This window comes from Pseudomonas savastanoi (genome assembly GCF_020917325.1).
GTDB classification, from domain to species: Bacteria; Pseudomonadota; Gammaproteobacteria; order Pseudomonadales; family Pseudomonadaceae; genus Aquipseudomonas; species Aquipseudomonas amygdali.
In genome coordinates this window covers 633,151-748,493 of the sequence record NZ_CP076652.1, presented here as the reverse complement: position 1 = coordinate 748,493, position 115,343 = coordinate 633,151, and the positions used below count along the sequence as shown (strand labels likewise).

At 58.9% G+C, this 115,343-nt stretch carries 99 protein-coding genes, 2 tRNA genes and 3 pseudogenes (2 of these 104 only partly in view); 43 read left to right on the top strand and 61 right to left on the bottom strand.

What is annotated here, in order from left to right; translation table 11 throughout:
• On the top strand, positions 1–319 hold the end of the coding sequence (locus KP808_RS03270) for a zinc-binding alcohol dehydrogenase family protein (RefSeq protein WP_058407830.1). It extends 695 nt beyond the left edge of the window; 319 of the gene's 1,014 nt are visible here — the last part of the coding sequence; its start codon lies off the left edge, out of view; it ends in the stop codon at positions 317–319.
• Positions 320–373: 54 nt separating this feature from the next.
• Here the strand turns inward: KP808_RS03270 and KP808_RS03265 are convergent, their stop codons facing one another.
• Together KP808_RS03265 and KP808_RS03260 are read right to left on the bottom strand one after the other, a co-directional pair.
• Complete coding sequence (locus KP808_RS03265) at positions 374–1,570, bottom strand: multidrug effflux MFS transporter (protein WP_219170881.1); 1,197 nt, start codon at positions 1,568–1,570, stop codon at positions 374–376.
• 137 nt (positions 1,571–1,707) lie between these two features.
• Positions 1,708–1,905, bottom strand: a complete 198-nt coding sequence (locus KP808_RS03260) for a heavy-metal-associated domain-containing protein (RefSeq protein WP_004659353.1) — start codon at positions 1,903–1,905, stop codon at positions 1,708–1,710.
• A 146-nt stretch (positions 1,906–2,051) separates the two neighbouring features.
• On the opposite strand from KP808_RS03260, the gene KP808_RS03255 reads away from it, so the two are divergent.
• From KP808_RS03255 to cueR, 3 genes are all read left to right on the top strand, one after another.
• Positions 2,052–2,432, top strand: coding sequence for a hypothetical protein (locus KP808_RS03255; protein ID WP_002555530.1), 381 nt, complete (start codon positions 2,052–2,054; stop codon positions 2,430–2,432).
• A 69-nt stretch (positions 2,433–2,501) separates the two neighbouring features.
• Positions 2,502–4,700, top strand: a complete 2,199-nt coding sequence (locus KP808_RS03250; protein WP_230017429.1) for a heavy metal translocating P-type ATPase — start codon at positions 2,502–2,504, stop codon at positions 4,698–4,700.
• A complete protein-coding gene (gene cueR / locus KP808_RS03245; RefSeq protein ID WP_002555532.1) occupies positions 4,697–5,110 on the top strand; it encodes a Cu(I)-responsive transcriptional regulator in 414 nt (137 codons plus the stop codon). Before KP808_RS03250 ends, cueR begins: the two co-directional genes overlap by 4 nt.
• Before the next feature lie 190 nt (positions 5,111–5,300).
• On the opposite strand, the gene KP808_RS03240 is transcribed toward cueR, so the two are convergent.
• Entirely contained in the window at positions 5,301–6,197 is an 897-nt protein-coding gene (locus KP808_RS03240) for a PA4780 family RIO1-like protein kinase (RefSeq protein ID WP_002555533.1), read from the bottom strand.
• Between the two features lie 244 nt (positions 6,198–6,441).
• Complete coding sequence (locus KP808_RS03235; protein WP_122280173.1) at positions 6,442–7,245, bottom strand: AraC family transcriptional regulator; 804 nt, start codon at positions 7,243–7,245, stop codon at positions 6,442–6,444.
• Between the two features lie 85 nt (positions 7,246–7,330).
• Between KP808_RS03235 and KP808_RS03230 the strand changes: the two genes are divergently transcribed.
• Entirely contained in the window at positions 7,331–8,359 is a 1,029-nt protein-coding gene (locus KP808_RS03230) for a bile acid:sodium symporter family protein (RefSeq protein ID WP_057402417.1), read from the top strand.
• Positions 8,360–8,365: 6 nt separating this feature from the next.
• Here the strand turns inward: KP808_RS03230 and KP808_RS03225 are convergent, their stop codons facing one another.
• From KP808_RS03225 to KP808_RS03215, 3 genes are all read right to left on the bottom strand, one after another.
• Complete coding sequence (locus tag KP808_RS03225) at positions 8,366–9,763, bottom strand: DUF726 domain-containing protein (protein ID WP_058407835.1); 1,398 nt, start codon at positions 9,761–9,763, stop codon at positions 8,366–8,368.
• 32 nt (positions 9,764–9,795) lie between these two features.
• Positions 9,796–10,074 carry a hypothetical protein gene (locus KP808_RS03220; protein ID WP_058400863.1) on the bottom strand — a complete coding sequence of 93 codons (279 nt, stop codon included), beginning with the start codon at positions 10,072–10,074 and terminating at the stop codon, positions 9,796–9,798.
• 236 nt (positions 10,075–10,310) lie between these two features.
• Entirely contained in the window at positions 10,311–11,588 is a 1,278-nt protein-coding gene (locus tag KP808_RS03215) for an acetyl-CoA C-acetyltransferase (protein WP_230017428.1), read from the bottom strand.
• A gap of 108 nt (positions 11,589–11,696) precedes the next feature.
• On the opposite strand from KP808_RS03215, the gene KP808_RS03210 reads away from it, so the two are divergent.
• The 6 genes from KP808_RS03210 (at position 11,697) to KP808_RS03185 (ending at position 16,353) form a co-directional block, all read left to right on the top strand.
• Positions 11,697–13,052, top strand: coding sequence for a 3-oxoacyl-ACP reductase (locus KP808_RS03210; RefSeq protein ID WP_005742938.1), 1,356 nt, complete (start codon positions 11,697–11,699; stop codon positions 13,050–13,052).
• Between the two features lie 30 nt (positions 13,053–13,082).
• A complete protein-coding gene (locus KP808_RS03205; RefSeq protein WP_230018790.1) occupies positions 13,083–13,940 on the top strand; it encodes a MaoC family dehydratase in 858 nt (285 codons plus the stop codon).
• Between the two features lie 118 nt (positions 13,941–14,058).
• Entirely contained in the window at positions 14,059–14,364 is a 306-nt protein-coding gene (locus tag KP808_RS03200) for a MazG-like family protein (protein ID WP_002555541.1), read from the top strand.
• Complete coding sequence (locus tag KP808_RS03195; RefSeq protein WP_011169666.1) at positions 14,361–15,110, top strand: methyltransferase domain-containing protein; 750 nt, start codon at positions 14,361–14,363, stop codon at positions 15,108–15,110. Before KP808_RS03200 ends, KP808_RS03195 begins: the two co-directional genes overlap by 4 nt.
• 19 nt (positions 15,111–15,129) lie before the next feature.
• A complete protein-coding gene (locus KP808_RS03190) occupies positions 15,130–15,768 on the top strand; it encodes a DUF4136 domain-containing protein (RefSeq protein ID WP_058400867.1) in 639 nt (212 codons plus the stop codon).
• 18 nt (positions 15,769–15,786) lie between these two features.
• Positions 15,787–16,353: a DUF4136 domain-containing protein gene (locus tag KP808_RS03185; protein WP_058407838.1), complete on the top strand. Its 567-nt coding sequence runs from the start codon at positions 15,787–15,789 to the stop codon at positions 16,351–16,353.
• 54 nt (positions 16,354–16,407) lie between these two features.
• On the opposite strand, the gene KP808_RS03180 is transcribed toward KP808_RS03185, so the two are convergent.
• Genes KP808_RS03180 through KP808_RS03170 form a run of 3 tightly spaced genes read right to left on the bottom strand, consistent with a single transcriptional unit; the run spans position 16,408 to position 18,087 of the window.
• A complete protein-coding gene (locus KP808_RS03180; RefSeq protein WP_058400869.1) occupies positions 16,408–16,998 on the bottom strand; it encodes an LON peptidase substrate-binding domain-containing protein in 591 nt (196 codons plus the stop codon).
• Between the two features lie 13 nt (positions 16,999–17,011).
• Complete coding sequence (locus KP808_RS03175; protein ID WP_219171679.1) at positions 17,012–17,722, bottom strand: LrgB family protein; 711 nt, start codon at positions 17,720–17,722, stop codon at positions 17,012–17,014.
• Between the two features lie 2 nt (positions 17,723–17,724).
• Positions 17,725–18,087 carry a CidA/LrgA family protein gene (locus KP808_RS03170; protein WP_019741210.1) on the bottom strand — a complete coding sequence of 121 codons (363 nt, stop codon included), beginning with the start codon at positions 18,085–18,087 and terminating at the stop codon, positions 17,725–17,727.
• Between the two features lie 205 nt (positions 18,088–18,292).
• On the opposite strand from KP808_RS03170, the gene KP808_RS03165 reads away from it, so the two are divergent.
• From KP808_RS03165 to KP808_RS03155, 3 genes are all read left to right on the top strand, one after another.
• On the top strand, positions 18,293–18,748 hold the full coding sequence (locus KP808_RS03165; RefSeq protein WP_058407840.1) for a MaoC family dehydratase: 456 nt from the start codon (positions 18,293–18,295) through the stop codon (positions 18,746–18,748).
• A 140-nt stretch (positions 18,749–18,888) separates the two neighbouring features.
• Positions 18,889–20,616 carry a C13 family peptidase gene (locus KP808_RS03160; RefSeq protein ID WP_058400872.1) on the top strand — a complete coding sequence of 576 codons (1,728 nt, stop codon included), beginning with the start codon at positions 18,889–18,891 and terminating at the stop codon, positions 20,614–20,616.
• Positions 20,617–20,644: 28 nt separating this feature from the next.
• Positions 20,645–21,286: an oxidoreductase gene (locus tag KP808_RS03155; RefSeq protein ID WP_058400873.1), complete on the top strand. Its 642-nt coding sequence runs from the start codon at positions 20,645–20,647 to the stop codon at positions 21,284–21,286.
• Positions 21,287–21,405: 119 nt separating this feature from the next.
• Here KP808_RS03155 and KP808_RS03150 read toward each other — a convergent pair whose 3' ends face one another.
• The 3 genes from KP808_RS03150 to mpl are packed head-to-tail and all read right to left on the bottom strand — an operon-like array spanning position 21,406 to position 23,658.
• On the bottom strand, positions 21,406–21,690 hold the full coding sequence (locus tag KP808_RS03150; protein ID WP_058400874.1) for a YceK/YidQ family lipoprotein: 285 nt from the start codon (positions 21,688–21,690) through the stop codon (positions 21,406–21,408).
• Positions 21,683–22,312: a flavin prenyltransferase UbiX gene (ubiX, locus tag KP808_RS03145; RefSeq protein ID WP_058400875.1), complete on the bottom strand. Its 630-nt coding sequence runs from the start codon at positions 22,310–22,312 to the stop codon at positions 21,683–21,685. The genes KP808_RS03150 and ubiX overlap by 8 nt, the downstream gene beginning before the upstream one ends.
• Positions 22,309–23,658 carry a UDP-N-acetylmuramate:L-alanyl-gamma-D-glutamyl-meso-diaminopimelate ligase gene (gene mpl, locus KP808_RS03140; protein WP_230017427.1) on the bottom strand — a complete coding sequence of 450 codons (1,350 nt, stop codon included), beginning with the start codon at positions 23,656–23,658 and terminating at the stop codon, positions 22,309–22,311. The genes ubiX and mpl overlap by 4 nt, the downstream gene beginning before the upstream one ends.
• Positions 23,659–23,883: 225 nt before the next feature.
• Here mpl and exaC point away from each other — a divergent pair, with 225 nt between their 5' ends.
• From exaC to KP808_RS03090, 10 genes and pseudogenes are all read left to right on the top strand, one after another.
• The gene (exaC, locus tag KP808_RS03135; protein ID WP_004666377.1) at positions 23,884–25,404 is read left to right on the top strand and encodes an acetaldehyde dehydrogenase ExaC; all 1,521 of its coding nucleotides are present in this window, start codon (positions 23,884–23,886) and stop codon (positions 25,402–25,404) included.
• A gap of 1,166 nt (positions 25,405–26,570) precedes the next feature.
• On the top strand, positions 26,571–27,965 hold the full coding sequence (locus KP808_RS03130; RefSeq protein ID WP_002551875.1) for an ethanolamine ammonia-lyase subunit EutB: 1,395 nt from the start codon (positions 26,571–26,573) through the stop codon (positions 27,963–27,965).
• Positions 27,962–28,825 carry an ethanolamine ammonia-lyase subunit EutC gene (gene eutC, locus KP808_RS03125; protein WP_230017426.1) on the top strand — a complete coding sequence of 288 codons (864 nt, stop codon included), beginning with the start codon at positions 27,962–27,964 and terminating at the stop codon, positions 28,823–28,825. The genes KP808_RS03130 and eutC overlap by 4 nt, the downstream gene beginning before the upstream one ends.
• A gap of 83 nt (positions 28,826–28,908) precedes the next feature.
• Entirely contained in the window at positions 28,909–29,367 is a 459-nt protein-coding gene (locus KP808_RS03120) for a GNAT family N-acetyltransferase (RefSeq protein WP_193600963.1), read from the top strand.
• A 191-nt stretch (positions 29,368–29,558) separates the two neighbouring features.
• Positions 29,559–30,206, top strand: a complete 648-nt coding sequence (locus tag KP808_RS03115; RefSeq protein WP_011169678.1) for a DedA family protein — start codon at positions 29,559–29,561, stop codon at positions 30,204–30,206.
• 3 nt (positions 30,207–30,209) lie between these two features.
• Positions 30,210–31,019: a M90 family metallopeptidase gene (locus KP808_RS03110; RefSeq protein ID WP_057402868.1), complete on the top strand. Its 810-nt coding sequence runs from the start codon at positions 30,210–30,212 to the stop codon at positions 31,017–31,019.
• A 110-nt stretch (positions 31,020–31,129) separates the two neighbouring features.
• A complete protein-coding gene (gene ppa / locus KP808_RS03105) occupies positions 31,130–31,657 on the top strand; it encodes an inorganic diphosphatase (RefSeq protein ID WP_002551870.1) in 528 nt (175 codons plus the stop codon).
• A gap of 357 nt (positions 31,658–32,014) precedes the next feature.
• Positions 32,015–32,746 carry a LexA family transcriptional regulator gene (locus KP808_RS03100; protein WP_058401244.1) on the top strand — a complete coding sequence of 244 codons (732 nt, stop codon included), beginning with the start codon at positions 32,015–32,017 and terminating at the stop codon, positions 32,744–32,746.
• Between the two features lie 505 nt (positions 32,747–33,251).
• Positions 33,252–34,322 (top strand): alpha/beta fold hydrolase, encoded by a 1,071-nt coding sequence (locus KP808_RS03095; RefSeq protein WP_230017425.1) that lies wholly within the window; start codon positions 33,252–33,254, stop codon positions 34,320–34,322.
• Positions 34,323–34,380: 58 nt separating this feature from the next.
• Positions 34,381–34,589: pseudogene (locus KP808_RS03090) on the top strand (helix-turn-helix domain-containing protein).
• A 92-nt stretch (positions 34,590–34,681) separates the two neighbouring features.
• On the opposite strand, the gene KP808_RS03085 reads toward KP808_RS03090, so the two are convergent.
• The 12 genes from KP808_RS03085 to KP808_RS03030 all read right to left on the bottom strand — a co-directional run bounded on the left by KP808_RS03085 (position 34,682) and on the right by KP808_RS03030 (position 46,079).
• A complete protein-coding gene (locus KP808_RS03085; protein WP_230017424.1) occupies positions 34,682–35,533 on the bottom strand; it encodes an alpha/beta fold hydrolase in 852 nt (283 codons plus the stop codon).
• Positions 35,533–37,812, bottom strand: coding sequence for an autotransporter family protein (locus KP808_RS03080; RefSeq protein WP_230018788.1), 2,280 nt, complete (start codon positions 37,810–37,812; stop codon positions 35,533–35,535). Before KP808_RS03080 ends, KP808_RS03085 begins: the two co-directional genes overlap by 1 nt.
• 192 nt (positions 37,813–38,004) lie before the next feature.
• Positions 38,005–39,048, bottom strand: a complete 1,044-nt coding sequence (locus KP808_RS03075) for a WavE lipopolysaccharide synthesis family protein (RefSeq protein ID WP_058401240.1) — start codon at positions 39,046–39,048, stop codon at positions 38,005–38,007.
• Between the two features lie 45 nt (positions 39,049–39,093).
• Positions 39,094–39,699, bottom strand: coding sequence for a hypothetical protein (locus tag KP808_RS03070; RefSeq protein ID WP_058401239.1), 606 nt, complete (start codon positions 39,697–39,699; stop codon positions 39,094–39,096).
• Complete coding sequence (locus KP808_RS03065; protein ID WP_057402873.1) at positions 39,696–41,471, bottom strand: hypothetical protein; 1,776 nt, start codon at positions 41,469–41,471, stop codon at positions 39,696–39,698. Before KP808_RS03065 ends, KP808_RS03070 begins: the two co-directional genes overlap by 4 nt.
• A 3-nt stretch (positions 41,472–41,474) precedes the next feature.
• Positions 41,475–41,795 carry a hypothetical protein gene (locus KP808_RS03060; protein WP_058401238.1) on the bottom strand — a complete coding sequence of 107 codons (321 nt, stop codon included), beginning with the start codon at positions 41,793–41,795 and terminating at the stop codon, positions 41,475–41,477.
• Positions 41,792–42,523, bottom strand: coding sequence for a glycosyltransferase family 2 protein (locus tag KP808_RS03055; RefSeq protein ID WP_230017423.1), 732 nt, complete (start codon positions 42,521–42,523; stop codon positions 41,792–41,794). Before KP808_RS03055 ends, KP808_RS03060 begins: the two co-directional genes overlap by 4 nt.
• Positions 42,520–43,158: an HAD family hydrolase gene (locus KP808_RS03050; protein WP_122280700.1), complete on the bottom strand. Its 639-nt coding sequence runs from the start codon at positions 43,156–43,158 to the stop codon at positions 42,520–42,522. The genes KP808_RS03055 and KP808_RS03050 overlap by 4 nt, the downstream gene beginning before the upstream one ends.
• A 7-nt stretch (positions 43,159–43,165) precedes the next feature.
• Positions 43,166–43,780 (bottom strand): PI-PLC domain-containing protein, encoded by a 615-nt coding sequence (locus KP808_RS03045; RefSeq protein WP_058407852.1) that lies wholly within the window; start codon positions 43,778–43,780, stop codon positions 43,166–43,168.
• A gap of 1 nt (position 43,781) precedes the next feature.
• Entirely contained in the window at positions 43,782–44,543 is a 762-nt protein-coding gene (locus KP808_RS03040; RefSeq protein ID WP_058401234.1) for a glycosyltransferase family 2 protein, read from the bottom strand.
• 58 nt (positions 44,544–44,601) lie between these two features.
• Positions 44,602–45,306: an ABC transporter ATP-binding protein gene (locus KP808_RS03035; RefSeq protein WP_058407853.1), complete on the bottom strand. Its 705-nt coding sequence runs from the start codon at positions 45,304–45,306 to the stop codon at positions 44,602–44,604.
• Positions 45,303–46,079, bottom strand: a complete 777-nt coding sequence (locus KP808_RS03030) for an ABC transporter permease (RefSeq protein WP_230017422.1) — start codon at positions 46,077–46,079, stop codon at positions 45,303–45,305. Before KP808_RS03030 ends, KP808_RS03035 begins: the two co-directional genes overlap by 4 nt.
• 312 nt (positions 46,080–46,391) lie before the next feature.
• Here KP808_RS03030 and yghU point away from each other — a divergent pair, with 312 nt between their 5' ends.
• The 7 genes from yghU to KP808_RS02995 all read left to right on the top strand — a co-directional run bounded on the left by yghU (position 46,392) and on the right by KP808_RS02995 (position 54,275).
• Positions 46,392–47,234 carry a glutathione-dependent disulfide-bond oxidoreductase gene (yghU, locus tag KP808_RS03025; protein ID WP_010211665.1) on the top strand — a complete coding sequence of 281 codons (843 nt, stop codon included), beginning with the start codon at positions 46,392–46,394 and terminating at the stop codon, positions 47,232–47,234.
• A gap of 200 nt (positions 47,235–47,434) precedes the next feature.
• Complete coding sequence (locus KP808_RS03020) at positions 47,435–48,451, top strand: PDDEXK nuclease domain-containing protein (protein ID WP_219170869.1); 1,017 nt, start codon at positions 47,435–47,437, stop codon at positions 48,449–48,451.
• A gap of 85 nt (positions 48,452–48,536) precedes the next feature.
• Positions 48,537–49,703 (top strand): cystathionine beta-lyase, encoded by a 1,167-nt coding sequence (gene metC / locus KP808_RS03015; protein WP_230017421.1) that lies wholly within the window; start codon positions 48,537–48,539, stop codon positions 49,701–49,703.
• A 102-nt stretch (positions 49,704–49,805) separates the two neighbouring features.
• On the top strand, positions 49,806–50,051 hold the full coding sequence (locus KP808_RS03010; protein ID WP_002551852.1) for an exodeoxyribonuclease VII small subunit: 246 nt from the start codon (positions 49,806–49,808) through the stop codon (positions 50,049–50,051).
• Positions 50,048–50,935: a polyprenyl synthetase family protein gene (locus KP808_RS03005; protein ID WP_230017420.1), complete on the top strand. Its 888-nt coding sequence runs from the start codon at positions 50,048–50,050 to the stop codon at positions 50,933–50,935. Before KP808_RS03010 ends, KP808_RS03005 begins: the two co-directional genes overlap by 4 nt.
• A 160-nt stretch (positions 50,936–51,095) precedes the next feature.
• Positions 51,096–52,988, top strand: a complete 1,893-nt coding sequence (dxs, locus tag KP808_RS03000) for a 1-deoxy-D-xylulose-5-phosphate synthase (protein ID WP_058401229.1) — start codon at positions 51,096–51,098, stop codon at positions 52,986–52,988.
• Positions 52,989–53,060: 72 nt separating this feature from the next.
• Complete coding sequence (locus KP808_RS02995; protein WP_230017419.1) at positions 53,061–54,275, top strand: AGE family epimerase/isomerase; 1,215 nt, start codon at positions 53,061–53,063, stop codon at positions 54,273–54,275.
• A 42-nt stretch (positions 54,276–54,317) separates the two neighbouring features.
• On the opposite strand, the gene KP808_RS02990 is transcribed toward KP808_RS02995, so the two are convergent.
• The 6 genes from KP808_RS02990 to KP808_RS02965 all read right to left on the bottom strand — a co-directional run bounded on the left by KP808_RS02990 (position 54,318) and on the right by KP808_RS02965 (position 60,915).
• Positions 54,318–55,082 (bottom strand): SDR family oxidoreductase, encoded by a 765-nt coding sequence (locus KP808_RS02990; RefSeq protein ID WP_005742971.1) that lies wholly within the window; start codon positions 55,080–55,082, stop codon positions 54,318–54,320.
• A gap of 719 nt (positions 55,083–55,801) precedes the next feature.
• The gene (locus KP808_RS02985; protein WP_003376368.1) at positions 55,802–56,518 is read right to left on the bottom strand and encodes an ABC transporter ATP-binding protein; all 717 of its coding nucleotides are present in this window, start codon (positions 56,516–56,518) and stop codon (positions 55,802–55,804) included.
• Positions 56,515–57,390 (bottom strand): ABC transporter ATP-binding protein, encoded by an 876-nt coding sequence (locus KP808_RS02980; protein WP_230017418.1) that lies wholly within the window; start codon positions 57,388–57,390, stop codon positions 56,515–56,517. Before KP808_RS02980 ends, KP808_RS02985 begins: the two co-directional genes overlap by 4 nt.
• Positions 57,387–58,700 (bottom strand): high-affinity branched-chain amino acid ABC transporter permease LivM, encoded by a 1,314-nt coding sequence (livM, locus tag KP808_RS02975; protein WP_002551845.1) that lies wholly within the window; start codon positions 58,698–58,700, stop codon positions 57,387–57,389. The genes KP808_RS02980 and livM overlap by 4 nt, the downstream gene beginning before the upstream one ends.
• A 2-nt stretch (positions 58,701–58,702) precedes the next feature.
• On the bottom strand, positions 58,703–59,617 hold the full coding sequence (locus KP808_RS02970) for an ABC transporter permease subunit (protein ID WP_002551844.1): 915 nt from the start codon (positions 59,615–59,617) through the stop codon (positions 58,703–58,705).
• Between the two features lie 161 nt (positions 59,618–59,778).
• Positions 59,779–60,915, bottom strand: a complete 1,137-nt coding sequence (locus KP808_RS02965) for a branched-chain amino acid ABC transporter substrate-binding protein (RefSeq protein ID WP_219170867.1) — start codon at positions 60,913–60,915, stop codon at positions 59,779–59,781.
• A 505-nt stretch (positions 60,916–61,420) separates the two neighbouring features.
• Between KP808_RS02965 and KP808_RS02960 the strand changes: the two genes are divergently transcribed.
• From KP808_RS02960 to nadE, 3 genes are all read left to right on the top strand, one after another.
• Positions 61,421–62,326 carry a LysR substrate-binding domain-containing protein gene (locus KP808_RS02960; RefSeq protein ID WP_057402883.1) on the top strand — a complete coding sequence of 302 codons (906 nt, stop codon included), beginning with the start codon at positions 61,421–61,423 and terminating at the stop codon, positions 62,324–62,326.
• Positions 62,327–62,425: 99 nt separating this feature from the next.
• Positions 62,426–63,649, top strand: coding sequence for a nicotinate phosphoribosyltransferase (gene pncB / locus KP808_RS02955; RefSeq protein ID WP_002551841.1), 1,224 nt, complete (start codon positions 62,426–62,428; stop codon positions 63,647–63,649).
• A gap of 26 nt (positions 63,650–63,675) precedes the next feature.
• The gene (gene nadE / locus KP808_RS02950) at positions 63,676–64,503 is read left to right on the top strand and encodes an ammonia-dependent NAD(+) synthetase (RefSeq protein WP_004654655.1); all 828 of its coding nucleotides are present in this window, start codon (positions 63,676–63,678) and stop codon (positions 64,501–64,503) included.
• A 213-nt stretch (positions 64,504–64,716) separates the two neighbouring features.
• Here the strand turns inward: nadE and azu are convergent, their stop codons facing one another.
• The 4 genes from azu to KP808_RS02930 form a co-directional block, all read right to left on the bottom strand.
• Positions 64,717–65,163 carry an azurin gene (azu, locus tag KP808_RS02945; RefSeq protein WP_230017417.1) on the bottom strand — a complete coding sequence of 149 codons (447 nt, stop codon included), beginning with the start codon at positions 65,161–65,163 and terminating at the stop codon, positions 64,717–64,719.
• 153 nt (positions 65,164–65,316) lie between these two features.
• Positions 65,317–66,210, bottom strand: a complete 894-nt coding sequence (locus KP808_RS02940; RefSeq protein ID WP_011167571.1) for a transglutaminase family protein — start codon at positions 66,208–66,210, stop codon at positions 65,317–65,319.
• The gene (locus KP808_RS02935; protein WP_230017416.1) at positions 66,210–68,705 is read right to left on the bottom strand and encodes a circularly permuted type 2 ATP-grasp protein; all 2,496 of its coding nucleotides are present in this window, start codon (positions 68,703–68,705) and stop codon (positions 66,210–66,212) included. Before KP808_RS02935 ends, KP808_RS02940 begins: the two co-directional genes overlap by 1 nt.
• 89 nt (positions 68,706–68,794) lie before the next feature.
• On the bottom strand, positions 68,795–72,073 hold the full coding sequence (locus KP808_RS02930; protein ID WP_230017415.1) for a transglutaminase family protein: 3,279 nt from the start codon (positions 72,071–72,073) through the stop codon (positions 68,795–68,797).
• 273 nt (positions 72,074–72,346) lie between these two features.
• Here KP808_RS02930 and KP808_RS02925 point away from each other — a divergent pair, with 273 nt between their 5' ends.
• A complete protein-coding gene (locus tag KP808_RS02925; RefSeq protein WP_230017414.1) occupies positions 72,347–75,091 on the top strand; it encodes an MFS transporter in 2,745 nt (914 codons plus the stop codon).
• Positions 75,092–75,142: 51 nt separating this feature from the next.
• On the opposite strand, the gene KP808_RS02920 is transcribed toward KP808_RS02925, so the two are convergent.
• From KP808_RS02920 to rnr, 8 genes are all read right to left on the bottom strand, one after another.
• The gene (locus tag KP808_RS02920) at positions 75,143–77,458 is read right to left on the bottom strand and encodes a YgiQ family radical SAM protein (RefSeq protein ID WP_002551833.1); all 2,316 of its coding nucleotides are present in this window, start codon (positions 77,456–77,458) and stop codon (positions 75,143–75,145) included.
• Between the two features lie 107 nt (positions 77,459–77,565).
• Positions 77,566–78,960 (bottom strand): replicative DNA helicase, encoded by a 1,395-nt coding sequence (dnaB, locus tag KP808_RS02915; protein ID WP_002551832.1) that lies wholly within the window; start codon positions 78,958–78,960, stop codon positions 77,566–77,568.
• Positions 78,961–79,083: 123 nt separating this feature from the next.
• Positions 79,084–79,530, bottom strand: coding sequence for a 50S ribosomal protein L9 (gene rplI, locus KP808_RS02910; RefSeq protein WP_002551831.1), 447 nt, complete (start codon positions 79,528–79,530; stop codon positions 79,084–79,086).
• A 19-nt stretch (positions 79,531–79,549) separates the two neighbouring features.
• Entirely contained in the window at positions 79,550–80,446 is an 897-nt protein-coding gene (locus KP808_RS02905; protein ID WP_004666401.1) for a YybS family protein, read from the bottom strand.
• 39 nt (positions 80,447–80,485) lie between these two features.
• Complete coding sequence (gene rpsR / locus KP808_RS02900; protein WP_002551829.1) at positions 80,486–80,716, bottom strand: 30S ribosomal protein S18; 231 nt, start codon at positions 80,714–80,716, stop codon at positions 80,486–80,488.
• Between the two features lie 28 nt (positions 80,717–80,744).
• Positions 80,745–81,170 (bottom strand): 30S ribosomal protein S6, encoded by a 426-nt coding sequence (gene rpsF / locus KP808_RS02895; RefSeq protein ID WP_002551828.1) that lies wholly within the window; start codon positions 81,168–81,170, stop codon positions 80,745–80,747.
• Between the two features lie 213 nt (positions 81,171–81,383).
• Complete coding sequence (gene rlmB, locus KP808_RS02890) at positions 81,384–82,145, bottom strand: 23S rRNA (guanosine(2251)-2'-O)-methyltransferase RlmB (RefSeq protein WP_230017413.1); 762 nt, start codon at positions 82,143–82,145, stop codon at positions 81,384–81,386.
• Positions 82,142–84,775 carry a ribonuclease R gene (rnr, locus tag KP808_RS02885; RefSeq protein ID WP_230017412.1) on the bottom strand — a complete coding sequence of 878 codons (2,634 nt, stop codon included), beginning with the start codon at positions 84,773–84,775 and terminating at the stop codon, positions 82,142–82,144. Before rnr ends, rlmB begins: the two co-directional genes overlap by 4 nt.
• Before the next feature lie 225 nt (positions 84,776–85,000).
• On the opposite strand from rnr, the gene KP808_RS02880 reads away from it, so the two are divergent.
• Both KP808_RS02880 and KP808_RS02875 read left to right on the top strand, forming a co-directional pair.
• A tRNA-Leu gene (locus KP808_RS02880) sits at positions 85,001–85,087 on the top strand.
• A 160-nt stretch (positions 85,088–85,247) separates the two neighbouring features.
• Positions 85,248–85,334: transfer RNA gene (locus KP808_RS02875), tRNA-Leu, on the top strand.
• A gap of 83 nt (positions 85,335–85,417) precedes the next feature.
• Here the strand turns inward: KP808_RS02875 and KP808_RS02870 are convergent.
• The 13 genes from KP808_RS02870 to KP808_RS02810 form a co-directional block, all read right to left on the bottom strand.
• Entirely contained in the window at positions 85,418–88,246 is a 2,829-nt protein-coding gene (locus KP808_RS02870; RefSeq protein ID WP_230017411.1) for a hypothetical protein, read from the bottom strand.
• Between the two features lie 311 nt (positions 88,247–88,557).
• Positions 88,558–90,492, bottom strand: coding sequence for a methyl-accepting chemotaxis protein (locus KP808_RS02865; protein ID WP_058401221.1), 1,935 nt, complete (start codon positions 90,490–90,492; stop codon positions 88,558–88,560).
• Between the two features lie 171 nt (positions 90,493–90,663).
• Entirely contained in the window at positions 90,664–91,956 is a 1,293-nt protein-coding gene (locus tag KP808_RS02860) for an adenylosuccinate synthase (RefSeq protein ID WP_002551824.1), read from the bottom strand.
• A 54-nt stretch (positions 91,957–92,010) separates the two neighbouring features.
• On the bottom strand, positions 92,011–93,198 hold the full coding sequence (locus tag KP808_RS02855) for an ATP phosphoribosyltransferase regulatory subunit (protein WP_122258588.1): 1,188 nt from the start codon (positions 93,196–93,198) through the stop codon (positions 92,011–92,013).
• Between the two features lie 270 nt (positions 93,199–93,468).
• Entirely contained in the window at positions 93,469–94,338 is an 870-nt protein-coding gene (gene hflC / locus KP808_RS02850) for a protease modulator HflC (protein WP_003366315.1), read from the bottom strand.
• Positions 94,338–95,534, bottom strand: a complete 1,197-nt coding sequence (gene hflK / locus KP808_RS02845; RefSeq protein WP_230017410.1) for an FtsH protease activity modulator HflK — start codon at positions 95,532–95,534, stop codon at positions 94,338–94,340. The genes hflC and hflK overlap by 1 nt, the downstream gene beginning before the upstream one ends.
• Positions 95,535–95,630: 96 nt before the next feature.
• Entirely contained in the window at positions 95,631–96,932 is a 1,302-nt protein-coding gene (hflX, locus tag KP808_RS02840) for a ribosome rescue GTPase HflX (RefSeq protein ID WP_230017409.1), read from the bottom strand.
• A gap of 12 nt (positions 96,933–96,944) precedes the next feature.
• Positions 96,945–97,205 (bottom strand): RNA chaperone Hfq, encoded by a 261-nt coding sequence (hfq, locus tag KP808_RS02835; RefSeq protein WP_002551819.1) that lies wholly within the window; start codon positions 97,203–97,205, stop codon positions 96,945–96,947.
• Between the two features lie 92 nt (positions 97,206–97,297).
• Complete coding sequence (gene miaA / locus KP808_RS02830) at positions 97,298–98,269, bottom strand: tRNA (adenosine(37)-N6)-dimethylallyltransferase MiaA (protein ID WP_230017408.1); 972 nt, start codon at positions 98,267–98,269, stop codon at positions 97,298–97,300.
• On the bottom strand, positions 98,270–100,216 hold the full coding sequence (gene mutL, locus KP808_RS02825; protein ID WP_058407865.1) for a DNA mismatch repair endonuclease MutL: 1,947 nt from the start codon (positions 100,214–100,216) through the stop codon (positions 98,270–98,272).
• Positions 100,213–101,643, bottom strand: coding sequence for an N-acetylmuramoyl-L-alanine amidase (locus tag KP808_RS02820; protein WP_199523490.1), 1,431 nt, complete (start codon positions 101,641–101,643; stop codon positions 100,213–100,215). The genes mutL and KP808_RS02820 overlap by 4 nt, the downstream gene beginning before the upstream one ends.
• 2 nt (positions 101,644–101,645) lie before the next feature.
• Complete coding sequence (gene tsaE / locus KP808_RS02815; RefSeq protein ID WP_407692674.1) at positions 101,646–102,074, bottom strand: tRNA (adenosine(37)-N6)-threonylcarbamoyltransferase complex ATPase subunit type 1 TsaE; 429 nt, start codon at positions 102,072–102,074, stop codon at positions 101,646–101,648.
• 29 nt (positions 102,075–102,103) lie between these two features.
• Entirely contained in the window at positions 102,104–103,594 is a 1,491-nt protein-coding gene (locus KP808_RS02810) for an NAD(P)H-hydrate dehydratase (RefSeq protein WP_230017406.1), read from the bottom strand.
• A 63-nt stretch (positions 103,595–103,657) separates the two neighbouring features.
• Between KP808_RS02810 and queG the strand changes: the two genes are divergently transcribed.
• A complete protein-coding gene (gene queG / locus KP808_RS02805; RefSeq protein WP_230017405.1) occupies positions 103,658–104,746 on the top strand; it encodes a tRNA epoxyqueuosine(34) reductase QueG in 1,089 nt (362 codons plus the stop codon).
• Between the two features lie 111 nt (positions 104,747–104,857).
• Here queG and KP808_RS02800 read toward each other — a convergent pair whose 3' ends face one another.
• Both KP808_RS02800 and orn read right to left on the bottom strand, forming a co-directional pair.
• Positions 104,858–105,469, bottom strand: a complete 612-nt coding sequence (locus tag KP808_RS02800) for a trimeric intracellular cation channel family protein (protein WP_005742997.1) — start codon at positions 105,467–105,469, stop codon at positions 104,858–104,860.
• Positions 105,470–105,565: 96 nt separating this feature from the next.
• The gene (orn, locus tag KP808_RS02795; RefSeq protein WP_005731116.1) at positions 105,566–106,102 is read right to left on the bottom strand and encodes an oligoribonuclease; all 537 of its coding nucleotides are present in this window, start codon (positions 106,100–106,102) and stop codon (positions 105,566–105,568) included.
• A 108-nt stretch (positions 106,103–106,210) separates the two neighbouring features.
• On the opposite strand from orn, the gene rsgA reads away from it, so the two are divergent.
• Positions 106,211–107,242 (top strand): small ribosomal subunit biogenesis GTPase RsgA, encoded by a 1,032-nt coding sequence (gene rsgA / locus KP808_RS02790; RefSeq protein WP_002551811.1) that lies wholly within the window; start codon positions 106,211–106,213, stop codon positions 107,240–107,242.
• 62 nt (positions 107,243–107,304) lie between these two features.
• Here the strand turns inward: rsgA and motB are convergent, their stop codons facing one another.
• On the bottom strand, positions 107,305–108,330 hold the full coding sequence (gene motB, locus KP808_RS02785) for a flagellar motor protein MotB (protein WP_058407868.1): 1,026 nt from the start codon (positions 108,328–108,330) through the stop codon (positions 107,305–107,307).
• A 3-nt stretch (positions 108,331–108,333) separates the two neighbouring features.
• A complete protein-coding gene (motA, locus tag KP808_RS02780; protein ID WP_002551809.1) occupies positions 108,334–109,185 on the bottom strand; it encodes a flagellar motor stator protein MotA in 852 nt (283 codons plus the stop codon).
• Between the two features lie 207 nt (positions 109,186–109,392).
• Between motA and KP808_RS02775 the strand changes: the two genes are divergently transcribed.
• The 4 genes and pseudogenes from KP808_RS02775 to KP808_RS02760 all read left to right on the top strand — a co-directional run bounded on the left by KP808_RS02775 (position 109,393) and on the right by KP808_RS02760 (position 114,883).
• Positions 109,393–110,928 carry an HDOD domain-containing protein gene (locus KP808_RS02775; RefSeq protein WP_058401214.1) on the top strand — a complete coding sequence of 512 codons (1,536 nt, stop codon included), beginning with the start codon at positions 109,393–109,395 and terminating at the stop codon, positions 110,926–110,928.
• Positions 110,929–110,973: 45 nt separating this feature from the next.
• A pseudogene (locus tag KP808_RS02770) lies at positions 110,974–111,783 on the top strand (rhodanese-like domain-containing protein); the annotation flags it as partial.
• Positions 111,784–111,966: 183 nt separating this feature from the next.
• The gene (gene asd / locus KP808_RS02765; RefSeq protein ID WP_058401248.1) at positions 111,967–112,830 is read left to right on the top strand and encodes an archaetidylserine decarboxylase; all 864 of its coding nucleotides are present in this window, start codon (positions 111,967–111,969) and stop codon (positions 112,828–112,830) included.
• A 258-nt stretch (positions 112,831–113,088) separates the two neighbouring features.
• Positions 113,089–114,883: pseudogene (locus KP808_RS02760) on the top strand (molecular chaperone).
• Positions 114,884–114,927: 44 nt separating this feature from the next.
• Here the strand turns inward: KP808_RS02760 and serB are convergent.
• Positions 114,928–115,343: the final stretch of a phosphoserine phosphatase SerB gene (gene serB, locus KP808_RS02755; protein WP_004654576.1), read on the bottom strand. It continues 799 nt past the right edge of the window; only the last 416 of its 1,215 coding nucleotides appear in the window; its start codon lies off the right edge, out of view; the stop codon is at positions 114,928–114,930.

The following is a 115,343-nucleotide window of genomic DNA, read 5'->3' as shown; positions in this document are numbered from 1 at the left end:
CCAGCTGGTCGAAGCGCTCAAGCCACAAGGCAAACTGGCGCTGATCGACGATCCCAAGTCACTGGATGTGTCGAAGCTCAAGCGCAAGAGCCTGTCGCTGCACTGGGAGTTCATGTACACGCGGTCGATGTTTGAAACCGAGGACATGATCGAACAGCACAACCTGCTCAACCGGGTAGCCGAGCTGATCGACGCCGGAACGCTGAAAACCACTTTTGGTGAGCACTTTGGCAGCATCAACGCAGAGAATCTGCGCCGCGCTCATGCTCTGCTGGAAAGTGGCAAGGCCAAGGGCAAGGTCGTACTGGAAGGGTTCTGAACGCGATACGGTTGTGTCAGCGCATAGCGTGACTGACACAACCATTGCGCCGAATCAGACCGGCTTCGCCTGCGCATCCCGCGTGCCTTGCGCACGGCGTGTCAGTACCGAAAGGCCGACCGTCAGCACACCGCACAGGCTGATAACCAGCGCCATGGGTGTGGCCGTGCCGTCATGCAACAAGCCCACCAGGCTGGCGGCGATGGCGGCAACACTGAATTGCAGACAACCCAGCAGCGCCGAGGCACTGCCCGCACGCGCCCACTGGCCGCTCATGGCGCAGGCTGACGCATTGGGGATGATGCACCCAAGGCTTGCCACGCAAATGAACAATGGCACCAGCAGCGGCCAAAGCGCTTCGGTGCGCAGCAAGCTGATCGCCAGCAACACCAGCGCCGCGGTCAGATAGATCCAGACCGTGCGTGACAGCAAAAATGCCGGCCCCGTCTTGCGCAGCAGACGCGCATTGATCTGCGCGACCAGAATGAAACCCGCCGCGTTCATCCCGAACAGCCAGCCGTAATGCTCGGCTGGTACGCCGTACAGCTTGATGAACACGAACGGCGACCCGGCGACGTAAGCGAACATTCCGGCCATGGCAATGCCGCCCGTCAGGGCATGGCCGATGAAGACGCGGTCCTGCAGCAGGTTGACGTATTGGCGAAATGCGCCACTCAACGGCTGACGAGGCGTGCTGGCGGGCATGCTTTCCGGCAGCCCCAGTGCAACCGCCGCCAGGCAGGCACCACTGAAAAGCGCCAGGCTGACAAAGATCGATTGCCAGCCAAAGGTGCTGACCAGTACTCCGCCAAGCATGGGTGCCAGAATCGGTGCCAGCCCCATGACCAGCATCAGTTGCGAAAAGACCTTGGCCGACTCGACGGCATTGCACTTGTCACTGACGATTGCCCGCGACAATACCATCCCGGCACAGCCGCCCAACGCCTGAACGAAGCGCGCACCAATCAGCCATTCAAGGCTAGGCGCAAAGGCGCAGGCTATCGAGGCGAGCATGAACAAGGTAACGCCGAACAGCAGCGGAATGCGCCGGCCGAATCGGTCAGCCATCGGACCATAGGCCAGTTGTCCCAGGGAAAGCCCGAGAAAGTAAGCTGCGAGGGTCAACTGAATATGTTTTTCGTCGGTCCCGAAATACGAGGCCATGGCCGGAAAGCCAGGAAGATAGAAGTCGATGGCCAGAGGGCCGAAGGCACTCAATGAGCCAAGGATAAGGATTGTGCGTAGATTCATCGGGTGTCCATTAACGGGTGCAGGGCAACGGGTTAGTCTAACCGGCTTACCTTGCAGAGAACGAAGGACACGGTAATTAATTCAAAATTTTTCAAAGTTTACAGACAGGGAGACCGCTCCGGTCTCCCTGACCCGCGTCATGCCGGCTGCGCCTGATAACCCTCTTCGCTGATCAACCTGACGATCTGCTCGGGTGACAGACTGCTTTGCACCTTCACCTGCTTGCTGGCCAGTTCAACCTGAACATCAGCGCCAGGGTCGTCGTTCTTGATCGCTTGAGTCACCGCACGAACACAGTGCCCGCAGGTCATGCCTTGAACATTGAATAACTGCATGGTGTCACTCCCTCATTGATGGATAGCGAGCATCTTCAACCTTGTCATGATGGCAAGGTCAAGTTTCTGTTATCGCTGCCGGGCTGGTATTCGTGCTGATCGTGAGCCAAGCTGACTCATCAACGTTTACATCAGGAGTATCAGCGATGCGCTGGTCAGCAGTGAGCCTCTTCAGCATTCTCGGTTTCTTGGCTATCGCACCCGCCACTCAGGCCGATCAGGATTACGGCATTCTGATCATTTCCCGAGAGCGCCTTGAAGTCGCGACCTCCTGTGAGATCGGCATCTATGTGCAGGACCGTCTGGCCGGGAGACTTTTTCAGGAGGACTCGGTGTCTTTCAACCTGCCTCCCGGTGAAGTGTCGATAAGACTGAGCACCCTGCGTGGCACCGTGGTGGGCTGCGAACCGGGAATGGAAGCGCCGCGCAGTACCAAGATCCAGCTACGCTCGGGCGATATCCTCAAATACCGTATCGCCGCGGACCTGAACGGCATGTACCTCAAGAAAGCCGACCTCAACTATTGATTCGCGCTTGACATTGCCCATATGGCAAGGTTGATCCTTGCAGGTATCCAGCCTCAGGGAGTGATTCACATGCAACAAACCACCACCTTCGACCTGCCGATCAGCGGCATGACCTGCGCCAGTTGCGCGGGTCGGGTCGAGCGTGCTCTGGCCAAAGTGCCGGGGGTCAACAGCGTGACGGTCAACCTGGCCAATGAACGCGCCCATGTAGACACCGCAGCCCAGACCGATCCGCAAACCCTGATCGACGCCGTCAGCCGTGCCGGTTACAGCGCGACGCTGGTTGAGGATCGCCACGCCGAAGCTGACCAGAAAGCACGCCACCTGCACAACGAACGATGGGCCCTGCTGCTGGCCATCGCGCTGGCACTGCCGTTGATTGCGCCAATGTTACTGACGCCGCTGAGCGTGCACTGGATGCTGCCCGCCTGGGTGCAATTCGCGCTGGCGACACCGGTGCAATTCGTTCTGGGCGCGCGTTTTTATCTGGCCGCCTGGAAGGCCGTGCGCGCCGGCGCAGGCAATATGGACCTGCTGGTCGCCATCGGCACCAGCGCGGGCTACGGCTTGAGCGTCTACCAATGGCTGAGTGCTGCACCCGGCACCACGCCGCATCTGTATTTCGAAGCATCGGCGGTGGTTATCGCGCTGGTGCTGTTGGGCAAATACCTGGAAAGCCGCGCCAAGCGTCAGACGGCCAGCGCCATTCGTGCCCTCGAGGCACTACGCCCGGAACGCGCGCTGCGCGTGGTCGACGGCCTCGAACAGGACGTCGCGATCAGCTCACTGCAGCTTGGCGATCAAGTGCTGGTCAAACCTGGCGAACGGTTTCCTGTGGACGGCGAAGTGGTCGCAGGCAGCAGCCATGCCGACGAAGCGCTGATTACCGGTGAAAGCCTGCCGGTGGCCAAGCAGGCGGGTGACAAGATCACGGGGGGTGCCATCAACGGCGAGGGCCAGTTGCTGGTGAGAACTACAGCGCTGGGCGCGGAAACCGTTCTGGCGCGCATCATTCGTCTGGTCGAAGACGCCCAGGCGGGCAAGGCCCCGATCCAGAAACTGGTGGATAAAGTCAGCCAGGTGTTTGTACCCACTGTACTGGGGATTGCCTTTTTCACGCTGGCAGGCTGGCTGCTGGCTGGAGCCTCGCTTGAAGTGGCGCTGATCAATGCGGTCGCCGTATTGGTGATTGCCTGCCCCTGCTCTCTGGGCCTTGCGACACCTACAGCGATCATGGCCGGAACCGGCGTGGCGGCGCGCTACGGCATTCTGATCAAGGATGCAGAAGCACTGGAGCGCGCCCACGCTGTGGATGCGGTGGTATTCGACAAGACCGGCACGCTGACCGCGGGCACGCCGCGCATCACCAACATGAGTGCGGTGTCGGGCAATGAAGAACACCTGTTGCAACTGGCGGGCGCACTGCAACGCGGCAGTGAACACCCGTTGGCCAGGGCGGTGCTCGATGTGTGTCATGAATGGCAACTCAAGCTCGATGCAGCCGAAAACAGCCATGCCCTGAGCGGCCGGGGCATAGCGGGCACCGTTCAGGGCCGTGAACTGGCGCTGGGCAATCGACGCCTGCTGGATGAAAGCAGCCTGCCCATCGGCGAACTGGCCGAATCCGCGCGTATCTGGGAAGCCGAAGGGCGAACGCTGTCCTGGCTCATCGAGCAGGCTCCGGAGCCGAAGGTCATCGGCATGTTTGCCTTTGGTGACACACTCAAGCCCGGAACGGATCAGGCGATCAGGGCGCTGAACGCACGCGGCATTACCAGCCATCTGCTGACCGGCGATAACCGTGGCAGCGCTCAAGTAGTCGCCAAGGCCTTGGGGATACACGATGTACATGCCGAAGTGCTGCCTGCCGACAAGGCAGCCACCGTCACCCAGCTGAAAAACCATCATGTGGTTGCGATGGTCGGTGACGGCATCAACGATGCACCGGCGCTGGCGGCTGCGGATGTGGGTATTGCGATGGGCGGCGGAACGGACGTCGCGATGCATGCAGCGGGCATCACCCTGATGCGCGGCGACCCGCGACTGGTTCCGGCGGCGCTGGACATCAGCCGGCGAACCTACGCAAAGATCCGCCAGAACCTGTTCTGGGCATTCGTCTACAACCTGATCGGTATTCCCCTCGCGGCGCTGGGCTACCTCAACCCGGTACTGGCTGGCGCGGCCATGGCGCTGTCCAGTGTCAGCGTGGTGAGCAATGCGCTGCTGCTGAAAACCTGGAAACCCCGTGATCTGGAGGACACGCCATGAACATCGGTCAGGCGGCGAAAAGCAGTGGCTTGAGTGCGAAGATGATCCGCTACTACGAATCCATCGGGCTGCTGCAAGCGGCACATCGCAGCGACAGTGGCTATCGCCTGTACAGCGCCGACGATTTACACACGCTGGCGTTCATCAAACGCTCGAGAGACCTGGGGTTCTCGCTGGAGGAAGTCGGCAAACTGCTGACCCTCTGGCAAGACCGCCAACGCGCCAGCGCCGACGTCAAGGCACTGGCCCGTCAGCACATCGTGCAGTTGAATCAGAAGATCGACGAACTGGCGAGCCTGCGCGATACGCTTCAGGAACTGGTAGAACACTGCCACGGCGACGACCGCCCGGACTGCCCGATCCTCAAGGACCTGGCGTCGGGAGGGGTTGCTAGCCACCACCTAAGTTAGAGCTAGTCCAACACGCCCGGCTCGCTCCCACAGGGGTCTTACTGCATCACTCAGTGGTGCGCCTGCACACGCACTCCCGTGGGAGCGAGCTTGCTCGCGAAAGGGCCGGTACAAGCTCCGAAAACAGCGCGCCTGATCCATCGTCTTCGCGAGCAAGCGAAGCGTCGCCCGGCTCGCTCCCACAAAAGCTTTACTGCATCCACGGCGGTGGTGGTTCTTCGGTGGATTTGCTCGGTGGCGCGTCGTCTGCCGCGCGAGCTGCCTGACGGCGAGCCTCGTCGAGACGGGCGGCTTCGATTTCGCGCAGTACGCCGCCCACATCGGCTTCGTCCTCCGGCTCGTCGAACTCACCGGTCAGCACCGTGGCGGGCGACAAAGTGCCAGCCTCGTAGTACGACCACATTTCCTTGGCGTATTTGGTCTTTCTGAGCTCCGGCGCGAAGCGGCCGAAGTACAGCGCCATGTTGCCAACGTCACGCTCCAGCATGCTGAACGCGTGGTTGTTGCCCGCGGCATCGACCGCTTGCGGCAAGTCGATGATGACCGGGCCGGACGGTGCCAGCAGCACGTTGAACTCGGAAAGGTCACCGTGCACCAGACCGGAACACAGCATCAGCACGATCTGTTCGATCAGGAACGCGTGATACTCGCGCGCCTGATCCGGCTCCAGCACCACGTCGTTCAGGCGCGGCGCGGCGTCGCCATATTCGTCGGCCACCAGTTCCATGAGCAGTACGCCTTCCAGGAAGTCGTACGGCTTGGGCACCCGGACACCCGCGCTGGCCAGACGAAACAGTGCAGCCACTTCGGCGTTCTGCCAGGCGTCTTCGGTTTCCTTGCGCCCGAACTTCGAGCCTTTCGCCATAGCGCGGGCCTGGCGACTGTTGCGTACCTTGCGACCTTCCTGATACTCGGCCGCCTGACGGAAACTGCGTTTGTTAGCCTCCTTGTAAACCTTGGCACACCGCAGCTCATTGCCACAGCGCACCACATAAACAGCTGCCTCTTTACCACTCATGAGCGGGCGCAGCACCTCGTCGACCAGACCGTCTTCGATCAGGGGTTCAATGCGTTTAGGAGTTTTCATCAGCTTTTATTGTGGGTCCTTTGTTGCCAGATACGCGATTGTTGCCGTTATACGGCAATCCTCCGCCAGCGAGTAGGGGTAGTGGCCTTTGGATTGAAAGGTTTTTTAAGCAAAAACCACGCAATCCCCCGGTTTAAAGCACCTTTCGTGCCGTACAGGCGATAAAAGATATTCCGGGACAAAACGTGTAAAGCCCGAAAAATCTTCGTTAAATGCACTCGTTAGTGCGCAATACAACCTGGCGTTACTTGAACAAATCACCGGGCGTATAGCCGAACAAGCCTTTGAACGCAGCGATGAAAGCCGACGTCGAGTCATAACCACAGGCCAGCGCGGTATGGGTCACACTGGCGCCCTCTTCCAGTGCAGAAAGTGAAGACAGCAATCGTGCGCGCTGACGCCAGCCACGAAAGCTCAACCCGGTTTCCCGCTGAAACAGGCGCATCAGGGTTTTCTCGGATGTACCAAGACGTGCCGCCCAGTCGTGCAGGGTAATCAACTGGCCCGGTTCTTCGATCAACTCGTTGCACAGGCTCAGCAAACGCGGGTGACGCGGCAACGGCAGCGAAAAACCGACTTCCGGCAAGTGCGCCAGTTGGTCCAGCAATACCTGCACCAGCCGCGCCTCATGGCTGTCCTGCTCGGGATAGTCCACGGGCAATAGACAGAAGCTCTTGATCAGTTCGCGGGCCAGCGGCGTGACTTCCAGCACCCGGCAACGCTGTGGTGCCCAGCCCGAATCAGCCGTGCGAATGTAAAGGCTGCGCATTTCGGCGCGCATGGAGGTCACCACCTCATGCTCAAGCCCGGCAGGCACCCAGACGCCCCACTGCGGCGGCGCAAAGAAACTGCCCTCGGCGGTATGCACCCCCAGAACCCCGCTGATGGCGTAGGAAAACTGCACCCAGTCGTGGCGATGAGGCGGCGTCCACGAACCGGCAGTGAGGCTTTCAGCACGGGCATACAGCGGGCGCGGCAGGCCGGCCAATGCCGGTATCTGCCGTTCGCCCGTAGGCTGCCGCTGATTGATCTGTCCGTTACTCGGCATCTTATGGCCTTATGTCGCAAGACGGCTATGGCGCAACAGAGTAGCCTGCACGCATCTCTGTGTACAAACGTTCTACGGACCCCTCATGCAATCACTCAAACACTTCAAACGCGTCGCTACCGACTGGTTCCTCTGGGGCATGGTTCTGGCGACGGTGCTCGCCTACTTCTTCCCGCGTTTCGGCGCTACCGGCGGCAGCATGCACGCTGAATACGTCATCAAGGTCGGCGTGTTCGTGGTGTTCTTTCTGCATGGGGTAAACCTGTCCAGCGAGCAGATCAAGAAAGGCCTGACCAACTGGCGCCTGCACGTGATGATCCAGGTCTTCACCTTCGTGGTGTTCCCGCTGATCTGGCTGGCGTGCCAAAAGCTGCTGGGCTCGTATGTGCCGGCGCTGCTGATGCTGGGTTTTCTCTACCTGTGCGCCCTGCCCTCGACCATTTCGTCTTCGGTGGCACTGACCGGCAGCGCAGGCGGCAATGTCCCGGCAGCGATTCTCAACGCCAGCATGTCCAGCGTCATCGGGATTTTCATCACCCCGTGGCTGGTCAGCCTGGTGGTCGGCACCGGTGCTGGCGGGATCGATCTGGGCGATACGCTGCTCGACCTGTGCGCCATGCTCCTGCTGCCACTGGTGCTTGGTCAGCTAATGCGGCCGTTGCTGGGCAAGTTTTTCGCCCGTCACAAGAAGTACACCAACCTGATCGACAAGCTGGTGATTCTGCTGCTGGTTTACGCTGCGTTCTGCAACTCGATGATTTCCGGCATGTGGCAGAGCCAGGGCAACAGTGTGATCCTGACCGCATTCATCGGTACCGCGCTGCTGCTGGCGGTGATCCTGTTGATGACCACGCGCACCGCGCGGGCGCTCAAGTTCGACCATGCCGACAAGGTCGCGGCGGTGTTCTGCGCCACCAAAAAGTCGCTTGCAGCGGGGGCGCCGATGGCAGCGTTGATCTTCGGCAGCAATCCGGGGCTGGGCCTGATCCTGTTACCGATCATGATCTACCACCCGATGCAGTTGATCGTCTGTTCGATCATCGCCGAGAGCTACGCCAGTCGTCATCGCCAGCAGCTTTCGCAGGCCGCGCTGGAAGAAGCCCAGGCCGCCTGACCGCCGTTACATCAGCGCGTCATCGCCCAGCGTGACGCGCGCGTAAAAGACGATTGCCACTGTCGGGATCAACGCTGAATAACCCGGCCTGAGCGCCGTGCCAAAGTGCGTCAGCAGGCGCTGCACCGGTGCCTGGCGAATTGCGCCCAGCAACCCTTTGATTGTGCCTGGAGCTTTCTCGGCCTGCGCGGGCTTGAAGAATGCAGCTACGGTCAAACGCTCGGCCAGTGCATCGACATGTGCGGCATACACCTCCCAGCTCATCGCGCTGACACTGGCGCGTGGCATCTGCACCAGCGGGTGCGCGCTGTTGAACGCATGGCGAAAGAACGTTCTGAGCAGCAGTTCCTCCACTTCAACCACCGTCGCACACTGGTGCAGCGAATCACTCAGGCCGTACTGCCGCGCCAGCATGCCCAGCACTCTCGTATAGGGCACGCCTCGACGCCGGGCGGCATTGATCAGAAAGTGTCCGGCGACCAGCTGGAATTCGCGCACAAATGCGTAGGTGCGATCCGCTTCGGTGGCCTTGAGGCGCGTCCATCGACTGCTGCACAAATGCTTGATGGCCGCCTCCAGCACGTAGTCTGGGGAGCGGGCCAGAACGCTGTGCAGCCAGATGTCCTGCAAGACCGGGTCGCGGGTGACTGTCGGTAAAACGGCAACGCCGGTTTCCAGTCCTTCACAGCCGCTGAAGCGAGTTGCGATCAGCACTTCCTGCAAGCGTCTCCAGTAATGGTGATGGCGATAACCCGGCATCCGCACATTCTCGAAATGCTCGACCGGCGTGCGTCCCAAGCTCTTTTCACCCAGATTCAACAACAGCACATGGTCTTCGCTGGAGTAAGCGTTGATCAGTCGTCCGCTGATTTTCTGCTTTAACACTTCGGCCTCGGCCGCTTCAATGCGCACCGCAGCAGCCATCAGCAACACATCGCCCACCACCAGCCCGTGTTCGGGCGTCTGTTGCAGGTTCTTGAGCGCGCTGACCAGTAGTCGTCCGCCCAGTGAATGGCCGATCAGGTTGACCTGTTTTACGTCCGGATGATGTTCGAACAGATAGCGGTCCAGTTGTGCCAGCAACACTTTGCCCATATCGCGAGCCCGGTTGCGGATGCGCGCAAAATGAACGACGCGGTCTCCCGCCAGCGCGGCTGCGCCCGCCAACGGATGCACTCGGGCGGCGGCCATCAACAGGCCACGGGAACGGTTGTCCATCTGGGTGAAATGGCTGGATGGCCAGAACGCCAGAATATTCACGCTTTGGCGCAAGGCACCAGGAATACTGTTGGCCAGCATGCGCCGGTCGTCCAGATCATGCCCTGACGAATAGCCGTGAATGAAGACGTTGGCGACCTCGCCCGATGTCTTGGGCAAGGTCAGAAACTTGAAGTGATTTTCCACGTTGTCCTGTCACACATGGGCGGGTTGCACGCTCAATTTCTGACGATGAAGCGCCTGGCGATCAGTATGATCAGCCGCAGGCAAAACATGATACCGGTCACAGCGATCACCCATTTGGCAACCAGCAGGAAATAACTTTCGATTTCATCGGAAACCAGCCCCACCAGCAAGCCCATCCCGCCGATCAGCAACCCAATCAGCGCCAGGCCGATATAGGGCCTCAGCCAGCGGGTCCGCGCGCCTTTGTCGAACAGATAGAGCACCGTGCCGATCAGAATCAGAAGCACCGATACCCCAATGATGAGCCCCATGTTTTACCTCGACGTTACAGGCCAATAGTGCTGACTGTTCATCCCGCGCACGGGTGTGACGCGGAGCGTCACGAAATGCATTCCCACGCTGGAGCGTGAGGAACGAGAGGTGTCCAGAAGAACCTTATCGTGCCAATGCTCCGCGTTGGCATGCCGTTCATGACGCTCTGCGTCATATCTCTTCAGACGTACCGTCCTTTTCCGCTGTGGATTATGCCCATGCCTCCAGTATTTGCCTAACGCTCCAGAATCGCCGTCACACCCTGGCCGCCTGCTGCGCAGATCGAAATCAATCCACGCCCGCTGCCTGCTGCATCGAGCAGTTTGGCCAGGTTGGCGACGATACGGCCTCCGGTTGCGGCAAACGGATGCCCGGCTGCCAGCGAGCTGCCCTTGACGTTCAGTTTGCTGCGGTCAATCGACCCCAGCGGCGCGTTCAGTCCCAGACGGGTTTTGCAGTAATCAGCGTCTTCCCAGGCCTTGAGGGTGCACAGCACCTGCGCGGCGAAGGCTTCGTGAATTTCGTAGTAATCAAAATCCTGAAGGGTCAGGCCATTGCGCGCCAGCAGGCGCGGAACGGCATAGGCCGGGGCCATCAGCAGCCCTTCTGCACCGTTGACGAAATCCACCGCTGCGGCCTCGCCATCCCGCCAGTAGGCCAGCACCGGCAGGCCGCGCTCGCGAGCCCACTCTTCACTGGCCAGCAATACCACCGACGCGCCGTCGGTCAGCGGCGTCGAGTTGCCGGCCGACAGCGTGCCCTTGGCACTTCGCTCGAATGCGGGCTTGAGGCCAGCCAGCTTTTCGAGGGTCAGGTCCGGGCGCAGGTTGTTGTCACGGATCAGCCCCAGATACGGCGTCATCAAGTCATCCTGCCAGCCCTCGGCGTAGGCTGCGGCCATTTTCAGATGGCTCTCAAGCGCCAGTTGATCCTGCGCCCCGCGCTCTATGCCCCAGTTCTGCGCCATCAGCTCGCAATGCTGGCCCATGGACAACCGCGTACGTGGCTCGCCGTTACGGGGCAGCTCCGGCTTGAGGTGGTGTGGGCGCAATTGCATCAGGGCCTTGATTTTGTCGCCCGGTGTCTTGCTGCGATTAACCTGTAACAGAATCTTGCGCAGCCCTTCATTGACACCTATCGGCGCATCCGACGTGGTGTCCACGCCCCCGGCAATACCGCACTCGATCTGCCCCAGCGCGATTTTGTTGGCCACCAGCAACGCGGCTTCCAGCCCCGTGCCGCAGGCTTGCTGAATGTCATACGCCGGGGTCTGCGCCGACAGTCGCGAGCCCAGCACGCATTCGCGGGTCAGGTTGAAGTCTCTGGAGTGCTTGAGCACCGCGCCTGTCACTACCTCGCCCATGCGCAACCCGTGCAGATTGAAGCGCTCGATCAGCCCCTCCAGAGCGGCAGTGAGCATGTCCTGATTGCTGGCAGTGGCGTAAGGGCCATTGGAGCGGGCGAACGGAATGCGGTTACCGCCAACGATGGCGACCCGACGAGGATGCGTCATGGAAAACTCCCTTTCTTCAAGCGAATGGATGAGCCGTGTCGATCGCAAGAACAAACGTCATGCCACCGTGGTCCATTCCTTTGAACCCCGACTTCAGGAGAGTGTTCCATGCCGTCAGATCGCTATATTGATTTCGCCAATTCCGACATGGGTCGGCGCCTGGTGAATGCCGTCGGTCTGCCCGCCCCCACCCACCTGGAGCGCTGGCAGGCCGGCCGGCTTCGTCCTGTAGAAGGCACGCTGCTGATCAGTGCCGGGCCGCTGGGTGATCAGGTCCGCCAGTTCGCCAGCCGTCTGACCGACTCGCTGTACAGTTTTGGCAGTGACATGCCTGGCGCCACCACCTGGGTGTCCAACCAGGGGCCGCGCCTGAAAGCTGTGGTGTTCGACGCCAGCCAGATCCTGCGCACCGAGCAGCTCAGGCAGTTGCGGGATTTCTTTCAGCCGCTGCTGCGCAATCTCGATCACTGCGCGCATGTGGTGATCCTCGGCAAATCCCCCGAGACACTCGCTGATCCGCTGGCGGCCAGCACTCAACAGGCCATCGTAGGTTTCAGCCGCTCGCTGGCCAAGGAAGTGCGCAACGGCGCAACGGTCAAGCTGCTGCAAGTGGATGACGACGCGCAGGATCAGCTGGAGGGCGCCTTGCGCTTCTTCCTGACGCCCAAGGCTGCGTTCATCTCCGGTCAGTTTGTTCACCTGAGCGCCTGTCCGGGCAAAGTGCAGGATTGGACTCGCCCACTGGCCGGACGCAAGGCAGTGGTGACTGGCGCGGCGCGCGGCATCGGTGCGTCGATTGCCGAGACCCTGACCCGTGATGGCGCGCAGGTCATTCTGCTGGACGTGCCACAGACCAAAAACGAACTGGAAGCACTGGCCTCGCGGCTTGGCGGCCAGGCACTGGCGCTGGATATCTGCGCGGCGGATGCTCCTGCGCAGTTGCTTGAACACCTGCCGGACGGCGTCGACATACTGGTGCATAACGCTGGCATCACGCGTGACAAGACGCTGGTCAACATGCCGGAGGACTTCTGGGACTCGGTACTGGCGGTCAACCTCAACGCTCCGCAAGTGCTGACTCAGGTGCTTCTCGACGCCGGTGCGCTTAAGGATAACGCGCGGATTGTGCTCATGGCTTCGATAAGCGGCATTGCCGGTAATCGCGGGCAAACCAACTACACCACCAGCAAGGCCGGTCTGATCGGTTTTGCCAAGGCGATGGCCCCCGGGCTCAGGTCACGCGGCATCAGTATCAACGCCGTCGCACCGGGCTTCATCGAAACGAAAATGACCGCGCACATGCCGTTCACCCTGCGTGAGGCAGGACGGCGCATGAGTTCGCTTGGTCAGGGCGGTTCGCCACAGGATGTTGCCGAAGCCGTGGCGTGGTTCAGCCAGCCGGGCAGCGGCGCGGTGAGCGGTCAGGTTCTACGTGTATGTGGTCAAAACGTGATCGGGGCATAAGCCCCAGCATCGAATTCAAGGAGATGGATGATGACGGCTCACTGGCGCTACCTCAATTCTCTGCAGCCCCTGTCCAACCTGTTCATCCAGGCAGCGCTCAGGCGCAAGGTCACAGGGTCGCAGTTACCCGATCTGGGATTGCGAAGCTGGATCGCGGTCGATACCGACAAGCTTGATGCTTACAGCAAGGTCTGTGGATTCGAAGAAAGCAGCCTGCTGCCGCCGACGTACCCGCATGTGCTGGCCTTTCCTCTACAAATGCAACTGATGACCTCTCAGGAGTTTCCGTTTCCGCTGCTGGGGCTTATTCACCTTGCCAATCGCATTCGCACTCATCGCCCGCTCGGCGGCGTGAGCCAGCTGTATATCAGCGTTCAGGCCACCGACCTGCGCCCGCACGCCAAAGGCGCGACCTTCACCCTGGTGACTCAGGCCGAGGATGGCATGGGCCTGCTTTGGGAAGAAGAAAGCACCATGCTGTGCACCGCCGTGCATCTGGAAGACGCGCCTGTCAAGCATCCCGAGCTTGCGCCGCTGCCTTTGATCGAGCTGGACAACTGGCGTGCGTCGGCACAAATCGGGCGCGAGTATGCAAAGGTGTCGGGCGACTACAACCCTATTCACCTCAGCGCACCCAGCGCCAAGCTGTTCGGCTTCCCCCGCGCCATCGCCCACGGCATGTGGCTCAAGGCACGTACGCTCGCGGCCCTTGGCGAGCACTTGCCAGCCTCGAATGTCGAGATCAGCGTGCAGTTCCAGAAGCCGGTACGTCTGCCCGCCGACGTCACACTCTCGGCCAGCGCTGCCGGCTCTCATGGTCAGTTCCGCGTCGAAGGCAAGGAGGGCATCGTGCATATGATCGGTAGCTGGCAGCCTGCAACCGAGTGATGCCCCTGATAAAGCCCTCTGACGGGGGCCTATCTCCCTTCAACAGCTGAACAAACCGCAACGCCCACTTGCCTGGCGACCCGTTCCCCCTGAAGCTATGCACCTTCAGGAGAGCACGATGAACCTCGACGAGTTGACCCAACGCCTGCACCGCATCCGCGACCAGAATGACTGGAAGCAATTTCACAGCCCGAAAAACCTGGCCATGGCTGCCAGCGTGGAAATGGCCGAGCTGGTGGAAATATTCCAGTGGCTGCGTGAAGACCAGTCCCGCGAGCTGCCTGCCGACCAACTGGAACATGCCGGTCAGGAAGTCGGCGATATCGTTCTTTATCTGTTGTTGCTGTGCAGCGAGCTGGGGCTGGACATGGAAACCGTGGTGCGCAACAAGCTGGCAGACAGCGAGCGGAGATTTGCCAAGTGAGTGATCGGCATTTCGACCAGCTGGCGACCCGCTTTGCAGAAAAGATCTACGGCGGTGCCAAGGGAGCCATTCGGCTGGCGGTGCTGCAGGCCGATTTGACCGAGACGCTGCCCGCACGACCGCTTCGCGTACTGGATATCGGCGCAGGGCTGGGCCACATGTCACTGTGGCTTGCAGAACAAGGACATGAAGTGACCCTGGCCGAGCCCGCCGAACCCATGCTCGAAGGCGCACGTCAGCGCTTTGTCGAGGCCGGACAGACGGCTACCTTCATTCAGGCTCCGTGGCAGGCGCTGCCCGGTTTACTGAGCGACACTTACGATCTGGTGCTGTGCCACGCCGTGCTGGAATGGCTGGCCGAGCCGCACGCCATCCTTCCGGTACTGCGCCGCTTGACCCGCGACGATGGCTGGCTGTCACTGGCTTTTTACAACCGTGATGCGCTGATCTATCGCAACTTGTTGAAAGGTCATTTCCGCAAGATGCGCAAAAATGACATGGCCGGGGAAAAGCAGAGCCTGACGCCACAACAACCGCTCGACCCTCGGGAACTGGCGACGCAACTTGAAGGCCTGTGGCAAGTCGAAACCCGTAGCGGCGTGCGGGTGTTTCACGATTACATGCCGGTTGAATTCCAGGCTCGGGCCGAGCTGACCGACCTGCTGGAAATGGAGCTGGCGCATCGGCGTCATCCAGCCTTTGCCGGGCTGGGCCGTTACCTGCACTGGATGTGCCGTCCGGTCTGACATCACTGCGGAGACCACCATGAAACACCGTCCTGCCTTGTTTGCCCTGCTTCTGGGGACTGGCCTGCTCGGGATTAGCGCGTGCCAGAGCGATAACCCGTATGTGGCCAGTTCTCTGCCCATGCCGCCTGCTCCTGCGCAGGCAGCGAAGACACTGGACATGAGCGCCTACCCTGCGCCGCCGCGCGACTATGGCCGGTATCGGTCGTGGGGCTGGCTTAACGGCCAGTTGCCGCCCGGTACAGCGTGGGTAGACTCGGCGCAGGTGGTTGAAGCAGTAAGCAATGGTCTGGACCAACGCGGCTTGCGGCCGGCTCGCGGTAATCAAGCTGCGGACCTCTACGTCAGCGCCACGACCCGGCAGGAAACCCGGCTGCGTCAGGTGCGCGAAGATTACGATCCGTATTACGGAGGCGGCATGGGCTATGGCCGCTACGATGGTTACCGGCCCGGTTACGGCGGCTACGCCAGCGTGCCGGTGGTGCGCACTTATAAGGAAAACGTGATGGTGGTGCAGATCAATCTGATCGACGCACGCACCGGTCAACCGGTATGGAGCGCCAGCGCAGATGCACGCGCCAGCAATAATCTGGCAGACCGCAGCAGCGCATTACGTCAGGCCGTGCAACAGGCGCTGACGGCCTACCCTCCTTCGTAACCCATTCGGAGCACTGCCATGTTTCGCCGTATCGTCCTGCTGTCCTGTGCCTTGCTGCTGGCTGCCTGTCAGAGCAATTCGATCAATCGCGACTTCGATGCCCAGCGTGATTTCGGCGGCTATCGCAACTGGAGCTGGAAAGAGCCTGCCGTTCAGTATCAGCCGGATGATGACCCACGGCTCAAAAGTGACCTGACCGAGCAGCGCATTCGCCAATCGATCAGCGAGCAACTGGACCAGCGCGGCCTGCGCATGGCCGCTGCGGGCACCCGGTCGGATTTGAAAGTGCAGGCCTGGCTGATTGTCGAAAATCGCCAGCAGACGGTCAGCACCAACTATGGCGGCGGCTGGAACCCTTGGGGTGGCTACGGCTACTGGAACGGGCCGATGAACACCGAAACCCGCAGCGTGGACTACAAGGTCGGCACCTTGCAGATTGATATGTTCGACGGTAAGGACGGCAAACTGGTCTGGCGCGGCAGCACCGAGCGCATCCTTAACGACAACGCCGGCAGCCCGGCTGAACGGGAGCAAGCCATCCGCACCACGGTGGCAAAAATTCTGGAGCAGTATCCGCCGCGCTAACCCCGCCTGACGAGTCGCAACGCTGTCTTGCGCAATGAGCAGCGCGATCGAGGCTCAGGCCTGCAGATCGCCCTGCATTTCATCGAGCAGTTCCTGAATCGCGTCAAGGCGCTCCTCGGGATCGTCGATTTCCAGCAGCTCCACTTTGTCCTTCTCGGTGAACGGCAGCAGATAGGCAAGCTGGTTGGACAATGAATACTGCCCACCGGCAGACACGCCCATGTTCAAGGACGCCACCATCGGGTGCTCGGCCAGTGCTTCCAGCAGTGCAACGAGGTCGGCGTCTTCTTCCTGCAACGGACGCTCCACAGGCTCTTGCAGCCATTCAACCTCAGCCACCAGCAGTTGATCGCGCTGAACTTCAGCGGCGACCACCCGGAAGCGCCGCCCACCGACGACACGGATGCCCAGCAAGCCGTTGTCCTGCTGCTGGAAATCCGTGACCAGTGCTTCGCAGCCAATCGGCGAGTAACCGCCCGGCACGTTGCCCACCTCACTTCCTTCGGTGATGCACACCACACCAAACCCTTCACCCTGCTTCATGCAGCGGCCGATCATGTCCAGATAGCGCGCTTCAAACAACTGCAGATCAAGCACGCAACCTGGAAACAGCACAGCGTTCAACGGAAACAACGGCAACGTCATGGAAAAGCCTCCTTTAAATGGCCAGCGACATTGCCAGCGGCAGGAACAATGCCGTTGCAACGCCCATCAGACTCATTGCCAACGCAGCAAAAGCCCCCGATTCCTCTCCTTCCTGCAATGCCACGGAAGTCCCCACCGCATGGGCCGTAAGACCCAGTGCCATACCGCGGGCCGCAGGGTTGTCGACCCCGGCCAGCGACAGCAGGCCGGGGCCGAAAATGGCACCGAATACGCCAGTAATCAACACAAAAACCGCCGCCAGGGCTGCGACGCCGCCGATCTGCTCGGCAACCAGCATGGCGATGGGCGAGGTGACCGACTTGGGTGCCATGGTCATCAGAATCATATGGTCGGCACCGAACAGCACCCCGAACCCGACACACAACCCGGTGGCAAAAACCCCGCCGACTACCAGCGTAGTCAAGACAGGCCAGAACAGCTGGCGGATTCGCCGCATATTCAGGTAAAGCGGCACCGCCAGCGCCACGGTCGCAGGCCCCAGCAGCGTGCTGAGAATTTCAGTGCTTTTGCGGTACTCGGTGTATTCAAGATCGCAGAACAGCACAACACTGATTACCACCACCATCGAAACCAGCACCGGCTGCAGAAACAGCCAGCGGGTTCGCTCGTACGCAGCCATCGCCAGCTGATAGGCGCCCAGGGTGATCGCGATGCCAAAAAGCGGATGGTGAATCACCGACAGCCATGCACCGTGCCAGTCCATATTCATGGCCCCTCCTGGCGGCGGGCCTGACGCCGGATGAGTGCCTGCATCAGCCAGCCGACAAAGGTCACGGAAATCATCAGCGACAGGGTCAGCGTGCCGAAGATCGCCCAGAAGTCCTTGGCGATGGCCGACGCATACACCATCACGCCAACGGCAGGCGGCACCAGCAGCAGCGGCAGATAACGCAGCAGACTGCTGGCGGCCATGCTGATCGGCTCGCTCACTTCACCGCGCAGCATCAGATAGGCCATCAGCAGCACAAGGCCGATGATCGGCCCCGGCAATATCGATAGAAAAAGATGGTTGAGCGCGGTTCCCAGCAATTGGAACATCACCAGCCATGTCAAACCCCGTAACAACATGAGGACCCCGGCAAATAAACGAATCCAGCGAATTATCGGCGTCATTATAAACACGCCGCGTCGCAGGTCATGAGCGGGTATTCGTATTGAGGCAGTTGCTTGACCAACCGGCAACACTCTGCTGATCTTGTGATTCGTCCGCAGGCATTAGCTGATTCGGGCAGCGGCACTTCAACACAACACCACATCAGGCAAGGAGAGCGGTATGCCTTCTGTACCCGTCACAGAGCTCAAGCATTACATTGGCAAGGAAGCAGAATGTTCAGACTGGCTGACCATCGACCAGGAGCGCATCAACCTGTTCGCGGAAGCCACAGGGGACTTCCAGTTCATTCATGTCGACCCAGTCAAAGCGGCGCAGACTCCGTTCGGCGCGACTATCGCGCATGGTTTCCTGTCGTTGTCACTGATCCCCAAGCTGATGGAGGGCATCATGGTGCTGCCCGAAGGCTTGAAGATGGCAGTCAACTACGGGATGGACAGCGTGCGCTTCGTTCAGCCGGTGCTGGTCAACTCTCGCGTGCGTCTCAAGGTCCAGCTGACTGAAGTGACCGAGAAAAAGCCGGGCCAATGGCTGCTCAAGGCAACCGCCACGCTGGAGATCGAAGGTCAGGAAAAACCCGCTTTTGTGGCCGAACCTTTAACCCTGTGTTTCGTGTAACACGTTTAAAACATGAAACAGTCGTAACAGACTGTTTCATCCCGCTTACTCGCTGCGGCATACTCCCCTGCGGTCGTGCCCCATAACATTTGCTCAAGCAGAGCCGGGCCCGCCCCTGAATCATTCTTCCGGGATCTCACATGCGCGCGCTCGCTCCACTGGCTTTGACACTCTTGATCGCAGGCTGCGGTGATGGCGAATCAATTTTGCCACCCGACGGCCGTCTGTCCGATGGCGGGCGCTATCGCGGCGATCTGGTCAACGGCGTATTACAGGGCCAGGGGCGTATCGACTACCCCAACGGCAGTTGGTACGCAGGTCAGTTCGAAAACGGCCTGCGCCAAGGCCAGGGTGAGTGGCACGCCAGCAACGGCGACGTCTACAAGGGTGGTTTCGAGCAAGGCCTGTTCAACGGTCAGGGTCGATTGACGACCCGCAATGGCGCGAGTTATGTCGGTAACTTCAAACTCGGGCTGCGCGACGGCGAAGGCACTCAGAAAGACAAGGGCGTGCTTTATCGCGGTCAGTTCAAGGCAGGCCTGTACGACGGCCCCGGTCGCCTTGAGCTGGAAGACGGCAGCCAGCACCAGGGCATGTTCGCCAATGGCAAGGCCAACGGCGAAGGCTCGCGCAGTGACGCCAGCGGCAATCAATACAGCGGTAATTTTGTCGACGGTCAATTGCAGGGCACCGGCAGCTTCACCAGCGCTGATGGCGATCAATATGTCGGCAACTTTCGCAACAGCCAGCTCGACGGCAAGGGTCGCTATGAAAATAGCGACGGCGACGTCTGGAGCGGTGATTTCAAGGAAGGCGCGCTGACCGGCAAAGGCGAATTGATCGGTTCTGACGGCAGCCGTTATCAGGGCGACTTCGACAACTGGCGTTTCATGGGTCAGGGCCAGCTGCAACTGGCCGACGGCAGCCGCTATGTCGGCCAGTTCGCCGATGACACCTATCAGGGCGACGGCGTGCTGATCTCCCCGGACGGTAAGGAGCAGCGTGGTATCTGGGCCAATGGCCAACGGGTGCGCGACGCCAAAGGCAAACTGCTGCCTGACGCGCTTGAAGCAGGGCTGCTGGTACAAGGCACCCTGCTGGAGAAAGCACTGGCCGCAGTCCCTGCGTCAACGCCCGCCACCGAGCTTTACACCCTGGTCGTGGGCGGCGACGGCAAGCAAAGCGTGTTCATGCGCGAGGCAGACTATGTCAGCAACCTGCTGAAGTCGCGCTTTGGAGCCGTCGGGCAGGTCAGTCTGGTCAATCATCGCGACCACATGGATGACCGGCCAATGGCAACCCGCGAGACCATCTCCCGCGCAGTCCAGACACTCGCGCAGCGTACCGGCCCGGAAGACCTGATCTTCATTTACCTGACCAGCCACGGCACCCAGGACCATGAACTGGTGCTGGACCAGCCGCGCCTGTCGCTGGCCGATCTGCCCGCCGATGCCCTCGCCGCGGCCCTTGCGCCGCTGAAGAATCGTGACAAGATCGTGGTGATTTCGGCCTGCTATTCCGGTGGTTTCATTCCAGACCTGAAAGATGAACGCACGTTGATCATGACCGCATCACGCGCCGACCGCGTTTCATTCGGCTGCTCGGAAGAGGCTGATTTCACTTACTTTGGCGATGCACTATTCGCCAGGGCATTGGTCGAAACCGATGACCTGCAACACGCTTTCAACGAAGCAAAAGCCTATGTTGCCCAACGTGAGAGCGAAGACAATTTCGACGCCTCCGAACCGCAGATATGGGCACCGAAAGGAGTTCTGGCGCGCTGGCAGCAGTTGCGCAAAAGCCAGGCCGAACGCGCTTTGAATACGGCGTTGAACCGCACGGAAGCGAAGACCTCGACTAGCCACTAGGCTATCAGTGTATGAAGGGAGAACGATTATGTATCTGACGCCGCAACACATCCTGCTTGCAGGGGCCACCGGCCTGACGGGCGAGCACTTGCTTGACCGCCTGCTCAACGAACCGACAGTCAGCCGCGTGCTGGCACCAACGCGTAGGCCGTTGGCAGAACACCCGCACCTTGAAAACCCGGTTGGCGAGCTGAGCACACTGCTGCCAACGCTGGCTGGCCGTGTAGACATCGCGTTCTGCTGCCTGGGCACCACGATCAAGCAGGCAGGCTCGCAGGATGCGTTCAAGGCGGTTGATCTGGAGCTGGTCACAGCGTTCGCCAAACGTGCGCGAGAGCTGGGTGCGCGCCACTTGCTGGTAATCAGTGCGATTGGTGCAGACCCCAAGTCCAGCACCTTCTACAACCGTATCAAAGGCGAGATGGAACAGGCATTGCGCGCGCAGGACTGGCCGCAACTGACTATCGCCCGCCCTTCCCTGCTGGTAGGCAGCCGCACCGAAACCCGCTGGGTCGAGCAACTGGCAGCCCCCATCGCCAAACTGATCCCCGGTAAATATGGCGCTATCGAAGCCTGCCAACTGGCCCGCGCCATGTGGCGCCTGGCTCTGGAAGAGCAGAATGGCGAGCGCATTGTCGAGTCGGATGAACTGCGCAAGCTGGGCAAGTAGATGACGGTCGCCGGGGCCAAGCGCTGATCGTTCCCGCGCTCCGCGTGGGAATGCAGTTCGTGACGCTCTGCGTCACCCAAGGGAGCCTTACCCGATAGCCCAGGTGTCGCTCCGCCCCCCTAAAGCCCGCCCGTAGCCTGAACCCCGAAGCCGGCCGCCGTCAGCAATGACAGCGGCAGCAGCAGGGTGTCGAGCAGCGCACTGCCCGGCAGATCGAGACCCGGATAGCTCGGCGCTTCGGCACCGAAACGGTCAGCAGCACAGCAACCACCCTGCAGCGCATACATATTCAACCGCGTGCCTGCATACACCACCGGCGCGCCAGGTTTGGCCGCATTGAGCGTGCGCGCGGTGGCGCAGCCGGTCAGCGTCAGCGCAAGCGCTACCAGCAGCAGCTTATTCATCGCCGCCAATGTGGTGCTCGCCCCAACGCGGCAGCATGTCCTGAGGAATATTCAGCAGATTGAGAATCCGCGCGACGACAAAGTCCACCAGGTCGTCGATGGTCTGCGGCTGATGATAAAAGCCCGGAGATGCAGGCAGAATCACCGCGCCCATGTTCGACAGCTTGAGCATGTTCTCCAGATGAATGCTGGAATACGGAGCCTCGCGGGGCACCAGAATCAATTGCCGACGCTCTTTCAAGGTGACGTCGGCAGCGCGCTCGATCAAATTGTTGCAGGCCCCGGTGGCAATTGCCGACAGCGAACCGGTGGAGCATGGCACCACCACCATCGCGCTCGGCGAACCAGAACCTGACGCCACTGGCGACATCCAGTCGTCACGACCATAGACGCGTATCTGACCGGCAGACGCGCCGGTGTATTCAGTCAGAAACGCCTGCATCATCATCGCCTTGGGTGGCAGACGCACATCGGTCTCGGTGGCCATCACCAGTTGCGCGGCCTTGGAAATCAGGAAGTGCACCTCCCGGTCCTCACGCACCAGGCAATCCAGCAAGCGCAGGCCATATTGCGCGCCAGAAGCGCCGGTCATCGCAACCGTAACGCGCTCCGGGCCGCTCATTTCAGCGCCTCGGCCAGTTTGCCGTGCAGGCCGCCAAAGCCGCCGTTGCTCATGATGACGATATGCGTGCCGGGCTGCGCCTGGCTATGGACTCGCGCGATGATTGCTTCAAGCGAATCACATACCGTCGAGGGTACGCTGCTTCCTGCGACCGTAGCCGCCAGGTCCCAGCCAAGATTGGGCGGGGCATACCAGACCACCTGATCTGCCTGACTCACGCTTTCCGGCAGACCGTCGCGGTGCGCGCCAAGCTTCATGGAATTGGAACGCGGTTCGATGACGGCAATGATCGGCGCATCACCGATTTTCTTGCGCAGGCCATCCAGCGTGGTGGCAATGGCCGTCGGGTGGTGAGCGAAGTCATCATAAATAGTGATGCCGCGCACCTCGGCAACCTTTTCCATGCGCCGCTTGACGCTCTTGAAGGCGCTGAGTGCCTGCACGCCCAGCGAAGGCACAACGCCCACGTGGCGAGCAGCCGCCAGCGTTGCCAGGGCATTGGCCACGTTGTGCTGACCGGTCATGTCCCACTCGACCGCGCCCTGTAGCTCGCCTTCGAACAGCACTTCAAAACGCGAACCGTCTTCACTCAACAGCCGCGCCTGCCACTGACCGCCTTCGCCAGTGGTTTGCACCGGCGTCCAGCAGCCCATCTCGATGACCCGCGACAACGCAGGCTCGGTGGTCGGATGAATCACCAGGCCTTCGCTCGGAATGGTACGCACCAGATGGTGGAACTGGCGTTCGATGGCGGGTAGATCCGGGAAGATGTCGGCATGATCGAACTCAAGGTTATTGAGGATCGCAGTGCGCGGGCGGTAATGAACGAACTTGGAGCGCTTGTCGAAAAACGCACTGTCGTATTCATCGGCCTCGACCACGAAGAACGGGGTGTCGCCCAGACGCGCCGACACGGCGAAATTCTGCGGGATGCCGCCGATCAGGAAACCAGGGCTCATGCCGGCATGTTCCAGCACCCAGGCCAGCATGCTGCTGGTGGTGGTCTTGCCGTGCGTACCGGCCACCGCCAATACCCAGCGGTCTTGCAGCACATGGTCAGCCAGCCATTGCGGGCCGGACACATACGGCAAGCCTTTATTCAGGACGTATTCAACCGCCGGGTTGCCACGCGACAGCGCATTGCCGACCACAACCAGATCAGGTGCGGGGTCCAGTTGCGCAGGGTCGTAACCCTGGGTCAGCTCGATGCCCTGGGCTTGCAGTTGGGTGCTCATCGGCGGATAGACGTTGGCGTCGGAGCCGGTGACCCGGTGCCCCGACTCTTTGGCGAGCACCGCCAGAGAACCCATGAACGTGCCGCAGATACCAAGGATATGAATATGCATGACCAACCTCTCAGAACATCTGCGCAGGTTAACGTAGGGACGGTGAAATGGCACCCTGAGTTTGTCCACCGCATTGCCTGCACAAGCCATTTCAATGCCGGGCAGATAAGCCTAAAGTCCTAGCCACGGCCGGATGCAATTGGCCTATTCTTGAACGCTTATTGCCAGATACCCGAAAGCAGAATCGACACAGACTCCCTCACAACAAGAACCAGGAGACATATCATGCGTTACGCTCATCCCGGTACCGAAGGCGCTATCGTCAATTTCAAGGAACGCTACGGTAACTATATCGGCGGCGAGTTCGTCGCACCGGTCAAAGGCCAGTACTTCACCAACACCTCACCCGTGACCGGCAAGGCCATCGCCGAATTTCCGCGCTCCACTGCCGAAGACATCGAAAAGGCCCTCGACGCTGCACACGCAGCCGCTGCAGCCTGGGGCTCGACCTCAGTACAGGCCCGCTCGCTGGTGCTGCTGAAGATTGCCGATCGTATTGAAGCCAATCTCGAAGTCCTGGCCATCACCGAAACCTGGGACAACGGCAAAGCGATCCGCGAAACCCTCAACGCTGATATTCCGCTGGCCGCCGATCACTTCCGCTACTTCGCTGGCGTGCTGCGTGCGCAGGAAGGCAGCGCTGCCGAAATCGACGGTAATACTGTTGCCTATCACATTCATGAGCCGCTGGGCGTGGTCGGGCAGATCATCCCGTGGAACTTCCCGCTCCTGATGGCCGCGTGGAAACTCGCACCGGCGCTGGCTGCCGGTAACTGCATCGTGCTCAAACCTGCAGAGCAGACCCCGCTGGGCATCAGCGTGCTGATCGAACTGATCGGCGATCTGCTGCCTCCCGGCGTGCTGAACATCGTGCAGGGTTACGGTCGCGAGGCAGGCGAAGCGCTGGCCAGCAGCAAGCGCATCGCCAAAATCGCGTTCACCGGCTCGACACCGGTCGGCTCGCACATCATGAAACTGGCGGCGGATAACATCATCCCATCCACCGTCGAGCTGGGCGGCAAGTCGCCGAACATCTTCTTCGAAGACATCATGAGCGCCGAACCAGAGTTCATCGATAAGGCTGCCGAAGGCCTGGTACTGGCGTTCTTCAATCAGGGCGAAGTCTGCACATGCCCGTCCCGCGCGCTGGTGCAGGAGTCGATCTATCCACAGTTCATGGAAGCGGTGATGCGCAAGGTCGAGAAGATCAAGCGCGGCGACCCGCTGGACACCGACACCATGGTCGGCGCTCAGGCATCCGAGCAACAATTCGACAAGATTCTTTCGTACCTGGACATCGCCAAGGGCGAAGGCGCCGAGCTGCTGACCGGCGGCAAGGTCGAGAAGCTGGAAGGCAGCCTGTCCACCGGCTACTACATCCAGCCGACGCTGCTCAAAGGCAACAACAAGATGCGTGTGTTCCAGGAAGAAATCTTCGGCCCGGTGGTCAGCGTCACGACCTTCAAGGACGAAGCAGAGGCTGTGGCCATCGCCAACGACACCGAGTTCGGCCTGGGCGCAGGCTTGTGGACCCGCGACATCAACCGCGCCTACCGCGTGGGCCGGGCGATCAAGGCCGGGCGAGTCTGGACCAACTGCTACCACCTGTACCCGGCCCACGCCGCGTTCGGTGGCTACAAAAAGTCCGGCGTCGGCCGCGAAACCCATAAAATCGCGCTTGAGCACTACCAACAGACCAAAAACCTGCTGGTGAGCTACGACACCAACCCGTTGGGTTTTTTCTAGGCCCGTTGATTGTCCGACTATCGTTACCACGCTCCAGCGTGGTAACGCCGTTCTGGACGCTCTGCGTCCGATCCTGAATGCACGGGGTCAGCACGATAGTCGCCTCAAGATGTTCATCGTTCCCATGCTCCGCCTGGGAATGCCTTTCTGGATGCTCTGCGTCCAATCCTGAATGCGCGCTGGCAGCACGAGCTTGTGACGCAGAGCGTCACGAACTGCATGCCGACGCGGAGCATCGGCACGATAGTCGCCTCAGGATGTTCATCGTTCCCATGCTCCGCGTGGGAACGCCTTTCTGGACGCTCTGCGTCCGATCTCAAATGCGCGCTATCAGTACGAGCTTGTGACGCAAAGCGTCACGAACTGCATGCCGACGCGGAGCATCGGCACGATAGTCGTCTCAGGATGTTCATCGTTCCCATGCTCCGCTTGGGAATGCCTTTCTGGACGCTCTGCGTCCGATCTTGAATGCGCGCTGGCAGCACGAGCTTGTGACGCAGAGCGTCACGAACTGCATGCCGACGCGGAGCATCGGCACGATAGTCGCCTCAAGATGTTCATCGTTCCCATGCTCCGCGTGGGAATGCCTTTCTGGACGCTCTGCGTCCAATCCTGAATACGCGGGGTCAGCACGAGCTTGTGACGCAAAGCGTCACGAACTGCATGCCGACGCGGAGCATCGGCACGATAGTCGTATCAAAATGCTCATCGTTCCCATGCTCCGCGTGGGAATGCCTTTCTGGACGCTCTGCGTCCAATCTCAAATGCGCGGGGTCAGCACGAGCTTGTGACGCAAAGCGTCACGAACTGCATGCCGACACGGAGCATCGGCACGATAGTCGTCTCAGGATGTTCATCGTTCCCATGCTCCGCGTGGGAATGCCTTTCTGGACGCTCTGCGTCCAATCTCAAATGCGCGGGGTCAGCACCATAGTCGTCTCAAAAAGCATCGCGCACCAACCCTGTGCATCGCGCCTTGGCATCGCGCCTTGGCGTGATGCATCTTTGCTCTGAATCCCCTGTTCATGGTTGCAAACTCGCACTCCCGGCCGGGATGGAGTATTAATTGCTTGCATCGCTTCCCACAGTCGTTTGAACCGGGACGTCACCGGTTCACCCGAAAGACTACGTCCGACGCAAACAGCGCGACGTCATGGAGAATCTGTATGGCGAGCTTTTCCCATTCTGTCGGTGCGCAGACGTACCGCTTCGACAGCCTCAAAGAAGTCATGGCCAAGGCCAGCCCCGCGCGCTCCGGTGATTATCTGGCCGAGGTTGCGGCGCAAAGCGACGGCGAGCGCGTTGCAGCGCAGATGACGCTGGCGAATATTCCGCTCAAGCACTTTCTTGAAGAAGCCCTGATCCCGTACGAACAGGACGAAGTCACCCGGCTGATCATTGATACCCACGACAAACTGGCGTTTGCCCCGGTCAGCCATCTGACGGTCGGCGGCTTTCGTGACTGGCTGCTCAGCGAGCAGGCCGATGAAACCAGCCTGCGCGCATTGGCTCCCGGCCTGACACCGGAAATGGCCGCTGCCGTGTCGAAAATCATGCGCGTGCAGGATCTGGTTCTGGTGGCACAGAAGATCCGGGTGGTGACGCGCTTTCGCAACACCATGGGCCTGCGCGGGCGGCTGTCGACACGCCTGCAACCCAACCACCCCACCGACGACCCGTCCGGCATTGCCGCCAGCGTGCTTGACGGCCTGCTGTACGGCAATGGCGATGCCATGATCGGTATCAACCCGGCGACCGACAGCACCTCGTCCATCGTCGCCTTGCTGGAAATGCTCGACGCCATCGTCCAGCGCTATGAAATCCCGACCCAATCCTGCGTGCTGACCCACGTCACCACATCTATCGAGGTGATAAACCGTGGCGTACCGGTGGACCTGGTGTTCCAGTCGATCACCGGCACCGAGGCCGCCAACGCAAGCTTCGGCATCAGCCTCAAACTGTTGCAGGAAGGCTACGAAGCGGGCCTGAGCCTGAACCGCGGCACCCTCGGAAAAAACCTGATGTACTTCGAGACCGGGCAAGGCAGCGCGCTGTCGGCCAACGCGCATCACGGCGTCGACCAGCAGACCTGCGAAACCCGCGCCTATGCCGTCGCCCGGCATTTCAACCCGTTCCTGGTCAACACCGTGGTCGGTTTCATCGGCCCCGAGTACCTCTACAACGGCAAGCAGATCATCCGCGCCGGTCTGGAAGATCACTTCTGCGGCAAGCTGCTGGGTGTGCCGATGGGCTGCGACATCTGCTACACCAACCACGCAGAAGCCGATCAGGACGACATGGATACCCTGCTGACGCTGCTGGGGGTCGCCGGGATCAACTTCATCATGGGTATTCCCGGCTCGGACGACATCATGCTCAATTATCAAACCACCTCGTTCCACGATGCGCTGTATGCCCGGCAAAGCCTGGGCCTGCGTCCCGCACCGGAATACGAGGCCTGGCTGGAGAAAATGGGCATCTTTACCCAGACCGACGGCCGCGTCCGCTTCGGTGACAGCCTGCCGCCTGCGTTCCGCCAGGCACTGGCGCACCTCGCATGAGTGATCAGCCGATGAACGAAATACAAGACAACGCCGCACCAGCCAACCCCTGGCTGGAGCTACGCCGCCTGACCTCCGCACGCATCGCGCTGGGGCGAACCGGCACCAGCCTGCCCACCTCCGCGCAGCTCGACTTTCAAGCGGCGCATGCCCAGGCGCGCGATGCCGTGCATCTGGCCTTCGATCATGCCGCGATCAGCGCGCAACTGACCGAGAAAGGTCGTGAAACCATTTTGCTGCACAGCGCTGCTGCCGACCGCGACAGCTACCTGCAACGCCCGGACCTGGGCCGACGCCTGAATGAGGAGTCTGCGCAGGCACTGCGCGAGTACGCGGCGGCTCATCCGGGCGGCCTCGATCTGGCGGTAGTGGTCGCCGACGGTCTGTCAGCCCTGGCCGTGCATCGACATGCAGTGCCTTTTCTCACTCGTCTGGAGGAGCAGGCAAACGCCGAGGGCTGGTCCCTGTCGCCAGTGATAATGGTCGAGCAGGGCCGCGTTGCCGTGGCTGACGAGGTGGGCGAACTGCTTGGCGCGAAAATGGTAGTGATCCTGATCGGCGAGCGCCCGGGCCTAAGCTCACCGGACAGTCTGGGGCTGTATTTCACCTACGCGCCGAAGGTCGGGCTGAATGATGCGCATCGCAACTGTATTTCCAACGTGCGTCTGGAGGGCTTGAGCTACGGCATGGCAGCCCATCGGCTGCTGTACCTGATGCGCGAGGCCTGCAGGCGGCAGATCTCGGGGGTCAATCTTAAAGACGAAGCGCAACTGCAGACCCTTGAGTCAGACGGCTCTGCCGAGCATTCAGGCAAGCCGATCGGCAATTTCCTGCTCGACGGCCCGGCCGCACCACATTAGATTGTGCTTTCTAAAGTCGCCGGGCAGGATCGCGTAATCATCCCGGCGCACTGCATCAGCCCATAGGGAAGTTGAGGCCAACCATGCGGATCATCAAAGCGACTCTCGAACACCTGGACCTGCTCTGCCCATTGTTCATCAAATACCGCGAGTTCTACGGTGAATCGCCGTTTCCGGACTCCTCGCGGGACTTTCTCGAAAAACGCCTGCGTCGTGACGAGTCAGTGATCTATCTGGCGCTGGCCAAGGATGACGAGAGCAAACTGCTGGGCTTTTGCCAGCTGTATCCCAGCTACTCATCGCTGTCGCTCAAGCGGGTATGGATTCTCAACGACATCTATGTTGCCGAGGACGCACGCCGCCAACTGGTCGCCGATCACTTGATGAAACAGGCGAAGAAGATGGCCAAGGAAACGCATGCGGTGCGACTGCGCGTGTCGACCAGCAGCAATAACGAGGTGGCGCAAAAAGTCTATGAATCCATCGGCTTCAAGGAAGATACGCAGTTCAAAAACTACGTGCTGCCCATCAATCAGGACTGATCACCCGCTCGCGCTGACCGGAAGCCATGCCGCGTCAGCGCGCAACATACTGCTCCAGTCGTCACACATCAAAAACCCAGCGTTTATTCCCAAACCCCTTCTGCGCATTCTGCTTCTATAATGCCGCGCATACTGAACAGTCGTTTCTTCCGCATGCGACCCCGGACAGGGTTCTCGCCTCAGGTGCCTTAATGGATTTCAACCCGCTTGACCTTATTCTGCATCTCGACGTCTACCTTGACCTGTTGGTGACCAACTACGGTACGTGGGTCTACGCGATTCTGTTCCTGGTGATTTTCTGCGAAACCGGGCTGGTGATCATGCCCTTCCTGCCGGGCGACTCGCTGCTGTTCATCGCCGGAGCCGTGGCTGCAGGCGGCGGCATGGACCCGGTCCTGCTGGCCGGGCTGCTGATGCTGGCGGCGATTCTGGGCGACAGCACCAACTACGTTATTGGCCGCACTGCGGGCGAAAAACTGTTCAGCAACCCCAAATCGCGTATCTTCCGCCGCGACTACCTGCTGCGCACCCAGGACTTCTATGAGCGCCACGGCGGCAAAACCGTAACACTCGCGCGTTTCCTGCCGATCATCCGCACGTTTGCTCCATTCGTGGCCGGTGTGGGCAGAATGTCCTATCCGCGCTTCGTGGGTTTCAGCGTATTGGGCTCAGTGCTGTGGGTCGGCAGCCTGGTGACACTGGGCTTCTTCTTCGGCAACGTGCCGTTCATCAAGCACAACCTGACCTTGCTGGTGCTGGCAATCATCCTGCTGTCGCTGGTGCCGATGATCATTGGTGTGGTTCGCAGCCGTAGCGCGCCTCCGGCAGACGCACGCTGAATCATGTGGTCGTTCAGCAACTGGCGCAGGCAGCGCACGCTCGCCAGACACCCGGTTGCTGATGAGCTGTGGCAGAAGGTGCGCGAGCGTCTGCCGATCCTCGATGGGCTGAGCAGCGGGCAGCATGCGCAATTGCGTGACGCCTGCGTACTGTTTCTGAATGACAAACACCTCAGTGCACTGCCGGGCGTTGATCTGGATGACGAGCAGCGATTGTTTCTCGCCGCCCTGGCGCAACTGCCTCTGCTGAATCTGGGCGAACTGAACTGGTATCAGGGCTTTCACGAGATCGTGCTGTACCCCGACGACTTCGTCAGCCCGCAGCGCCATCGCGATGCCAGTGGCGTGGAGCACGAATGGGATGGCGAACACAGCGGCGAAGCCTGGCTGCAGGGCCCGGTGATTCTGGCCTGGCCGGGCGTGTTGAGCAGCGGCGACTGGGATGGCTACAACCTGGTTATCCATGAACTGGCGCACAAGCTCGACATGCTCAACGGCGACGCCAATGGGCTGCCGCCGCTGCACAGCGACATGCAGGTGACCGAATGGGCTCGCGTCATGCAAAGCGCGTTCGATGATCTCAACCGGCAACTGGACCACAACCCCGACGCCGAGCCCGCCATCGATCCCTATGCCGCAGAAGACCCTGCCGAGTTTTTCGCCGTGACCAGCGAATACTTCTTCAGCGCACCCGACCTGCTGCACGACAGTTACCCGGCAGTCTACGAACAACTGAAGGCGTTTTACCGGCAAGACACTCTCGCCAGACTGAACCTGCTGCGTCAGCAGGACCCGGCTTACCGGGACAACTGACAGCCGCCAAGGCCATGCGTGGCAACCAAAACAGAATATGCCTATAATCCGGACCACTTTTTGGCGGTTCGCGCCAAAATCTGTCTGGTCAACTATGGGGGCAATGCCCAATGAGCTACAGCAAGATTCCGGCAGGCAAAGACCTTCCGAACGACATCTACGTCGCGATCGAAATCCCGGCCAACCACGCGCCGATCAAGTACGAAATCGACAAAGAAACCGATTGCCTGTTCGTTGACCGTTTCATGGCCACCCCGATGTTCTACCCGGCCAACTACGGTTTCATCCCTAACACGCTGGCTGACGACGGCGACCCGCTGGACGTGCTGGTGGTAACGCCTTACCCGGTGTCTCCAGGTTCGGTCATCCGTGCCCGCCCGGTCGGCATTCTGCACATGACTGACGACGGCGGTGGCGATGCCAAGGTTATCGCAGTGCCACACGACAAGCTGTCCCAGCTGTATGTCGACGTGAAAGAGTACACCGATCTGCCAGCCCTGCTGCTTGAGCAGATCAAGCACTTCTTCGAGAACTACAAGGATCTCGAAAAAGGCAAATGGGTGAAAATCGAAGGTTGGGGCAATGCTGACGCTGCCCGCGCCGAGATCACCAAATCGGTTGCAGCGTTCAAAGGCTGATCACTGATCTGGCGTTTCAGGGCACGCCACACGCGTGCCCTGAAACACGCTTTACCCCTTCCCCGCCGCTGCTCCCTGCCAATACCGCTCCTTGAAACACCCCCATCCGTTTTTTTTGCAGCGCACACGTTTAAAAATGCGTTCGACTTTTAGGCGCTCGATAAACAGTTCGTTAATGCCCGTATAGCAAGGGTAAACACCCGGTACGTCGTTTAGCCAAAAAAGCGCTATTACGGAATCTGCCTACACGATATTCATTCCATCCGTAGTCCGGATAGCCGCAACCCCCTTGGGATAACGTCGATCTCAACACCTCGTTCATTTAAACGCCCAAGCGACGTCCGTAGACTTCGCCCTATGAATACATCAGGTGATCGACTCCGCATCCTCCTTCGGGAGTGCCATCTCACAGCGACTGACTTTGCGGCCAACCGCAAAATCACGCCGCAACACGTCAATAACTGGTTCAAGCGTGGGGTGCCCATGGCGCGGATTGATGAGGTGGCTGAACTGCTAACCGTAAACGCACGCTGGCTGCGCACGGGCGACGGGCCCAAACATCCCAATGAATCGGCCAATGAAAACACCGGTGACGACACCCGAATGGTCATCCAGCAGACCAGAAACGTGCTGCGCGGCGATGTGGAAATTCAGATCTACACGGAGGTCGAATCCACTCATGGCGTCGGCAAAACCGTCCTCTCCGAAGCACCCGGGCAAAAAATCCGCCTGCCCCTGCAAGTTCTGCAAACCATGGGCATCGACCCGAAAAACTGCATGTGTGTCGCCATGGTCGGCAACAGCATGGCCGACAAGATCCAGGACGGCTCGATTCTCGGCGTCGACCGCGAACTGACCCAGGTCATCGACGGCGAAATCTACGCCCTCGAGCACGGCGGCATCCTGCGCGTGCGCTACCTCTACCGCCTGCCCAACGGCGGCCTGCGCCTGCGCAGCCACAACGACGCCGAATACCCGGACGAACTGTTCAGTGCCGAAGACATCGACCGGGAGAAAATACGGATTCTGGGCTGGATATTCTGGTGGTCGACACTCAACAGCCGGCGCAATGCGATGCTGCTGTTGTGAGGCGGTTGGGTTTGAAAGGCATTCGGGCTGGGCATTGGCGGAGAATTTCAGTATTCTGTGCGCCATCCAGAGCACCTGACGCAGTCATGCGATGCGGTGTTTGAATGGGGCATGTGATCCGTTTGCCCTGTTGCCTATTCGCGCTTCTTTAAGAGGCGCACCTGTTGAAGGTGATTGCGGTCTATCAAAAATAGATCGGAACCGCCTACGAGAAGCCGGCCACAAGCCGGCTTTTTATTTGTCCGAAATAAACCTGCCTTGTCGCCCGATCACGTGCGGCTGCTTTTCGCGTGCGCCCAAGTCATAGGCACCACGGTGCGGCGATGTTAAATACTGTTAATAAAAAACAACTTCACATAATCTGATCAATCGGAGAATATCCGTCCAACGCGCATGACGCACTGAAAAAACAGCGTTGCGGGAGTTGAAGGCGCGTGAGGTTACGCACACCCCGGCTGGCGATTGGCACAGGGGCTCATAAAACAAAAATAACAGGATACTTGCCATGCAACGTCTCAGTTCCCTGCCTGTGCTCGGGCTGTTGTTGTCCCTGTCTTTTATCGTCCCTGCCGCGAGCGCCGCGCCGTTACCGGCCGCAACCGAAGGCGACTGGATCGCCCCGCAATTCACCTTCCATACAGGTGAAAAACTCGACAACCTGAAACTGCACTACATCACCCTAGGCGATCCAAAGAACCCCGCCATTCTCTACCTTCACGGCACCTACCGACCTGGCAGCGATGTGTTGAGCAAGGATTTTGGCGGCGAGCTGTTTGGCCCGGGCCAACCGCTGGACGCAAACAAGAACTACATCATTTCCACCGACGGCATCGGCGTGGGCCAGTCAAGCAAACCCTCTGATGGCCTGCGCACTCAGTTTCCCGCGTACAACTACACCGACCTCGTTCAAGCCCAGTATCGGCTGGTGACCGAAGGCTTGGGGATCAAACACCTGAGGCTGGTTATCGGCAACTCCATGGGGGGTATGCAAACATGGATGTGGGGCGAGACCTGGCCACACATGATGGATGCGCTGGTGCCGATGGCTTCGCAACCGACTGAAATGTCGTCACGCAACTGGATGATGCGCCGCTTGTTAGTGGAATCGATCAAGCAGGACCCGGCGTGGAACAACGGCAACTACACCGTACAACCAGCATCCTTGCGCTTGGCCAACGCGATGTTCAGCATTGGCACAAGTGGTGGCAACCTGGCTTATCAGGTCGCCGCACCGACCCGGGCGCAAGCCGACAAACTGGTAGATGAGCGCCTTAACGCCCCGCAAACCGCCGACGCAAACGACTTCATCTACCAATGGCAATCATCTGCCGACTACAACGCGGCTCAGGGAGTGAATAAAATCCAGGCCCCGGTGCTCGTCATCAATTCGGCGGACGATGAGCGCAACCCACCGGAAACAGGCCGGCTGGAGGCGTCCATGAAAGAGCTCAAGCATGCGCGGCTGCTGCTCATTCCGGCCAGCGTTGACACCCGTGGCCACGGCACAACCAGCATGGCGAAGTTTTACAGCAAGGAGCTGGGACAATTTATGCAGGAGACTGAAAAGGCTCGCTAGATTGGCTGGCGGCGTGCGGCTCCGCGCAGCCTTCGTCAGGGCTACAGGCGCTATAGCGATGCTTGATCTTTTGCTGGAAGCGCGCAACGCAGCCGGTATGACACAAAAAAATTGGCCGTCAGGCTAGGGCGACCGCAGTCATTTGTCTCAAAGACCGAGAACGCCGAGCGCAGGCTCGATGTCATTGAGTTCATGGATGTCTGTCGGGGGATCGGGACGGACCCGTATGCGCTGCTCAGTAAGCTGGACTCTATGGCTCGCCTGTAATCGACAATCGCGAAGCTTTGCTGGATGAGCGCTTGCATAAAAAATGACTCATAGCGATTCAATGCAGTGCGTTTTGGTCAGCTATAGGACTCTCACGGACACACATCTACGTCCCGTCCTCTCCACAGCTTCCAGACCTCCTCCCAACCGTCTTCATGACTCGGACCCGAGACAATAACCAGCTGACTGCACGCACCGTTGCCTAGCTGCTTGATGTAATGCTTTGCCAGTTCAGTCGGGATCATTTCGTCACGCGTTCCCGACAAGTGACGCTGAGGTATCAATGCCAGGCGCTGAATGTAATCGAGTGAGTCCAACGAGCCATTGAGAGGCGAAAGTCCTTTTAGTTCTGTCCACTGGTTCGGGGCGAGATTGCCAGCGATGGTCTGAATCAGGGTGATGTCGTTTCGTTGTCCCGCCAGTAGCAACGCGAGGGTTGCGCCGCCTGAATAACCAATCAGCTCGAACTCGTTATTACCGTAACGTTGTTTCATCTGGTCCAGCGCGCTGCTGAGGCTGGTGACCACTGCCTGGGAGAAACGGCGATTGGTCCAAAGGGCAGCGCTGCAGGCCGGGGCTGTGATGAATTGACAAGGTCGCGCCAGATAGACGCTGGGAGTCGGGTCGTTGACTGCCATCTGCGGCACGAGCAGCTTACGTGGGCTCGGCTCGAGACTGGGTTGAGTGGCAGTGGCCCAGGCATGGCCGTCGCCTTCCAGATAGACTCGTAGGCGAGTTGTTCTGAAGGTATCTGGCGGCAATAGCGCCGCCAGCGGAAAGGGCTGTACCGGCAGAACCTGCATCTGTCGGCCGTGCTGGTCCGCCAGTTGCTGCAGGGCTGCACGTGGCGACTGACAACCCGTCACAAAAACGCTTAACAGCAACGCTATCAAGACGGGAGGGATACCGCCCCAGCGCTGCTGACCGGGACGGTGATCTCTCATCAGAAGTCGTAACGCACTTTTGCAGAGAACACATCGGCATCGAAGCCCGATTTACCGATGTAGTCATAGTTGACGCCCAGTGTGACGGCGCCCAGTTTGTAATCGGCACCCACACCCGCTTCGTAACTGTCACGTACGGCTTTGGCACCGCTGGTCACAAACGGCGTACTGCCGAGCAGAAAGGTCGATGTGCTCTGTGCTTCGTCGGCGGCGAAGTCGTGGTAAGCCATCAGTTTGGCTTGTGGCTCCAGCGTTCCTGCGCCCACGAGGAAACTACCAGCCACGCGCATGCCTGCACCCAGCTCAATGGTTTCATAACGCTGGTCTTCAACCTTTAACGCAGCCGACGAGCCTTTCTCACGATAGCCGTCGATGTTCACTTGGCTGTAACGCGCCGCCAGGCGTGGTTCGACCAATACTTGCGGGTTGACGTGATAGGTGTAGCCACCCACCAGATTCAGGCCCAGCAGGTCACTGTCGTAATCTGCCTTGGCACGCGTACCTGCAATGCTGCGTTTGCCCTGGTTGTCGTTGAGGCCGTAAGTCAGGCTTGTATCGACAAAGTAATTGCCTTGTTCGAAGCCGCTGTACAGCGTGAATGCATGGCTATCGACTTCGGTCTTGTTGCCACTTTTGCCATTCACGTCGGTATTGATAAAGCTGTACGCCAACCCCAGCGTCAGGTTGTCGTTGAGCTTGCCGTCAGCGCCCACCGCGACTCCGCTGCTGTACGCGTTATAGCCAGCAATTCCGTCACGCTGGCCTTGAGTGGCGTCACTGTAGAGCGACTGGACCCAAACCCCGGCATTCTTGAAACCTTCGCCAGAAGACGCGCCGCGTATCGAGCTGGTGCGGCTGCCCGTTACGTTGCTGATCAAACCCTGGCTGGTAGTAGCGGCGCTTCTGGCCCCGCCGTTGACCTCCGGCGACAGCTGCGAGGCCAGCTTGGCAAGCTGCCCGCCGTCAGCGTTCAGCAAAAGCTGTTTGAACGCATCACTGTCGTTCAGCTTACTGATGATGCTGTCGCCGGTCAGGTTGACCAGTGTGGTCTGTTCATTAACTGAACCGCCGTTGTTGGCAACTACCTGAGCGACCTCTTCCTTGCCCTTGGCGGTGACCACAGCCACAACGTCTTTGCCGTCAACGGTATAGCTGTCGATTTTAAGCAGCGCCGAGGTACTGACTACATCCAGTTTGCCAGCAGGATCGACCGCGCGCCCATCCTTGGTCAGCAGCTCGATCTTGCCTGCTTCGATAAGCGTGTAAGCAGTGCCGTTGGCATTGAAGTCGTCACCCTTGGCTGCGAGCTTTACTTGCGCTCCCGGTTCGAACTGAGTGGTCCCGGTAACTTTCAGTACCGCAGTTTTAGCATCAGTGGCCTTACTCAGATTCAGACCGAGCGCCGAATTGCCGTCAACATAAAGATCGCCGTTAATGCTGCTGTGTGCGGACTCGAAAGTCATGGTAGTAGGACTGTCGGAGGTGCCGCCAACGTAAACCGATCCGCCGCTCTTCAGGCGAATGTTGTAGCCGTCTTTACGGCTGTCAGTACCCGTGAAGGAAGTATCCCCCTCCAGCTCGATATTGCTCACGTCGATCAGGTTACCGACAACGACGCTGCCCTTTCTCAGGATCAGCTCGACCGGACGATTGCTTCCAGAAGCGTCGATGGCCCTGTCAGCAGAAATGATCGAACCTTCGTTATAGATATTGAAGTCGCCCCGTTCGATGTACCAAGGCTGAGCGCCGATCATAGAGAATTTGGTGGTGCCCATCACGATAGCAGCGCTCTCGCCACGGATCGTCCCGGTGTTGGTTATGTCCGCACTATTGCCTATCATGGTGGCCCCGTCGATTCGAAGACCTTGAGACCCCGCGCCGCTAGCGGAGAGGCTGCCATGGTTTTCGAAGAATTTCAGGCTCGTGGCGACGTCCAGGGCCGTCGCGCCTTGACCGGAAACTTCAACCAGACCGTGGTTGATGACGTTGCCGTTGATCTTACCGCCCTCCAGGCTGATGCCTTTGGCTCCTTCACCACTGGCAAAGGTGCCGGAGCCACTGATGTTCCCGTTGAGGATAAGGTTCTTTTCAACGGTCGAACCACTTAGCTGAATCGCATCTTTAACCGCACTCCCCGCATAGGCACCGTTGATCTCAAGATTGCCGGTATGGGTCTGACGCTCGCTTTTGTAGCCAGCGTTGGTCAGTTGGACTGTTTCAGCAAAAGCCGGAACGGCAGTTGCAGCCACAGCCATGGCGAGAAGGGTCTTGCGAAACATCACAGAGTTCACGATTCATTCCTTATGTTGGGGGCGCTGCCATGCTTGGCGAGAACCTGCCGCAGCAAAAAGTGGCGATTGGCCACACAGAAGAGCGCGGCGAGAATAAAGTAACCGACTTGAAATAACATCAACTATTATCGGCACAATCGCACTTCGCTAAAGTTGTGCAAGTGCTCGGGGTCGGGATGGCTAGACCCGATAGGACTCCGCATGCGCTACCTTCCTGAGCGTGCGCCAGTACGAGCGAACGCGCTTGGCAAAGGTCGGCGAGCTGCTGAACAGCACGATGGTCGCAAAGGACACCCACCAGCCGGGCCGCAGGCAGGTCAGCAAGTACTGATTGAGCCATATGCGCGCTATTCTCAGCCTGTAGCGCTTCGGATCAAGACCCTGCAATTGCTCTATCGCGGAGGCCTTGTAGAGTGTGCTCAATACGCGGCGACTGGTTAGAAAGCGTTCCGGGAAGTCTACGCCAGCCTCGGAGTGATTCAGGACTCTGAAGTTGCGCCTCAAGACGTTGTCCCATAACTTCAGATTGCTCAGCCCTACCTCGCAAGGTCGTCCAAGCCGGGCGTCAATGCCCTTCCTGCGCATGACACCCAGCATCAGCGCCTGCTCGGTCACCAGGCGCGCGGACGTGTAGCCAATGAAGTTGCCAAACGGGTTGCGAGACGGCTTGTCATTGAAAAGCGCGTCCCTTTCGAATAGTGGTTGCTCCCACATGGCGAGCATCGCATCACGCGTGCCGAACTGAACAAGGTCCGATATGTGGAACAACATCGGTAACCGTTCAGGGTCACGAATGTAGAGCGTCGTGGTGGTAATGGGCGTCTCGAACAGCCGTGTTTCGCCAGACTCGGCATCATCTGGCTGACCTATGACAGCCAGTGCAGGGCTGGTCAGGTTGTGGTCGGCGCGCATCTTCATGACATACGGTCTTGAGGCGGCTTGAATACCGCACAACGTCGATCGCAGCATGCGATTGATGTTGATCTGATTACCGGCATCGTCGACGAAGGCACCCGGATCATCCGACATGATGAGCTGATCCACCTCAACCGCAGAGGTATCTTCATGACGCCAGGTAGAGACGATAACCTCGGCATGCGGCAGGTGCGCCCTGACCGATGCGATACAGGCGAAGATATTCCGCTGGGGGCTCAGGTTGCGATAAAGAGGCCCCTGGATAACCACGCTGATTTTTCTGGAATCAACGGCCACAAGATGAGGCATGTTCTTAACCTTTAATGGGAGATGACGACAAGAAAAACAGATCAGTCAGGTGAATCTCGCAGCACGCCGAAAAACGCGCAGGAAGAGACGATGCATTCGACGCAGGACTCCGGCCAGCATTGGCAGGCTGATCAGCACCGTCTCAAGACGAGTGACCATGAATAACCTCCCGATTTGAGCCGAATGAGCTGCGGCTGTTGTGCTTGAAGGCAGGTTATTGAACGACGCATTGAGGGTTCGCGAATAGATACCCAGGTGCATGGCAGGCACCATGATCACGATGTTTCGGTTTCGAAGCCTTGGGCTCAAATAGTTGTAGCGAGCCATTTTCTGGATGAAGTCCATGCAGGTAGCCGAGTCATGCTGACCAAAATCAATCAGTACCCATGCGCTCTCGACTTTATCCATATGAAGCGCAACGCTGTTCGCCACGATGCCGCTCAGGCCATTCTCGTGAAGGAAGTCTTCCAGACTGAACTGGACGTGGTCCGTCGGTAGATCGCTGATGGGCAGTTCGGTCAGGTTGTAGCGGTCATCGATGACAACCACCGGGATAGTCTTTCTATACGCGTGCTGGATGTGGGACAACTGACAGATCAGCTCATGACTGGCCGGCCTGGGGCTCAAATGAGACACGACGAATATCTTCATTTTGAACCTCTGGCATAGGACTTGAAGGGAGTGGAGTTGTAGATAGCCTTCACCGCAGCCCACACGCTTTCAAAATAGAAGATTTTCCCGTTGTTTCTGTAAGTACGAACCGCCGAAATCAAAATACCCGGGAGCGACAGGAGGTGGTGGTGAAAGTAATCATCCTGCTGACGAACAAACCATGCCTGCGTACTGCGTTGACGCAACATATTGCGCACTTCACAGCTCTGGGTGATCAGCGTCTGCTTGGCCAGCACAGGGTCTGCAAGGAAGCGATTGACCAGAAACGCCTGTCGGGTTTGTGTTAGCTGATCGAACAGCATCAGCCGCTCGAAATCAGCAAGAAACTCTTTGACTGCGTCGATATCATTTCTGAACGAGGACTGTTGAGCGATGTGATCGATCAGTTCAATCCAGGCTCGGACAGAGATGCAATCAAGACCGGTTGGAATAATGACCGCCGACGGATTGGCCAGGTATTTGTCAGCGAATTGCCGCAATCTGACCAGTGCGGTCTCGGCAGACAGGTTCAAAAGAGGTTTCTTTTTCAGCAGGGACACATAACAAGGCCCGGATATTCCGAGACATCCGTCAACGGATTCGACCGAAGCCTTGCCTCCCAGCAGTGCTCGGGAGGTCACTGACTGAGTGATACCGAAAGGGTTTATACGGTTCGGAATACCCGCTCGGGACGCTCGTAGCGCATGCTCGATGTCTTCGTATTCCACCCAGTGCAGAGACTCGTCCAGAGGGCAGGCATTCCACACATCCTTACGGCAAATATAGAGGCTGCCTGTGGGGTAACTGGCGTCGCTGTTGTGGCGCATCGGGCTGGCGAAACAGAACCCGGTCCGGTCAACTTCCGAGAATACTGACGGGGCAATAGCCTGCGCATTACCGCTGGTACGGTGCAGCCCCAGCAGCCCCTGCGCAACTTGCTCCATGGCCATGCCGTAATCCGAATAGCGGCGAGGGTGCATACTGAGCCGATTGTCGAAAAACATGCTTTGCAGTGTCATCAACGGGTAGCGCGGACCAAAGCGACGTACGATTTCTCCAAAATTCCTGGGCAGAAATACGCGGTCATGCAGGATCACGAGATTGCTGAATCCAGCCTCCAGAGCGAGACGATTTTTCTTCTTGCAGATCTGCACTGGCGGAGCGGTAATGTCCTGCCCCACGAGGCGGACCTTGTCGAAATAGGCGAAGTTGCTTCCCGGCGTGCCGCACAGAAGTATCTCTTTGCGCGGAACATCGATTTCCAGAATGCGCTTCACTACCGCATTCAGAACCGTGGCGTCTCCTGGCCCTACAGGAAGGCAAAAGCTCCAGCCATCAAGATCGTCATCGGATTCCGCCGCCAGCCTTGCTACCTTTTTGTAGGTGACAGAGGTGGCCGAGCGTTCGATTACCTTGAGTGATCCGGCAAAATATTCACGGTCCAGATAGCACTCAAACTCAGTGTCTTCGATAACTGTAATCTTCTCGCCAACATTCAGAAAGTGGGCACCGTCCCACAGCAGCAGTGGCGCCAGCGGTGAATCACTCTGGACACCATAAAAGCAGTAACTACCCGCGCCATACATGGATAACGGACGCTGGGCGGCATGCAGGTTTTTGATTACCCGCTCCGGCTTGCGAAACGGATGGGCGCGGAACGAAACAAAACCTGAACATTCATGGGGCAGCAGCAGGCCCACCGGAAGGTTACGCAGGCTGCCCGCTGCCAGGTAACCAAGGCTTGGATGGTGCTGGAGATGAGTAGTTTTCATGGTTCAGACGACGTACTTGTCGGCAAGCGCGCCGGGCACCTTAACGACAACGGTGGTTGCATCAGTGAGCGCTTCGAACGCCGTAATGTCCCCCGGCTCCAGAACAATGATGTCGCCTGCATGCCAGACCTGATCGCGCATGTTGACGGACCCGGAAATGAGCACGGTGATCTCGGTGGCAACCCTGTGGTAATGGGCTGCTTCCTTTTCGCCTGCAGTGTAAGTCTTGACCCCGACCTCACAGGACTCGGTACTGAAAGCAGCAGGCTCGAAGCCGCCCACAAACCAGCCTTTGACCATGTCTTGCAGTCTTGCCGTTTTCATCGCATTTCTCCTGCTTCGAAAGCGTGAAGCTGACTATTGGTTTTCAGCGGCCGGTACTGATTGGGTTCGATCCGGTAGGCACCGATTCTTTTCTGTAACAGCACCAGCTCATTGAGGGCGGGTGCTATGTAGAAGTTGTCACTGACCCTGGCATCCTTGCGAATCATCTCTTTCGCCGCCGCCACGAACAGCGAGCCGGATTTGAACCAGTACACACCTGCAATGGCGTGGCGACTGATCGGATTTTTTTCGGCAGCCTCAATGACCCGGCAGTTGCTATCCAGACGTGCGAATGAATAGCGAGGGTGCAGTGAATTGAAGATAACCACGCCGGCATCTTCATCGTTGTCCCGAAACGCACGCACGGCATCGAGCAGCTCTATAGCGAGAAAATCACTGACACTGAGAATCAACAACTCATCATCGTTGTCGATTTGCCCGCTCGCCAGAAGCGCCGTGCAGGCGGCACCCCGGGTGACTTTATGAACGGGCAGAACACTGGCCGCAGGGTGCATTTGCTGGACCATGTTGCGAAGGTGCAGCCGGGTGACATCGTCGTTCGAGAATGTGCAGATGATCCTGCGCGGCTCAAGCGCGGCACAGTTGTCGATCAGCGTATGAATCAGTGGCTTGCCATTGTATTCGCACAGATATTCGGGGTACTCGCCGTCGTTGGGCGGCGTCTCTCCCTTCTTTGCCGACAGGAGAATGATGTTCAATGCGCTCACAGGCTAGCCACCTTGTCGACGTTGATCTCTTCGACCTTGCCAAGGATGTTATTGAGGTTTACATCGCAGGTTTCAGCCACGACCAGAACATGGGCTCCGGAATCTCTGGCGGCTTTGATACCATTTTCGTTGTCTTCGACGATCAGGCATTCATCGGGCTTCAGGCCCAGTTGTCTGATGGCCTTGGTGTAGATATCGGGAGCGGGCTTGGCATGTTTGACATCCTCGTTGGAGAGCTGCAAATCGAGGTATTGCTCCAGATCTGCCCTGTTCATCATGACCTGCACTGTGTTGCGAATGGAGTTGGATGCAACCGCCAGCTTGTAGCCCATTGTTTTCAACGATGACAACGCGTACTGGTGCACAAACGTCGGCTTGCACTGGGCGTACACGATCTCCATGGTGTACTGCTGCTTCATCTCGTTGATGAATGCGTGCAACGCCACCGGCAGATCGCGCTCGACGCTCAGCATGTCGAGTTTGCGCGAGGTGGGCAGACCGTCGTAGGCGGTGAGGTGTTCATGGCGACTGATGTTGTAACCGAACAGGCCGAGGGCTTTGTTCAGTGCATCGTAATGCCATTCCTTGGCTTCAATGAGGACGCCATCCATATCGAATATCACTGCCTTGATCATGATTGCCTCACTTGAAGAAAGTGGCTGCATCTGCGGGAATATCAGTGCAAATCGTTAAACCGTTGTGAGCTTCGAGCTCAAGCAATTGCTGCCATAGGCCGCCATGTTCACGCCCGTGCAACTCGGGAGATACCACACACACCTGCTTGCCCTGAGATAGAAGATCGCCAATAACCTGACTGGAAAACCATTCCCCCTCAAAACCGTCAAGCCAGACACCTGATGCCTGTTCGATCCAGGCTGGGGACGGTTCGACTTCGCTGAGCCGGGTGTAAGTAATGACATTCGCGTGAAAGTAGCTGCGCATGTCCGGTACCGCCATATCAAAGGCAAACCAGTTGGTATGACCGTATCGAGCGAAGGTTTTGGCGAGCGCCTGCGCCATGCCATCAGCCTTGATATTGATGGCCAGTGGCAGGTTACGACCCGCCATGATGTCGAGCAGCCCATCAAGCGTCAGCTCGCCGCCGACGGGCATGTCGTGAGAAATAACCAGTTGACCCGCTACATCACGGACATCGGTCTCTGTGCCGAAACCAAGGTCGAATGATCGGTGAAATGCTTCGGGCAAATTGCGCTGCGGCTTTTGCAGCCAGTAGCCGCGATGGCTGATGATGTGCATGTCAGGCCTGTCTTCCCGAGGCTGCCTGCCTGCTCAGCGGCAACGACAGGAATTGGTTCAGGTCTGCCGGTATACCCAGGCCGTACATGCCATGCCCCTCTGCGCCAATACTGTAATGAATCACCTTGGCGCCGCGCCCGATGATCTCGTTGTACGCTGGCGCAACATAGAATTCGCCATTGACGCGAAGATCTTTCATGACCATCGTCTCGATGGCCGATATCAACTGACCTGCATTGCGAAAGTTGTAGATGCCAACAGTGGCTTCGTCAGAGATGACCTCTTTTTCCACTACGCGGGTGATGAGGCCTTCTGCACTGAAGCCCACAAACGACCACTTCGGATCGCTGGCTTTCATCGTCATGATCAAGCCCGCTGCGTCACCCTCGTTCATTGCCTGCAGATAAGCGTTTATGTCCACATCGACATACTGGTCGCTGTTGGCAATCATCACTTGCTGGCTATAGTCGAGCAGGTGCCTGGCGGCATAAACGGAGCACGCGGCGCCCCCCGTCAGCCCACCAAGCTCGACGATGTCGCATCCAGGTGCCCAGGCATTCAGCTTTTCCCTAAGCGAATAGGTTGCGACCTGATCCGCCTGACAGATGAAGATGAATCGGTGCGGACAATCCGGCGTCAGATTGTCAATCACGACCTTGATCATCGGTACACCGTGCACAGGGATCAACGGCTTGGGATCGGTGTAGCCCGCGACCGCAAAGCGACTCCCGGCACCCGCCATCGGAACGATAATTTGCAGCATGAAAATCCCTTTTGAATGGGTAATTTGAAGTTGACGAAGTGGCGCTGACTGCAATGAATCAATAACAACCGTGTTCGATTATCCGGCCACGCTCAAGCGTCAAATAACGCTGACAAAACGCTTTCCCCTCTTCTACCGCGTGAGTCACAAGAATCAGGGCCATGCCGTCATCCTGCAAAGTGCGAATTCGCTCGTGGCATTTGCGTTTGAACTCTTCGTCCCCCACAGCAAGCACTTCGTCAGCCAGCAGGACCTGTGGCTCAACATGAACCGCTACCGAAAAACCCAGCCTCATGTACATACCCGACGAATAGTTCTTGACCGGCGTATCAATAAAGTTTCCAAGCCCGGAAAAATCCACGATCTCGTTGAAACGCGAACGTACTTCCCTGTTACTTAACCCGAACAGGCTGGCATTGAGATAGATATTCTCTTCCCCTGTCAGATCAGGGTGAAAGCCCACACCGATTTCTATTAAAGGGGCTACACGGCCCACCGTAGTCAAACGTCCGCTGGTGGGAACAAGAATGCGTGAAACCAGCTGCAACAGCGTGCTTTTACCTGAACCGTTATGCCCCACAAGTGCAAGCGATTCCCCCTTATGCAAGGTGAACGACACGTCGCTGACTGCCATGAACGTTTCGGCATGCTCACGGTGTCGAACATCGAACAGACCTAGAAACTTGCTCTTCAAACCGCCCCTGTTGTGGCGAAGGGTGAACTGTTTGGTGAGGTTTTCTGCCTTTATGACGACACGGCTCATAAATACTCCACCACGTCGTCGACCTTCCTGAATATGAGCAGGCCGGCAAGCAACGACGCGGCCCCCATTAACACGCAAAGCAGCAGATCGCGGGTGTCTGGAACGACCCCGGTATGCAAAATGCTGCTGAAACTATCGAAATAAAGGGCTACCGGATTGTAGGCCGCTATGCTGGCGATACCTTCGGGCAGCGCGGAGGTGACCCACACAATTGGCGTCAACCAGAACAGCAAGGGCAGAAATACGTCGATGAAGTGTTTTGCATCCCTCACCGTTACCTGAATGATGCTAAGCGCCAGACCGAACCCCATGATGAGCGCCATGAACGCAATCAGTACAATGGGATAAAAAAACAGCGCGTGTGAAAACACACCACCCAGCATGGGGAATAACAATACATACACGAGCATGCAGCCCGCCCAGAACACAGCAATCGACAATGCTCCGGAGACGGGTAGCAATATACGCGGGAAGCGTAACTTCCGAATGAGGTTGCCATTATTGATGAGCCATTCCCCGCTCTGTGAAACTATTTGTGCCAGAAGCATCCAGTGGACGACACCCGTTACCAGATGAAGCGCAAAGCGGTCCTGATTGCTGGGCAGGATATAGGTGAAGACCGTGTAATACGTAAGTGTAACAACCAGCGGATTTCCCAATGACCAAACGAAGCCCAACGTCGCCCCCATGTAACGGATTTTAATTTCCTTGGACACAAGATTGATGATCAGGTCACGCCATTTTATAAAGCTTGTGCTGCGAGATGACGACATACGGTATCCAGCTATTGACAGGTAGATCAGAGAACGATTTTGACAATCAAGATCATAAATGGATAACCTTATGGCCTCATGCTGCGGGCATATGTTCTCTTCTTTCATAGAGTTACAGCTATAGGGCGACGCCTTAGTTACTGTAGGAATATTCCACAAACTACCGGCGGCAGCTAAATGGCCCTTTCGAGGCCTCGCCACGCTCGATCAGAATCGCAAGGCACTTCCATCCGCGCACGTTGATCTATAACGTCAATGGTCATTCGCAATACGACCGGTCCAGCGATCACCCTTGAACAAGCGAGGCTACTCATGACCCAAACCCCTTACACTCCGCCGAAGGTATGGCAGCAGGAAACAAAAGCAGGCGGTACGTTCGCCAGCATCAACCGGCCCGTAGCCGGTCCCACGCATGACAAGGTACTGCCCGTCGGCAAGCACCCACTGCAGCTTTATTCTCTGGCCACACCCAACGGGGTGAAGGTCACGATCATGCTCGAAGAGCTGCTGGCGCTGGGGCATAGCGGCGCGGAATACGATGCCTGGCTGATCCGCATTTCCGAGGGCGATCAGTTCTCCAGCGGCTTTGTCGAGATCAATCCCAACTCCAAGATCCCTGCGTTGCTGGACCGAAGCCATGAAACACCTGTCCGGGTATTCGAGTCCGGTTCGATTCTGCTGTACCTGGCTGAGAAGTTTTCCAGTTTCCTGCCCGCCGACCCGGCAGGCCGTACCGAAACGCTGAACTGGCTGTTCTGGCAGATGGGCGCGGCGCCCTACCTGGGTGGCGGGTTCGGGCACTTCTACGCCTACGCGCCGGAGAAACTCGAATACCCCATCAATCGCTTCGCGATGGAGGCCAAGCGCCAACTCGATGTGCTGAACCGTCGACTGGGCGAGCACCGCTACCTGGCTGGCGACACCTACACGATTGCCGATATCGCGGTCTGGCCATGGTATGGCGCGCTGGTAAGGAACAAGGTTTATTCGGCCGCCGAGTTCCTGTCGGTGCACGAATACCCGAACCTGATTCGCTGGACGGAAGAAATCGCCGCGCGCCCTGCCGTCATCAAAGGCCAGAAGGTCAACCGCACCTGGGGCGAAGAGGCGGACCAGGTGCCGGAGCGGCATCAGGCGTCCGACCTGGATAAATAAGGCGCAAGTCAAGGCCTGCGCAAACAGAAACCTGGTGCTACAAACTCAAAAGAGATTCTGGGTCGGACAGTCGTGATCTGAACGTAAAGTAGCGTCCTTAGCCACTGCCCAAGGACGCGCCCTATGAGCCGGACAACTGCCCATCCAGATTTTCGCTTGCAACTCGACACCGGTTTCCCACGCAGTGGAGTACTTGCAGCATGAGTACTCCCAATGCACCGCATACGCCTGTAAATGATCGCTTTGATGAAGTGCTCGCAATGATTCAGAGCGCTCGACAGCAAGCTGCACAGGCGGTCAACACTCGCCTGATCGAGCTTTACTGGCAGGTAGGCGCCTACATCAGCCGCAAGATTGAAAACGCCGAATGGGGTGACGCGGTGGTCAGCCAGCTTGCCGAGCATCTGGCTGTAACCCAGCCAGGACTGCGCGGGTTTACGCGCAGCAACCTGTTTCGCATGCGTCAGTTCTATGAGATTTACCGCGCAGAAGAGAAAGTCGCACCACTGGCGCGACAATTATCCTGGTCCCATAACCTGATCATTTTCAGCCAGAGCAAGCGCCCTGAAGAACGCGAGTTTTATCTGAAAATGGCAACTCAGGAGAGATGGTCAAAACGCGAGCTGGAGCGCCAGTTCAAGACCGCCTTGTTCGAGCGCAGTATCACCCAGCCAGCCAAAGCCTCGGCAATGCTCAAGGAAACCCGACCGGCAGCACTGGATGTGTTCCGTGATGCCTACATGGTGGAGTTCCTCGAGCTACCATCGGGACACGCCGAAGCCGACCTGCATCGCGGTTTGCTGCAACGCCTGAGGGATTTTCTGATCGAGTTGGGCCGCGACTTCTGTTTTGTCGGCTCCGAGTACACGTTGCAGGTCGGCGGTCAGGATTTTGCACTGGATCTGCTGTTTTTCCATCGCGGCCTCAACTGCCTTGTTGCCATCGAACTCAAGGTCGGCCGCTTTGAGCCAGAGTACTTGGGCAAGCTGGACTTTTATCTTGAGGCGCTGGACCGGAAGGTACGCAAACCCCATGAAAACCCGGCCATCGGCGTTTTACTCTGCGCCAGCAAAAACGATGAAGTGGTCGAGTACGCCCTGAACCGCTCGCTTTCACCCGCGCTGATTGCCGAGTATCAGACCCGCTTGCCGGACAGGCAGCTATTGCAGGCAAAGCTGCATGAGTTCTACGCGAGCGCTGCGCTGAACGATCAGTGATACCTGCCAGACGCACGATGCATTACGCTTGTGCGTGCCTGAGCGGCAGTCTGCCTGCTTGCCCTTTCCCTGACTGGAGCCTCCAATGCCGCACCATAAGGACCCTCGCGCCCACACCGCCCTGTCGCAACGCGGCCGCAGCGCCAGCAGCGGGCCTGGGCTTGCGGTCAACCCGCCGGTCGTGCGTCTGAGCACGGTGCTGTTCGACAGTCTGGAGAGTTTGCGCGAGGCGGAAATTCGCACCACAGGGCCAGAGCGCTCGCTGACCTACGGAGCCAACGGCAACCCGACGGCGTTTGCCTTGCAGGATCTGATTTCCGGGCTTGAGGGCGCGCACGGTACTTGCCTGTACCCAACCGGACTGGCAGCAGTGGCGCAGATGTTTCAATCGTTTCTGCGCCCAGGCGACCACGTGCTGATTACCGAATCGGTGTACGGCCCCGTTCGGCGTCTGGCGAAAACGATGCTGACGGCCTTCGACATCCAGTTCGATTTCTACTCGGCCGACGGCAGCAATGCGGAATCGCTGATCAAGACCAACACACGGATGATCTACGCTGAAGTGCCCGGTTCGCTGACGTTCGACATGTGCGACCTGCCTGCCCTGTCACAGGTGTGCAAGGCAAGGAATCTACTGCTGGCTGTGGATAACTCGTGGGGCTCGGGGATTCTGTACAAGCCGCTGGAACTGGGCGCAGACATTTCCCTGATGGCCCTGACCAAGTACGTGGCCGGGCATTCCGACGTCATGATGGGCAGCGTCAGCACCACCGAAGCGCACTGGAAAACCCTCAAGACCATGAATACCGCCGTGGGCAATACCGTCAGCCCCGACGACGCGTATCTGGTGCTGCGCGGTGCCCGAAGTCTGGCGGCGCGCATGGCCATGCACGAACGCCATGCGATGCAGATCGCGCAATGGCTGCAGGAGCAGCCTCAGGTTGCCCGCGTGCTGTATCCCGCATTGCCGGACGATCCGGGCTATACCATCTGGAAGCGAGATTTCCATGGCTGCAATGGCTTGCTCAGTTTCGAATTCCATGCCGTTGACCGGCAGGTGCTGGACCGATTTACCGGCGCGTTGAAACTGTTCGGGATTGGTTACTCCTGGGGCGGTTTTGAAAGCCTGATCACTGAAGTCGAGCAATATGGCCCTGACCGCGGCATCGGCCCGATGCTGCGGCTACAGGTCGGCCTGGAAAGCCCGGAAGACCTGATCGCAGACCTGCAGAACGGGTTCGCTGCGGGTTAATCCTGACAACTACTGCCCTGGCATTGCTCCGTCGCCGTTATTTGCCCAGAAGCCCTCGCTCTGCTAGTGTCGCGCGGTTTAACCTCTACCGGAAATGCCCCCATGGCCCGCAAGAAAGCTGCACTGGATTTCGAACAGTCACTCGCTGACCTGCAAGCGCTGGTAGAGCGGCTGGAGAATGGCGAGTTGTCGCTGGAAGACTCATTGACCGCCTTCGAGCAAGGCGTACGCCTGACCCGCGACTGCCAGAGCGCCCTCACCCAGGCCGAACAGAAGGTTCAGGTACTGCTGGAGCGCGATGGTGAACTGAGCGAAGAGCCGTTCGACGATGCGGAACTTCCCGAATGATCGCGAGCTATCAAGCGCAAAGCCAGACTCGCGTCAACGCAGCACTCGAAAAACTGTTTCAGGCACCGAGCCCTGAGCTGAACCGCCTTTACGAAGCCATGCGCTACAGCGTGATGAACGGCGGCAAGCGCGTGCGCCCGCTGCTGGCCTACGCGGCCTGCGAAGCGCTGGGTGGCGTAGCCGAAGATGCCAACGGTGCCGCCTGTGCGGTTGAACTGATTCATGCTTACTCGCTGGTGCACGACGATTTACCGGCGATGGACGATGACGACCTGCGTCGCGGCCAGCCGACCACGCACAAGGCCTTCGATGAAGCCTGCGCGATCCTGGCAGGTGACGGCCTGCAAAGCCTGGCGTTCACTGCGCTGCTCGCGCCGCACCTGACCTCACGCGATGCTGAAACGCGTCTGCAGATGGTCAACACCCTCGCAGCCGCTGCCGGCCCGGCAGGTATGGTGGGCGGGCAGGCGATCGATCTGGGCTCTGTGGGGCTGAAGCTTGATCAGGCCGCGCTGGAATACATGCATCGGCACAAGACCGGTGCGTTGATCGAAGCCAGCGTCCGGCTTGGCGCACTGGCCAGCGGTCAAGCCGATCAGCCCCGTCTTGACGCCTTGCAGGTCTATGCGCGCGCGGTCGGTCTGGCCTTTCAGGTTCAGGACGACATTCTCGATGTCGAAAGCGATACTGCGACCCTTGGCAAGCGTCAGGGTGCCGACATCGCCCGCGACAAGCCGACCTACCCTGCGTTGCTGGGCCTGGAAGCGGCCAAGCACTATGCACTGGAACTGCGTGATCAGGCGCTAGCGGCGCTGAGCCCGTTCGATGCCGCCGCAGAGCCGTTGCGCGAGCTGGCACGCTATATCGTCGAACGCCGCCACTGATCACCGTCACCGAAGCCGGAAATCTGCTGAATCAACCACGGTTCGTCAGGTCTCAGTCATTAAGCGTGTGAGTCGGCGGACCATCCGCCGACGCACTTCATGGGCAGCTTGCGATGCATAAGGTAAACTGCCGCCTCTTTTACTTATAACGATTCGCCTGATGCCCACGACGTTCAAAGAGATCCCCCGCGAGCGCCCGGTCACGCCGTTGCTCGACCGAGCCGACACCCCGCACGGCCTGCGCCGTCTGGGCGAAGCCGAGCTGGAAACCCTGGCCGATGAACTGCGCCTGGAATTGCTGTATTCCGTTGGCCAGACCGGAGGGCATTTTGGTGCCGGTCTTGGGGTCATCGAGCTGACCATCGCGCTGCATTACGTTTTCGACACCCCGGACGACCGTCTGGTGTGGGACGTGGGTCATCAAGCCTATCCGCACAAGATCCTCACCGGCCGTCGCGCGCGCATGTCCACCCTGCGCCAGAAGGATGGGGTGGCGGCCTTTCCGCGTCGCAGCGAGAGCGAGTACGACACCTTTGGCGTCGGGCACTCCAGCACCTCTATCAGCGCCGCCCTCGGTATGGCGATTGCCTCGCGCCTGCAAGGCAGCGAGCGTAAATCGATTGCCGTGATCGGCGACGGTGCGCTGACTGCCGGCATGGCCTTCGAAGCGTTGAATCACGCGCCGGAAGTGGCAGCCAACATGCTGGTGATTCTCAACGACAACGACATGTCGATCTCGCGCAATGTCGGCGGTCTGTCGAATTACCTGGCCAAGATTCTTTCCAGCCGCACGTACAGCAGCATGCGCGAAGGCAGCAAAAAGGTGCTTTCGCGCCTGCCCGGTGCCTGGGAAATCGCGCGTCGCACCGAAGAATACGCCAAGGGTATGCTGGTTCCGGGCACGCTTTTCGAAGAGCTGGGCTGGAACTACATCGGCCCTATCGATGGCCACGACCTGCCGACTCTGATCGCCACGCTGCGCAATATGCGTGATCTGAAAGGCCCGCAGTTTCTGCACGTGGTGACCAAGAAGGGCAAAGGTTTTGCGCCAGCCGAAGTCGACCCGATCGGTTATCACGCCATTACCAAGCTTGAGCCGCTGAATGCGCCTGTCGCTCCGAAAAAAATCAGTGCACCGAAGTATTCCGCAGTGTTCGGCCAGTGGATCTGCGACATGGCCGAGGCTGACTCACGGCTGGTGGGCATCACGCCAGCCATGAAGGAAGGCTCGGACCTGGTGGCATTCAGCGAGCGCTTTCCAGAACGCTACTTCGATGTTGCCATCGCCGAACAACACGCTGTAACGCTGGCGGCCGGTATGGCCTGTGAAGGCAGCAAGCCGGTCGTGGCTATCTACTCGACCTTCCTGCAGCGCGGCTACGATCAACTGGTGCATGACGTCGCGGTGCAGAACCTCGACGTACTGTTCGCCATCGACCGCGCCGGGCTTGTGGGCGAAGACGGCCCGACTCACGCAGGCAGCTTCGACCTGTCCTACCTGCGCTGCATCCCCGGCATGGTGGTCATGACGCCGAGTGACGAAAACGAACTGCGCAAGCTGCTCAGCACCGGTTACCTGCACACAGGCCCTGCGGCAGTGCGCTACCCACGCGGCACCGGTCCGAACGCGTTGATCGAGGCAGGTCTTGACCCCGTCGAAATCGGCAAGGGCGTTGTGCGTCGTCAGGGCCAGGGCGTTGCGATACTGGTGTTTGGCGTGCAACTGGCCGATGCGCTGGTGGTGGCCGAAAAGCTGGATGCGACGGTGATCGACATGCGTTTCGTCAAGCCGCTGGACGAGGCTCTGGTGCGAGAGGCGGCCGCCGGTCACGAACTACTGGTTACGCTGGAAGAGAACGCAGTGATGGGCGGTGCCGGTGCTGCGATCAGTGAGTTTCTGGCACGCGCCAATATCCTCAAGTCGGTATTGCACCTGGGCCTGCCGGACACCTACGTCGAGCATGCCAAGCCTGCGCAGATGCTGGCTGAGTGCGGGCTGGACGCCCAAGGGATCGAAGCGGCGATCAATGAGCGGTTGGCGTTGATTGGCTGACTGAAAGAGGTTCCTCACGCGCCGAGCGTGAGGAACGATCGCCCCGACCCCGCATGCAGCAATCCTGATAACATGCTGCGCACCTCGACACTGCCGCGATGCCAGCCGATGCCCCATGTGACCCGCTCCGCCTCCACGCCTGAATTGACCTCGGTGTTCGCTGCCTTGCAGCAGCATTTTCTGCAGGTCGTCGTTCCGCTCTGGCAGGGCCCTGGCTGGAACGCACAATTGGCATTGCCTTACGAAGCGCTCGACGCCAACGATCAGCCTCTAGCGCCGCAACGCTATCGCGCCATGGCCTGTGCACGTCAGTTGTTTCTGTTTTCCAGCCTTATCGATAACGTCGAAGTACCAAACGCCCGAGCCCGCGCCGGTGAGCTGTTTCGCTCCCTGCAACAGCACTTCCACGATGCCGAGCATGGCGGCTGGTTCTATAGCATCGATCCGCAGGGCAAACCTCTGGATCGCCGCAAGGACCTCTACACTCACGCCTTCATTATTTTCGCCTGCGCACATTACTGGGCGCAGGTGCAGGACCCGCTGGCAGAGTCCGTGCTCAATGCGGCGCTCAGTGTTGTAGCGGAGCGCTTTGCCGACGATGACGGGCTGTACGAAGCGCAACTCGCTGAAGACTGGTCGACGCTGGGCAGCGGCCCGCTCCAGAACCCTTTGATGCATCTGGCAGAGGCCTTTCTGGCAACGCTGTCGGTGCGCGCCGACCCTGCAACCCAGTCAGCGCTGGACGCCCTGGTTATCCACATGCAGCGCCGCTTTGTCGACACCGCCACCGGCGTGATGCTGGAAAAACCCTTGGGCGCTGTGGATAACTGGTACGAGCCAGGTCATCAATTCGAATGGTTCTTCCTGCTGCAATCGTCGCCAGAGCTGCACGGGCGCGAGCTGCACGAGTCCATGACCCGCGCGTTTGCCTACGCTCAGGCACAGGGCGTCGAGCCAAAGAGCGGCGCAGTGACTGCAATGCTGACACTTGATGGCACGATACGCGATGCCACCCAGCGAATCTGGGCTCAGGCGGAATACCTGCGAGCCATGGCCATGCAGCCAGAGTGCGAGGCGAGTTTAACTGCGCAAATGTCAGCCTTTGCGCAGCGCTTCCTGCATGCCAAAGGCTGGAACGAGTGTGTAGAGCCCGATGGCGCAGTCAGCCGCAGCGACATGCCGTCGACCACGCCTTACCACTTGGCAACCTGTTACATCGGGCTGGCTGACTTTGTCGAGAACCGCTTCGTGAACGCTTTCCCGCCGCCGACGCCTGTAGAAGACTGATCGACCGAACCGCACCACCTGTGCGGCCCGATCAGCAAGCAATCAACCGCGGTTACGATCAATCGCAAAACCGGCCCAGGTCTGGCTGACGGGCATCAGTTCCAGGCTGTTGATGTTGACGTGCGCTGGCGTGTTCATGATCCAGAAGATGGTGTCGGCGATGTCCTGAGGCTGAATCGGCTCGGCACCTGCGTAGGTCGCATCGTACTTGGCCTGATCACCGCCGAAACGTACCAGCGAAAACTCGCTCTCGCACAGCCCGGGCTCAAGGTTGGTGACTCGCACGCCCGTGCCGATCAGATCGTTGCGCAGGTTCAGCGAGAACTGCCCGACAAACGCCTTGGTGCCACCGTAGACGTTACCACCCGGATAAGGATAGTTGCCGGCTACCGAGCCCAGGTTGACGATACTTGCGCCGCGACCATGCGCAATCAGGCGTGGAAGCAACAGGCGTGTGGTGTAAACCAGACCTTTGACGTTGGTGTCGATCATGGTGTCCCAGTCATCCAGATCGCACTTGGGCGCAGGGTCGATCCCCAGCGCCAGACCGGCGTTGTTGATCAACCCGCGAATGCTGCCGAACTCTTCAGGTAAATCTGCGATGGCACTCTCCATTGCCTTGCGGTCACGCACATCCAGTACCAGCGTATGCACCTTGGTCTGCTTCGACAGCTCGGCGCTCAACGCGGCAAGACGGTCCTCGCGACGGCCAGTCAATACCAGCGACCAGCCTGCTTCGGCAAAACGGCGGGCACAGGCCTCACCGAAACCGGAAGTAGCGCCCGTGATGAATACAGTGGAAGTCATTTCGTTCTCCTGACCTGGCGCGAAAAACAGCGCACCTGTTAATAAGTTCTGACGAGGGCAGCAGAATGCCCGTCAGCGGCACGTCGATGCAACAACCCAGTGTATTTGTACAAAAAACAACCAACTCAAGCCGAGCCATACGCCACGGGCCTTTCAGGCAGTTTTGCCCACCTTATCCACAGTCAGACACACAATCTCTGGGGGCAAGTCGGTAACGCTGAAAGTCCCGTCGTTCGGGGCTTGCAGCAGATCCGGAGAAGTTTTCACCTTGACTTTGCCCGATACTGCCAGGACGCCACCAGGCGTCAGAAAACCGTGATGGCCTGTAGCCCAGACGCAGTAACGGCTGGATCACTATTTCCAAGGCTTGTTAACAGACTTATCCACAGGCTGTGTAACTGAAAAAACTGTATGAACGACCAGCTTCAATGCTGTTGACAAACACCCCTGAACGCCAGTCCAAAACCCTTGATTAAAATTTAATCAATCCTCTACAGGCCTTATGCATAAAGGCCTTCAGGCACATACTCCCAAGTTATTAACAGCCGGTTCCACAGTAAACCTGAACAAGTCAAAACAGTGACAAAACAACCATTTGCAGCGGTTTTATGTCGCACCTGGTAGCGCCGTCAAAATTGTTTTCCACAATTGCAAAAAGCGACGCCCCGGATGTTTACACATTCGGGGCGCGCGTCGAAAACGGCAGGGTTTTGACGAACTCAGTGTCCGCCCAGATAAGCGTTCCTGACCTCTTCATTTACAAGCAATTCCTTGCCCGTGCCGGACAGTCGGATCTCGCCATTGACCATCACATAGGCGCGATCAGACAGCTTCAGCGCATGGTTGGCGTTCTGCTCGACCAGAAAGATGGTCATGCCGGTGGCCGCCAGCTCGCGCAGGGTCGAGAAGATCTGTTTGACGATGATCGGCGCCAGCCCCAGGCTCGGCTCATCAAGCAACAACAACCTGGGACGACTCATCAGCGCGCGGGCGATGGCGAGCATTTGCTGCTCGCCACCGGACATGGTCATGGCGCGCTGGTTGCGGCGCTCCTTGAGGCGCGGGAACAGTTCGAACATACGCTGCATGTCTTCGGCCGAATGCTTGTCGCCAATCGGGATGGTGCCCATCATCAGGTTTTCCTCGACTGACATGTCGGGGAACACCCGCCGCCCCTCCGGCGACTGCGCAATACCGTTGGAAGCAATGTAATGCGAAGACTTCTGGGTGATGTCAGTACCCTGATAGATGATCTGCCCGCTGGCAGCGCGCGGCTGGCCGAAGATCGACATCAGCAGCGTGGACTTGCCCGCACCGTTGGAGCCGATCAGGCTCACCGTTTCGCCTTCATTGATGTGCAGCGAGACTTTCTTGAGGGCCTGAATCGGCCCGTAAAACACATCGATCTCTTTCAGTTCGAGGATCGGCTTACTCATACCAACTCCTCTTCATCAGCGCCCAGGTACGCGGCGATCACTTTCGGATCGTTACGGATCTGTTCCGGCCCGCCCATGGCAATCACGTTGCCGTGGTCAAGCACCACAATATCGTCGGAAATGCCCATGACCATGCCCATGTCGTGCTCGATCAGCACAATGGTCATGTCGTGTTCATCGCGCAGCAGGCGGATCATGCCGCTGAGCGCCTCGGTTTCCTGCGGGTTGAGACCGGCAGCCGGTTCATCCAGACAGATCACCTGCGGACGCGTGCACATGGCCCGGGCGATTTCCAGGCGACGTTGCTGCCCGTAGGACAGCTCTCCGGCCAGACGGTTGGCGCAGTCCACCAGGTCCACGACTTCCAGCCAGTAGAACGCCGTATTGAGCGCATCCTCTTCGGCCTTGCGATAGCCTTTGGTATTGAGGATCCCGCTGATCAGGCTGCGGTTGACCCACATGTGCTGGGCAACCAGCAGGTTTTCAACGACCGACATTTCCTTGAACAGACGAATGTTCTGAAACGTACGCGCCAGCCCTGCCCTGTTGACCAGATGGGTACCGCCGAACATTTTGTAGTACACCCGGCTGAAGAAGCTTTTCGGCGAAACAAAGTCGGTTGCCTTGAACGGCTCGCCCAGCAGCCTGATCACATTGGTGGTCTTGCCACGAGTATGCAGCTCGATGCGTCCGCCTGTGGCCTTGTAGAAGCCGGTCAGGCAGTTGAACACGGTGGTCTTGCCTGCGCCGTTGGGGCCGATCAGAGCGAAGATAGAGTTGCGGCGGACTTTGATGCTGACATCGCTGAGAGCCTTGATGCCGCCGAAGTGCATCATCAGGTGCTCGACGGAAAGAATCACTTCATTGCTCATCGCGCACCTCCTTCTGTCACCAGCGCACCCTTGCGCGGTTTTACGCCAGTGCGGCTGATGCGGATCAGCCCGCGTGGGCGCCAGATCATCATCAACACCATCAGGATGCCGAACAGCAGCACCCGGTACTCGGAGAAGCTGCGCAACAGTTCAGGCGCAACGGTCAGCACGAACGCAGCGATAACCACCCCTACGGTCGACCCCATACCGCCCAGCACTACAATCGCCAGAATCAGTGCAGACTCGAAGAAGGTGAATGACGTCGGGTTGACGAAGCCTTGGTAGCTAGCGAAAAACACGCCGGCAAGCCCAGCTGTCGAAGCACCGATGGTGAACGCCGAGAGCTTGACCAGAACATGATTGAGGCCCATCGAGCGACAGGCGATCTCATCCTCGCGCAGGGCTTCCCAGGCGCGGCCGATCGGCATGCGAGTCAGACGATGCTTGATGAACAACACGGCCAGCACGACGAGAAACAGCACGGTGTAGATGAACAGGAATTTCAGGTCCGGGTTGTAATCGAAGCCGAAATACTCATGAATCGGAATGCCACCGTCCTTGGCACGACGCCCGAACTCCAGGCCGAAAAAGGTCGGTGACGGGACCGGCACACCATTCGGACCGCCCGTGAACGACAGCCAGTTATTCAGCACCAGACGGATGATTTCCCCGAACCCCAGCGTCACGATGGCCAGATAATCACCATGCATGCGTAACACTGGAAAGCCCAGAATACATCCGGCCAGTGCCGCCGCAATTGCCGCCAGCGGCAGCGCCGACCAGAAGCCCAGGCCAAGGTACTGATAGCCAAGCGCCAGGCCATAGGCTCCGATGGCATAGAACGCCACGTAGCCCAGATCGAGCAGGCCGGCCAGGCCGACCACGATATTCAGGCCAAGCCCCAGCAATACGTAGATCAGCCCGAGGATAACCACGGTCAGAATGTACTTGTTGGCGAAGATCGGAAACACGATGGCAATCACGATCAGTAGCGGAATGATCCAGTACAGGCGGGATTTGTGATCAGGCTTGAGCACATGCACGCCGGAGTCGGAGCTTTCGAAGCTCTGGGAAACACGTATGCCTTTGGGTGTTTGCAGAAACAGGCTGATCAGAAAGCGCCCGACCATGACCACGGCCACCAGCCAGGCCACGCGGGTGGGTTGCAGGTTGAAGCTGTAGCCATCGAGCACAATCCCGACGATGGGACCGAACACGATCAGTGCCAGCAGCCCCGCGACCACGGCATCTATCAGGCTTTTCTTGATTTCAACAGGTTTGACGACAGGAGCAGCAACAGGAGCGGACATACTTATACCTTCGCCACGAGTGGGCGACCCAGCAGGCCTTGGGGACGGAAAATCAGGATCAGCACCAACAGGCCGAAACTGAACACGTCTTTGTAATCGGAGTTGATCAGGCCGGAGAACTGCGACTCGGCAACCCCCAGGATCAAACCGCCCAACATGGCGCCCGGCAGCGAGCCGATCCCGCCCAGCACCGCGGCAGTGAACGCCTTGATGCCGATGATGAAGCCGGCATAGAAGTCGAACGTGCCGTAATTCATGGTGATCAGCACACCGGCCAGCGCCGCCATGGCAGCACCGATAATGAACACGTAGGAGATGACCCGATCAGTGTTGATGCCAAGGATCGACGCCATCTTGCGGTCCTGCTGCGTGGCGCGGCACATGCGGCCCAGCTTGGTGTATTTGATGATGTAGGTCAGCACGCCCATGCCCACAAACGCGGCGATGAGAATGAAGATCTTGGTGTAGGTGATCTGCACAAAGCCGCTGCCGATCTCGAAGCGCCACGCACCCTCAAGCAACGTGGGCACGCCCTGCTGGCGAGCGCCCTGACTGATCTGCGCGTAGTTTTGCAGGATCAGGGAAATACCGATGGCGCTGATCAGCGGTGCCAGCCGGGTCGAGTTGCGCAGCGGCTTGTAGGCCACGCGCTCGATGACAAACCCGTATACCCCCGTCACCACGATGGTGAAGACCAGCGTGCCGAGAATCAGGAATGGAAAGGATTCCAGTCCGAAGAAAGACAGAACCGCCAGACCGATAGCGGCCAGGTAGGCGGAAATCATATAAACGTCGCCGTGGGCGAAGTTGATCATGCCGATGATGCCGTAGACCATCGTATAGCCGATGGCGATGAGGCCATAGACAGACCCGAGGGTGAGTCCGTTGACCATTTGTTGCAGGAAGATCCCATCCATCACGCACGCTCACACTGAAAGGCAGCTCAGCACCCTGCCGATCACACCCTCGTGAGGTGCGACCGACAGGTCCGAAAACAATAAAAGAGATGCAGGCTCGCTCATGGGCGAGCCCATCACCGGGTCAGCGTCTGCCGGGCAGAACTGACACGAGGTCTATATCACTTCTGTTTTTCGAGTTGCTTGTACTTGCCGGTGGCGTCCCACTGGTAAACCACGTAGTCGGAGACTTTCAGGTCGCCTTTGGCATCCCAGGCTTTTTCACCCATGACAGTCTTGACCGGATGCGCCTTGAGCCACTCTGCGGCTTTGTCACCCTTGTTGGATTTGGCGCCATTGAAGCCGGCAGCCAGCGCCTGTATGGAAGCGTACGCGTAGAGGGTATAGCCTTCAGGCTCGTAACCGGACTTGCGGAATTCGTCCACGACTGCCTTGCTATCCGGCAGTGCGCGCGGGTCGGCACCGAAGGTCATGTACACGCCGTCAACGTATTGCGCACCACCGGCAGTGGTGACCAGTTCGTCAGTCACGATACCGTCATCGGACATGAACTTGACGTCCTTGAGGCCCTGCTCGCGCATCTGGCGAACCAGTGGACCGGCTTCCGGATGCAGGCCGCCAAAGTACACAACGTCGGCACCGGTCGAGCGGATTTTCGTTACCAGCGCACTGAAATCCTTTTCGCCACGGGTCAGGCCTTCTTCGAGCACCGGCTTCACGCCACGCGCCGTCAGTTGCTTGGCGGTAGCGTCGGCCAGACCTTTGCCGTAGGTGTCCTTGTCATTGATGACCGCGACTTTCTTGCCCTTGAGCACATCAACGATGTAATCACCGGCGACCACACCTTGCTGATCGTCACGACCGCACATGCGGAACATTTCCTTCAGGCCACGCTCGGTCACCGTCGGGTTGGTCGAACCCGGCGTGATGGCAATTACCCCCGCATCGCTGTAAACCTCTGAAGCAGGAATGGTCGATGACGAGCAGAAGTGCCCGACCACGCCGATCACTTTGTCCTGGTCAACCAGACGGTTGGCCACTGCCACGGCCTGTTTCGGCTCACAGGCGTCATCGCCTGCGACCAGTACGATCTTCTCTCCGTTGACACCACCCGCCTTATTGATCGCGTCGGCCGCTGCCTGTGCACCTTTCATGTACTGCTCGCCAAATGATGCGTTCGCGCCGGTCATCGGACCCGCAACGCCGATTTTCACGTCCGCCTGTGCAAACGAAGACACGCCCAATGCAGTTGCCACTGCGATTGCCAGAAAACCTTTCCTGTAAAACGTATGCGACATGAGTGGTGCTCCTGAGGATATTTTTTTAATTAGCAGTGCGGTTACATGATTGCCCGGATACGCGTTTGCTTAGAGCAAGGCCCGTGCCATCACTTTTTTCTTATTGAAAATGTCATGCGTTTCCAGCCATTCAGTGACATGACTGCTCAAGTCGCAGGCCGTACAACCGCTTGAGACGCCAAAGGTGCAACCCTCCCCATAAAAAGTGCAACCCAAGCCAGATCGAATAGCAACCTGACCAAATACCATTGGACAACCCACCTGTAACAACACGCGTCACCGAATTGCACACGCCCGGTGCGCGAACGCTACGAGACGCACCATTTGAGGCTAGCGGATTCAGCCGAAACTGCCGGAATCAACGCCTGAATCTGAAACGCGCGTCACGCAACCGCAGTAATAACCTTCCCGCATGCGACCGACAAACGACCTTTAAGCGAGATATCATTCCGATTATTCATATTGCCTGTGCCTGCACCCTCGCGCCTCGAACAGAGAAACCATCATGCTGAACAAACGTCATCTGCCCTCGATAGCCGCGCTGCAATGCTTTGAAGCGGTGACCCGGCACCTGAGCTTCACCCGCGCGGCCGAAGAACTCAACCTGACCCAGAGCGCCGTCAGCAAACAGGTCGCTCAGCTCGAGGAGCTGGTTCAGCATCTGCTGTTTCAGCGCGTCCGCCGCCGTTTGCAGTTGACGCCAGCCGGCGCGCTGTATCTGGCCGAAGTGCGCAAGATCCTGACCCAGATAGAGATGTCCACGCACTTCCTGCGCTCTTACGGCGGAGAAACCGAGGTGCTGCGGGTGTCCACCCCCTCGACGTTCGGTGCCCGCTGGCTGGTGCCACGCCTGAAGGGCTGGCGCTTGCGTCATCCGCATATTCACCTGGACCTGATCAACGAACAGGAGTCTGACGACCTGATCAAGGGACGTTGTGACGTGTCGTTCTATTTCGGCCAGGCCGCCATACCGGGCGCGGAAAGCGTGAAGCTGTTTGGCGAAGAACTGGTAGCGGTGTGTTCACCTGAAAGCTTGCCGGAAGCCCCCCTCAGCGACCCGACTCAGTTGAGCGAACTGGTCCTGCTGCAGAACGCATTCCGCCCCGAGGCCTGGCACGAATGGTTCGAAAGCCAGGGCTATCACACCGACCACAGTTATCACGGGCCGCGTTTTGAGACGTTCTATATGTGCATCCGCGCCGCACAGGTCGGCTGCGGTGTCGCACTGTTGCCACGCTTTCTGGTCGAGGAAGAACTGGCAGAGAACAAGCTGGTAATTGCATGGGATTACGCATTGCCCAGCACTAACAGTGCGTACTACCTGTCCTATCCGGAACACACTGCCGACGTGCCCAAAATCCGGGTTTTTCTGCAGTGGATGCTGGAACAGTTGGATCAACCAGCCCGTTAAGGGCGACAATGCCCACCCATCCGGCCGTGAGCTTTCCGTGGTGACAGACAGGAAGTCGCGGGTCCGACATTATCCGGCTGCTCTGGAGAGCCCGATTCAATGAGCGAGAGCGCCTTTTCAAATCGTATCGTGCAAAGCCTGCTCGACACCGATTTCTACAAGCTGACCATGATGCAGGCAGTGCTGCACAACTACCCTAACGTGGATGTTGAATGGGAGTTTCGTTGCCGCAACGGGGAGGATCTTCGCCCCTATCTGGACGAGATCAGACACCAGATCGAGTTGCTGTGCGAGCTGTCCCTGAGCCCGGAACACCTGGCTTTTCTGGAGCGCATCACGTTCATAAAGCCGGACTTTCTGAGGTTTCTGGGACTGTTCCGCTTTAACACCCGCTATGTGAAAACCAGCATCGAAAACGATGAGCTGTGCATTCGCCTGCACGGCCCCTGGTTGCACGTCATTCTGTTCGAAGTGCCACTGCTGGCGATCGTCAGTGAGGTGCGTAACCGGCACCGCTATCCTGACACCCTGCTCAGTCAGGCGCGGGATCGTCTGTATGACAAGTTCGAATGGCTGACCACGCATGCCACGGCCGATGAACTGGCCGAGCTGAAAGTGGCGGACTTCGGCACGCGCAGGCGTTTTTCCTATCGCGTGCAGGAAGAAATGCTTGGCGTCCTGAAAAACGATTTCCCAGGCCAGTTTGTCGGCACCAGCAACGTTCATCTGGCGCGTCAGCTTGACCTGAAACCACTGGGCACAATGGCTCACGAATGGATCATGGCCCACCAGCAACTGGGACCGCGCCTGATCGACAGTCAGATCGCCGCGCTTGATTGCTGGGTCCGCGAGTACCGCGGCCTGCTGGGTATCGCGCTGACAGACTGCATCACCACTGACGCATTCCTGAATGACTTCGATCTGTACTTCGCCAAACTGTTCGACGGTTTGCGCCATGATTCGGGCGACCCGGTGAAGTGGGCCGAAAAATGCATCTCGCATTACCAGAAGCTCGGTATCGACCCGATGAGCAAGACGCTGGTGTTTTCCGACGGGCTGAACCTGCCCAAGGCACTCGACATCTTCCGGGCGTTGCGCGGACGCATCAATGTCAGCTTCGGTATCGGCACCAACCTGACCGCCGACATACCCGGCATCGCGCCCATGAACATGGTGCTGAAAATGACCGCATGCGCCGGTCAGGCTGTGGCGAAGATTTCCGACGAGCCCGGCAAGACCCAGTGCAAGGACCCGAACTTTGTCGCCTATCTGCGGCATGTGTTCAAGGTGCCGGATTTGCCGAGCCCTGAAAAACCAGCTTGAATTGTCCTATTTACGAGGAGTGAATCATGCACGCCGTACAGCGCCAGATTGCTGAACAGCTCAAGGTCCAGCCACCTTTCGCGGACCAGAACGCGTTGCAGGCAGAAGTCGCCCGCCGCGTCAGTTTCATCAAGGAGTGTCTGCAGAACGCGCGGCTCAAGACCTTGGTGCTAGGCATCAGTGGCGGAGTCGACTCACTGACTGCGGGCTTGCTCGCACAGCGCGCAGTCAAGGAATTGCGCGCGAGCACAGGCGATAACAGCTACCGCTTTATCGCCGTGCGCCTGCCCTATGTCGTGCAGGCCGATGAGCACGAGGCCCAGGCTTCGGTCGACTTCATCGAACCGGACGAGCGCCATACCATCAACATCGGTAGCAGCGTCAAGGCGCTGGCTGCCGAGGTGAAGGCGTTCGATGGGCTGCCGGCCAGCTCGGTGGATTTCGTTCTCGGCAACACCAAGGCGCGCATGCGCATGGTCGCGCAGTACACCGTCGCCGGCGCTTATCAGGGGCTGGTGATCGGTACTGACCACGCTGCCGAAGCGGTGATGGGCTTTTTCACCAAATTCGGCGACGGCGCATGCGATCTGGCACCGTTGAGCGGTCTGGTGAAAAACCAGGTGCGCGCCATTGCCCGGCATTTCGGCGCACCGGAATCACTGGTCGAGAAAGTACCGACGGCGGACCTGGAAGACCTGTCCCCCGGCAAACCGGACGAAGCCTCGCACGGCGTGACCTACGCCGAGATCGACGCTTTCCTGCACGGTGAACCGGTGCGTGAGGAAGCCTTCAAGATCATCTGCGAAACCTACGCCAAGACCCAGCACAAACGCGAATTGCCATACGCGCCTTGAGTGGGTGCGTGCGGAACGAGAGAGCAGCAACACTATCGTGCCCATGCTCCGCGTGGGTACGCCTTTCTGGACGCTCTGCGTCCGCTTCTGAATGTGCGGCGCGGCACAGTTCTGTGACGCAGAGCGTCACCCACGGCATTCCCACGCTGGAGCGTGCGGAACGATAATCTCAACTATCGTACGACGCCCTGCGTCCTCGTTCGGGGCGTGTCGTTACTTCAGGGTCACAGCGCCTTTCATCATGCTGATGTGCCCTGGAAATGTGCAGAAGAACTGGTATTCCTGTGCCGAGTCCAGCTTCGATACATCAAAGGTAACCGAGTCTTTTTCACCAGCGCCGATGACTTTGGTGTGGGCGATGACGCGGCTGTCGTCGGGCTTCAGGTAATCCTTGTCGATGCCGACAGCCATGCCGTCGGTAACGATTGCCTGGGTATCGGACTTCTTGCTCAGCACCCAGTTATGGCCCATGACATTCTTCGGCAGACTGCCGGAGTGCGTCAGGTTGACGGTGAATTCCTTGCAGCTCTTGTCGATCTCAATGGCTTTGGTGTCGTACATCATTTGATCGGTCGAATCGACTGTGGCCGAACACTCGGCAGCCAGCAACTGGCTACTGGCCAACGACAACAGCGAAATCGCTACAAGCTTGCGAATCATTTGAATCTCCAGGGCAGGACTTGATTAACGTGATAACTGACGTAAGAAGAGAGTGCCCGATCAGGGCCGGGGTTCCAAGGACGTGCGTCAAATGGTCCCTCGGACGCTCGCGACGGAGCGCCCTTCTGAAGAACGATTCACGGGAGCAGGTAATTAGGCGCTGACCGGCATTACCGTCACCCGGACATCGGGATCATGCGTGCCACCGCCCAGAATCACGCCGCGCAAAGGCGATACGTCGGAGAAGTCACGTCCCCAGGCCAGGCTGATGTGCTCCAGCGCAGGTTGCACATTGTTGGTGGGATCGAAGTCAACCCAGCCAGAGGCCGGACAGAACACCGATACCCAGGCATGCGAGGCATCGGCACCGATCAAGCGGGGCTGGCCCGGTGGTGGCTGGGTCAGCAGATAGCCACTGACGTAGCGCGCGGCCAGACCTCGAGAGCGCAGGCACGCCAGCATCAAGTGGGCGAAGTCCTGACACACCCCCCGTCGCCGCTCCAGCACTTCCACCAGGGGCGTGGCGACCTGAGTCGCCTCTTCATCGAAGGTGAATTCCTCGAAAATCTTTTCCATCAGGGCCTGTACGCACAACAACAAAGGGCGGCCCGGTGGGAAACAGACCTGCGAGAACTCGACGAACGAGCGCTTCAGGTGAACGTAGGGGGATTCGAAGCGATAGCGGCAGGCCTCCAGAATATCAGCAGTCATCGGCTTGGCGCTGTAGGTCAGCGCACTGCGGGTCACTTCCCATTCCGGCGACAGATTGAAGTCCAGAAACGGCTTCTCCATGACCTCGATACGCAACCGCGCATTGACCTGCAATTCATCATGTGGACGCTCGAACGCCAGTCGGGTCAGCGGGTTGCCGAAAACATCCAGCTCATCACGGCGCGTGGTAGGCTCCGGAAAAATCTCGAGTGCCTGCTCGGTGCAACGCTGCCACGGACTGCTGCGCGGCCAGAGGTGCGCCAGTTGCTGAGCCAGCGAAACCGGGCTGTCGTACTTGTAATGCGTGTCATGAAAAATCTGGTAGAAGGCGCTCATCAGACAGATACCGTGCGTTGGCTGACGTCATCGACGTGGGCAAAATGGCGCAGCGCCAAGCGGTCAGAGGCCTGTCCACTGCTGTCACCAATGCTCTGCAGCAGATCGGCCAGCCCGTCGAGGACAGCGTCGATGCTGCTCTGACCGAACAGCGGGTTCTCCAGGCTGCCAAGGTCAAATGCGGCGAGACGCTGAGCCAGCACCGCCAGGCTGCTGTCACGCGGCGCATCAAACTCGTCGTTCAGGCGGCGCAGCGAGCGTTGCACCAGCTTGAGCTGAAACAGCACCGCATGCGGGTTCTGCTCATCAAGCAGCAACAGGTCCAGCACCGGAATCAGGTGCGGCACGGCCATGTACCGCGAACGATAAGTGATGCTGCTGTTGCCCAGCTCCAGCAACCACTCCAGCCCGGCTTTCTCCGAGACTGCCGAACCGCGCAAAAACGCCGCCAGACTGGTGCTGAGAAACTTCAGACGCTCGATACGTCGCCCGATCATCAAAAAGCTCCAGCCTTCGTCGCGGGTCATGTCGTCCAGCGCAAAACCGGAAAGCGCTGCCAGAGACATCACCAGCCGGTTGAGGAAATCCAGCAATTCGCCAAAATCCGGCTCGTCGGTTTCCAGGCTCGAGGCTTCGCGCTGCAATTCGACCAGCGCCTGCCAGTTTTCCCGTGAGAGCTTGCCGCGCACTTGCGAAGCGGCCCACTGCAGACGCTGCAAGTTGGCGCGCAGGCTGAACGGCCACTCGTCGCCCAGCAGAGCAACCAGCAGGCGGTCCTTCAACTCTTCGCCCTCCTCGGCTTCGGGCAGCATGCCCAGGCTCTCGGCCAGCGCGACAGCCGCCTGCAACGCGAGGGGATCGTCGTCATCAACATAGCGCGTCAACATGATGCGCAGCAGACGAGCACTGTCGTCACAACGTTCGCAGTAACGCCCGAACCAGAACAGGTTCTCCACCACCCGCGACGGCAGGTAAGGATCACGGCGAATCAGGTCATAGACACCCAGTGGGCGCTGCCCCTTCCAGGGCTCGCCAAGGTGCGAGCGTTCGCCCAGCACCCAGGTGTCCTTGCTCGCACCGCCGCGCTGCATCGATACCACGTCGGCATCGGCTTCGGCGGCCACTCGGGTCAGGCCGCCCGGTAGCACGCGATAGCCGTCGAGGCTGGCCACTGCGTATACACGCATGCCGATGGCGCGCGGCTGCAAACCGGTACCATCGGCCTGCAGCACCGGTGCATGAGACAACTGCGCCAGCTCCTGAGCGACGTAGGCATAGGGGCGCGACTGCATGCGCAGGGCAAGCGCGTTGCGCTGCTCATCATTCAAATCGCGACCGAACACCGGGGCGAAGTGCTGCGAAGGAAATGCAGGCTTGATCAACAGATCAGGCAGTTTCTCCAGCGCTTGCGCCAGCACGGGCGGCTCTCCGCACCACCAGGTTGCAACCGATGGCAGGATCAGATCTTCGCCAAACAGGTACTGACTGATTTTCGGCAAAAAGCCCAGCAGGCCAGGCGACTCCAGAACACCACTGCCCAATGCGTTGGCGACCAGCACATTGCCCTGACGCACAGCCTCCAGCAGCCCCGGCACACCGAGCGCAGAATCGGTACGTAATTCCAGAGGGTCGCAGAAGTCATCGTCCAGACGGCGCATGATGGCGTGAACCCGACGCAAGCCGCTGAGGGTTTTCAGGTAGACAGTGGCATCGCGCACGGTCAGATCACCACCCTCGACCAGCGGATAGCCCAGTTGTCGCGCCAGGTACAAGTGTTCGAAGTAGCTTTCGTTGAAACGGCCCGGCGTCAGCAGGACGATCAGCGGTGCCTCGTTGCTGGTTGGCGCCTGACGGGCCAGCGTCTGTTGCAATGCGTCGAAGAAACCCGAGAGGTGCCGGACCTGCAGGTCGCGATAGGTCTCCGGCAAGGCGCGCGCGACGCTTTGGCGGTTTTCCAGCGCATAACCGGCACCCGAAGGCGCCTGGGTGCGGTCGGCAGTCACCCACCAGCGCCCGTCCGGGGTGCGTGCCAGATCGACCGCGTACATATGCAGGAACGTGCCTTCTGGAGGTTTTACTCCCTGACACGGCCACAGAAAGTTGTTATGGCCAAATACCAGTTCGGCGGGCAGCAAGCCATTGGCAATCAGCGTCTGCGGGCCATAAAGGTCCGCCAGCACTGCGTTGAGCAGCCGTGCACGCTGGGCAATCCCTGCCGCTACGTGCTGCCACTCATCCGCCGCAATGATGTGCGGCAACAGGTCCAGCTCCCATGGGCGATCCGCGCCTTTGGGGTCGGCGTAAACGTTGTAGGTGACACCGTTTTCCTGGATCTGCCGGGTCAGCAAGGCCTGGCGCTGGATCAGCTGCGCCGAGGTGCTGCGTTGCATGTGTTCGTACAGACGACGCCAGTGCGGACGGACGGCACCGTCGGCATCGAGCATTTCGTGGTAAGTACCCTCGGACAGCGGGTAATGGTCAAGCAGGTCGGGCATGGAAGGCTCGGCAGGCAACGTAAGGACTTCAGATTAGTGCAGTCAGATGTCACGTCCGTGTGCATCTGACGCACAGAGCCACTGTTTTTCTAATGCAGACGCATATCCAGCGTCATCGGCAGCTCGTCGCTAATGTTGAGCGACGGAACGTCCAGTTTGCCCGGGGTATGACCGATGCGGAAGAAACGTGACAGGCGACGGCTTTCCGCTTCGTTGGCGTTGACCGGCAAGGTTTCATAGTTGCGGCCGCCCGGGTGGGCGACATGATACGCGCAGCCGCCCAGCGAGCGGTGCATCCAGGTGTCGACCAGATCAAAAACCAGTGGCGCATGGACGCCGATGGTCGGTTGCAGGCAGTTGGCCGGCTGCCAGGCGCGATAACGCACACCCGCGACGAACTCGCCAACCCGTCCGGTGGGCTGCAAAGGCACCGCGACGCCGTTGCAGGTCAACACGTAACGCTGCGGTGGCAACCCGCTGAGATGCACCTGCAGACGCTCCAGCGACGAATCGACGTAGCGCACCGCGCCACCGGCCGAGCCCTCTTCACCCAGAACGTGCCAGGGCTCCAGCGCCTGCCGCAGCTCCAGCTCGATGCCGTTGACGGCGTAATCACCCACTTTCGGAAAGCGAAATTCCAAATGCGCAGAGAACCAGTCGGCCTGTACCGGGTAGCCGGCTGCGTTGAGGTCGGCGACCACATCGGCGAAATCCTGCTCGATGAAGTGCGGCAGCATGAAGCGATCATGTAATTGCGTGCCCCAGCGTGCCAGCTTGGCCGGTGCATAGGGTTCACGCCAGAAACGCGCCACCAGCGCCCGTAGCAGCAACTGCTGCGCCAGGCTCATGCGCGCATGCGGCGGCATCTCGAAGGCACGCAGCTCCAGCAGGCCAAGACGCCCGGTTGCACCATCGGGCGAGTACAGCTTGTCGATGCAGAATTCGGCGCGATGGGTGTTGCCGGTGACGTCGATCAACAGGTTGCGCAGCAGACGATCGACGATCCACGGCGCAACTTCTTCACCCGGCTCCGGCATCTGTGCGAAGGCGATTTCCATTTCATAAAGCGAGTCGTTGCGCGCCTCATCGATACGTGGTGCCTGGGACGTCGGGCCGATGAACAGACCGGAAAACAGGTACGACAGCGAAGGATGGTTGTGCCAATAGCTGATCAGGCTGCGCAGCAGGTCTGGGCGACGCAGAAACGGAGAGTCCGCCGGTGTCGCGCCACCCAGCACGAAGTGGTTGCCGCCGCCAGTGCCGGTGTGACGGCCGTCGATCATGAATTTCTCTGTGGTCAGGCGTGTGAGACGCGCCTGCTCGTAAAGAAACTCGGTGCGCTCGACCAACTCGTCCCAACTGGCGGACGGCTGCACGTTGACCTCGATCACACCAGGGTCCGGGGTAATGCGGAAGTTACACAGACGCGGATCGCTCGGCGGCTCGTAGCCTTCCAGCAGAATCGGGCATTGCAGTTCTTCAGCGGTCGCTTCGATCACGGCCACCAGTTCAAGGTACTCCTCAAGCTTTTGCAGTGGCGGCATAAACAGGTACAGACGCCCGTCGCGCGCTTCGGCACACAGCGCCGTACGGGTCAGCCAGTCGGCCGACTCATCGATTTTCGGCGAGCGTTCGGCGTCGATATCTGTGGACTTGAGCGCCGAGGTCAGCGAGTCGCTGTCGGCAAGCTCGGGGAAGTCCTGGTTATGGTCGGTCGGATGAATGAACGGGTATTCCGCCGCCTTGGCCCAAGGCTGCGATGCCAATGGCAGGCGATAGCCCAGCGCGGAATCACCCGGCACCAGACGGCAGTGTTCGTCACGCAAATACCAGCGGCCACTCTGCCAGCTATCGCCGCCTGCATTACGGGCCAACGGCAGGACCTGACCAATCATCTTGTCCAGCCCCTGAGCGAATACCTTGCGCAGGCGCGCGCGCTCCAGCTCATCACCCAGCCGCGAGTCTTCAGCAGTCACGTTGACCGGCAACGCACCTTCGCGCCAAAGGTAGTAGAAATTGTCTTCGTAAGCCGGAAAAACGAAACGGGCCGGCAGTTTCAGACGCTCGGCAACGCTGGCCAGAAAGCGCCCGGCCAGCTCGCCGGTAGCGCCGTAATCCTGGGTTTCATCGGCGATCAGCGCATTGTTGCGCCAGACCGGTTTGCCATCCTTGCGCCAGAAACAGTTCAGTGACCAGCGTGGCAACTGTTCGCCCGGATACCATTTGCCCTGGCCGAAATGCACGATCCCCAGTGGCGCGTAATGCGCGCGCATGCGCTGAAACAGCTCGGCAGACAGCTCACGCTTGCGAGGCCCCAGCGCAGCCGTGTTCCACTCGGCACCGTCGCGATCATCGATGGACACGAACGTCGGTTCGCCGCCCATGGTCAGGCGCACGTCGTCACGCGTCAGGTCCGCGTCGATCTGTCGGCCAAGTGCCTGTATGTCCTGCCATTGCGCTTCGGTGTAAGGCTTGGTGACGCGTGGCGCCTCCCAGATGCGCTCGACCGACATTTCGTGGCTGAAATCGGTTTCGCACGGCTCGACCAGACCGCTGATCGGCGCTGCGGAAGACGGCTCCGGGCTGCACGCCAGCGGAATATGCCCTTCGCCTGCAAAGAGGCCGGAAGTAGCATCCAGACCGACCCAGCCAGCACCCGGCAGATAGACCTCGCACCAGGCATGCAGGTCGGTGAAGTCGACATCAGTGCCCGACGGCCCGTCCAGCGCCTCGACATCGGCCTTGAGCTGGATGAGATAGCCCGATACAAATCGCGCCGCCATGCCCAGATGGCGTAACAGCTGCACCAGCAGCCACGCGGAGTCACGGCAAGAACCTGAAGCGTTTTCCAGGGTGAATTCCGGGGTCTGCACACCCGGTTCCATACGGATCAGGTAAGCGACATCCTGACTCAGGCGCTGGTTGAGGCCCACCAGAAAGTCGATGGCGGGTATCGGCTCGCGACTGATGCTGTCCAGATACGCCTGAAATCTTGGGGTCAGCGGCAGTTTTTCCAGGTACGGCGCCAGCTCGCGCTGTTCTTCGCTGGCATAGTTGAAGGGGATGTTTTCGGCGTAAGGCTCCAGAAAGAAATCGAACGGATTGAACACCGCCATCTCGGCGACCAGATCGACCTCGACGCGAAATTCCCTGGTCTTTTCCGGAAAGACCAGACGCGCCAGGTAATTACCTTGAGGATCCTGCTGCCAGTTGATGAAGTGGTTTTCGGGCAGGACTTTCAGCGAATACGACAGCACGCGCGTGCGGCTGTGAGCGGCCGGGCGCAGGCGAACGATCTGAGGACCCAGTTCGACCGCGCGTTCGTAGCGATAGTGCGTAACATGGTGCAAGGCAATATGAATCGACACGGCGTGCCTCCTGCGAGCCTGAACGGTAATTGAGCCGCGCAAGACTTATGCCATCCGGTCAAAGTCGTGCGCCAACGAGAGTGACATTCCCCGCCCGATCAGGCGCAGCACCAAAATTGTGCTCGCCTGAACTGAAGGTGCAAGGGTCGCACGGAAAGGGGGCGCGCAGGGCAATAAGGTTGGACCCGCACGCAATATTTACTTAGTGCCACAGACAGATTGATGCCTGATTACATCGTCCTCCAATGATTAACCATTATCGGAGCACTTGTAATGACACAGCTAAATCCCGCGCAACAACCGCTTTCAGAACCGACCCAGGCTGTCGACGCTCACATCGACCTCATGGATCCGGCCGAAAGTGCTGATTACGAGACGACACGAAAAGCATTGCTTGCGGTAATGCAGAGCAGCAATGCCCCTATCAGCCTTGAAGACATTCGGATCAAGCCAGATCCAGCGTCCGGATTCGGCGAATACTGCGCTGAGAAAGCGGCTCTGCCTGCACCGCTCCAAGCCGAAAAGCAGGAGTTGCCGTTTCAGATAGACAGCGATGGCAGCGTCAGCCTGGCATTGATGCTGAGCTACAACTACGGGTTGTCGCTTCCACCATCGCCTGACAAAACGGCAATCAAAACCCTGCTCAATACGCTGGCAGAACTTCGCGCCAGTCAGGAATTGGGGCTTATTGATCAGTTCGACATCAAGGTCATGCTGACACCGAAAAATCTGCAGGACCTGAAACGAGCCCGCACCGAGTACCTGGGCAACGAAGGTGGCACGCTGCTAAGCAAGCTGGGTGCTGAAATCATTGCCTCCTGTCCACTGGCAGATGTGCAGGACTCCCCAGTGGCGGTTATGGCCCGGGTTCTCAGATCCGGACCGGCAAGGGCATTGGGACAAACGCTGCTGGCACAACTTGATCGACCTGAGGGAGAAACGTCCGCGTCCCTGATGACACTCATGGACCGGATTTTATGGCATGCCATCAGCAGCGATCTTCAGCAACCTGAGGATCGAAAGCCTGGAGAAATTGCCGGCTACCCATTCTCCAGAACAGAAAACCTGGGGCGTAGCCACGCTGACATCCTGAACGATATGCACAGCCACCTGATCAACACGGGCAAGGCGGCGTCGATCAACGAAGCAATACTCGCACGCTTCATACTGGCACTGGAGAACTGCCCTGAATGGCTGGTCAACGGTGTTCCCGACGATCTGCCATATGGTTGTACTGAAGTGTGGGTCAATTTTCAGCATGGGGTCACCCTTGCGGAAGCCATCGAGTTTGGTTCTTCACGCTGGATGAGCTTTGACGACCTGATCGAACTGCCAGTGATCTTCAACAAAAAGATGGACACCGAAGAACAGCAGGCAGCCTATCTTACAACCCGCCTGCCCATCCTTCTGGCATGGGCGCAGGCCAACGGTTATATCCGTATTCAGGGCAACCTGCCTTATTCCGAACAAGAGATAGCACAGGCAGTCAGCGCGTTCGAAGAATCCGAAACCGAATCACTTGAAGCTGTGAATGCACTGGTTCGCACAGCGCCAGAACGCAAGGCGATGGCCATCGTCGCCATGACAGAAGCGCGAAGAACGCCTGCAATTCAACAGATACTTGAGCAGGAAGATTACCCATTCCCGCCCATTGATCTACGCCCCAGGCTGGCGGTGCTACGCAAAAGCCATACGCCTGTCTATCGCGATCATAAAGGCACCCTCTCAGCATCAAATCTGCCCTATAACGCTTACGGCATAAAACACGATTCGTCGTCGTTGCTGGAGGTCTACATGGCCGGTGAAAACATTGATGACTGGAGACTACCGGGGCGCGACAGCACGGAAGGCCTACTTCCCATAAACCGTGAAATGCAGTTGCTGTACAAGGCGCTGCCAGACATCAATCAACAATTCGAGCATGAGTTTCAGGCTTATCTGGCGGATGCCCGCAAGGCTTACGCGACAATCATTAAAAAGTTGCTGACTCAACTGCCTTTCAAGCATCGCCTGGCCATCGAAAATGGTGCCGTATCACTCTACTCGCTCAGACTACCGACCCAAGACCTGATGGCTGTTGCAGAAAGCGAGAAGCATCGAGAACCACTGCGAGGCCGCGCCGGTTTTATCATTGAGGCTGTCTACGAAGGCAAAACAAGGTTCTACGAAGTTTTCCCGCTGTTGATGAGGGTGCGGTATCGCCCTGATCTGAAGGCGCTTATCGAGAATGGTGTACCCGGGATCGAGTTCTGGACGATTACATCCACAATCCCGACGCCGGTGGTTGTCAATAAGGGAAGAACATTGCCGTTTGATCAAAACGCCTACCTGCGCGGCGATGAACCGCGTGAGGGCGCGACCGCCACCATGATTGCAGAAATTGTTGGCGAGCCATTCGGCCCATCGAACACTGAGACAGCCCTGCATATGCCCATAACCATGTTTTCAAAACGCTGTACCGGCATTGCCAGTGCTGTCTCCAGTCAGTTGTTCTACGTGAATGAGGATGACCTCTATGCACAATGCAAAGGCATTACCAAGATAGAACAGGACAAAAGCGCGCCCGGGGCTATCGAAAAGATAACCAAGATCCTGATATCTCTGACACCCTGGCCCGAATTCAAAAGCCTCCTGTCCGGAGAGAAAAACCGCATGAGGGCAGGAGCACTAGGGCTGACGGTCTACATGATTCCGTACGGTAGCTTCGCCGGAAAGCTGCTTGCAGGTACTGCAAAGGTCGCCACGCGTTTAGGCAGAAATCTGATAGCCCGAGGTGGCAAAGTTCATGTTTCGAAATTGCTCATGAAGACGCGCATCACACTCAGAGGTACCACCTCGATCAATATCAGGCTAGCCCCTGACATGGCGGGGAAAGTATTGACTGGCGTTTCGCAATTCGTCGTGAAGCACGTCACCTGGAAATTTTTGGCGATAAACGTAGGTAAGGGTTACAGTCGCAGACTTCTCGCCAGTATGGGCACGCAGGAGCCTCAAGCTGAAGAGCAAAAGGCTACCTGACCTGAAGAACAGCCGGGCCGCAGGCACAAGCGTACCTGCGGCCCATAGCTATCAGCGAGGCACTACAGGCTTGCGGGCTGGCTTGCCGCCTTTGCCCTTGCCACCCTTGGCTGCATCCATGCGCTCCTTGGCGGCCTGCTTGTTGCGCGCCATTGCGGCGGCCTTGGCCTCTTCGCGTTTGTCCCACGGCTTGCTGCCATCGCTGCCACGCGGTGGCAGGCCAGTATGCTGGGTCTGGATCAGCGTAGTCTTCGCGTTCTTGGCAACCTTGTGGCTGCCAGCTGGCGTCGAGTTCTTGCGGCGCGCACTTTGATAGCTGTCGGTCGCCGGCTGATGCAACGGGATCAGTTGATCCTTGCCCGGCCCGATCAGATCGGCACGGCCCATGCGTTCAAGGGCCTCGCGCAGCATCGGCCAGCCTTTCGGGTCGTGATAGCGCAGGAAGGCCTTGTGCAGACGACGCTGCGCTTCACTCTTCACAATCGTGACTGCGTCGCTCTTGTAGGTGACTTTGCGCAAAGGGTTCTTGCCGGAGTGGTACATGGCCGTGGCGGTTGCCATCGGCGACGGGTAGAACGCCTGCACCTGATCCGCGCGGAAGCCGTTGCCCTTGAGCCACAGCGCCAGGTTCATCATGTCTTCATCGGTGGTGCCGGGGTGGGCGGCGATGAAGTAAGGAATCAGGTACTGCTCCTTGCCGGCTTCCTTGGTGTACTTCTCGAACATGCGCTTGAACTTGTCATAGCTGCCAATGCCCGGCTTCATCATCTGGTTGAGCGGACCTTCCTCGGTGTGTTCCGGGGCGATCTTCAGGTAACCACCTACGTGGTGCGTTACCAGCTCTTTGACATACTCCGGCGACTCGACCGCCAGGTCGTAGCGCAGGCCCGAGGCGATCAGGATTTTCTTCACGCCCGGCAGGGCGCGGGCACTGCGATACAGCTGAATCAGCGATGAGTGATCGGTATTCAGGTTCGGGCAGATGCCGGGGAATACGCAGGACGGCTTACGGCAAGCCGATTCGATCTCCGGGCTTTTGCAGGCGATGCGGTACATGTTCGCGGTCGGCCCGCCCAGGTCGGAAATCACGCCAGTAAAGCCCGGCACCTTGTCGCGAATCTCTTCGATTTCGCGAATGATCGACTCTTCGGAGCGGTTCTGAATGATCCGGCCTTCATGCTCGGTGATCGAGCAGAAGGTGCAGCCGCCGAAGCAGCCACGCATGATGTTCACCGAGAAACGAATCATGTCGTACGCAGGGATCTTTTCCTTGCCGTACGCAGGATGCGGGACACGCGCGTAAGGCATGCCAAACACGTAGTCCATTTCTTCAGTGGTCATCGGAATGGGCGGCGGGTTGAACCAGACGTCGACCTCTCCATGCTTCTGCACCAGCGCGCGGGCGTTGCCCGGGTTGGTTTCAAGGTGCAAGACGCGGTTGGCGTGGGCATACAGCACAGCGTCATTACGGACCTTTTCCACCGATGGCAGGCGGATGACCGTCTTGTCCCGGGTCATGCGCGGGCTGGCAAGAATCTGCACCACCTTGGCTTCGTTAGGGTCCTCGACGTTGCCTTTTTCCTGCTCGATGGCGCAGGCCTGCGTGTCCTGGGTGTTGACGTACGGGTTGATGATCTTGTCGACCTTGCCCGGACGGTCGATACGCGTGGAGTCGACTTCGTACCAACCCTGCGGCGTGTCGCGACGAATGAACGCGGTGCCGCGCACATCGGTGATGTCTTCGATCTTGTGGCCATAGGACAGGCGCTGAGCGACTTCGACAATCGCGCGTTCGGCATTGCCGTACAGCAGGATGTCGGCGCAGGCGTCAATCAGGATCGAGTTGCGAACCTTGTCCTGCCAGTAGTCATAGTGCGCGATGCGGCGCAGCGAAGCTTCGATGCCTCCCAGCACGATTGGTACATGCTTGTAGGCTTCCTTGCAGCGCTGGCTGTAGACCAGACTCGCGCGATCCGGACGCTTGCCAGCCATGCCGCCAGGGGTATAGGCGTCATCGGAGCGAATCTTCTTGTCCGCGGTATAGCGGTTGATCATCGAGTCCATGTTGCCTGCAGCGACACCGAAGAACAGGTTCGGCTCGCCGAGCTTCATGAAGTCGTCTTTGGACTGCCAGTTTGGCTGCGCAATGATCCCGACCCGAAAGCCCTGGGACTCAAGCAGACGGCCGATGATCGCCATGCCGAAAGACGGGTGATCGACGTACGCATCACCGGTAACGATGATGATGTCGCAGGAATCCCAGCCAAGCAGATCCATCTCTTCCCGGCTCATGGGCAGGAAAGGTGCTGGTCCGAAACATTCGGCCCAGTACTTGGGATAGTCAAATAACGGCTTGGCTGCTTGCATGTTCAGGACCTACGTTTGCACGTTGGAAAAATCGCGGGCGCGGAATATAGCACATTTTTTGATCAAACCCGACGACAGTGGTCGGATTTGATTGGCCTGGCCTCGGGTCAATCGTCGTCGAAGTTGTAACTGCCCGGTGCCAGGTTCTCGAAACGCGTGTATTTGCCGATGAATGCGAGGCGTGTGGTGCCGATCGGCCCGTTACGCTGCTTGCCGATGATGATCTCGGCAATGCCTTTATGCTCGGTTTCCGGGTGATACACCTCGTCCCGGTAGACGAACATGATCACGTCGGCGTCCTGCTCGATCGCTCCGGATTCCCGGAGGTCGGAGTTGATCGGACGCTTGTTCGGCCGCTGCTCAAGGGAGCGGTTGAGCTGCGACAGGGCAATGACCGGGCAGTTGAATTCCTTGGCCAGCGCTTTCAGCGAGCGCGAAATCTCGGAAATTTCGTTGGTCCGGTTGTCACCGCTCGAGCCGGGAATCTGCATCAACTGCAGGTAGTCGATCATGATCATGGCGATATCGCCGTGCTCACGTACGATCCGCCGGGTACGCGCACGCATTTCGGACGGGCTGATACCGGCAGTGTCATCGATGAACAGCTTGCGATCATTGAGCAGGTTGACCGCAGACGTCAGCCGCGGCCAGTCATCGTCGTCGAGCTGACCCGCGCGCACCTTGGTCTGGTCGATGCGCCCAAGCGACGACAACATACGCATGATCAGCGACTCACCTGGCATCTCCAGCGAGTAGACCAGAACCACCTTGTCACTGCGCAGCACCGCGTTCTCGACAAGGTTCATGGCAAACGTGGTTTTACCCATCGACGGACGTCCGGCAACGATAATCAGGTCGGCGGGCTGCATTCCGCTGGTCTTTTCGTCGAGGTCGGTATACCCGGTGGACAGGCCGGTGATGGCGTTATCACTGTTGAACAGGGTATCGATACGGTCGATGGCCTTGGTCAGCAGGTCGTTGACGCTGACCGGACCGCCCGTCTTGGGGCGCGCTTCGGCGATCTGGAAGATCTGCCGTTCAGCCTCGTCAAGAATTTCTTCGGCGGTACGGCCTTCCGGGTTGAACGCACTGTCGGCAATTTCGGTGCTGATGCCGATCAATTGCCGCAATGTGGCACGGGCCCGGACAATCTGCGCGTAGGCCTTGATGTTGGCGACAGAAGGCGTGTTTTTCGCCAGCTCACTGAGGTAGCCCAGGCCGCCTACTTGCGAGGTCTGCCCTTCCTTGTCCAACTGCTCAGCCAGGGTGACCACGTCAATCGGGCTGTTCTGGTCGGCCAAGCGGGCGATGGCGCGGAATATCAGGCGGTGGTCATGTCGATAGAAATCACCATCGGAAACTTGATCAAGCACCCGCTCCCAGGCGTTGTTATCCAGCATCAAACCACCGAGCACGGCCTGTTCGGCCTCGATGGAATGTGGCGGCACCTTCAGGGCAGCGGTTTGCAGATCGTATTGTTCGGGGGTGGAAATATCGTTCATGGCCACTTCAATTCGAGGTTTGCAGAATGGGGATGGCACAAAGACAAAGGGCACGACCTGTGAACAGGATCGTGCCCGATGTTAATCCTCTGGCAGCAATGCCGCCAGACGATTACGTATTGCTTAAGCAGCCACTACGACAACGCGTACGGTCGCTTCTACGTCGCTGTGCAGGTGCACGGCTACGTCGTATTCGCCAACGTTGCGGATAGTGCCGTTCGGCAGACGAACTTCGCTTTTTGCAACTTCAACGCCGGAGGCGGTCAGTGCATCAGCGATGTCGTGCGTACCGATCGAACCGAACAGCTTGCCTTCGTCACCAGCGGTGGCAGTGATAGTCACTTCCAGCTCAGCCAGTTGAGCAGCGCGAGTTTCGGCAGATGCTTTCTTGTCTGCAGCCAGTTTTTCCAGCTCTGCACGACGCTCTTCAAACGCAGCCACGTTGGCAGCGGTTGCAGCGGTTGCTTTGCCGTAAGGCAGCAGGTAGTTACGACCGTAGCCGGCCTTAACGTTTACTTTGTCGCCCAGGTTGCCCAGGTTGGCGACTTTTTCCAGAAGGATCAATTGCATGTGGAAATCCTCTTAACTTTTAACCTTCACCGTTCGCAGGACCATTGCCGGAATCTTTCGAACTCCGGCGACCGCGAAAATCAATCAGGCTGTCGACAATGGCAATTACCACGAGCAACGGATAGATCAGTTGCATGAACACCAGCAGCGTTATGTACATCCCTACCAGCCAGAACCGGGAAAGCCGCTTTTCAGCAACCAGACCGTGGATCAGAGCCAGCCCCGCAAACACCAGCGGTACGCTGCAAAGCGGTGTAAGCATTGCTATCTGCGGACCGAAATTCGGCCCCACCAGCATGCACACCAACAGCGCCAACGCAGGCACCAGCGGGAGTTTCACAGCGCGAAATTCACGCCCGAAACCACCAGGGTTGTACAACATCGCTTGCCAGTACCGCCCAAGAATCAGGCACAGCACACTGACAATTTGCAGCACAGCCGCTATCAGGCCATTCAGGACGGGTGCAATCAGCGCCCCCAGACGCGCTCGCTCTTCTACGTTCAACTGCTCGTAGAGCCCGGCCAGCATTGTCGGCAGATGCTTTTGCAGCTCCTGCGACATTGCTTCCAGAGGTTCGCGAAAAACCGTGCCCAGAATTACTGCATACACCACACCCAACGCCACGCTGACCAGCAGCACGCGGACCCAGGACTCGCTGGCACGCAAAACCATTGCCAAACTCAGCGAACCTGCCAGCACCATGGCTGTACGAGGTTCGCCGAAATACCACCAGACCAAAGCCGGCAGCAGAGCCCAGGACAGGACACCAACGGCATCACTGAACCCGCGTCGCAGAAGCACAAGGCACCCTGCGGCAGCACTCAACCAGAACAACAGCGGCAATGCCGCACATCCAGCCACTACGAGAGTGGCCTGCATACGGCCGCGCATGATGAATTCAGCCAGGGCACGCATGCTTTCTATCCTTTGTTACGTTTTGTCGACTACCTGGTCTCAGCGGCCGTGGCTGTCGGTGTAGGCCAGCAGGGCCAGGAAGCGGGCACGCTTGATAGCGGTGGCCAGCTGACGCTGATAACGTGCTTTGGTACCAGTGATACGGCTTGGAACGATTTTGCCGGTCTCGGATACGTAGGCTTTCAGAGTGTTGAGATCTTTGTAATCGATCTCTTTGACGTCTTCAGCGGTGAAGCGGCAGAATTTACGACGACGGAAGAAACGTGCCATGTAATTGGCTCCTCAAAAGGTCCGTGGATTACTCGTCAGCGTTATCGCTAACGTCGCTGTTGTCGCCGTCATCGCCATCGGCGCTGTCGGAGTGCTCAGGACGGTCACGACGCTCACGGCGCTCACTGCGGTTCTCTTCAGCCTTGAGCATCTCGGACTGGCCAGTTACGGCTTCGTCGCGACGGATGACCAGGTTACGGATCACAGCATCGTTGTAACGGAAGTTGTCTTCCAGCTCGGCCAGAGCCTTGCCAGTGCACTCAACGTTCAGCATCACGTAGTGAGCCTTGTGAACATTGTTGATTGCGTAAGCCAGTTGACGACGGCCCCAATCTTCCAGACGGTGGATTTTGCCGCCGTCTTCTTCGATCAGCTTGGTGTAACGCTCTACCATGCCGCCGACTTGCTCGCTTTGATCCGGGTGGACTAAAAAGATAATTTCGTAATGACGCATGAATGCTCCTTACGGGTTGTAGCCTGCCGCTCAAAAGCGGTCAGACAAGGAGTGAATGACACTGTTGGTCTTGCTCAGGGACAGGCACATGCGCGCCTGCCGTGACAGCAAGGGGCGCAATTGTAGAGAAGGGTCGAGGGAGGCGCAAGGCAATTGGTGAATTAATGAGCAGATCGCATGGCGCGACCTGCTCACTCTGGCCAGGCGCCGAAATCAGGCTTTTTTGCCGGCAGCCTTGACACTGCGCTGACGCAGCGCTTCAAACAGACACACGCCGGTCGCGACCGACACGTTCAGACTGCTGACACTGCCCACCATCGGCAGACGCACCAGATAATCGCAGTGCTCGCGGGTCAGGCGACGCATGCCCTTGCCTTCCGCACCCATGATGATGATGGTCGGGCCGGTCAGGTCCTGTTGATACAACTCGACCTCGGCCTCGCCTGCCGTGCCGACAACCCACAAGCCGCGCTGCTGGAGCTTTTCCAGCGTGCGCGCCAGGTTGGTCACAGCCACCAGCGGGATGACTTCTGCCGCACCGCAGGCGACTTTGCGCACCGCTGGCGTCAAGGTCGCAGACTTGTCCTTGGGCACGATCACGGCCAATGCACCTGCCGCATCGGCGGTACGCAGGCAGGCGCCGAGGTTGTGCGGATCGGTCACACCATCAAGCACCAGCAGCAACGGCGAACCTTCGCTGCGGTCGAGTAGCTCGTCGAGCATTGCCTCGCCCCAGACCTGGCTAGGACTCACATCGGCAACCACACCTTGATGCACGCCTTCGACCCAGGCATCCATTTCGCGACGCTCCGCCTGACCAATGGTCACGCGATTCTCACCCGCCAGCGCCACCAGCGTCTGTACGCGAGGGTCGTTACGACCCTCGGCCAGCCAGATGTGCTTGACGCGTTTCGGGTGATGACGAAGTAACGCTTCTACGGCGTGAACGCCGTAGATTTTTTCCAGCTGACTCATGACTTGGCCTTGGGTTTACGAGCGCCACCACTTTTCGCGGTTGGCGCGGAGCCCGATTTTGACGGGCCTTTACGGTGCTTGCTGGCCGGCTTGCTCGACGAAGGAGCAGAGCCCGACCTGTCAGACTTTCCCGACGACGCCTTGCTACCACCCTTCGCGTCTGCCAGAAGGGCTTTTTTCAGCTCACGACTTTTACGCACTTCTGCGTTTTTCGCCGCCGCATCGCTCGGGCGATACGCTTCGGTACTGCTCTCCTTGGCAGAAGCGCTACGGCGACCGGACTTGGCAGGCGCCTTTTCCTTTTCAGCCGCTGTAGCAGCAGCAGGCGGCGCAGTGTCATGACCACGACGCTTGCGACCAACCGGCGTTGCAGCCGCTGCGGTTTCGGAAATCTCGAAGTCGATCTTGCGCTCATCCAGATCAACACGCATGACACGCACTTCGACGCTGTCGCCCAGACGGAAATTACGTCCGGTACGCTCGCCGGCAAGGCGGTGATGCAGGGGGTCGAAATGGTAGTAGTCACCCGGCAGAGCCGTGACGTGGACCAGACCTTCGACGTAGATGTCAGTCAGCTCGACGAACAGGCCAAAGCCGGTTACCGCCGTGATCACGCCCGGGAATGACTCGCCCACGCGATCTTTCATGTATTCGCACTTGAGCCAGTTGACCACGTCGCGCGTAGCCTCGTCGGCACGGCGCTCGCTCATCGAGCATTGTTCGCCCAACTGATCGAGCAGCGCGTCGTCGTACGGGTAGATACGCGCCTTCGGAATCGTTGCAGCACCGGCACGGCGTACGTGCGGGGTATCCTGCTTGGAGCGGATAACGCTGCGAATCGCACGGTGCGTCAGCAGATCCGGATAACGACGGATCGGCGAAGTGAAGTGCGTATACGCTTCGTAATTCAGACCGAAGTGGCCGTTGTTGTCAGAGCTGTAAACGGCCTGGCTCAACGAACGCAGCATGACGGTCTGAATCAGGTGGTAATCCGGACGGTCACGAACGGTTTCAAGCAGCGCCTGATAATCCTTCGGTGTCGGACCTTCCTTGCCTTTGTGCAGCGTCAACCCCAGCTCGCCCAGGAATGCACGCAGTTTTTCCAGACGCTCTGGCGGCGGGCCATCGTGAACGCGGTACAACGCGGGAATTTCGTGCTTCTTCAAGAACTGCGCGGTGGCCACGTTGGCGGCCAGCATGCATTCTTCGATCAGCTTGTGAGCATCGTTGCGGGTGGTCGGACGGATTTCGGCAATCTTGCGCTCGGAACCGAAGATGATCCGGGTTTCCTGAGTTTCGAAATCGATCGCACCACGCACGTGACGCGCGCCCAGCAACACCTTGTACATGGCGTAAAGCTGCTTGAGGTGCGGAACCACGTCGCCGTATTCGCCGCGAAGGCTTTTGGCTTCAGCCGTTTTCGGCTGTTCCAGGATCGTGCTGACCTTGTTGTAGGTCAGGCGAGCGTGGGAGTGGATGATGCCTTCGTAGAATACGTAGTCAGTCATCTCGCCGGTCTTGGAGATGGTCATCTCGCAAACCATGGCCAGACGATCGACGTGCGGGTTCAGCGAGCACAGGCCGTTGGACAATTGCTCAGGCAGCATCGGTACAACACGCTCGGGGAAGTACACCGAGTTGCCGCGAACCTGGGATTCAGCATCCAGCGCCGAGCCGATTTTCACGTAGCTCGATACGTCGGCAATCGCCACGTAGAGCTTCCAGCCACCGGAGAACAAGCGCAGCTTGCCCGGCTTGGCTTCGCAATACACCGCGTCATCAAAGTCGCGAGCGTCTTCGCCATCGATGGTCACGAAAGGCAGGTGGCGCAGGTCTACGCGGTTTTCCTTGTCCTTCTCTTCGACTTCCGGCTTGAGCTTCGCAGCTTCCTTGAGTACAGCCTCGGGCCACACGTGCGGAATATCGTAAGTGCGTAGCGCAACATCGATTTCCATGCCCGGCGCCATGTAGTTGCCGACCACTTCGACCACATCACCCTGCGGCTGGAAGCGCGGCGTTGGCCAGTGGGTGATTTTCACCTCGACGAACTGGCCGATCTTCGCATTATTGTTGCGGCCCGGCGTTACCAGCACTTCCTGCTGGATTTTCGGGTTATCGGGTACAACAAAACCAATGCCGCTCTCTTCGAAGTAGCGACCAACGATGGTTTCGTGAGCACGCGAGATCACTTCGACAATAACGCCTTCGCGACGACCGCGACGGTCAAGGCCGGAAACGCGCGCCAGCGCCCGGTCACCGTCGAATACCAGACGCATTTGCGCCGGGCTCATGAACAGGTCATCGGAACCGTCATCTGGAACCAGAAAGCCGAAGCCATCGCGATGCCCGGAGATGCGACCCAGGATAAGGTCAAGCTTGTCTACCGGTGCATAAGTGCCACGACGGGTATAGATCAACTGGGCGTCGCGCTCCATCGCACGAAGGCGACGGCGCAGGGCCTCGAATTGATCTTCGGTGGTCAGGCCGAATTCTTCGACCAGTTGCTCGCGACTGGCCGGCGAACCGCGCTCGGCAAGGTGCTGCAAGATCAGCTCACGGCTGGGAATAGGGTTTTCGTATTTTTCCGCTTCACGAGCGGCCTCGGGATCGAGGGACTGCCAATCGGCCATTAGATAGTTTTCACCTTGTATATATAGGGGTTAGTTTGGCATAGACCTCATGAAACGGGAAATTTCACGCTCAAACCACTCGACAAAAAGCCTGCTCAACCCCGCTGCAACACCCGAAACACACCGCCCGCGAATTTTTTCGACTTTTTTTCATCGCCGGGGTTTACAGCCTAAAAAGCGCTCCGTATAGTGCGCGCCATCGGCAGGTTGATGCCTTCCGATACTGCCCAGATGGTGAAATTGGTAGACACGCCAGCTTCAGGTGCTGGTGACCGCAAGGTCGTGGAAGTTCGAGTCTTCTTCTGGGCACCAATTCAGGCAACAGACTACAACAGTCTCAAGCCTCACAAAAACCCGCGAAAGCGGGTTTTTGCATTTTCAGGTTTTGATTATTAAATCAAAACAGGGGTTTACAGAGCAAAATGATCGCCGTATAGTGCGCCCCATCAACGGCGGAGACGCTGCTGATGCTGCCCAGATGGTGAAATTGGTAGACACGCCAGCTTCAGGTGCTGGTGACCGCAAGGTCGTGGAAGTTCGAGTCTTCTTCTGGGCACCAATTCAAAAAAACCGAGCCAATGGCTCGGTTTTTTTTTGGGAATTGCAAAGTCATTTACTTCAACTCAGCAGACCGCATCCAGCTTATATCTTCAAACCAAAGCCATAGGCTGCCTCGCCAAGTATCACGATGTCTTTCAGATCCTTATCCTTGTCATCATCCGGGAAATAGCTCTTTCTGGTAAACGGAAGACTACCATTATCACTTGCCCAGACCCGTCTGTCCCACTGCTGCCCCGCAGGCGCTGCCGGGAGGTCGACACTCAACTTTCCACCACCCTCGGCACGGAGCTTGCGCCAAGTAGCCAGATCCGGAATGACAAGACCTCTGCTGTCGGCAATTTTCTTGCACTCCGTGTAAGTATCGAAATTCAGGTACTCCAACGTGGAAATACCTTGGACAGTGACCGTTACGTATACAACCTGGCCAAGGGAATCTCGCACCTGAACATATACAGATCCGTTCTTCCTAGCCATCAGCAGGCCTTTAGCATCGACCTCAACGATAGACGAATCTCCAGACACGAACGTATAGGGACCTTTACCGCCACTAACAACCATTAACTGACTTGAATCGGGCGGCACTGCAGCAGTGCTGCCTGGCTTCGGATACGCAGCGCTCAAAGAAACATCTGAAAACTTGACACTCAGCAAGCTGCCTTGCGGTTTGATTGTCAAACTCAGCGTCGGAAAGTCTTCAGCGTAGGTGTCACTGAAGTCACCATCGAACGTAACCTTTGCAAATACCTGCAACTGACTGCCCGCTGCCAAATTATCGAACTGGGCCCGAGTGATAGTAATAGCCAAGTCCTGCTTTGCATCGGCATCGGTCAATATTCTGGCTGTCCAGACGTTGATCTCCATCGCACTACCATCCTGGGCAGTACCCTCCAGGCGCAACCACACCCGTTGACCGGCTGCCATGAATGGCCACTTCTTGAGCGTCACCACGATGTCGGTTTTTACCGAGGCCAGATCCAGCAGATCTGCAGGTGCCTGGCCGACCACTGGCAGAGACAGGTTATGCCCACCAAGTGTATCGACCTCGATGATGGTGTCGTCAGACTCTATCGGATTGATCAGCCCGTTGCGCGTGACCTGGTAATAGACCCAGACCTCTGCGCCGGTGTTGGAACCAATTGCCGAGGCTGGAATAACGAACTCCAATGCCTTGCTCACACTGCCGACAGTTTGTTCGGCTATAGCTGGCGTCCCGGGGCCGTCAGTACCAATCCAGAAGAGCCGAACCTTGTCGCCGACAGCAATGGCGGGGTAAGGCTGAACAACCACTGTTGTGCCATTTTGCACGGCCATCGGATCAAGAACCCAGTCAACAGACGCCGGAACCTCAGGAGCAGGAAGCAATAGACCCGCCACCTGAGTGCCTACCGAAAACAGTTCTTCCTGAGACCTGAACTTCTGAGTCTTGCCGCCAAGCCCTTTTCGCTCAATAACGTAATAGACAATGGCCTTTTTGTTGAGCGCTGTACTGATGGAGGCCGCGGGAACATTGAATACCAGGTCGATATTCACGTTGGCCGCATCAACAGCCTGAACACCCAATACGACCGGATCACCACCCTCGGCCGGCTGCCAATAAGCCGTAACACTATCTCCCATCTGAGTCTCGGCGTAAGGCACGGTGAGTTTTGTTCCAACGCTCGCAAGAGCAGCATCCATCTTGCCATCTTTAACACCGCCCACCACAGCGCCGGTCAAAACCCTGGAATCTGCAGCCTCCTGATCCTTCTGACTGCCGACGAAAAACTGATAGTCAGCAGAACGAAAGCTGACTTTCCGGCCATCTGGCAGAACGCGCTCAAGCAGGTAAAAAACCGTCACAACCTTGCCCCGGTTGAATTCAATAGGATTATCCAGATACACATCAAATGACATGTCGCCATCGACATTCTGCTGGGTAATAACCCCCTCATCGGTAAACGTCTTCTGTTTTGACGAGTCACTCCAGAATAGCGTGATCTTGTCTTTTACCAAGGTTCCAGCGGAAGGAATATGGACATTGATAGAGTCAGCAATTTTGTCCGGATCGAGACGATTATCAGAAACTTCGTTGATAAATGGCGGCAAACTCGCAAGGCTTGGTCCTACATAGATATTGCGCCTGGGCGAGGTATACCAGATGCCCCCTCTATACACCTTGTAGTAGATACTCATAATGCCATTGACCAGCGGCTTGATATCAGCATCTGTCCAGGTAATTTTCATTGGACGCCGCTGTAGATTATTTGCACTTATGGGGCGGTCTTTGTCCGTAAATTTAATTGCATTCTGCTTGGCGTCCACGCCCTCCCTGACCAGTTTTACGGTGTCCTCAAGCTGAATACCTGGGTAATCGAGACTGACAGTGACAAAGTTGACTGTAGCCTTGGCACTGATGTGATCCGGGTCGATAGAGTCGTTGACGGCTTCCAATAGTTCGGGCGCCGGCAGATAAAGACCTCGAATCTGAAACTCAAGAGATCGCGATGTGCGAACCTTGCCAGTCTTGTTGGAACTTGCGGGCCTGACGACATACTGAACAGTCGCCGTTTGACCGGCGAGCGCTTTCACAATATCAGACGGAATCGTCACGGTGCGTACATCACCACCCAAGACAGATAGCGCTGTGTAAGTCGTACTCCAACTAATCAGGGTTCCACTCTGAGACTTACCCTTGAAATTAATCTGAACGTGCTCGCCAGGAGCAAAACTCAAGTAATAGTTGTTCCATATCGACGGCAGCCTGACTCCGAGCCCCCGCCCTGCAAGGTAGGACATATCCGACGGCGAGGGGGGCGATGACGGCTTGTCGGGGTAGCCTAACTGAACATATTTTACGCCTGTAACCGCATCAGTTCTCCAGACGCCCCCAACACCTACCGGGGCAAGAGGACTTTCCAATAAGGCAGTCATATTCATTCCATCCATAGAAATAAAGTTAAATATCTGGCTGTGCGCTCTGAGGTAAGCACAGTACAAAGTGCTCATTCGCGATCATGAGCTCTTGCTCACTGTAGGGGGTCATTGCCCATAGGGTTACTATCAGAACTGACAGGTAGGCATTTCAAAAAACTTCCTGCGATTATCCAGACACAGCCAACCTCGCGTCCTTGAAAGTTAGCGCTCGATTATTCGCTTCGCTGTCAGCACGTGCTAGATATCGTGCTGGGTGCCTCACAGACCAAGGTGTAGACGAAGGCCTTTTCCCGAAAACGTTCTATACCTCAAGCCCGAAACTGCCCCAGGCTCGCCTTCAACTGCGCAGCCAGCCCGCTGAGTACCTTGCCGCTAGCAGTCGTCTCGACCACTGCTTCGGCAGCACGCTCGGCCTGAGCGTGAATCACCTCTACCCGACCTCGAACGGCCTGCGCGCCTTCAGCCTGATGTACAGCCGCCTTGGTTGCCAGACCGATGGCAGCGTGCACTTGCTCGACGGACGCCTGCACGGTCTGCTGGCGTTTGGCGCTGTCACGTAATACTTCCAGCCCTTCCTTGGCCTGTCGGCCAGCGATGCCGATGGCAGCGACCGCCTCTTTCGCGCCGCGCTGCAAGGCGATGATGTGTTCCTGAATATCGCCCGTCGAGCTTTGCGTCTTGCTGGCCAGCGCCCGCACTTCGTCAGCCACCACGGCAAAGCCCCTGCCCGTTTCACCCGCGCGCGCCGCTTCGATAGCTGCGTTGAGTGCGAGCAAGTTGGTTTGCTCGGCAATACCGTGGATAACTTCCAGCACGACCTCGATCTGCTGGCTTTGCTGCGCCAGACGCTCAATGACCTGTGCACCGGTTTCAACCTGCCCGGCCAGCGCCTCGATCAAACCGCCGACCTGATTGGACGTGCGGGTGTTTTCATCGGTCGCTTGCTTGATATCGACCACCTGACGCAAGGCCGCCTGCATCGCCTGGCTTTCCGACTGCGCCTCATCAGCCATCTGCTCAAGTGCCTTGAGGCTGGCCGCCACTTCATCACGCTGCAACTCGGCCGCCGCATCAGCCCCGGCGTTACGCTGGCTCATGACACCGATTTCCTGCCCGGTGCGTTGCGCCACCTCGCCCGCCTCACGAACGATAGGCTGCAACTTGTCGATGAAGCGGTTGACCGCAGCCGACATGTCGCCGATCTCGTCATTGCTGTCCAGCTTGACGCGCTTGGTCAGGTCGCCCTCACCCGCAGCCAAATCATTCAGTGCCGCGATCAGCAGGTGCAACTTGCTGACCACACGACGTCCGAGCACCACCGCCAGTAACAGCAGTACGCCCAGGCCGACCAGCGCCAGCCCCATGCCGATCCGCCAGCGCAACGTTTCGGCGGCTTCCTGAACCGTAACACGCGTATTGGCGGTCATTGCAGCACCCGCCGCCTGAGCGGATTGCAGGCGCGTGCGCAAGGCGGTCGAACTGTCTTTGGAAGCACTGGCAAGGCTGTCGGAAACCAGTTGCTCGCCACTGGTTATCAGGGTGGCGAAACGCTTGTCCAGCGCAGCGAGATTTTCCTCGACCGTTGCCGTGGACACTCCCATGCGCACCTTGCCGATCTCAACACCGTTAGGGCTGATAGAGGCCTCGACGTAATACACCGACGGGTCGTTTTTCGCGGCATTGAGGATCTTGTCCATCGCCCGCTCGCCTTCACCCTTGGCCAGCAGCGCCTTGACCAGCGGGTTATCGCGGTTCATGTACCGCGTAAGGTGCTCACCTGCGGCGTCGTCATAGACCACAAACAACACGTTGGGATTGCGCTGGGCGCGTCGGGCAAATTCGGAAAGGGTTGGCGTGTCGTTGTCCCACATGGCGCGCGGGGCAACCGCAGCCAGTAGCTCGGCCATGTCAGTGGCGGACTCTCTCAGGTCTTTTTCCAGCGTGGCACGCAGTTGGGCCTGCTCTTCCTTCAAGCGGGTAGAAAGTCCGACGCTCAAGCGCTGACGCGTACTGGCTGAAAGCGAGTCGAGGCTCGACGTCACTTCGCTACTCGCCAGCTCCAGCTCGGAGGAAAGATGTTGCGAATCTACCCCAAGGCGATTGGCAAGGTCAGCCTCAAGCGCTGTGACTGTGCTCCGGGTAAGAGCAACCGCCACGATGACCTGCACCAAAAGGGCAATGCCCAGGGCAATGAAGACCGGGCGCAGCAGACGGCTTTGCAATAGAGATAAGACAGCAGACACAGGAGAATCCCTCCACCCTCAGCGCCATTAAAATGATGGCACTTTTCTGTCATCTTTGTAGCAAGCGCCGTGCCGTGACACAAGTCTCACTTTTCTGAGCTTCCCTGCCCTCAGCGCGACAATAAAAAAGGGCCGCACATGCGACCCTTTTTGGCACAGCACTGTGACGTATCAGCCGAACGGGTGACGCAGCACGATGGTTTCGTTACGGTCAGGACCGGTCGAAATGATATCGATAGGCGCGCCAACCAGCTCTTCAACGCGCTTGATGTAGGCGCGAGCGGCTGCAGGCAACTCTTCCAGGGTCTTGGCACCCAGCGTGGATTCGCTCCAGCCAGGCATCTGCTCGTAGACCGGACGCAGACCAAGGTAGCTGTCGGCGTCAGTAGGTGCGTCGATGACCGCGCCTTCTTCGTTCTCGTAGCCAACGCAGATGTTGATGGTCTCAAGACCGTCGAGTACGTCCAGCTTGGTCAGGCACAGGCCCGAGATGCTGTTGATTTCGATGGCGCGACGCAGGATGACGGCATCGAACCAGCCGCAACGACGAGCGCGGCCGGTGGTAGCGCCGAACTCGTGACCACGCTTGGCCAGGAAAGCACCGACATCGTCGAACAGCTCGGTCGGGAACGGACCCGAACCCACACGCGTGGTGTAAGCCTTGGTGATGCCCAGAATGTAATCCAGGTACATCGGGCCAAAACCCGAACCGGTAGCGATACCGCCAGCAGTGGTGTTGGAGCTGGTGACGTACGGATAAGTACCGTGGTCGATGTCCAGCAACGAACCCTGGGCACCTTCGAACATGATGTCCTTGCCGTCGCGACGCATTTCATGCAGCGCAGCGGTGACGTCGAGCATCAGCGGCTTGAGCAGATCGGCGTATTCCATGCACTCGTCGAGTGTCTTCTGGAAGTCGATGGCAGGCTCTTTGTAGTAATTGACCAGCACGAAGTTGTGGTAGTCGAGCAGCTCGCCCAGCTTGGCCGCGAAGCGTTCGCGATGGAACAGGTCGCCAATGCGCAGACCGCGACGCGCAACCTTGTCTTCGTAAGCCGGGCCGATACCACGACCGGTGGTACCGATCTTGAATTCGCCGCGGGCTTTCTCACGCGCCTGGTCCAGTGCAACGTGGTACGACAGGATCAGCGGGCAGGACGGGCTGATGCGCAGACGCTCACGCACTGGAATGCCTTTCTCTTCCAGCTTGATGATTTCGCGCAGGAGCGCGTCGGGAGCAACCACTACACCGTTACCGATCAGGCACTGCACGCCTTCGCGCAGTACACCGGACGGAATCAGGTGCAATACGGTTTTCTCACCGTCGATCACCAGTGTGTGACCAGCGTTGTGGCCACCCTGATAGCGAACTACGGCGGTAGCATGTTCGGTCAGCAGATCAACGATCTTGCCTTTGCCCTCATCACCCCATTGAGTGCCCAGGACTACGACATTCTTACCCATAACACTTGTCCTCATTCACGCAAACTTGGTGCCGGCGGCGGCCGGCAGGAATACTCAAGAAGCCAGCGGCATTACCTGCCAGTGCTCGCCATGCTGAATCAATTGCCGGTCACAGTCGGCTTCACGCGCGGCGCTCGCCTGCTGCCCAGGCAATGCCTGAACCACACGCTGACCTTCACTGCGCAACTGGCAAACCTGCTGCCAGAGTGCCGCATCCGTACTGTCCGGCATCCAGATGCCACCAGACGGTAAGACGATTTCTGCCTGCCCCAGGGTTACCAGGGTTTTCAGGTCGGTGGAAAAGCCGGTCGCCGGACGGGCGCGGCCGAAGTCGGCGCCGATGTCATCGTAACGACCGCCCTGCGCGATCGACTGGCCCACGCCCGGCACGAACACCGCGAACACCACACCGGTGTGGTAGTGGTAGCCGCGCAGCTCGCCGAGATCGAAGTACAGCGGCAACTGCGGGAAGCGCGCAGCCAGACGCTCGGCGATCGCCAGCAGATCATCCAGCGCAGCCAATACCGGCGCAGGTGCGCCAGCCAGACGGTCGCGCGCTGCATCCAGCACCTCACGACCACCACACAGATCAACCAGCGCGCGCAGCATTGAAGCCAGCTCTTGCGGCAGATCGGCGGTCAGGGCAACCACTTCATCAATAGCCTTGCGCTGCAGTGCATCGAACAACTGCTGCTCGACTTCTCCCGACAGGCCAGCGGCACGCGCCAGACCACGGTAGATGCCGACATGCCCAAGGTCCATGTGCACGTCCGGCACATCGGCCAGTTGCAACATGGCCAGCATCAGGCTGATGACTTCGACGTCACTGCTCGGGCTGGCATCGCCGTACAGCTCGGCGCCCAGTTGAATGGGGCTGCGCGAGGAAGACAGCGCGCGTGGCTGGGCGTGCAGGACACTGCCCGCATAGCACAGACGGCTAGGGCCTTCACGCTTGAGGGTGTGAGCATCGATGCGTGCAACCTGCGGCGTGATGTCGGCGCGAAAGCCCATCTGCCGGCCCGATTGCGGGTCGATAACCTTGAAGGTGCGCAGGTCCAGATCCGAACCCGCGCCAGTCAGCAGGGATTCGAGATACTCGATATGCGGGGTGACGACAAACTCATAGCCCCAGCTCTGAAACAGATCCAACACCTGACGGCGCGCTACTTCAATGCGCGCCGCTTCCGGTGGCAGTACTTCTTCGATGCCATCTGGTAGCAGCCAGCGGTCGACCGTTGCCATTACGCCATTCCCCTGTGATCCAGGCGGCCAGCCTACAGGCCGACCTTGAGTGAAGCAGAAAGTGGTGCGCCGTATGACGGGCACGACAAATGCCCGAGACAGGCCTTGCAGACCACTTTCCTCGAAAAATCTTGCCGCGTTCCGATTCAGATACGGCCAATCAATCGTGCAGACGCAAAAAAGCCGGGAATTTCCCGGCTGCCGCATGATACACACGTTTCACCGTACGTTCACCCCACCGGGCGGTTTTGCCGCCCGGCGGGTGATTAATTACGGCTTGGCTTTTTCCATGTAGCGAAAGAATTCGCTGTTCGGATCAAGCACCATCACGTCGCTCTTGTTCGCAAAGCTTTCGCGGTAGGCACGCAGGCTGCGATAGAACGCGTAGAACTCCTGGTCCTGACCATACGCCTTGGAGTAGATCGCGGCAGCCTGGGCATCACCATCACCACGCGCTTCTTCCGACTCGCGATAGGCTTCGGCCAGCAGCACACGACGCTGACGATCGGCGTCGGCACGGATGCCTTCAGCCAGCTCGTTACCCTTCGCACGGTGTTCGCGGGCTTCGCGCTCACGCTCAGTGCTCATGCGTTCGAAAACGCTGCGATTCACTTCCTTCGGCAGATCGATGGCTTTGACCCGGACATCGACAACTTCGATACCCAGTTCTTTCTCGGCCATGCGGTTCAGCGAACCGGTGATGTCCGCCATCAGCGCGTCCCGCTCGCCCGACACGACTTCGTGCAGGGTGCGCTTGCCGAACTGGTCACGCAGACCGGATTCCAGACGACGCGAAAGACGCTCGTCGGCAATCTGCTTGAGGCCGGAAGTCGCGGTGTAGAAACGCTCCGCATCCTTCACACGCCATTTGGCGTAGGCATCGACCATGACAGCTTTCTTTTCCAGTGTCAGGAAGCGCTGGGTCGGCGCATCGAGGGTCAGCAAACGACCGTCGAACTTACGCACCTGGTTCACGTAAGGAACCTTCACATGCAGACCCGGCTGAACGTCCGCCTGGACCACACGACCGAATTGCAGCAGAACCGCGCGCTCGGTCTGGGACACTATGTAGAAGCTGTTCCAGGCGATGACTGCCAGTACCACGCCGACAATAAGGGTGATCAGTGATTTGTTACTCATCAGCGAGTCTCCCTGGTACGTACTTCACCACGCTGCTGAGCCTCATTCGCCCGGGCAGCGGCGGCAGCAGCGGCAGCGTCATTAGCCGACTGCGATGGCGTACCTGAATTGGAGCCATTGCCGTTACTGCGGCTGCTCTCGATCATCTTGTCGAGCGGCAGATAAAGCAGATTGTTCTGCCCCTTGTCGCCGGTCACGAGAACCTTGCTGGTGTTGCTGAAGACTTCCTGCATGGTGTCCAGATACAGACGCTGGCGGGTAACTTCAGGTGCCTTGCGGTACTCGGCAACCAGTTTGGTAAAGCGATCCGCCTCACCCTTGGCGCGCGAAACCACTTCATCGCGGTAGCCGTTGGCATCTTCAAGGATGCGCTGAGCCTGACCACGGGCTTCCGGAATCACGCCATTGGCATAGCTTTCAGCCTGGTTACGCGCACGCTGCTCGTCTTCACGGGCGCGGATCACGTCATCGAAGGCTTCCTGCACTTCACGCGGCGCGGCGGCGCTCTGTACGTTGACCTGAGTGACGGTGATGCCGGTACGGTAGGTATCGAGGAAGCGTTGCAGACGCTCCTTGATTTCGCTGGCCATCAGTTCACGACCTTCAGTCAGCACCTGATCCATTGCCGTGGAACCCACGACATGGCGCAGCGCACTTTCAGTGGCGTGCTGCAGGCTGATTTCAGGCTGATCGACGTTCAGGACGAAGTCCTGCAGGTTGCTGATCTTGTATTGCACGGTCAGCGGCACTTCGACGATGTTCTCGTCTTCGGTGAGCATCTGGCCCTGCTTGCTGTAGGCTCGCTCGCGAGTCACGTTTTCCATGTACTTGCGATCGAACGGCGGGAAGTAGATGTTGAGACCCGGCCCTACGGTTTCGTGGTATTGACCGAAACGCAGCACGACAGCCTGCTCTTGCTCGTCAACAACATAGATAGCGCTGTAGAGCCAGAAAGCGACGAGCACGACCAGGCCGATACCGAGCAGGCCAAAGCCACCGCCCTTGCCTGAACCGCCACCACTGCCGCCGCCATCGCTGCCGCGTTTGTTACCGCCGCCGAACAACCCCTTCAGGCTTTCCTGCAGCTTACGGAAGGCCTCGTCGAGATCAGGTGGTCCCTTGCGGTCGCCGCCACGGCGTTTGCCACCCCAGGGATCTTGATTATTCGAGTTGCCACCCGGCTCATTCCAAGCCATAGCGCTCTCCATCTGATAAAGCAAAGACGCGCCCGCGGCGCGCCGACCAATGCTACAGAATGCTCGCGAAAGCCGTACAACGGCTTTCTCGTGCTTTTATTGCAAAGTGTGTTGCTCGATGAACTCCAGCGGCTGCAATCCTTCGCGACTCACCAGTCGATTGAGTTCAACGCGCGGCAGTCGTACGGCCAGCACGCTGGCACCTTCCTCGTCATGCGTTTCGCTCTGCACCGCACCCAATTCGAAAAACTGGGCGCGCAGCCGGGCAAGACTCTGAGGCAAAAGCAGCGTGCCGACAAACAGGTCGTCACCGAGCAGCTCGGCGATAGCCTGCTTGAGCAGATCCAGCCCTCGACCATCACGGGCAGACACCCAGACACGCTGCGGTTTGCCATCGGCATCCCGCTGTATCTGCGGCTCCACGCCTTCAAGCAGATCGAGTTTGTTATAGACCTCAAGGATCGGCAAGCCCTCGGCACCGATCTCACCGAGCACGGCCATGACCTGCTCGATCTGCGACATGCGGTCTGGCTCGTGGGAGTCGATCACATGCAGCAGTAAATCGGAGTTGCTCGACTCTTCAAGCGTCGCTCGAAACGCTTCTACCAGTTTGTGCGGCAGATGGCGAATGAAGCCTACGGTATCGGCCAGCACGATAGGACCCAGGTCATCGAGTTGCAGGCGACGCAAGGTAGGATCGAGCGTGGCGAACAGCTGGTCCGCCGCAAACACATCCGAATCGGTCACCGAGTTGAAAAGGGTCGATTTGCCGGCGTTGGTGTAGCCCACCAGTGAAACCGAAGGGATGTCGGCGCGGCGGCGTCCACGACGTGCCTGATCGCGCTGGCTGCGAACCTTCTCCAGCCGACCCTTGATCTGCCGCAGGCGAACCCGCAGAAGACGTCGGTCGGTTTCGAGCTGGGTTTCCCCAGGGCCGCGCAGGCCGATACCACCTTTCTGACGCTCAAGGTGAGTCCAGCCACGGACCAGACGCGTACTCATATGCTCAAGCTGGGCCAGTTCGACCTGAAGCTTGCCTTCGTGGGTACGTGCGCGCTGCGCAAAAATATCGAGGATCAAACCCGTACGATCAAGCACGCGACACTCGAAAACGCGTTCGAGGTTACGTTCCTGACTGGGCGTGAGGGTGTGATTGAAGATAACGAGATCAGCCTGTTCGGCCTTGACCTGGTCGCGAAGCTCCTCGACCTTGCCAGAGCCAATCAGGTATTTGGCCGATGGCCGATGACGCGGCACGTTGATAAACGCAACGGTATGGGCACCGGCCGATATGGCCAGCTCCTGAAACTCCTGCGGATCTTCGCGCGCCTCAGGGTCCTGACCATCCAGATGAACGAGAATTGCACGTTCACCACCACTGTGGCGCTCAAAGAACAAGGCAGACTCCTATCAGGCGTTACCTGGCTCGGCGTCTGCGCCGTCAGCGTCGGTAGCGCTGGGGAGGCGAATCGGGCGAACCGGTACGACGGTGGAAATGGCGTGTTTGTAGACCATCTGGCTGACAGTATTCTTCAGCAAAATGACGAACTGGTCGAAAGACTCGATCGTGCCCTGCAGCTTGATACCGTTGACCAGGTAGATCGATACCCCGACCTTCTCTTTTCGCAAGGTATTCAAGTAAGGGTCTTGTAGCGAATGCCCTTTTGACATGTGCCGCACTCCTTTAAGGATCAATAAAATAATAAATCGAATTCGATTGGCTTACCGGCCACCCCCCAAGGATAGACGGCTATTGCAGGGACTCAGCTCAATATGGAGACCGATCCCAGGTATTTCAAGGCGCGCGACAGATTGTCGCTGGCCAGACTGTCCAGCCAGTGCAAATCCTCCCAGCTGCGTAGCCAGGTGAACTGCCTTTTGGCCAACTGGCGCGTTGCAATAATGCCGCGCTCCTGCATTTCATCCAGCGTCAGCTTCCCATCCAGGTGATCCCAGACCTGGCGATAACCGACGGCTCTTATCGAGGACAACCCGGAATGCAGGTCGCCTCTTGAGCGCAATGCCAGTACTTCGTCCAGAAACCCCTGATCCAGCATTTGCTCAAAACGTAGCGCGATGCGTTGGTGCAGCACCTTGCGATCAGCCGGAGCGATGGCAAGGTTCGCGACAGTATAGGGCAATTGCTGACGCCCTGATGCGGCCGCTTCGGTACTTTGCACAGTTTGTTGCTCGCGGTGTGCCGTCATGCTCATTCCGCTGACGCGATACACCTCAAGCGCCCTGATCAGTCGTTGCGGATCATTAGGGTGAATGCGTGCCGCCGAAACGGGGTCGACCACCGCCAATTGATCGTGCAATGACTGCCAGCCATAGGCCTGTGCATCGGCTTCAAGCTGTGCCCTGACCTGCGCATCGGCAGCCGGCATATCCGCCAGCCCGTGCAATAGAGCCTTGAAATACAACATAGTGCCACCGACCAGCAAAGGAATATTTCCGCGCGCGGTAATTTCCGCCATGGCCGCCAGTGCGTCGCTGCGAAAATCGGCTGCGGAGTAGCTTTGTGCCGGGTCGAGAATGTCGATCAGACGGTGCGGATATTCAGCCAGCTGTGCTTTCGAAGGCTTTGCGGTGCCGATGTCCATGCCGCGATAGACCAACGCCGAATCGACGCTGATCAGCTCACAAGGCAGCACTTTGCTCAGTTCTATCGCAAGGTCGGTCTTGCCTGCGGCGGTAGGCCCCATGAGAAAGATGGCCGGAGGTAAAGCATTCATTCATTGACCGCGCAGGAATAATTTATCCAGGTCATTGAGACCCATCTGGGTCCAGGTAGGACGACCGTGGTTGCATTGCCCGCTGCGTTCGGTGTTTTCCATATCACGCAACAGGCCGTTCATTTCCGGGATGGCCAGACGCCGATTGGCGCGAATCGCGCCGTGACAGGCCATGGTCCCGAGCAACTCGTTCATGTGTGCCTGCACCCGGTCGCTGGTGCCGTACTCCATCAGATCCGCCAGCACATCGCTGACCAGCCGATTGGCCTCGGCCTGCTTGAGCAACGCAGGGATCTGGCGGATCGCCAGGGTTTCCGGGCCAAGCCGCTGCAGCTCGAAGCCCAGGCGCTGAAACGTCGCGATATGTTCTTCAGCGCAGTCCGCTTCGCGCTGGCTGACCGCGAGAGATTCGGGCACCAGCAACGGCTGGCCACTCAGGCCTTCATTGGCCATCGCTATTTTCAGGCGCTCATACATGATTCGCTCGTGGGCGGCATGCATGTCCACCAGCACCAGTCCGTGAGCGTTTTCAGCGAGGATGTAGATACCTTTGAGCTGCGCCAGCGCATAACCCAGCGGCGGAATATCGCCGGGCGACTCCGGCAGCGACGAGGGTGCGGTGCTGGGCAGCGGTGCGAAGAATTCACGGTAGGCACTTTGCGCTTCGGCAACCGGCACGCCAGAGGTGGGCCGAGGCGTATATTGATACTGATAACCGCTGCCAGCGCCGCCACCGGCAGCAGGTCGGGCAAAAGGCTCGCCCTGCGGCTGTTCCAGCACGTTATTGGCCAGACGCATTTCACCCTGCGGCCCGAACTCACCGGCCTCAGGCCCGGTAGGCCGAGGCTCGGCGGCGACCGGTACGCTGCCACCCAACTGGTTTTCCGGGCGCACATCACCCAATGCACGGTGCAGGGTGCCGTAAAGAAAGTCGTGCACCATTCGCCCGTCGCGGAAGCGTACTTCATGCTTGGTCGGGTGAACGTTGACGTCCACAGCGGCCGGGTCGACCTCGAAAAACAGCACGAACGTGGGGTGACGGCCGTTGAACAGCACGTCGCGATACGCCTGACGCACAGCATGAGCGACCAGTTTGTCGCGCACCGCACGCCCGTTTACGAAGAAATATTGCAGGTCGGCCTGGCTACGCGAAAATGTCGGCAGCCCTACCCAGCCCCACAGATGAAGGCCATTGCGCTCGATCTCAATGGGTAACGCCTGCTCCAGGAAGCCCGGCCCGCAGATCGCCGAGACACGCCGCGCTCGGGCGGTATCGTCATGCGCTTCATGCAGGCTCAACACGGTCTTGCCGTTGTGACGCAAATGGAAGGCCACGTCGAAACGCGCCAGCGCCATGCGTTTGATGACTTCCTGCAGATGATCGAATTCGGTTTTTTCGGCCTTGAGAAACTTGCGTCGGGCAGGCGTGTTGAAGAACAGGTCGCGCACTTCAACGGATGTGCCTACCGGATGCGCTGCCGGCTGAACGCGCGGTGCCATGTCACGGCCTTCGGTTTCAACCTGCCAGGCCTGATCGGCGTCGCGGGTGCGCGAAGTCAGCGTCAGGCGCGCCACGGAGCTGATCGAAGCCAGCGCTTCGCCGCGAAACCCGAGGCTCATGACGCGCTCGAGGTCCTCCAGATCGCGAATCTTGCTAGTGGCATGTCGCGCCAGCGCCAGCGGCAGGTCATCCGAGGAAATACCGCCGCCATCGTCACGCACTTTCAACAGCTTGATACCGGCCTGCTCGACATCGACATCAATGCGCCGCGCGCCGGAGTCAAGGCTGTTTTCCAGCAGCTCCTTGATAACCGACGCTGGACGCTCGACGACTTCGCCGGCCGCAATCTGGTTGGCCAGACGCGGACTGAGCAATTCGATGCGCGCAGCGTTCAGGACAGTCTGAGCGTTATTGGCTTCGGTGCCGTCGAGCAGAAGATCGGTCATTGCTGAGTCGCCACCTCGGAACTTGGAATGCGCAGATCCTGGCCAATCTTCAGTTCATCGCTTTTCAGATTGTTGGCGCTGCGCAACGTGGCAATGTTCATGTCATAGCGCGCTGCGAGCATGGCCAGGGTTTCGCCGGAGCGGACCACATGGTTGCGTGGCCCTTGGGCCAGCTTGCCGTTGTCACGCAGCCAGGCAATATAAGTGCCCTGTGGCGGGTTCTGCTGGAAGAACTGCTTCACCCCGGAATTGATCGAACGCGCCAACGCCTGCTGGTGCGACGCAGAACTCAGCTTGTTGGCTTCGTTGGCGTTGGAGATAAAGCCGGTTTCTACCAGAATCGACGGGATATCCGGCGACTTGAGCACCATGAAACCTGCCTGCTCGACACGCGATTTGTGCAGCGAGGTGACGCGACCGATATTGCTCAGCACCTTCTGGCCGACGTTCAGACTGGAAGACAGCGAAGCGGTCATGGACAAGTCCAGCAAAACCCCCGCGAGCATGCGGTCCTTGTCATCAAGGCTTACCGCACCGGCACCACCGATCAGGTCGGAACGGTTTTCACTGTCCGCCAGCCAGCGTGCGGTTTCGGAGGTCGCACCGCGATCAGACAAGGCGAACACCGAAGCGCCAAACGCTGCGGTAGACGGCGCAGCGTCGGCGTGAATTGACACAAACAGGTCGGCCCCCTTGGCTCGGGCGATCTCGGTACGTTTGCGCAACGGAATAAAGTAGTCGCCGGTCCGCGTCAGTTCAGCGCGGTAGCCTTTCTCGGCATTGACCTGGCGCTGCAACTCCTTGGCGATCGACAGCACCACGTTTTTCTCTTTCTGCCCGGCACCGCCCGAGGCACCCGGGTCTTCACCGCCGTGCCCGGCATCGATCACCACGACAATGTCGCGCTTGCCGTTGGGCACCGGGGTCAACTTGATTTCAGGCTTGGCCGGGCTGACCGGGACAGCGGGCGCGGTATTGGCTGCGGTATCCGGGATCACTGGTGTCGGGTTGGCATCGGCGGCGTTATCGAACAGGTCGACCACCAGACGGTTGCCGTACTGCTGGTTCGGCGCAAGCGTGAAGCTTTTGGGCGTCACCGCCTTTTTCAGGTCGATGACCACGCGCAGATCCGTCGGCGTGCGCTGGGCAGAGCGCATGCTGTTGATCGGTGTATTGGCTGTCGAGACATTCAACGGGCCACCGAGTGTCGCGCCATTGATATCGATCACCAGACGATCAGGCGAAGTCAGGGTGAATACACTGTGCTGGACAGGCCCGGACAAGTCGAATACCAGACGTGTGTTGTCCGGTGCTCGCCATAAGCGGACACTTTTTACTTGCGTAGCGGCAACCGCCTCGACAGCCAGGGCCATCAGCAGCAGACCAACTACAGTAACCAGCGCGCGCATGCGCATACCTAACCCCATATCTATTTGAATTCCAAAGCCAAAGTGGCACACCAGCGTTCGCCACGCGAGCCCAGCGGGCTCAATATCACGGACCGACCTTCTCCGTGCGGGCCAATGGTAATGGTCAGGTCAGGCTTTGGCAAAAAGCCTGCACCACGCTGGGGCCATTCAATCAGACAAAGTGCATCGCCGTCGAAGTAATCACGCACACCCATGTACTCGAGTTCTTCGGGATCGACCAGACGATACAGGTCAAAGTGAAAGACCCGGATGGCACCTATTTCGTAGGGCTCAACCAGCGTGAAAGTAGGACTCTTGACAGCCCTGGCATGCCCGAACCCGCGAATCATTCCCCGTGAAAGAGTGGTTTTTCCAGCGCCCAGATCGCCATCGAGAAAGATGACGCCCACGCCTTCGGTAACGGCGGCCAGGCGTGCACCAAAATTCATCATGGCCTCTTCGCCAACCACATGCAGCGTTAAATCAGACACGGTTGCAGCTCCTCCAATAACTGACGAATGGCAGGAATAATATCGCTGGCAGCCAGCCCGCGACCGTATTCACCGACCTTCTGACCGGCGCTTGCGTGCAGCCACACCGCCAGACAGGCCGCATCGAATGGCGTCAGATGCTGCGCCAGCAGCGCACCGATCAACCCGGCCAGCACGTCCCCCAGTCCGGCGGTGGCCATGGCCGGATGACCGCGGTCGCACAACGCCAGTTGTCCGCTCGCATCGGCGATCAGGCTGCCAGAGCCCTTGAGCACGCAAACCGTATCGAACTTGCGCGCCAGCGCCCGCACAGCAGCGGCCCGGTCAGCCTGAATGTCTTTGATGCCGACGCCCAGCAAACGCGCGGCCTCTCCCGGATGCGGAGTGATGACGCAGCCTCTGGGCAGGCTCACCGCCCCGGCGGCCAGCATATTCAGAGCATCGGCATCCCAAACCTGGGGCCGCTCGGCGTTGGCGGCAGCCGACAGCAAACTACGCCCCCAGGCGGCTTGCCCAAGCCCCGGACCGACCACCAATACGCTGGCCGGCTCGATCAACGCCATCAACTGGTTCGCCGAGCGAATGGCCGCACTCATGATTTCCGGCATGCGCGTCAAGGCGGCCGGAATATGTTCGGCGCGGGTCGCCAGCGTCAGCATGCCTGCCCCGCTGCGCAGGGCGCTTTCGGCGCTGAGCAAGGCAGCACCGCCGAAACCGTGATCGCCACCAATGACCAGCACCCGGCCGAACATGCCTTTATGTGCAGTACGCGGACGCGATGCCAGCGTCGGCAGACTGGATGCGCTCAGACGCTTCGCGCTGACCGGCGCCTGCGCAACCAGCATAGGGTCGGCGCGTAAATCATCAAACACCAGCTCGCCCACCAGGTCCGCCGCGTCGCCCGTCAACAAGCCCAGTTTGAGGCCAATGAAGGTAACGGTCACATCGGCACGCACCGCCACGCCCAGCGTCTGCCCGGTGTCTGCACTCAAGCCCGACGGGATGTCCACGGCGGCGACCGGCAGGCCGCTGGCATTGATCGCCTTGATGGCCGAAACGTAGGGCTCGCGCACTTCACCGTTGAGCCCGGTACCGAGCAAGGCATCCAGCACCACGCCGGTCAGCGGCTGTCCGGCCCATACCTGAGTGTCTATGCCGGAAGCCGCCGCGTGCGCCGAAGCGGCATCACCGGTCAATGCAGCCGGGTCGCCGACAGCCAGCACCCTGACTTGCCAGCCTGCCTTGTGCGCCAGCGCGGCCACCAGATACCCGTCACCGGCGTTGTTGCCACGTCCGGCCAGCACGGTCAGTTCATTGGCCTGCGGCCAGCGTCGGAGTATCGTCCGCCATAGCGCCTGGGCAGCGCGCAGCATCAATTCCAGGCCTGGCGTACCGGCAGCAATCAGCCGTGCATCGAGGTCGCGGACCTGCGCGGCGCTGTACAGCGCGTCGGGTAAATGAGGTTTCGTGTCGAACATGCGTCTATAGGCTCCGATGTCTGGCAGAATTATACGCACCTTGGCCCCGGTTTCTCTCTGCGCATGTCCGCTATTACTGCTGTACTTCCCACTTCCGATGATCTCGCCACCCTTGCCGTCTCAATCAAGGCATGGGGGCGTGAGCTGGGCTTTCAGGAAGTGGGGATCAGCGGTCTGGACCTGGCAGAGCATGAGCAGCACCTGCAACGCTGGCTCGATGCAGGCTATCACGGCGAAATGGACTATATGGCAGCCCACGGCAGTAAACGTTCCCATCCGGACGAGCTGGTGCCGGGAACGTTGCGCGTGGTGTCGCTGCGCATGGACTATCTGCCCGGCGACACCGAGATGGCCCAGCGCCTGACAGAACCGGAAAAAGCCTATGTGTCACGCTACGCCCTGGGCCGTGACTATCACAAGTTGATCCGCAAGCGCTTGCAGCAACTGGCCGAGCGCATTCAGCAGGCCATCGGGCCGTTTGGTTTTCGGGCGTTCGTGGACAGCGCGCCAGTGCTGGAAAAGGCCATTGCCGAACAGGCCGGGCTCGGCTGGATCGGCAAGAATACGCTGGTGCTCAACCGCAAGGCGGGAAGCTTTTTCTTTCTCGGCGAGCTGTTTGTCGACATCCCGCTGCCGGTCGATGCGCCGCATGCGACGGAACATTGCGGGCGCTGCACGGCCTGCCTGGACATCTGCCCGACGGCGGCCTTTGTCGGGCCTTATGTGCTGGACGCACGGCGCTGTATTTCCTACCTGACCATCGAGCTCAAGACCGCGATCCCCGAAGAGCTGCGGCCCTTGATCGGCAATCGGGTGTTCGGTTGCGACGATTGCCAGATTGTCTGCCCGTGGAACCGCTTTGCACGGCCAACCGACCAGAGCGATTTCCAGCCGCGCCATAACCTGGACAACGCCGGGCTGGCCGAGCTGTTTTTATGGGATGAAGACAAATTCCTCAGCAGTACAGAAGGCTCGCCCCTGCGCCGCGCCGGGTACGAACGCTGGCTACGCAACCTGGCTGTCGGCCTGGGCAACGCGCCCTCCACCATCCCGGTGATCGAAGCCCTGCAAGCACGGCGAGATTACCCGTCGGAGCTGGTCAGGGAACATGTGGAATGGGCGCTGCAGAGGCATGGGGTGGCGCCGCTTTAAACCTGCCGCGCGGCACAGGCGTGTGACGCGGAGCGTCACGAAAGGCATTCCCACGCTGGAGCGTGAGGAACGATAATTTTTCAACTATTGTGCCTGCGCCCTGCGTAAGCTTCAGGGCTCGTCCTTGTAGACAAACTTGGGCATTTCCCAGCGGAAACGGATCGCCAGCAGGCGCAGCAGCAGGCCGCCGAACAGGGTGATGAGCACCGCCTGCTCATCCGGTAATTGCAGGTACTGGCACAGCAAAAAACACCACGCGGCCAGAAACGACACGCTGGCATACAGCTCTCGGCGGAAGATCAGCGGGATGTCGTTGCAGAAGATGTCCCGCAGAATGCCACCGAAGACCCCGGTGATGACGCCGCACACTGACGCGATCACCAGACCATGTCCGGCTTCCAGCGCAGTCATGCAGCCGATCAGGGTGAAGGCCACCAGGCCCAACGCATCAAGCACCAGAAACAGCGAGCGCAGATGGCGCATCAAAGGCGCGATAAAGATCGTCACCAAGGCTGCCACACTGGTCAATATGAGGTATTCCGGGTGCTTGACCCAGGTCAGCGGGTAATGGCCGATCAGCACATCGCGCACCGAGCCGCCACCCAGCGCCGTGACGCAGGCGATCAGCACCACGCCAAACCAGTCCATTCCTCGACGACCCGCAGACAGCGCGCCAGTCATGGCTTCAGCAGTGATGGCGATCAGATAAAGCATCAGCAACATGGCGGCGACTCTGCGACAAAGGCGCGCAGTCTAACCAGCAGACCTGCGCACTGAAAGAGTGCAGCGAAGATTATTCACTGCACGCGCGAGTCTCGATCAAGGCTTGATGAAGTGCTCACGATAAAAGCGCAGCTCGGCAATCGACTCACGGATGTCGTCGAGCGCCAGGTGGGTGCTGCCTTTCTTGAACTTCAGTTCAGGGGACCAGCGCGCAGCCAGTTCCTTTAGGGTCGAGACATCCAGATTGCGGTAATGGAAGTAGTTCTCCAGCGTCGGCATGTGGCGATACAGGAAGCGGCGATCCTGGCAGATGCTATTGCCGCAGATTGGCGAACTGCGCTCCGGCACCCACAGTTTGATGAACTCAAGAGTCTGCGCCTCGGCTTCAGCCATGCTGATGGTGCTTTCGCGTACTCGCTGGGTCAGGCCCGAGCCACCGTGCTGGCGGGTGTTCCACTCGTCCATTTTCGCCAGCGTCTCGTCGCTCTGATGCACCGCGATCACCGGACCTTCGGCCAGGGTGTTCAGCTCGCTATCGGTGATGATCGTGGCCATTTCGATGATGACATCGGTATCAGGGTCCAGACCGGTCATTTCCAGATCGATCCAGATCAGGTTCTGCTTGTTCTGCATGTGTCGACTCCTCAGCGTAGGCGCGCAGTTTAGCTCACCCTGCCGTGCTAGACTCCTGCCGATCAATCGTACTGCCTAATTCATCGGTTACATCACATCGGAACACCCATGGCCAAACGCCAACTCAATCGTCGTCAGAACTGGCGCATCGAAAAAATTCAGGGCGAGCGTGCTGCCCGCGCGGCAAAACGTGAGTCCGCTACGCTTGAAACACTGGAAGGCGGCGACCTCGGCCCCGAACAGACCGGCCTTGTAATTGCTCACTTCGGTGTTCAGGTCGAAGTCGAGGCTCAGGAAGGCGAAGCAAGCGGTCAGGTATTTCGCTGCCACCTGCGCGCCAACCTGCCTGCACTGGTGACCGGCGATCGCGTCGTATGGCGCGCCGGCAATCAGGGCATTGGCGTCATCGTTGCGCAACTGCCTCGCACCACCGAACTGCGCCGTCCGGACTCACGCGGTCAGCTCAAGCCTGTGGCGGCCAACGTCGACCTGATCGTGATCGTGTTCGCGCCCATGCCCGAGCCACATGCCAACCTGATCGACCGTTATCTGGTGGCCGCCGAGCATGCCGGGATTCGTCCGCTGCTGCTGCTCAACAAGGCTGACCTGATCGACGAGCAGAACGCGCCCGCGCTCAATGCGCTGCTGGCGGTCTACCGCACTCTGGGTTACCCGGTACTGGAAGTATCGGCGCATCACGGCGACGGCATGCAGACACTGCAAAGCCAGCTTGACGGCCACATCAGTGTATTCGTGGGCCAGTCCGGCGTCGGCAAGTCTTCGCTGGTCAACAGCCTGCTGCCGGAAACGGACACTCGGGTCGGCCCGTTGTCCGAGGTCTCCGGCCAGGGCACACACACCACGACCACCGCCCGCCTGTTCCACTTCCCGCGTGGCGGCGATCTGATCGACTCACCGGGCATCCGTGAGTTCGGCCTGGGGCACGTCAGCCGTGCCGACGTGGAAGCTGGCTTCATCGAGTTCAACGACCTGATCGGCACGTGCCGCTTTCGCGACTGCAAGCATGACCGCGAACCGGGCTGCGCCCTGCTTAAGGGGCTTGAAGATGGCCGCGTACAGCAACAGCGCATGAACAGCTACCGCTCAATCATTGCCAGCCTGCCGCAAGACAGCTACTGAAGACTGAACGACCGCACACAAAAACGCCGCGATCATCGCGGCGTTTCTGTATCGGTTGTAGCTCAGTTCTGGGCTGGCTCGACCCGCAACTTGCCATCGTCAAAGATATTCAGCTTCTGCCGGATCTCGTGAGGCTGGGCGTATGCCTGCGGGTCTGGCGGTGCCCCGGCCGAAGCACCCGGAGCCGCGGGAGTAGCAGGAGCGGCGGGCGCTGGCTTGGACGACGGCGCACCACCGGAGTTCTGGTCGCCTTCGATACGCTGCTGAGCCTTTTTGGTCAAAACCACAATATCGATACGGCGGTTGACCGGATTGGTCGGGTTCTCGTGATCATAAAGAGCCGACGAGGCATAACCCACCACCCTGGCCACCTGTGAGTCCGGATACGTACCAGCCACCAGCGCACGACGTGCAGCGTTGGCGCGGTTGGCCGACAGTTCCCAGTTACCGAATCCGCCGTTGCCTACAAAAGGTGTCGCATCGGTATGACCGCTGATGCTGATCTTGTTCGGCACGCTCTTGATGGTGTCAGCCATCGCCAGCAGGATGTCTTCGAAATAAGGCTTGAGACGTGCACTGCCCGAGTCGAACATCGGCCGGTTGTCAGCATCCATGATCTGAATACGCAAACCGTCCTGGGTGATCTCGAATAGAATCTGGTCCTTGAATTTCTGCAGTTGCGGGTTTTCCTCGACCTTGTTCTGCAGCTCTTGCAAGAGCATCTCCAGACGCTCCTGCTCGACCTCTTCAGCCTTGGTCTCGGAAGTCTCGGCCTCAAGGGGCACGGTGTCAGGTGACGGCGTGGTCTTGACCTCAGGGTTCAGCGTCTGATTCGGCGACATCTCGGGCGAGCCGCCCAGGTCGATCACATACGGCGAACCGCTGTCCGAAAAGCCGACCGGGTCCTTGAAGTAACCGGCCACCGCGAGCAACTGTTCGGGCGTGGCGGAGGACATCAGCCACAGCACCAGGAAGAACGCCATCATTGCCGTCGCGAAGTCGGCAAACGCGATTTTCCAGGCACCGCCGTGATGTCCGCCACCAAAGCGCTTTACGCGCTTGATGATAATCGGCTGATTATTTTCCATGACTTAGCGACCGCGAACCGCTTGTTCCAGCTCGCTGAAGCTGGGGCGATGCAGCGGGTAGAGAACCTTGCGGCCAAACTCGACGGCCAGCGAAGGCGGCATGCCGGAGGCCGAAGCCACCAGCGACGCCTTGATGCTCTCGTAGACGTTCATTTCTTCCTTGGCATCATGGGCAAGGCAGGTGGCCAAAGGACCGAAGAAACCGTATGCCGCAAGAATACCGAAGAAGGTACCTACCAGCGCCGCACCTACGTGCATGCCGATTGCAGCCTTGTCGCCCGACCCCAGCGACGCCATGGTCACCACGATACCGAGTACCGCCGCCACGATACCGAAGCCGGGCATACCGTCGGCGATACCGGTAATGGCATGGGATGGATGCTCGAGCTCTTCTTTCATGCTCAGCAGCTCCATGTCGAACAGGCCTTCCAGCTCGTGAGGAGCCATGTTGCCGGACGACATGATGCGCAGGTAATCGCAGATGTACGCGGTCATGCGCTCATCTTTCAGCACGCCAGGGTATTTGGCGAAGATCGGGCTGGAGGCGGCGTCTTCGATATCCCCTTCAATCGCCATCATGCCTTCACGGCGGCTCTTGTTGAGGATTTCGTATACCAGCCCCAATACCTCGAGGTAATAGGCGTGTGTGAAGCGCGAACCGAACATCTTCAGCGACTTCTTGAACACGTGCATGGTCATGTAGCCAGGGTTGGCCTGGAGGAACGCGCCCAGTGCAGCACCGCCGATGATCAAGACCTCGTAGGGCTGGAACAGCGCCATGATCTTGCCATGGGACAGCACATATCCGCCGAGGACACTCGCGATAACGACAATGATGCCGATAATTTTAGCCATAGGAAAAAATACTTTACTGAGTCGGGTTCAGGGACAGTCCGGAAGTTCTTGAATCTCTTCTTCTCCTTATCGGCCTAACTGGGCCAGACTATAGCCGGTTCTTTTGAAAAACCCATTTATCCGCCTCCATAAAAGGAGGAAAATGGCCTCAGCGTCCCGTACGCTGGCGGTTTCCCAGCTCAGATAATCAGCCGCACAGGCCATCGAATGTCGACAGCACACGCAGCACATCATCTCGTTCCGAAAACGCTGGATGCCTGGGTCAAGTTGCTTGACGGCATCGCGTTGCCGGTCCCTGCGGTCAATCATGGGCACGTTCGCGCAGCATTGAACGACAGTCGCCGCTCGCTACGTGAAATCGCTGAAATGATGCAGGAAAGCCCCGCACTGGTATTGAGTGTGATGCGCGAGGCCAACCATCACACCCACGGTTTGACCGAGCAGGCCGAGAGCCTCGAGATTGCGATCAACCGCCTGGGGCTGGCGCGTACTGAAATCCTTCTGGGCCGCTTGCCGGCCAAGCCGCCCGAGGAAATTCCTGCGGCCTACCGCCAATTGATTCTGGTCAGCCAGCACGCCACACAACAGGCCAACGGGTTGTTTGCCAGTCGCCTTGCACGACTCTGGCAAGACATCCATATGGGCAGCCTGCTGTTCCTCTCCCCACTCTGGCCGATGGCGCTGGCCTATCCGAAGCTGCTCGAAGAGCTGGAGTTGCGGGTTATCCACAAGGGCCATTCCAGCCTTGCAGTGGAAAAAGAGCTGTTCGGCGTCAATCTGCTGGAGCTGTGCCTGGCACTTGCCGAGTTCTGGCGTCTGCCGATCTGGGTCACGCGCGGTTATAAGTTGCTGATCAACGAGCGACGCGATCTGGCCAAGGTGCTGCGCATCGCCCGCGAAGAACACAGCCCGCTGCAACAGCAACAACTGATGGACGCCGACCCCAACCTGCGGCGCTGGCTGAACCAGCCAGCCAATACTGTTTTGCTGGGTAACGGCCTGGCGCTGGCGGCGCAACATGCCTGGAACAGCCCGCATTGCCTGCGCTGGGAACGGCTGACCAGCCTTTACCTGCAACAGTCGATCAGCGAAGTGCAGCAGCAAGCGCATCAAAACGCTGCCAGCAGCGCGCGTATTCATGCGGAAAAAGACCTCTGGCACCCGGCCGAATCGCTGCTCTGGCCCTGGGATGCGCGCCGCGTACGGCGCGACAACGAACCCGCCCCACCGCCCTCGGCCGACGCCCTGCAGCTATGGCGCAAGCACTGTGCCGAGCTGCTGCAGGACCCCAGCCCGTTCATCAACGCCATGCACTTGACCACCTCGGCGCGCGACGCGTTCATGTCGTGCGGTATGGAGCGGGTCATGCTGCTGATGCTGGACAAGACCTCGACCGTACTGCGCGTCAATCAGATGGCCGGACTGCCGCCCGAAACCGCCTCCTTGCAGCTGTTCATCAAGGAAAGCACCGTGTTGCAACGCTTGCTGACCCAGCCGACGCAGTTGCGCATGACGCCCGCGAACAACGCGCAGTTTGCCGCCCTGCTGCCCGCGCCGCTGAAAACCCTGTTCAGTGGCCAGCACTGGCTTATTCGCTCGCTGAGCAACAACGGTAAAGTCATGCTGCTGGTGGTCGCCGACCAGGGTGGTGGGGCCTTGTCGGAAATTTCCGTCCAGGCATTCGGAAAAACCGCGCAATGTATTGAAAAGGCACTTGGCATCTTTAGTCATCGCAAAGCGTGAGGCCTGGCGTACAATTCGCCTCTTTCCTTTCATCGGAGGCTGCAAATGTCCGCATTCAATGGCTTGTCGCTGGTCATCGAACCCAACGATCTGCTTGAGCGTCTAGACGCCCCGGAATTGATCCTCGTGGATCTGACCAGCAGCGCTCGCTACGAAGCCGGGCACATTCGCGGCGCCCGTTTTGTCGATCCGAAACGTACGCAACTGGGCAAGCCTCCTGCGCCTGGTCTGCTGCCCGACACTGCCGATCTGCAGCAGCTGTTCGGCGAGCTGGGCCACAATCCCGATGCAGTCTATGTCGTCTACGATGACGAAGGCGGCGGCTGGGCCGGGCGTTTTATCTGGCTGCTGGATGTCATCGGCCACCACCGTTATCACTATCTGGATGGCGGCGTGCTGGCCTGGGAAGCGCAATCGCTGCCGTTGAGCACAGACGTTGCGCCCGTTGCAGGCGGCCCGGTCACGCTGACGCTGCACGACGAACCTACCGCCACACGTGAATACCTGCAAAGCCGTCTGGGCGCCGCCGACCTGGCAATCTGGGACGCTCGCGCCCCGACCGAGTATTCGGGCGAAAAAGTAGTCGCGGCCAAGGGCGGACACATACCCGGCGCGGTCAATTTCGAATGGACTGCGGGCATGGACAAGGCGCGTAACCTGCGTATTCGTCAGGACATGCCGGAGATTCTTCGCGACCTGGGCATCACGCCCGACAAGGAAGTGATCACCCATTGCCAGACTCACCACCGCTCGGGCTTCACCTATCTGGTGGCGAAAGCGCTGGGCTACCCAAGGGTCAAGGCCTACGCCGGTTCGTGGGGCGAGTGGGGCAACCATCCGGATACACCGGTGGAAGGCCCGCAAGCGGTCTCCACGCCCGTTGCAACGGTTGAGGCCGTCGAACCCGCCGCGCCTGTCCAGCCAGCCGAAAGCATCGAGCCTGTCGGTTCCGATGAACCGGGGGAGGCGTCCCGCAAATCCTCAGGGCACTCCTCTTCAAAACGCTCATTTTCAGGACACTCATCTCCAGGACCCTCAATGAAAGACCGCTTGTTCATCATCAGTCAGTACCTGTTGCCACACCACCTGCTGTCCCGACTGGCTGGCTGCGTTGCCGAATGCCGCGTGCGCTGGTTCAAGAATGCCTTTACCGCGTGGTTCGCCCGCCGTTATCAGGTCGACATGTCGCAGGCACTGGTCGAAGACCTGACGTCCTACGAGCATTTCAACGCGTTCTTCACCCGTGCGCTGAAAGCCGACGCCCGCCCGCTGGATACCACACCCGGCGCGATTCTTTCGCCGGCCGACGGCGCCATCAGCCAGTTGGGCCCGATTGATCATGGCCGGATCTTCCAGGCCAAGGGGCACAGCTTCAGCGTGCTTGAACTGCTGGGCGGTGATCCCAAGCTGTCGGCACCGTTCATGGGCGGCGAGTTCGCGACGGTCTACCTGTCGCCGAAGGACTATCACCGCGTACACATGCCACTGGCCGGCACATTGCGCGAAATGGTCTACGTGCCGGGGCGTATCTTTTCGGTCAACCAGACCACCGCTGAAAACGTGCCGGAACTGTTCGCCCGTAACGAGCGAGTGGTCTGCCTGTTCGACACCGAGCGCGGGCCTATGGCTGTGGTGCTGGTCGGCGCGATGATCGTGGCGTCGGTCGAGACGGTGTGGGCCGGGCTGGTCACGCCGCCCAAGCGTGAGTTGAAGACGTTCAGCTACGACGAAGCAGCGCGTGCGCCGATTCACCTGGAAAAAGGCGCCGAGATGGGCCGTTTCAAACTGGGCTCCACGGCTATTGTGCTGTTTGGGCCAAATCAGGTGAAATGGGCCGAGCAACTGTCCGCTGGCTCCAAGGTACAGATGGGCCAGGCACTGGCAGCTCCGACACAGGCATGATCGTGACTTGAAGTCACAGTGCCTGACATGGGCGCCCAATTAAAAGGGGCGCTCATGCAGTTTAAGACCGGACAGTAATGGCTCCAGGCCATATTTACTGCGTAGTGATACCGATACTGGTAAAGTTGCCTGATCGGTGCTGTAGGATACTTCGCACTTTCATGGGCGTATGCTCGACATGTCGCCGCTCCGCGATGACGTCAGCCCCCATTTAAAGCCACCGTCCGGGCCAATGAGTTGTTGGAGTTCGCCTGTCACATGAGTAATTTTAGCCTCCCTCTGCTGCTGCGTGCCCCCACGCCAGCGCAGTCGAGCCTGACATTCTGTGAAGCCAACCCCCGCGACCTCAAACGCTGGATCTCCAGGCTGCCCAAAGCAAACCTGGGAGAAATGGCACGCCAGCTCTATCAAGGGCTGACCGAGCTGAACCAACTGATCACCCCCAGCGAAAACCGCCTGCAACTGCTTGAACTGCTGCGCCCCGAGGTGTACTTCGTCTGCAAGCACCTTGAGCGCCACTTTCTCAACCAGGCCATTGTGCTGGACGAGCGGCCGCGCAAGGTCGCCAATCTCTGCCAGGCCCTGCAAAACCATCTGGCGACCGGTTACAAGCAGATCATCCAGCAGGTAGCACCCCGCTACACCAGGGATCAGGCCGGACTTTTCAGCACCGCACTGCAACGAGCACTGCATGGGCTCAACGGACCGCTGATTCGCGCCAATCAGCTCTACTGCCCGGTGCAGGACGGTCTGTGGCTCGAACTGCATCAGATCTACCAGATTGCCCGCCAGTACCAGTTGCACAACACGCCGGTCGAAGAACCTCTGGCTCATCACACCAAGGCGTTGAGTGTGGAACAGACGTATGTGATCGCGCTGCTGATGGGGTGTTCGCGCTGCAACCAGATGCGTCAGTTGAACATCGGCAAACTGGCCGATGCACTTGAGGCCTGGAGCCCGCTGGTCAAGCTGCAATCGCCTGCCGGGGAGAACAGCCTGTTTGCCCTGGACCCGACGGCAGACAAACCGCCGCTGTATCGCACCCTGTTCAGCGATGAACAGCGATGAACAATCACCGAGGCTACTGGGTATCGACACCCAGTCGCTGGCAGAGGCAATCAACCAGTACCTGGCCTTGCCGGACGACCAGCGCAGCCCGTCCAGACTGCTGATTCCTACCGGTATCAATACCGACCTGCTGCAACATCTGGCGGCCGCCTGGGGTGATGTGGCCGAGCGGACCTTTCAGCGCACGGCAGGCCAGGGCACCCTGAAGCTGTGCATAGGCATGAGCGCACTGCATTTTTATGTAGCCGGTCAGAAGTCGTTCAGCGAACTCCTGCAACTCAACAGCGCAGGCAGTGCTGCGAGTTTTTCGCTGAAGATCGCCAATGATGACGAAGACGACCCTTGGGCTTCAGCCTTCGATACACAGCGCGGCAAGACCTCATCGCACCTGCTGCCGTATGAAGAAATCGAATACCCGAAGAACGATGGCGATAACGACTCGCTTTCCAACGGTCAGCACACGTTTCCGACCTTCGACCTGAATATCGTCAACCACAGCCCGGGCGGTTACTGCCTTGCGTGGCAGAAGGAAGTGCCTCATCAGTTACAGGCTGGCGAACTGGTAGGTATTCAGGACGACTCCGGCCAGGGCTGGAGCATTGCCATTGTGCGCTGGGTCCGGCAAGTGCGCAGCGGCGGCACACAAATGGGCATCGAACTGATCGCCCCCTTTGCCCAGCCGTGCGGCATGCAACTGATTCGTGAACAACAGAATAGCCAGTACCTGCGAACCCTGATGCTGCCGGAAGTACGCGCTATGGAAAAACCTGCGACCTTGCTCGCACCGCGCCTGCCCTTTCAAGAGGGCAGCAAGGTAATGATCAACGTCGGGGGCGAAGAGCGCCGTGCCTCACTGAGCAACCGGCGCATCAGCAGCGCCAGTTACAACCAGTTCGAGTATCAGATCTACGATGCGCCGAAAGCCGCCGAGGTCGAAAAGGCAAAACCAGGGCAAGAGTTCGATTCTCTGTGGGGCACGCTGTAATCGCTGCAATTGTCGCGGACACTGCAACGACTACGGCGCAAGACTCAGCGCTTTCCTTCGCGGTCGCGAAAACCCAACAGATACAGCACGCCATCCAGCCCCAGCGTTGAAATCGCCTGCTTTGCCGATTGCTTGACCAATGGCTTGGCGCGGAATGCGACACCCAGCCCGGCAATCGCCAGCATCGGCAAGTCATTGGCACCGTCGCCGACCGCGATGGTCTGCTCCAGACTCAAGCCTTCCTTATGCGCCAACTCGCGCAACAGGTCTGCCTTGCGCTGCGCATTGACGATCGGCTCTACGGCGACGCCGGTTACCTTGCCATCGACCACTTCCAGCTCGTTGGCGTACACATAATCGATGCCCAGCTTTGCTTGCAGCTGCTTGGCGAAGTAGGTAAAGCCACCCGAAAGAATAGCGGTCTTGTAACCCAGACGCTTGAGCTCGGAGAACAGCGTTT

Coding starts and splice junctions, on each gene's coding strand:
- KP808_RS03265 (WP_219170881.1), bottom strand. CDS start 1,570: ATGAATCTACGCACAATCCTTATCCTTGGCTCATTGAGTGCCTTCGGC.
- KP808_RS03260 (WP_004659353.1), bottom strand. CDS start 1,905: ATGCAGTTATTCAATGTTCAAGGCATGACCTGCGGGCACTGTGTTCGT.
- KP808_RS03255 (WP_002555530.1), top strand. CDS start 2,052: ATGCGCTGGTCAGCAGTGAGCCTCTTCAGCATTCTCGGTTTCTTGGCT.
- KP808_RS03250 (WP_230017429.1), top strand. CDS start 2,502: ATGCAACAAACCACCACCTTCGACCTGCCGATCAGCGGCATGACCTGC.
- cueR (WP_002555532.1), top strand. CDS start 4,697: ATGAACATCGGTCAGGCGGCGAAAAGCAGTGGCTTGAGTGCGAAGATG.
- KP808_RS03240 (WP_002555533.1), bottom strand. CDS start 6,197: ATGAAAACTCCTAAACGCATTGAACCCCTGATCGAAGACGGTCTGGTC.
- KP808_RS03235 (WP_122280173.1), bottom strand. CDS start 7,245: ATGCCGAGTAACGGACAGATCAATCAGCGGCAGCCTACGGGCGAACGG.
- KP808_RS03230 (WP_057402417.1), top strand. CDS start 7,331: ATGCAATCACTCAAACACTTCAAACGCGTCGCTACCGACTGGTTCCTC.
- KP808_RS03220 (WP_058400863.1), bottom strand. CDS start 10,074: ATGGGGCTCATCATTGGGGTATCGGTGCTTCTGATTCTGATCGGCACG.
- KP808_RS03215 (WP_230017428.1), bottom strand. CDS start 11,588: ATGACGCATCCTCGTCGGGTCGCCATCGTTGGCGGTAACCGCATTCCG.
- KP808_RS03210 (WP_005742938.1), top strand. CDS start 11,697: ATGCCGTCAGATCGCTATATTGATTTCGCCAATTCCGACATGGGTCGG.
- KP808_RS03205 (WP_230018790.1), top strand. CDS start 13,083: ATGACGGCTCACTGGCGCTACCTCAATTCTCTGCAGCCCCTGTCCAAC.
- KP808_RS03200 (WP_002555541.1), top strand. CDS start 14,059: ATGAACCTCGACGAGTTGACCCAACGCCTGCACCGCATCCGCGACCAG.
- KP808_RS03190 (WP_058400867.1), top strand. CDS start 15,130: ATGAAACACCGTCCTGCCTTGTTTGCCCTGCTTCTGGGGACTGGCCTG.
- KP808_RS03185 (WP_058407838.1), top strand. CDS start 15,787: ATGTTTCGCCGTATCGTCCTGCTGTCCTGTGCCTTGCTGCTGGCTGCC.
- KP808_RS03180 (WP_058400869.1), bottom strand. CDS start 16,998: ATGACGTTGCCGTTGTTTCCGTTGAACGCTGTGCTGTTTCCAGGTTGC.
- KP808_RS03175 (WP_219171679.1), bottom strand. CDS start 17,722: ATGGACTGGCACGGTGCATGGCTGTCGGTGATTCACCATCCGCTTTTT.
- KP808_RS03170 (WP_019741210.1), bottom strand. CDS start 18,087: ATGTTGTTACGGGGTTTGACATGGCTGGTGATGTTCCAATTGCTGGGA.
- KP808_RS03165 (WP_058407840.1), top strand. CDS start 18,293: ATGCCTTCTGTACCCGTCACAGAGCTCAAGCATTACATTGGCAAGGAA.
- KP808_RS03160 (WP_058400872.1), top strand. CDS start 18,889: ATGCGCGCGCTCGCTCCACTGGCTTTGACACTCTTGATCGCAGGCTGC.
- KP808_RS03155 (WP_058400873.1), top strand. CDS start 20,645: ATGTATCTGACGCCGCAACACATCCTGCTTGCAGGGGCCACCGGCCTG.
- KP808_RS03150 (WP_058400874.1), bottom strand. CDS start 21,690: ATGAATAAGCTGCTGCTGGTAGCGCTTGCGCTGACGCTGACCGGCTGC.
- ubiX (WP_058400875.1), bottom strand. CDS start 22,312: ATGAGCGGCCCGGAGCGCGTTACGGTTGCGATGACCGGCGCTTCTGGC.
- mpl (WP_230017427.1), bottom strand. CDS start 23,658: ATGCATATTCATATCCTTGGTATCTGCGGCACGTTCATGGGTTCTCTG.
- exaC (WP_004666377.1), top strand. CDS start 23,884: ATGCGTTACGCTCATCCCGGTACCGAAGGCGCTATCGTCAATTTCAAG.
- KP808_RS03130 (WP_002551875.1), top strand. CDS start 26,571: ATGGCGAGCTTTTCCCATTCTGTCGGTGCGCAGACGTACCGCTTCGAC.
- eutC (WP_230017426.1), top strand. CDS start 27,962: ATGAGTGATCAGCCGATGAACGAAATACAAGACAACGCCGCACCAGCC.
- KP808_RS03120 (WP_193600963.1), top strand. CDS start 28,909: ATGCGGATCATCAAAGCGACTCTCGAACACCTGGACCTGCTCTGCCCA.
- KP808_RS03115 (WP_011169678.1), top strand. CDS start 29,559: ATGGATTTCAACCCGCTTGACCTTATTCTGCATCTCGACGTCTACCTT.
- KP808_RS03110 (WP_057402868.1), top strand. CDS start 30,210: ATGTGGTCGTTCAGCAACTGGCGCAGGCAGCGCACGCTCGCCAGACAC.
- ppa (WP_002551870.1), top strand. CDS start 31,130: ATGAGCTACAGCAAGATTCCGGCAGGCAAAGACCTTCCGAACGACATC.
- KP808_RS03100 (WP_058401244.1), top strand. CDS start 32,015: ATGAATACATCAGGTGATCGACTCCGCATCCTCCTTCGGGAGTGCCAT.
- KP808_RS03095 (WP_230017425.1), top strand. CDS start 33,252: ATGCAACGTCTCAGTTCCCTGCCTGTGCTCGGGCTGTTGTTGTCCCTG.
- KP808_RS03085 (WP_230017424.1), bottom strand. CDS start 35,533: ATGAGAGATCACCGTCCCGGTCAGCAGCGCTGGGGCGGTATCCCTCCC.
- KP808_RS03080 (WP_230018788.1), bottom strand. CDS start 37,812: ATGTTTCGCAAGACCCTTCTCGCCATGGCTGTGGCTGCAACTGCCGTT.
- KP808_RS03075 (WP_058401240.1), bottom strand. CDS start 39,048: ATGCCTCATCTTGTGGCCGTTGATTCCAGAAAAATCAGCGTGGTTATC.
- KP808_RS03070 (WP_058401239.1), bottom strand. CDS start 39,699: ATGAAGATATTCGTCGTGTCTCATTTGAGCCCCAGGCCGGCCAGTCAT.
- KP808_RS03065 (WP_057402873.1), bottom strand. CDS start 41,471: ATGAAAACTACTCATCTCCAGCACCATCCAAGCCTTGGTTACCTGGCA.
- KP808_RS03060 (WP_058401238.1), bottom strand. CDS start 41,795: ATGAAAACGGCAAGACTGCAAGACATGGTCAAAGGCTGGTTTGTGGGC.
- KP808_RS03050 (WP_122280700.1), bottom strand. CDS start 43,158: ATGATCAAGGCAGTGATATTCGATATGGATGGCGTCCTCATTGAAGCC.
- KP808_RS03045 (WP_058407852.1), bottom strand. CDS start 43,780: ATGCACATCATCAGCCATCGCGGCTACTGGCTGCAAAAGCCGCAGCGC.
- KP808_RS03040 (WP_058401234.1), bottom strand. CDS start 44,543: ATGCTGCAAATTATCGTTCCGATGGCGGGTGCCGGGAGTCGCTTTGCG.
- KP808_RS03035 (WP_058407853.1), bottom strand. CDS start 45,306: ATGAGCCGTGTCGTCATAAAGGCAGAAAACCTCACCAAACAGTTCACC.
- KP808_RS03030 (WP_230017422.1), bottom strand. CDS start 46,079: ATGTCGTCATCTCGCAGCACAAGCTTTATAAAATGGCGTGACCTGATC.
- yghU (WP_010211665.1), top strand. CDS start 46,392: ATGACCCAAACCCCTTACACTCCGCCGAAGGTATGGCAGCAGGAAACA.
- KP808_RS03020 (WP_219170869.1), top strand. CDS start 47,435: ATGAGTACTCCCAATGCACCGCATACGCCTGTAAATGATCGCTTTGAT.
- metC (WP_230017421.1), top strand. CDS start 48,537: ATGCCGCACCATAAGGACCCTCGCGCCCACACCGCCCTGTCGCAACGC.
- KP808_RS03010 (WP_002551852.1), top strand. CDS start 49,806: ATGGCCCGCAAGAAAGCTGCACTGGATTTCGAACAGTCACTCGCTGAC.
- KP808_RS03005 (WP_230017420.1), top strand. CDS start 50,048: ATGATCGCGAGCTATCAAGCGCAAAGCCAGACTCGCGTCAACGCAGCA.
- dxs (WP_058401229.1), top strand. CDS start 51,096: ATGCCCACGACGTTCAAAGAGATCCCCCGCGAGCGCCCGGTCACGCCG.
- KP808_RS02995 (WP_230017419.1), top strand. CDS start 53,061: ATGCTGCGCACCTCGACACTGCCGCGATGCCAGCCGATGCCCCATGTG.
- KP808_RS02990 (WP_005742971.1), bottom strand. CDS start 55,082: ATGACTTCCACTGTATTCATCACGGGCGCTACTTCCGGTTTCGGTGAG.
- KP808_RS02985 (WP_003376368.1), bottom strand. CDS start 56,518: ATGAGTAAGCCGATCCTCGAACTGAAAGAGATCGATGTGTTTTACGGG.
- KP808_RS02980 (WP_230017418.1), bottom strand. CDS start 57,390: ATGAGCAATGAAGTGATTCTTTCCGTCGAGCACCTGATGATGCACTTC.
- livM (WP_002551845.1), bottom strand. CDS start 58,700: ATGTCCGCTCCTGTTGCTGCTCCTGTCGTCAAACCTGTTGAAATCAAG.
- KP808_RS02970 (WP_002551844.1), bottom strand. CDS start 59,617: ATGGATGGGATCTTCCTGCAACAAATGGTCAACGGACTCACCCTCGGG.
- KP808_RS02965 (WP_219170867.1), bottom strand. CDS start 60,915: ATGTCGCATACGTTTTACAGGAAAGGTTTTCTGGCAATCGCAGTGGCA.
- KP808_RS02960 (WP_057402883.1), top strand. CDS start 61,421: ATGCTGAACAAACGTCATCTGCCCTCGATAGCCGCGCTGCAATGCTTT.
- pncB (WP_002551841.1), top strand. CDS start 62,426: ATGAGCGAGAGCGCCTTTTCAAATCGTATCGTGCAAAGCCTGCTCGAC.
- nadE (WP_004654655.1), top strand. CDS start 63,676: ATGCACGCCGTACAGCGCCAGATTGCTGAACAGCTCAAGGTCCAGCCA.
- azu (WP_230017417.1), bottom strand. CDS start 65,163: ATGATTCGCAAGCTTGTAGCGATTTCGCTGTTGTCGTTGGCCAGTAGC.
- KP808_RS02940 (WP_011167571.1), bottom strand. CDS start 66,210: ATGAGCGCCTTCTACCAGATTTTTCATGACACGCATTACAAGTACGAC.
- KP808_RS02935 (WP_230017416.1), bottom strand. CDS start 68,705: ATGCCCGACCTGCTTGACCATTACCCGCTGTCCGAGGGTACTTACCAC.
- KP808_RS02925 (WP_230017414.1), top strand. CDS start 72,347: ATGACACAGCTAAATCCCGCGCAACAACCGCTTTCAGAACCGACCCAG.
- KP808_RS02920 (WP_002551833.1), bottom strand. CDS start 77,458: ATGCAAGCAGCCAAGCCGTTATTTGACTATCCCAAGTACTGGGCCGAA.
- dnaB (WP_002551832.1), bottom strand. CDS start 78,960: ATGAACGATATTTCCACCCCCGAACAATACGATCTGCAAACCGCTGCC.
- rplI (WP_002551831.1), bottom strand. CDS start 79,530: ATGCAATTGATCCTTCTGGAAAAAGTCGCCAACCTGGGCAACCTGGGC.
- KP808_RS02905 (WP_004666401.1), bottom strand. CDS start 80,446: ATGCGTGCCCTGGCTGAATTCATCATGCGCGGCCGTATGCAGGCCACT.
- rpsR (WP_002551829.1), bottom strand. CDS start 80,716: ATGGCACGTTTCTTCCGTCGTCGTAAATTCTGCCGCTTCACCGCTGAA.
- rpsF (WP_002551828.1), bottom strand. CDS start 81,170: ATGCGTCATTACGAAATTATCTTTTTAGTCCACCCGGATCAAAGCGAG.
- rlmB (WP_230017413.1), bottom strand. CDS start 82,145: ATGAGTCAGCTGGAAAAAATCTACGGCGTTCACGCCGTAGAAGCGTTA.
- rnr (WP_230017412.1), bottom strand. CDS start 84,775: ATGGCCGATTGGCAGTCCCTCGATCCCGAGGCCGCTCGTGAAGCGGAA.
- KP808_RS02870 (WP_230017411.1), bottom strand. CDS start 88,246: ATGACTGCCTTATTGGAAAGTCCTCTTGCCCCGGTAGGTGTTGGGGGC.
- KP808_RS02860 (WP_002551824.1), bottom strand. CDS start 91,956: ATGGGTAAGAATGTCGTAGTCCTGGGCACTCAATGGGGTGATGAGGGC.
- KP808_RS02855 (WP_122258588.1), bottom strand. CDS start 93,198: ATGGCAACGGTCGACCGCTGGCTGCTACCAGATGGCATCGAAGAAGTA.
- hflC (WP_003366315.1), bottom strand. CDS start 94,338: ATGAGTAACAAATCACTGATCACCCTTATTGTCGGCGTGGTACTGGCA.
- hflK (WP_230017410.1), bottom strand. CDS start 95,534: ATGGCTTGGAATGAGCCGGGTGGCAACTCGAATAATCAAGATCCCTGG.
- hfq (WP_002551819.1), bottom strand. CDS start 97,205: ATGTCAAAAGGGCATTCGCTACAAGACCCTTACTTGAATACCTTGCGA.
- miaA (WP_230017408.1), bottom strand. CDS start 98,269: ATGAATGCTTTACCTCCGGCCATCTTTCTCATGGGGCCTACCGCCGCA.
- mutL (WP_058407865.1), bottom strand. CDS start 100,216: ATGACCGATCTTCTGCTCGACGGCACCGAAGCCAATAACGCTCAGACT.
- KP808_RS02820 (WP_199523490.1), bottom strand. CDS start 101,643: ATGGGGTTAGGTATGCGCATGCGCGCGCTGGTTACTGTAGTTGGTCTG.
- tsaE (WP_407692674.1), bottom strand. CDS start 102,074: ATGAATTTTGGTGCACGCCTGGCCGCCGTTACCGAAGGCGTGGGCGTC.
- KP808_RS02810 (WP_230017406.1), bottom strand. CDS start 103,594: ATGTTCGACACGAAACCTCATTTACCCGACGCGCTGTACAGCGCCGCG.
- queG (WP_230017405.1), top strand. CDS start 103,658: ATGTCCGCTATTACTGCTGTACTTCCCACTTCCGATGATCTCGCCACC.
- KP808_RS02800 (WP_005742997.1), bottom strand. CDS start 105,469: ATGTTGCTGATGCTTTATCTGATCGCCATCACTGCTGAAGCCATGACT.
- orn (WP_005731116.1), bottom strand. CDS start 106,102: ATGCAGAACAAGCAGAACCTGATCTGGATCGATCTGGAAATGACCGGT.
- rsgA (WP_002551811.1), top strand. CDS start 106,211: ATGGCCAAACGCCAACTCAATCGTCGTCAGAACTGGCGCATCGAAAAA.
- motB (WP_058407868.1), bottom strand. CDS start 108,330: ATGGAAAATAATCAGCCGATTATCATCAAGCGCGTAAAGCGCTTTGGT.
- motA (WP_002551809.1), bottom strand. CDS start 109,185: ATGGCTAAAATTATCGGCATCATTGTCGTTATCGCGAGTGTCCTCGGC.
- KP808_RS02775 (WP_058401214.1), top strand. CDS start 109,393: ATGTCGACAGCACACGCAGCACATCATCTCGTTCCGAAAACGCTGGAT.
- asd (WP_058401248.1), top strand. CDS start 111,967: ATGAAAGACCGCTTGTTCATCATCAGTCAGTACCTGTTGCCACACCAC.